At 43.0% G+C, this 115,343-nt stretch carries 112 protein-coding genes and 2 tRNA genes (2 of these 114 cut by a window edge); 66 read left to right on the forward strand and 48 right to left on the reverse strand.

Features of this window, described 5'->3' with window-relative positions:
• On the forward strand, positions 1 to 79 hold the end of the coding sequence (locus V6259_RS01300; protein ID WP_341583020.1) for an alkene reductase. The gene continues 998 nt to the left of window position 1, outside the view; the window shows 79 of its 1,077 coding nt (coding positions 999–1,077); the start codon falls outside the window, past its left edge; it ends in the stop codon at positions 77 to 79.
• Between the two features lie 117 nt (positions 80 to 196).
• Here the strand turns inward: V6259_RS01300 and V6259_RS01305 are convergent, their stop codons facing one another.
• Both V6259_RS01305 and V6259_RS01310 read right to left on the reverse strand, forming a co-directional pair.
• Complete coding sequence (locus tag V6259_RS01305; protein ID WP_341583021.1) at positions 197 to 604, reverse strand: GFA family protein; 408 nt, start codon at positions 602 to 604, stop codon at positions 197 to 199.
• Between the two features lie 61 nt (positions 605 to 665).
• On the reverse strand, positions 666 to 2,315 hold the full coding sequence (locus V6259_RS01310; protein WP_341583022.1) for a methyl-accepting chemotaxis protein: 1,650 nt from the start codon (positions 2,313 to 2,315) through the stop codon (positions 666 to 668).
• Positions 2,316 to 2,703: 388 nt separating this feature from the next.
• Between V6259_RS01310 and V6259_RS01315 the strand changes: the two genes are divergently transcribed.
• The gene (locus tag V6259_RS01315; RefSeq protein WP_341583023.1) at positions 2,704 to 3,993 is read left to right on the forward strand and encodes a dicarboxylate/amino acid:cation symporter; all 1,290 of its coding nucleotides are present in this window, start codon (positions 2,704 to 2,706) and stop codon (positions 3,991 to 3,993) included.
• Positions 3,994 to 4,096: 103 nt separating this feature from the next.
• Here V6259_RS01315 and V6259_RS01320 read toward each other — a convergent pair whose 3' ends face one another.
• Positions 4,097 to 6,097, reverse strand: coding sequence for an oleate hydratase (locus V6259_RS01320; protein ID WP_341583024.1), 2,001 nt, complete (start codon positions 6,095 to 6,097; stop codon positions 4,097 to 4,099).
• A 294-nt stretch (positions 6,098 to 6,391) separates the two neighbouring features.
• On the opposite strand from V6259_RS01320, the gene V6259_RS01325 reads away from it, so the two are divergent.
• Positions 6,392 to 6,853: a PA2169 family four-helix-bundle protein gene (locus tag V6259_RS01325; protein ID WP_341583025.1), complete on the forward strand. Its 462-nt coding sequence runs from the start codon at positions 6,392 to 6,394 to the stop codon at positions 6,851 to 6,853.
• A gap of 176 nt (positions 6,854 to 7,029) precedes the next feature.
• Here the strand turns inward: V6259_RS01325 and V6259_RS01330 are convergent, their stop codons facing one another.
• Positions 7,030 to 8,628, reverse strand: a complete 1,599-nt coding sequence (locus tag V6259_RS01330) for an APC family permease (RefSeq protein WP_341583026.1) — start codon at positions 8,626 to 8,628, stop codon at positions 7,030 to 7,032.
• Positions 8,629 to 9,423: 795 nt separating this feature from the next.
• On the opposite strand from V6259_RS01330, the gene V6259_RS01335 reads away from it, so the two are divergent.
• Positions 9,424 to 11,778, forward strand: coding sequence for a bifunctional diguanylate cyclase/phosphodiesterase (locus V6259_RS01335; protein WP_341583027.1), 2,355 nt, complete (start codon positions 9,424 to 9,426; stop codon positions 11,776 to 11,778).
• An 85-nt stretch (positions 11,779 to 11,863) separates the two neighbouring features.
• Here the strand turns inward: V6259_RS01335 and V6259_RS01340 are convergent, their stop codons facing one another.
• Both V6259_RS01340 and V6259_RS01345 read right to left on the reverse strand, forming a co-directional pair.
• Positions 11,864 to 13,486 (reverse strand): methyl-accepting chemotaxis protein, encoded by a 1,623-nt coding sequence (locus V6259_RS01340; RefSeq protein ID WP_341583028.1) that lies wholly within the window; start codon positions 13,484 to 13,486, stop codon positions 11,864 to 11,866.
• Positions 13,487 to 13,639: 153 nt separating this feature from the next.
• Positions 13,640 to 15,568 carry a B12-binding domain-containing radical SAM protein gene (locus V6259_RS01345; RefSeq protein ID WP_341583029.1) on the reverse strand — a complete coding sequence of 643 codons (1,929 nt, stop codon included), beginning with the start codon at positions 15,566 to 15,568 and terminating at the stop codon, positions 13,640 to 13,642.
• A gap of 327 nt (positions 15,569 to 15,895) precedes the next feature.
• Between V6259_RS01345 and V6259_RS01350 the strand changes: the two genes are divergently transcribed.
• The gene (locus V6259_RS01350) at positions 15,896 to 16,693 is read left to right on the forward strand and encodes a DsbA family protein (protein ID WP_341583030.1); all 798 of its coding nucleotides are present in this window, start codon (positions 15,896 to 15,898) and stop codon (positions 16,691 to 16,693) included.
• Positions 16,694 to 16,738: 45 nt separating this feature from the next.
• Here the strand turns inward: V6259_RS01350 and mtgA are convergent, their stop codons facing one another.
• The gene (mtgA, locus tag V6259_RS01355; protein ID WP_341583031.1) at positions 16,739 to 17,416 is read right to left on the reverse strand and encodes a monofunctional biosynthetic peptidoglycan transglycosylase; all 678 of its coding nucleotides are present in this window, start codon (positions 17,414 to 17,416) and stop codon (positions 16,739 to 16,741) included.
• A 238-nt stretch (positions 17,417 to 17,654) separates the two neighbouring features.
• Between mtgA and V6259_RS01360 the strand changes: the two genes are divergently transcribed.
• Positions 17,655 to 18,314 carry a metal-dependent hydrolase gene (locus V6259_RS01360; protein ID WP_341583032.1) on the forward strand — a complete coding sequence of 220 codons (660 nt, stop codon included), beginning with the start codon at positions 17,655 to 17,657 and terminating at the stop codon, positions 18,312 to 18,314.
• Between the two features lie 597 nt (positions 18,315 to 18,911).
• Here the strand turns inward: V6259_RS01360 and V6259_RS01365 are convergent.
• The 5 genes from V6259_RS01365 to polA form a co-directional block, all read right to left on the reverse strand.
• Positions 18,912 to 19,748: a hypothetical protein gene (locus tag V6259_RS01365; protein ID WP_341583033.1), complete on the reverse strand. Its 837-nt coding sequence runs from the start codon at positions 19,746 to 19,748 to the stop codon at positions 18,912 to 18,914.
• Positions 19,749 to 19,824: 76 nt separating this feature from the next.
• Positions 19,825 to 20,514, reverse strand: coding sequence for a hypothetical protein (locus V6259_RS01370; RefSeq protein WP_341583034.1), 690 nt, complete (start codon positions 20,512 to 20,514; stop codon positions 19,825 to 19,827).
• A 13-nt stretch (positions 20,515 to 20,527) separates the two neighbouring features.
• Entirely contained in the window at positions 20,528 to 21,241 is a 714-nt protein-coding gene (locus V6259_RS01375) for a hypothetical protein (protein ID WP_341583035.1), read from the reverse strand.
• A gap of 3 nt (positions 21,242 to 21,244) precedes the next feature.
• Complete coding sequence (locus V6259_RS01380) at positions 21,245 to 21,892, reverse strand: hypothetical protein (protein WP_341583036.1); 648 nt, start codon at positions 21,890 to 21,892, stop codon at positions 21,245 to 21,247.
• Between the two features lie 152 nt (positions 21,893 to 22,044).
• A complete protein-coding gene (gene polA / locus V6259_RS01385) occupies positions 22,045 to 24,780 on the reverse strand; it encodes a DNA polymerase I (protein ID WP_341583189.1) in 2,736 nt (911 codons plus the stop codon).
• 275 nt (positions 24,781 to 25,055) lie between these two features.
• On the opposite strand from polA, the gene V6259_RS01390 reads away from it, so the two are divergent.
• The 9 genes from V6259_RS01390 to V6259_RS01430 all read left to right on the forward strand — a co-directional run bounded on the left by V6259_RS01390 (position 25,056) and on the right by V6259_RS01430 (position 33,151).
• Complete coding sequence (locus V6259_RS01390) at positions 25,056 to 26,012, forward strand: homoserine kinase (protein WP_341583037.1); 957 nt, start codon at positions 25,056 to 25,058, stop codon at positions 26,010 to 26,012.
• Positions 26,013 to 26,016: 4 nt separating this feature from the next.
• Positions 26,017 to 26,583 carry a DUF1007 family protein gene (locus V6259_RS01395; RefSeq protein WP_341583038.1) on the forward strand — a complete coding sequence of 189 codons (567 nt, stop codon included), beginning with the start codon at positions 26,017 to 26,019 and terminating at the stop codon, positions 26,581 to 26,583.
• Positions 26,584 to 26,641: 58 nt separating this feature from the next.
• Positions 26,642 to 27,277 carry a LysE family translocator gene (locus V6259_RS01400; protein WP_133010781.1) on the forward strand — a complete coding sequence of 212 codons (636 nt, stop codon included), beginning with the start codon at positions 26,642 to 26,644 and terminating at the stop codon, positions 27,275 to 27,277.
• Positions 27,278 to 27,532: 255 nt separating this feature from the next.
• Positions 27,533 to 28,144: a MarC family protein gene (locus V6259_RS01405; RefSeq protein ID WP_133010782.1), complete on the forward strand. Its 612-nt coding sequence runs from the start codon at positions 27,533 to 27,535 to the stop codon at positions 28,142 to 28,144.
• Between the two features lie 163 nt (positions 28,145 to 28,307).
• Positions 28,308 to 29,213, forward strand: coding sequence for a nickel/cobalt transporter (locus V6259_RS01410; RefSeq protein WP_341583039.1), 906 nt, complete (start codon positions 28,308 to 28,310; stop codon positions 29,211 to 29,213).
• Positions 29,213 to 29,704 carry a Fur family transcriptional regulator gene (locus V6259_RS01415; RefSeq protein WP_341583040.1) on the forward strand — a complete coding sequence of 164 codons (492 nt, stop codon included), beginning with the start codon at positions 29,213 to 29,215 and terminating at the stop codon, positions 29,702 to 29,704. The genes V6259_RS01410 and V6259_RS01415 overlap by 1 nt, the downstream gene beginning before the upstream one ends.
• Positions 29,701 to 30,486 carry a zinc ABC transporter ATP-binding protein ZnuC gene (znuC, locus tag V6259_RS01420; protein ID WP_133010785.1) on the forward strand — a complete coding sequence of 262 codons (786 nt, stop codon included), beginning with the start codon at positions 29,701 to 29,703 and terminating at the stop codon, positions 30,484 to 30,486. Before V6259_RS01415 ends, znuC begins: the two co-directional genes overlap by 4 nt.
• A 27-nt stretch (positions 30,487 to 30,513) precedes the next feature.
• Positions 30,514 to 31,308, forward strand: a complete 795-nt coding sequence (gene znuB / locus V6259_RS01425) for a zinc ABC transporter permease subunit ZnuB (protein ID WP_133010786.1) — start codon at positions 30,514 to 30,516, stop codon at positions 31,306 to 31,308.
• A gap of 211 nt (positions 31,309 to 31,519) precedes the next feature.
• Entirely contained in the window at positions 31,520 to 33,151 is a 1,632-nt protein-coding gene (locus tag V6259_RS01430; protein ID WP_341583041.1) for a methyl-accepting chemotaxis protein, read from the forward strand.
• A 6-nt stretch (positions 33,152 to 33,157) separates the two neighbouring features.
• On the opposite strand, the gene V6259_RS01435 is transcribed toward V6259_RS01430, so the two are convergent.
• The 8 genes from V6259_RS01435 to V6259_RS01470 all read right to left on the reverse strand — a co-directional run bounded on the left by V6259_RS01435 (position 33,158) and on the right by V6259_RS01470 (position 37,696).
• The gene (locus V6259_RS01435) at positions 33,158 to 33,628 is read right to left on the reverse strand and encodes a DoxX family protein (RefSeq protein ID WP_341583042.1); all 471 of its coding nucleotides are present in this window, start codon (positions 33,626 to 33,628) and stop codon (positions 33,158 to 33,160) included.
• A gap of 23 nt (positions 33,629 to 33,651) precedes the next feature.
• Entirely contained in the window at positions 33,652 to 34,416 is a 765-nt protein-coding gene (locus V6259_RS01440) for a DNA-binding domain-containing protein (RefSeq protein WP_341583043.1), read from the reverse strand.
• A complete protein-coding gene (gene bufB, locus V6259_RS01445; protein WP_133010789.1) occupies positions 34,400 to 35,317 on the reverse strand; it encodes an MNIO family bufferin maturase in 918 nt (305 codons plus the stop codon). Before bufB ends, V6259_RS01440 begins: the two co-directional genes overlap by 17 nt.
• Before the next feature lie 20 nt (positions 35,318 to 35,337).
• On the reverse strand, positions 35,338 to 35,613 hold the full coding sequence (locus tag V6259_RS01450) for a BufA1 family periplasmic bufferin-type metallophore (protein WP_133010790.1): 276 nt from the start codon (positions 35,611 to 35,613) through the stop codon (positions 35,338 to 35,340).
• Positions 35,614 to 35,747: 134 nt separating this feature from the next.
• The gene (locus V6259_RS01455) at positions 35,748 to 35,933 is read right to left on the reverse strand and encodes a zf-HC2 domain-containing protein (RefSeq protein WP_133010791.1); all 186 of its coding nucleotides are present in this window, start codon (positions 35,931 to 35,933) and stop codon (positions 35,748 to 35,750) included.
• Positions 35,930 to 36,562 carry an RNA polymerase factor sigma-70 gene (locus V6259_RS01460; protein ID WP_341583044.1) on the reverse strand — a complete coding sequence of 211 codons (633 nt, stop codon included), beginning with the start codon at positions 36,560 to 36,562 and terminating at the stop codon, positions 35,930 to 35,932. Before V6259_RS01460 ends, V6259_RS01455 begins: the two co-directional genes overlap by 4 nt.
• Positions 36,563 to 36,659: 97 nt before the next feature.
• Positions 36,660 to 37,133 (reverse strand): hypothetical protein, encoded by a 474-nt coding sequence (locus tag V6259_RS01465; protein ID WP_133010793.1) that lies wholly within the window; start codon positions 37,131 to 37,133, stop codon positions 36,660 to 36,662.
• Positions 37,130 to 37,696: a gamma carbonic anhydrase family protein gene (locus V6259_RS01470; protein ID WP_341583190.1), complete on the reverse strand. Its 567-nt coding sequence runs from the start codon at positions 37,694 to 37,696 to the stop codon at positions 37,130 to 37,132. Before V6259_RS01470 ends, V6259_RS01465 begins: the two co-directional genes overlap by 4 nt.
• 226 nt (positions 37,697 to 37,922) lie before the next feature.
• Here V6259_RS01470 and prlC point away from each other — a divergent pair, with 226 nt between their 5' ends.
• The 4 genes from prlC to V6259_RS01490 are packed head-to-tail and all read left to right on the forward strand — an operon-like array spanning position 37,923 to position 41,945.
• Entirely contained in the window at positions 37,923 to 39,953 is a 2,031-nt protein-coding gene (gene prlC, locus V6259_RS01475; protein WP_341583045.1) for an oligopeptidase A, read from the forward strand.
• Between the two features lie 37 nt (positions 39,954 to 39,990).
• Positions 39,991 to 40,938: a hypothetical protein gene (locus V6259_RS01480; protein WP_341583046.1), complete on the forward strand. Its 948-nt coding sequence runs from the start codon at positions 39,991 to 39,993 to the stop codon at positions 40,936 to 40,938.
• Positions 40,931 to 41,671: an HIRAN domain-containing protein gene (locus V6259_RS01485; RefSeq protein WP_341583047.1), complete on the forward strand. Its 741-nt coding sequence runs from the start codon at positions 40,931 to 40,933 to the stop codon at positions 41,669 to 41,671. The genes V6259_RS01480 and V6259_RS01485 overlap by 8 nt, the downstream gene beginning before the upstream one ends.
• A 13-nt stretch (positions 41,672 to 41,684) precedes the next feature.
• Positions 41,685 to 41,945, forward strand: a complete 261-nt coding sequence (locus V6259_RS01490; protein ID WP_133010795.1) for a YheV family putative zinc ribbon protein — start codon at positions 41,685 to 41,687, stop codon at positions 41,943 to 41,945.
• A gap of 99 nt (positions 41,946 to 42,044) precedes the next feature.
• Here the strand turns inward: V6259_RS01490 and V6259_RS01495 are convergent, their stop codons facing one another.
• On the reverse strand, positions 42,045 to 42,683 hold the full coding sequence (locus V6259_RS01495; protein ID WP_341583048.1) for an NAD(P)H-dependent oxidoreductase: 639 nt from the start codon (positions 42,681 to 42,683) through the stop codon (positions 42,045 to 42,047).
• 265 nt (positions 42,684 to 42,948) lie between these two features.
• Between V6259_RS01495 and sstT the strand changes: the two genes are divergently transcribed.
• The 6 genes from sstT (at position 42,949) to V6259_RS01525 (ending at position 49,524) form a co-directional block, all read left to right on the forward strand.
• A complete protein-coding gene (gene sstT / locus V6259_RS01500) occupies positions 42,949 to 44,166 on the forward strand; it encodes a serine/threonine transporter SstT (protein WP_341583049.1) in 1,218 nt (405 codons plus the stop codon).
• Between the two features lie 216 nt (positions 44,167 to 44,382).
• A complete protein-coding gene (locus V6259_RS01505) occupies positions 44,383 to 45,468 on the forward strand; it encodes a TRAP transporter substrate-binding protein (protein ID WP_341583050.1) in 1,086 nt (361 codons plus the stop codon).
• A 56-nt stretch (positions 45,469 to 45,524) separates the two neighbouring features.
• A complete protein-coding gene (locus tag V6259_RS01510) occupies positions 45,525 to 46,064 on the forward strand; it encodes a TRAP transporter small permease subunit (protein WP_133002387.1) in 540 nt (179 codons plus the stop codon).
• Positions 46,065 to 46,097: 33 nt separating this feature from the next.
• Positions 46,098 to 47,387 (forward strand): TRAP transporter large permease, encoded by a 1,290-nt coding sequence (locus V6259_RS01515; protein ID WP_341583051.1) that lies wholly within the window; start codon positions 46,098 to 46,100, stop codon positions 47,385 to 47,387.
• 82 nt (positions 47,388 to 47,469) lie between these two features.
• Positions 47,470 to 48,855, forward strand: coding sequence for a cache domain-containing protein (locus V6259_RS01520; protein ID WP_341583052.1), 1,386 nt, complete (start codon positions 47,470 to 47,472; stop codon positions 48,853 to 48,855).
• A 24-nt stretch (positions 48,856 to 48,879) separates the two neighbouring features.
• Positions 48,880 to 49,524 carry a response regulator transcription factor gene (locus tag V6259_RS01525; protein ID WP_133010802.1) on the forward strand — a complete coding sequence of 215 codons (645 nt, stop codon included), beginning with the start codon at positions 48,880 to 48,882 and terminating at the stop codon, positions 49,522 to 49,524.
• A gap of 23 nt (positions 49,525 to 49,547) precedes the next feature.
• On the opposite strand, the gene V6259_RS01530 is transcribed toward V6259_RS01525, so the two are convergent.
• Complete coding sequence (locus V6259_RS01530; RefSeq protein ID WP_341583053.1) at positions 49,548 to 49,763, reverse strand: type II toxin-antitoxin system Phd/YefM family antitoxin; 216 nt, start codon at positions 49,761 to 49,763, stop codon at positions 49,548 to 49,550.
• A gap of 264 nt (positions 49,764 to 50,027) precedes the next feature.
• Here V6259_RS01530 and V6259_RS01535 point away from each other — a divergent pair, with 264 nt between their 5' ends.
• Entirely contained in the window at positions 50,028 to 51,182 is a 1,155-nt protein-coding gene (locus tag V6259_RS01535) for an esterase-like activity of phytase family protein (protein ID WP_341583054.1), read from the forward strand.
• A gap of 86 nt (positions 51,183 to 51,268) precedes the next feature.
• On the opposite strand, the gene V6259_RS01540 is transcribed toward V6259_RS01535, so the two are convergent.
• The 6 genes from V6259_RS01540 to V6259_RS01565 are packed head-to-tail and all read right to left on the reverse strand — an operon-like array spanning position 51,269 to position 57,085.
• Entirely contained in the window at positions 51,269 to 51,721 is a 453-nt protein-coding gene (locus V6259_RS01540; RefSeq protein ID WP_341583055.1) for a phosphatase domain-containing protein, read from the reverse strand.
• Positions 51,718 to 52,272 carry a histidine phosphatase family protein gene (locus tag V6259_RS01545; protein WP_341583056.1) on the reverse strand — a complete coding sequence of 185 codons (555 nt, stop codon included), beginning with the start codon at positions 52,270 to 52,272 and terminating at the stop codon, positions 51,718 to 51,720. The genes V6259_RS01540 and V6259_RS01545 overlap by 4 nt, the downstream gene beginning before the upstream one ends.
• Positions 52,217 to 53,341 carry an MBL fold metallo-hydrolase gene (locus V6259_RS01550; RefSeq protein WP_341583057.1) on the reverse strand — a complete coding sequence of 375 codons (1,125 nt, stop codon included), beginning with the start codon at positions 53,339 to 53,341 and terminating at the stop codon, positions 52,217 to 52,219. Before V6259_RS01550 ends, V6259_RS01545 begins: the two co-directional genes overlap by 56 nt.
• On the reverse strand, positions 53,338 to 54,414 hold the full coding sequence (locus V6259_RS01555; RefSeq protein ID WP_133010808.1) for an ABC transporter ATP-binding protein: 1,077 nt from the start codon (positions 54,412 to 54,414) through the stop codon (positions 53,338 to 53,340). Before V6259_RS01555 ends, V6259_RS01550 begins: the two co-directional genes overlap by 4 nt.
• A complete protein-coding gene (locus tag V6259_RS01560) occupies positions 54,402 to 56,099 on the reverse strand; it encodes an ABC transporter permease (protein ID WP_341583058.1) in 1,698 nt (565 codons plus the stop codon). Before V6259_RS01560 ends, V6259_RS01555 begins: the two co-directional genes overlap by 13 nt.
• Before the next feature lie 5 nt (positions 56,100 to 56,104).
• Positions 56,105 to 57,085 (reverse strand): ABC transporter substrate-binding protein, encoded by a 981-nt coding sequence (locus tag V6259_RS01565; protein WP_341583059.1) that lies wholly within the window; start codon positions 57,083 to 57,085, stop codon positions 56,105 to 56,107.
• Between the two features lie 141 nt (positions 57,086 to 57,226).
• Here V6259_RS01565 and V6259_RS01570 point away from each other — a divergent pair, with 141 nt between their 5' ends.
• Both V6259_RS01570 and V6259_RS01575 read left to right on the forward strand, forming a co-directional pair.
• Positions 57,227 to 57,976, forward strand: a complete 750-nt coding sequence (locus V6259_RS01570) for a DeoR/GlpR family DNA-binding transcription regulator (protein WP_341583060.1) — start codon at positions 57,227 to 57,229, stop codon at positions 57,974 to 57,976.
• A gap of 185 nt (positions 57,977 to 58,161) precedes the next feature.
• Positions 58,162 to 59,490 (forward strand): hypothetical protein, encoded by a 1,329-nt coding sequence (locus V6259_RS01575; RefSeq protein ID WP_341583061.1) that lies wholly within the window; start codon positions 58,162 to 58,164, stop codon positions 59,488 to 59,490.
• A 119-nt stretch (positions 59,491 to 59,609) separates the two neighbouring features.
• Here V6259_RS01575 and V6259_RS01580 read toward each other — a convergent pair whose 3' ends face one another.
• The 3 genes from V6259_RS01580 to V6259_RS01590 form a co-directional block, all read right to left on the reverse strand.
• On the reverse strand, positions 59,610 to 60,371 hold the full coding sequence (locus tag V6259_RS01580) for a sulfite exporter TauE/SafE family protein (protein ID WP_133010812.1): 762 nt from the start codon (positions 60,369 to 60,371) through the stop codon (positions 59,610 to 59,612).
• 142 nt (positions 60,372 to 60,513) lie between these two features.
• Positions 60,514 to 61,281: a transporter substrate-binding domain-containing protein gene (locus V6259_RS01585; RefSeq protein ID WP_133010813.1), complete on the reverse strand. Its 768-nt coding sequence runs from the start codon at positions 61,279 to 61,281 to the stop codon at positions 60,514 to 60,516.
• A 179-nt stretch (positions 61,282 to 61,460) separates the two neighbouring features.
• The gene (locus tag V6259_RS01590; RefSeq protein ID WP_341583062.1) at positions 61,461 to 62,675 is read right to left on the reverse strand and encodes an MFS transporter; all 1,215 of its coding nucleotides are present in this window, start codon (positions 62,673 to 62,675) and stop codon (positions 61,461 to 61,463) included.
• Between the two features lie 110 nt (positions 62,676 to 62,785).
• Here V6259_RS01590 and V6259_RS01595 point away from each other — a divergent pair, with 110 nt between their 5' ends.
• The 4 genes from V6259_RS01595 to V6259_RS01610 all read left to right on the forward strand — a co-directional run bounded on the left by V6259_RS01595 (position 62,786) and on the right by V6259_RS01610 (position 68,061).
• Positions 62,786 to 63,739, forward strand: coding sequence for a LysR family transcriptional regulator (locus tag V6259_RS01595; protein WP_341583063.1), 954 nt, complete (start codon positions 62,786 to 62,788; stop codon positions 63,737 to 63,739).
• A 126-nt stretch (positions 63,740 to 63,865) separates the two neighbouring features.
• Positions 63,866 to 65,074 (forward strand): MFS transporter, encoded by a 1,209-nt coding sequence (locus tag V6259_RS01600; RefSeq protein ID WP_341583064.1) that lies wholly within the window; start codon positions 63,866 to 63,868, stop codon positions 65,072 to 65,074.
• Between the two features lie 138 nt (positions 65,075 to 65,212).
• Positions 65,213 to 67,363 (forward strand): FAD-dependent oxidoreductase, encoded by a 2,151-nt coding sequence (locus V6259_RS01605; RefSeq protein WP_341583065.1) that lies wholly within the window; start codon positions 65,213 to 65,215, stop codon positions 67,361 to 67,363.
• A gap of 230 nt (positions 67,364 to 67,593) precedes the next feature.
• The gene (locus V6259_RS01610) at positions 67,594 to 68,061 is read left to right on the forward strand and encodes a GyrI-like domain-containing protein (protein ID WP_133010817.1); all 468 of its coding nucleotides are present in this window, start codon (positions 67,594 to 67,596) and stop codon (positions 68,059 to 68,061) included.
• A gap of 84 nt (positions 68,062 to 68,145) precedes the next feature.
• On the opposite strand, the gene V6259_RS01615 is transcribed toward V6259_RS01610, so the two are convergent.
• Positions 68,146 to 69,033, reverse strand: a complete 888-nt coding sequence (locus V6259_RS01615) for a LysR family transcriptional regulator (RefSeq protein WP_341583066.1) — start codon at positions 69,031 to 69,033, stop codon at positions 68,146 to 68,148.
• Positions 69,034 to 69,143: 110 nt separating this feature from the next.
• Between V6259_RS01615 and V6259_RS01620 the strand changes: the two genes are divergently transcribed.
• Entirely contained in the window at positions 69,144 to 69,869 is a 726-nt protein-coding gene (locus V6259_RS01620; RefSeq protein WP_341583067.1) for a sulfite exporter TauE/SafE family protein, read from the forward strand.
• On the opposite strand, the gene rarD is transcribed toward V6259_RS01620, so the two are convergent.
• On the reverse strand, positions 69,847 to 70,770 hold the full coding sequence (rarD, locus tag V6259_RS01625; RefSeq protein ID WP_341583068.1) for an EamA family transporter RarD: 924 nt from the start codon (positions 70,768 to 70,770) through the stop codon (positions 69,847 to 69,849). The two genes, V6259_RS01620 and rarD, sit on opposite strands and share 23 nt — an antisense overlap.
• 454 nt (positions 70,771 to 71,224) lie before the next feature.
• Between rarD and corA the strand changes: the two genes are divergently transcribed.
• The gene (gene corA, locus V6259_RS01630; RefSeq protein ID WP_133010821.1) at positions 71,225 to 72,178 is read left to right on the forward strand and encodes a magnesium/cobalt transporter CorA; all 954 of its coding nucleotides are present in this window, start codon (positions 71,225 to 71,227) and stop codon (positions 72,176 to 72,178) included.
• 319 nt (positions 72,179 to 72,497) lie between these two features.
• Here the strand turns inward: corA and V6259_RS01635 are convergent, their stop codons facing one another.
• The gene (locus tag V6259_RS01635) at positions 72,498 to 73,304 is read right to left on the reverse strand and encodes an ATP-grasp domain-containing protein (RefSeq protein WP_341583069.1); all 807 of its coding nucleotides are present in this window, start codon (positions 73,302 to 73,304) and stop codon (positions 72,498 to 72,500) included.
• A 278-nt stretch (positions 73,305 to 73,582) separates the two neighbouring features.
• Here V6259_RS01635 and V6259_RS01640 point away from each other — a divergent pair, with 278 nt between their 5' ends.
• The 7 genes from V6259_RS01640 (at position 73,583) to V6259_RS01670 (ending at position 82,017) form a co-directional block, all read left to right on the forward strand.
• A complete protein-coding gene (locus tag V6259_RS01640; RefSeq protein ID WP_341583070.1) occupies positions 73,583 to 73,993 on the forward strand; it encodes a gamma-glutamylcyclotransferase family protein in 411 nt (136 codons plus the stop codon).
• A gap of 858 nt (positions 73,994 to 74,851) precedes the next feature.
• A complete protein-coding gene (locus V6259_RS01645; protein WP_341583071.1) occupies positions 74,852 to 75,721 on the forward strand; it encodes an NAD(P)-dependent oxidoreductase in 870 nt (289 codons plus the stop codon).
• Positions 75,722 to 76,344: 623 nt separating this feature from the next.
• A complete protein-coding gene (locus tag V6259_RS01650) occupies positions 76,345 to 77,946 on the forward strand; it encodes an ABC transporter substrate-binding protein (RefSeq protein WP_133010825.1) in 1,602 nt (533 codons plus the stop codon).
• A gap of 107 nt (positions 77,947 to 78,053) precedes the next feature.
• Positions 78,054 to 79,064, forward strand: coding sequence for an ABC transporter permease subunit (locus V6259_RS01655; protein ID WP_133010826.1), 1,011 nt, complete (start codon positions 78,054 to 78,056; stop codon positions 79,062 to 79,064).
• 11 nt (positions 79,065 to 79,075) lie between these two features.
• Positions 79,076 to 80,020 (forward strand): dipeptide ABC transporter permease DppC, encoded by a 945-nt coding sequence (gene dppC / locus V6259_RS01660; protein WP_133010827.1) that lies wholly within the window; start codon positions 79,076 to 79,078, stop codon positions 80,018 to 80,020.
• 9 nt (positions 80,021 to 80,029) lie between these two features.
• Entirely contained in the window at positions 80,030 to 80,998 is a 969-nt protein-coding gene (gene dppD / locus V6259_RS01665; protein WP_341583072.1) for a dipeptide ABC transporter ATP-binding protein, read from the forward strand.
• Complete coding sequence (locus V6259_RS01670; protein ID WP_341583073.1) at positions 80,995 to 82,017, forward strand: peptide ABC transporter ATP-binding protein; 1,023 nt, start codon at positions 80,995 to 80,997, stop codon at positions 82,015 to 82,017. Before dppD ends, V6259_RS01670 begins: the two co-directional genes overlap by 4 nt.
• Positions 82,018 to 82,099: 82 nt before the next feature.
• On the opposite strand, the gene V6259_RS01675 is transcribed toward V6259_RS01670, so the two are convergent.
• The 4 genes from V6259_RS01675 to V6259_RS01690 form a co-directional block, all read right to left on the reverse strand.
• On the reverse strand, positions 82,100 to 82,570 hold the full coding sequence (locus V6259_RS01675; protein WP_341583074.1) for a DUF1456 family protein: 471 nt from the start codon (positions 82,568 to 82,570) through the stop codon (positions 82,100 to 82,102).
• A gap of 230 nt (positions 82,571 to 82,800) precedes the next feature.
• Positions 82,801 to 83,982 carry a nucleotide sugar dehydrogenase gene (locus V6259_RS01680; RefSeq protein ID WP_445928492.1) on the reverse strand — a complete coding sequence of 394 codons (1,182 nt, stop codon included), beginning with the start codon at positions 83,980 to 83,982 and terminating at the stop codon, positions 82,801 to 82,803.
• A gap of 26 nt (positions 83,983 to 84,008) precedes the next feature.
• Positions 84,009 to 85,025 carry an NAD-dependent epimerase gene (locus V6259_RS01685; protein ID WP_276312840.1) on the reverse strand — a complete coding sequence of 339 codons (1,017 nt, stop codon included), beginning with the start codon at positions 85,023 to 85,025 and terminating at the stop codon, positions 84,009 to 84,011.
• 185 nt (positions 85,026 to 85,210) lie between these two features.
• Positions 85,211 to 86,260: a peptidase M42 gene (locus V6259_RS01690; RefSeq protein WP_341583075.1), complete on the reverse strand. Its 1,050-nt coding sequence runs from the start codon at positions 86,258 to 86,260 to the stop codon at positions 85,211 to 85,213.
• 240 nt (positions 86,261 to 86,500) lie between these two features.
• Between V6259_RS01690 and V6259_RS01695 the strand changes: the two genes are divergently transcribed.
• The 4 genes from V6259_RS01695 to V6259_RS01710 all read left to right on the forward strand — a co-directional run bounded on the left by V6259_RS01695 (position 86,501) and on the right by V6259_RS01710 (position 88,376).
• Complete coding sequence (locus V6259_RS01695) at positions 86,501 to 87,043, forward strand: hypothetical protein (protein WP_341583076.1); 543 nt, start codon at positions 86,501 to 86,503, stop codon at positions 87,041 to 87,043.
• Between the two features lie 185 nt (positions 87,044 to 87,228).
• The gene (locus tag V6259_RS01700) at positions 87,229 to 87,339 is read left to right on the forward strand and encodes a helix-turn-helix domain-containing protein (RefSeq protein ID WP_341583192.1); all 111 of its coding nucleotides are present in this window, start codon (positions 87,229 to 87,231) and stop codon (positions 87,337 to 87,339) included.
• A 44-nt stretch (positions 87,340 to 87,383) separates the two neighbouring features.
• Positions 87,384 to 87,908, forward strand: a complete 525-nt coding sequence (locus tag V6259_RS01705; RefSeq protein ID WP_133010839.1) for a DUF7482 domain-containing protein — start codon at positions 87,384 to 87,386, stop codon at positions 87,906 to 87,908.
• Positions 87,909 to 88,073: 165 nt separating this feature from the next.
• Complete coding sequence (locus tag V6259_RS01710; protein WP_341583077.1) at positions 88,074 to 88,376, forward strand: 4a-hydroxytetrahydrobiopterin dehydratase; 303 nt, start codon at positions 88,074 to 88,076, stop codon at positions 88,374 to 88,376.
• A 26-nt stretch (positions 88,377 to 88,402) separates the two neighbouring features.
• Here V6259_RS01710 and V6259_RS01715 read toward each other — a convergent pair whose 3' ends face one another.
• From V6259_RS01715 to V6259_RS01725, 3 genes are all read right to left on the reverse strand, one after another.
• Positions 88,403 to 88,888, reverse strand: a complete 486-nt coding sequence (locus V6259_RS01715) for a helix-turn-helix transcriptional regulator (RefSeq protein WP_341583078.1) — start codon at positions 88,886 to 88,888, stop codon at positions 88,403 to 88,405.
• Positions 88,889 to 89,085: 197 nt separating this feature from the next.
• The gene (eutC, locus tag V6259_RS01720) at positions 89,086 to 89,967 is read right to left on the reverse strand and encodes an ethanolamine ammonia-lyase subunit EutC (RefSeq protein ID WP_341583079.1); all 882 of its coding nucleotides are present in this window, start codon (positions 89,965 to 89,967) and stop codon (positions 89,086 to 89,088) included.
• Complete coding sequence (locus tag V6259_RS01725; RefSeq protein WP_341583080.1) at positions 89,967 to 91,385, reverse strand: ethanolamine ammonia-lyase subunit EutB; 1,419 nt, start codon at positions 91,383 to 91,385, stop codon at positions 89,967 to 89,969. The genes eutC and V6259_RS01725 overlap by 1 nt, the downstream gene beginning before the upstream one ends.
• Before the next feature lie 342 nt (positions 91,386 to 91,727).
• Here V6259_RS01725 and V6259_RS01730 point away from each other — a divergent pair, with 342 nt between their 5' ends.
• Genes V6259_RS01730 through V6259_RS01740 form a run of 3 tightly spaced genes read left to right on the forward strand, consistent with a single transcriptional unit; the run spans position 91,728 to position 94,094 of the window.
• Positions 91,728 to 92,582 (forward strand): arylamine N-acetyltransferase family protein, encoded by an 855-nt coding sequence (locus V6259_RS01730; RefSeq protein WP_341583081.1) that lies wholly within the window; start codon positions 91,728 to 91,730, stop codon positions 92,580 to 92,582.
• Positions 92,579 to 93,523: a DMT family transporter gene (locus tag V6259_RS01735; RefSeq protein WP_341583082.1), complete on the forward strand. Its 945-nt coding sequence runs from the start codon at positions 92,579 to 92,581 to the stop codon at positions 93,521 to 93,523. The genes V6259_RS01730 and V6259_RS01735 overlap by 4 nt, the downstream gene beginning before the upstream one ends.
• Positions 93,498 to 94,094: a Crp/Fnr family transcriptional regulator gene (locus V6259_RS01740; RefSeq protein WP_341583083.1), complete on the forward strand. Its 597-nt coding sequence runs from the start codon at positions 93,498 to 93,500 to the stop codon at positions 94,092 to 94,094. The genes V6259_RS01735 and V6259_RS01740 overlap by 26 nt, the downstream gene beginning before the upstream one ends.
• 71 nt (positions 94,095 to 94,165) lie before the next feature.
• Here V6259_RS01740 and V6259_RS01745 read toward each other — a convergent pair whose 3' ends face one another.
• The gene (locus V6259_RS01745) at positions 94,166 to 94,828 is read right to left on the reverse strand and encodes a DsbA family oxidoreductase (RefSeq protein ID WP_341583084.1); all 663 of its coding nucleotides are present in this window, start codon (positions 94,826 to 94,828) and stop codon (positions 94,166 to 94,168) included.
• 332 nt (positions 94,829 to 95,160) lie between these two features.
• Between V6259_RS01745 and V6259_RS01750 the strand changes: the two genes are divergently transcribed.
• Positions 95,161 to 95,910, forward strand: coding sequence for a sulfite exporter TauE/SafE family protein (locus V6259_RS01750; RefSeq protein WP_341583085.1), 750 nt, complete (start codon positions 95,161 to 95,163; stop codon positions 95,908 to 95,910).
• A 124-nt stretch (positions 95,911 to 96,034) separates the two neighbouring features.
• Here V6259_RS01750 and V6259_RS01755 read toward each other — a convergent pair whose 3' ends face one another.
• Positions 96,035 to 96,874, reverse strand: coding sequence for an isopenicillin N synthase family dioxygenase (locus V6259_RS01755; protein WP_341583086.1), 840 nt, complete (start codon positions 96,872 to 96,874; stop codon positions 96,035 to 96,037).
• 129 nt (positions 96,875 to 97,003) lie between these two features.
• A complete protein-coding gene (locus tag V6259_RS01760; protein WP_341583087.1) occupies positions 97,004 to 97,159 on the reverse strand; it encodes a hypothetical protein in 156 nt (51 codons plus the stop codon).
• A gap of 278 nt (positions 97,160 to 97,437) precedes the next feature.
• Here V6259_RS01760 and V6259_RS01765 point away from each other — a divergent pair, with 278 nt between their 5' ends.
• From V6259_RS01765 to V6259_RS01815, 11 genes are all read left to right on the forward strand, one after another.
• The gene (locus V6259_RS01765) at positions 97,438 to 98,004 is read left to right on the forward strand and encodes a YqgE/AlgH family protein (protein ID WP_133010854.1); all 567 of its coding nucleotides are present in this window, start codon (positions 97,438 to 97,440) and stop codon (positions 98,002 to 98,004) included.
• On the forward strand, positions 98,004 to 98,465 hold the full coding sequence (gene ruvX, locus V6259_RS01770; RefSeq protein WP_133010855.1) for a Holliday junction resolvase RuvX: 462 nt from the start codon (positions 98,004 to 98,006) through the stop codon (positions 98,463 to 98,465). Before V6259_RS01765 ends, ruvX begins: the two co-directional genes overlap by 1 nt.
• A gap of 75 nt (positions 98,466 to 98,540) precedes the next feature.
• Positions 98,541 to 99,038, forward strand: coding sequence for a bifunctional pyr operon transcriptional regulator/uracil phosphoribosyltransferase PyrR (pyrR, locus tag V6259_RS01775; protein ID WP_341583088.1), 498 nt, complete (start codon positions 98,541 to 98,543; stop codon positions 99,036 to 99,038).
• A 224-nt stretch (positions 99,039 to 99,262) separates the two neighbouring features.
• Complete coding sequence (locus V6259_RS01780; protein ID WP_133010857.1) at positions 99,263 to 100,267, forward strand: aspartate carbamoyltransferase catalytic subunit; 1,005 nt, start codon at positions 99,263 to 99,265, stop codon at positions 100,265 to 100,267.
• A 1-nt stretch (position 100,268) separates the two neighbouring features.
• The gene (locus V6259_RS01785; protein WP_341583089.1) at positions 100,269 to 101,546 is read left to right on the forward strand and encodes a dihydroorotase; all 1,278 of its coding nucleotides are present in this window, start codon (positions 100,269 to 100,271) and stop codon (positions 101,544 to 101,546) included.
• Between the two features lie 112 nt (positions 101,547 to 101,658).
• Positions 101,659 to 102,762 carry a diguanylate cyclase domain-containing protein gene (locus V6259_RS01790; RefSeq protein ID WP_341583090.1) on the forward strand — a complete coding sequence of 368 codons (1,104 nt, stop codon included), beginning with the start codon at positions 101,659 to 101,661 and terminating at the stop codon, positions 102,760 to 102,762.
• Between the two features lie 121 nt (positions 102,763 to 102,883).
• On the forward strand, positions 102,884 to 103,579 hold the full coding sequence (locus V6259_RS01795) for a YggS family pyridoxal phosphate-dependent enzyme (RefSeq protein WP_341583091.1): 696 nt from the start codon (positions 102,884 to 102,886) through the stop codon (positions 103,577 to 103,579).
• Between the two features lie 102 nt (positions 103,580 to 103,681).
• Positions 103,682 to 104,509 carry a pyrroline-5-carboxylate reductase gene (gene proC, locus V6259_RS01800; RefSeq protein ID WP_341583092.1) on the forward strand — a complete coding sequence of 276 codons (828 nt, stop codon included), beginning with the start codon at positions 103,682 to 103,684 and terminating at the stop codon, positions 104,507 to 104,509.
• Between the two features lie 14 nt (positions 104,510 to 104,523).
• Complete coding sequence (locus tag V6259_RS01805) at positions 104,524 to 105,066, forward strand: YggT family protein (protein ID WP_133010862.1); 543 nt, start codon at positions 104,524 to 104,526, stop codon at positions 105,064 to 105,066.
• Positions 105,067 to 105,237: 171 nt separating this feature from the next.
• Positions 105,238 to 105,729 carry a pantetheine-phosphate adenylyltransferase gene (gene coaD, locus V6259_RS01810; protein WP_133010863.1) on the forward strand — a complete coding sequence of 164 codons (492 nt, stop codon included), beginning with the start codon at positions 105,238 to 105,240 and terminating at the stop codon, positions 105,727 to 105,729.
• Between the two features lie 55 nt (positions 105,730 to 105,784).
• Complete coding sequence (locus V6259_RS01815) at positions 105,785 to 106,036, forward strand: YfhL family 4Fe-4S dicluster ferredoxin (protein WP_133010864.1); 252 nt, start codon at positions 105,785 to 105,787, stop codon at positions 106,034 to 106,036.
• 104 nt (positions 106,037 to 106,140) lie between these two features.
• Here V6259_RS01815 and V6259_RS01820 read toward each other — a convergent pair whose 3' ends face one another.
• Positions 106,141 to 107,247, reverse strand: a complete 1,107-nt coding sequence (locus V6259_RS01820) for a potassium channel family protein (protein ID WP_341583093.1) — start codon at positions 107,245 to 107,247, stop codon at positions 106,141 to 106,143.
• A gap of 15 nt (positions 107,248 to 107,262) precedes the next feature.
• A complete protein-coding gene (trmL, locus tag V6259_RS01825) occupies positions 107,263 to 107,736 on the reverse strand; it encodes a tRNA (uridine(34)/cytosine(34)/5-carboxymethylaminomethyluridine(34)-2'-O)-methyltransferase TrmL (RefSeq protein ID WP_133010866.1) in 474 nt (157 codons plus the stop codon).
• A 119-nt stretch (positions 107,737 to 107,855) separates the two neighbouring features.
• Between trmL and V6259_RS01830 the strand changes: the two genes are divergently transcribed.
• From V6259_RS01830 to V6259_RS01845, 4 genes are all read left to right on the forward strand, one after another.
• Positions 107,856 to 107,931 (forward strand) — tRNA-Phe (locus V6259_RS01830).
• A gap of 93 nt (positions 107,932 to 108,024) precedes the next feature.
• Positions 108,025 to 108,100: transfer RNA gene (locus V6259_RS01835), tRNA-Phe, on the forward strand.
• A gap of 272 nt (positions 108,101 to 108,372) precedes the next feature.
• Positions 108,373 to 108,831, forward strand: coding sequence for a MuF-C-terminal domain-containing protein (locus V6259_RS01840; RefSeq protein ID WP_341583094.1), 459 nt, complete (start codon positions 108,373 to 108,375; stop codon positions 108,829 to 108,831).
• Positions 108,832 to 109,578: 747 nt separating this feature from the next.
• On the forward strand, positions 109,579 to 110,079 hold the full coding sequence (locus V6259_RS01845) for a DUF4760 domain-containing protein (protein WP_341583095.1): 501 nt from the start codon (positions 109,579 to 109,581) through the stop codon (positions 110,077 to 110,079).
• Between the two features lie 335 nt (positions 110,080 to 110,414).
• Here the strand turns inward: V6259_RS01845 and V6259_RS01850 are convergent, their stop codons facing one another.
• Positions 110,415 to 110,792: a helix-turn-helix domain-containing protein gene (locus V6259_RS01850; RefSeq protein ID WP_341583096.1), complete on the reverse strand. Its 378-nt coding sequence runs from the start codon at positions 110,790 to 110,792 to the stop codon at positions 110,415 to 110,417.
• A 14-nt stretch (positions 110,793 to 110,806) separates the two neighbouring features.
• The gene (locus V6259_RS01855; protein WP_341583097.1) at positions 110,807 to 111,106 is read right to left on the reverse strand and encodes a type II toxin-antitoxin system HigB family toxin; all 300 of its coding nucleotides are present in this window, start codon (positions 111,104 to 111,106) and stop codon (positions 110,807 to 110,809) included.
• A gap of 199 nt (positions 111,107 to 111,305) precedes the next feature.
• Between V6259_RS01855 and V6259_RS01860 the strand changes: the two genes are divergently transcribed.
• Entirely contained in the window at positions 111,306 to 113,009 is a 1,704-nt protein-coding gene (locus V6259_RS01860) for a methyl-accepting chemotaxis protein (protein WP_341583098.1), read from the forward strand.
• A 234-nt stretch (positions 113,010 to 113,243) separates the two neighbouring features.
• Positions 113,244 to 115,343, forward strand: the 5' portion of a protein-coding gene (locus tag V6259_RS01865; protein WP_341583099.1) for an ATP-binding protein. The gene runs 1,068 nt beyond the window's last position; the window shows 2,100 of its 3,168 coding nt (coding positions 1–2,100); its start codon is at positions 113,244 to 113,246; its stop codon lies beyond the right edge, outside the window.

Raw genomic sequence — 115,343 nt, forward strand, 5'->3', positions numbered from 1 at the left:
TTTTAATGCACCAGACCAAGCAACCTTCTATACGCCAGACGGCAAAGGCTATACAGATTATCCGCTTATGAGTGCTTAATTATGAGTGCCTGATAATAGGCGTGTTGTTTTTGTATCGAACGTGATGCATGAAAAGCCAAGGCAAACTGCTTTGGCTTTTCATTCTAGCGTTGTGCTCTATGTTGAAAAGTGATGTCTAGCTTGGCATCCCTTCAAACGCAGGAACGTTTTCAAAACCTTCGTCCCAGTTAGCTTTGCTGCCGGTAAACAGATGAGCTTGTGGAGAAAGGTCTACATCTGTGTCTAAGCATCCTGCAGGTACAATGACTATGCCACGAGCTTTTGCGTCTGTTGGAACGTTAGAGCCACAAACAGAGCAAAAGGTACGGGCAAAGTTGGTATCTTCAAGCTTATAAAAACTGAGTTTGTCTTCGCCACTTAGCCACGTTAACTCAGCACCAGGTGCGAAAAGATTAGAGCAATGCGCAGTGCCAGAGCTTTTGCGGCAACGGCTACAGTGGCATAGGAAAAACTTTTTGAATTCGCCTTTAAGTTCGAATTTTACCGTACCGCATAGACAAGACCCTGTGTGTAATTGACTCATAGTGATATTCCTAATATTTTTTATTTTAAATTAGTCGTAACTGTCTCGAAGACAGTTCTGCTTACTGGTAAATTTTAAAGAAGCCCATCATACGTTTCAGCTGTTCGGCTTGAACCGTCATCTGCTCACTTGTGCTTGCTAGCTCTTCACTACCATTGGTATTTTGACGGGTAATGTTCTCTAACTGCTGCATTGCTTGATGAATTTGCTCTACTCGAGTGTTTTGCTCAATACCGACACTGGCTATCGCTTGAATCAGCTCAGAGGTCTGTAGAATTTGCGGAACCACTTCTTTTAGTAAAAGACCGGCTTGCACACTGATTTTGACACTATTCACGGTAATATCGCTAATTTCTTGAGCGGCTTGTTGGCTTTTTTCTGCGAGGTTTCTGACCTCACTGGCAACGACTGCAAAACCTCGACCATGCTCTCCTGCTCGAGCCGCTTCAATGGCAGCATTCAGTGCAAGCAGATTTGTCTGTTCTGCAATGTCTTCAATAATGCCAATCTTATCAGCAATTTTTTGCATAATAGCAACTGTCTGGTCAACCGCTTCACCGCCTTGCACCGCTTTATTACTGGCATTGAGCGCAATGTCGTTGGTCGTAGCAGCATTCTCGGAGTTTTGGTTGATACTGGTCGAGATTTTATCAATAGCGGCTGTGGTGTTTTCAAGGTTCTCTGTCATTAAGGCCGCACTACTGGAAAGATCCTGAGCGGTGACACTCACTTGAGAGCTTGCTGCTGCCATTTGATCCATAGCGCTTTGAGTTTCAACAATAATGTCTTTTAACTGATCGATCATTCCATTTGTGCTGTTCTTAATAGTGGAGAAATCGCCAATATATTCTTTTGTAATTCTAACTCGCAGGTCGCCTTCGGCTAATGCCGACATTTTTTCAGAAAGGTCTTGGACAATATCTTGGATAATATCGACCATTTTTTTCATGCTCGCTTTGAGGCTACTACCATCGTCTTTTTCATGAAGCTGAATGGCAATACCTGTATTACCTTGGGCTATCTGATTCGCAATTTCAGCGACGTCTTTAGGTTCTCCCCCCAGAGATTTCATGATGTTTTTCAAGATCATCATCCCGATACTAAACACCACAGCGATAACGGCCAAGGCAATACTGATCTGGATGATAACGGACTGCCAAATAGCCGTTACCGCATTTTTAGCGCCCGTTTTACCGATTTCTTCGTTAAAAGCGATGTGTTCATTGAGCGCTTGGGTAAGCTGCTCGGCTTCCGCTGTGGTATACAGTAGCACCTTGGTAGCTGCGGCTTGAATGCCCTTTTGGGATAAAGAAATGGCTTTCTCTCTTTTTTCGTTATAAACCTCAAAAGCCGCGATTTCATTGTCGAGTAAAGCTTGATCCTTTTCACTAGTTACTAATGATTTATAACTTTCAAATCCTTTATATACATTAGCGACTTGAACTTTCAGTTGAGCGTCTACTTTTAGCTTCTGGTCTTTGTCTTTTTCTAGCACATGCACATATGATAAGCGGCGTACTTCGCTGATTGCTTTGCTTATTTTCAACATGACTTCAATAGAAGGTACTGTTTTAACGTTGACGTGATTGGAAGAGGTATAAACGTTATTAGTTTGTAGCAAGCCCACTCCGACCAAAGCGACTAAACCAATGATAGATCCGACAATCAGAATCATAAGCTGGCGACGCACACTCATGTTTGTGAGCTTCATATTCTCTCCAATGAAAACGTAAATGGTAGTGTTGCGTTTAGTATAAATGCTTATGCAAAATATCCTAAGCCTTGATGGGCTTTGTTTGACAGATTAGGCACTTACACCACAACTATATCGAATATTTCAGCCATTGCTTAAGTGGATATTTGTTATGAGCAACTTATCATTTTTGATGATTTGGTGAGTGTGATGGCTAAATCCCAACCCTCTTTTTTTTGCATCGTCAAAAAAAGAGGTTTTGATCCACGGTAATGCCATGTATGATGCCCAACTTTTATTTTCCTCCACATCTATTTAGCACCGTGAAATTTGCCTTAGTGACGTTTGGTATTGTGAAATTTGGCATCGCTAACCAATACAACTAATAAGAATCAGAGAGAGAGTTATGAATATAACCGTTAAAGTATTGCTGGGAATGGCGCTTGGTATCGTCGTTGGGCTGATTATTAATTTAACAGGGACTAACGTTTCTGGTACATGGGTAAACAGTTATCTAACCAACGGTGTGTTTCACATTGTCGGTAGTATGTTTGTAAATGCACTGAAAATGTTGGTTGTTCCTTTAGTATTTTTCTCATTAGTGTCTGGCGTATGTGGCATTGGTGATATTAGATTGCTTGGGCGTATTGGCTCCAAAGCATTCATTTTATATCTAATCACCACAGCGATCGCGATCGCTACGGCTCTATTTATAGCATCAGGCTTAGGTATTGGCGAAGGCATGAACGCAGTTTCTAACGCCAACTTCTCTGGAAAAGAAGCGCCATCACTGTCATCCGTCATCATCAATATTGTGCCTTCAAACCCAATTAGCGCTATGGCCAAAGGCGAAATGCTGCCGGTTATTTTCTTCTCGATTGTGTTTGGTATCAGCTTATTAATGGTTGGTAAAAAAGCCGAGTCAGTTAGTAGTTTTGTTGAAGCTCTTAATGAAATCATGATGAAAATGGTCACCGTGATTATGGCTGTTGCGCCTTACGCTGTATTTTGTCTTATCGCAAAAGCCATTGCTAATCTAGGGTTGGATCTACTAGAGCAGCTGCTTGGCTATGTGTTGGTATTGATCGGCGTTCTATTGTTCCATTTGTTTGTAACGTTACAGATCGTACTGAAAGTCATGTCAGGCTTAAGCCCTTTTACCTTCATCAAGAAGATGCGTAGTACACAAGTCTTTGCGTTCAGTACTTCAAGCTCAAATGCGACTATTCCTGTGACGTTACGTACGGTAACTGAGCGTCTGGGTGTGAAAAATTCAGTGGCTTCGTTTACTGTACCCTTTGGCGCAACCATAAATATGGACGGCACTGCGATTATGCAGGGTGTTGCCACTGTATTTATTGCGAATATCTACAACGTAGATCTTGGTATGATGGGCTATTTAACGGTTATCTTAATGTCCGTTCTGGCTTCTATTGGCACCGCCGGTGTTCCTGGTGTGGGCCTTATTATGTTGTCTATGGTGTTCACACAAGTTGGCTTACCTATTGAGGGTATTGGCTTGATACTTGGCGTAGATCGCTTGTTGGACATGATCCGTACTGCGGTCAATATCTCTGGTGACGCCGTTGTTTCAGTCGTTGTTGCGAAAAGCGAAGGACAGCTCAATGAGAGTGTCTACAATGATCCAGATGCAGGCAACAATATAGATGTGCATTTAGAAAAAGCTAACGCGTAATCTATTAACAAAGATTAAATGAAAAAGCGTCGTACTGAGGTGAAGTCCTAATAGGGATCACGTCAGTCCGGCGCTTTTTTTATGCCTTAGAAGTTGATTCTATTTATTCTACGTTCGAAAAGCTGTCTCTCAGTGCCGTGATCCAACCATTGAATTTATTCATCAAGGGACTTCCTTTCCCAAATAACTCATGCATCTCAGCCTCGAAATGCGACTGCTTAGCTTCTTCTGGTTCAGGCAGTGGTGGCAGAATATGAGCAAAATACGTTTTATCAAGCAGGCGGTGTAATAGGCGTTCGCCAGTAAAAGGCTTACCGCTGTTGAGTGCTCGAGCGCCTTTAATTAGGTTTCGGATATCGTATTGTGTTGGGCTGATGTCAGGTACTTGTTTAGGAATATTCAGTAATTTATAGACACCAATGCGAGCCGTGCGGATGGAAGACTCCATGGTGAAAATAATATCGTTACGAGTTTCTACAAATTGCCCAATCAAGCCTAAATTAGTACAGCCATCAGGAACCACATGAGGCCGGTCACCCGCAGCACGGGTCATAAACTGTGATGTGATGTAAGGCATTAGAGCAAGACGGATTTTCGTATTGGCAACAACCTCATCTAGCTGACCTTCAATGCCAAGGTGATAACACAGCTCAGTGAGCATTTCTTTGCCAGTACATTGCGCCATCGTTTTGTGCACATGATTGCCTAATGTGTCCATCAATAAGCCATAAACCCAAATCACTAATGTGTCGTCAGGTTGATCTGGAAAATGAGGCTGACGATTACAAGTGACGCTGAGCAACCAATTAGAATCGGTAATGGTAATAATGCCACCCGTGACAGTTCGTCCTGAGTGCGGATCATTAACGGACAAGGCCGTAAGCTTATCCACAAGAGGCGATGGCTTACAGGTGAGTGTGGCAGATTCCCACATGGATTTTTCTACATCGCCATAAAACTTTTCTGGTTTACCAAAAACAGGCGATTTCTTCGCGAGATTCCTCCACAGCGTCCAACCACTTTTTCCTCCCGGATTATGTTGATCGCAAGTGAGTTTGGGTACGCTATCCATATCGGCATAAGCCGTTTGTTCTGTCATTGAACCTGTCAATGTGAAGACTAAATCGCCTAATCCGACATTAATGAGCTTCGCTGTTTCTGTATTTTCATGCATCACCATTGCACGAATGGCGGTGACGGTTTTCTTGTCACCAGAAAAGGTGATATCAAGGTCTTGAACGCGAGTATTAAAGTGAAAATTGACGCCTTTTTCGCGCAACATCTCCGTTAATGGTTTGATGAAGGTGTCGTATTGATTGTATTTAGGGAAAACCAACGAAGATAAATCTGCAAAACCGTCAATCGAGTCGAGTAAACGATGCAAATACAATTTGGTTTCTAACAAGCTATGACAGTTTTTAAAAGCAAACATAGTTCGAAACAGAAACCAAAAGTTGCTTTCTAAGAAGCCTTTACTGAAATACGTCTCGATACTAATGTCATCTAAATCCTCTTTACGCTTTAGCATCAGACGAATCAGCTCCCATTGCTGGGGTTTGCTTAGGCCAAAATTACTCGACTCTAGAATCTCTCCACGATTGCGTATTAAACGCGCCTTAGAATAGTTGGGGTCGTTGTCATTAATAAGGCGGTATTCATCAAGAACAGAATAGCCTTCTGGTAACTCTGCGGCGGGAACATCTTGAAACATATCCCAGAGGGAGTCGTAATTCCAATTCATTTCGCGGCCACCACGAATGATATAGCCATCTTCTGGATTACCAGAACCATCCATTGAGCCGCCTGCCACATCCATTTCTTCTAGAATAGTAATGTTTTGAGCAGGCATATGGCCATCACGAATGAGATAAAAGGCGGCGGCAAGACCACCAATACCACCGCCAATAATCCATGCATGACGGTATTTTACACCGGGTGTTGGTAAGGTTTTATGGCGAGAATAAGGCGCAATAAAATCGGCAGGCGGAAGAGAATTAAGCGAGCTATGATGCCAAAAACCACTCGTCGCATCAGGTTCATGCTCGAACCCTTCCGGCGCCGTTGTAGAAATATCAAATTTCGAAATTGGTTTATGACTCATCATCCCATCTCCTGTCTAAAACGCTGTTATCAGCAATATATGTCTTTTTTCATAGTGGCACAGGTGGAGCATTGGGCCTCTGCGTCAGATCAAGGATTGTCGATTAAGTAGTTTAAATTATCCCTTTTGATTCTCTCTAGCGAGTTAAAAACAGTAGACCTTGTAAAGGTGTCTCTACTTTCTGTAGGAAGCATGCAGCCTATGTGTATTTCTATAAATACGGTTGTTTTTAAGACGGTCATCGCCAACTATTCCATACGAAAGCAAGATAAATGAAAGGCTAATTAGGAGGAATACATGCAAAACCAAACCGATCAAATTAAACATGTTTCAGACATTATAAAAGTGATGAATGGCGGTATTGAATTCTACCAAGAGGCAAAATCCAAATTGGATAACAGCACTTATCAAGCCTTTTTTAATCGAATGATTGTTGCCAAAAAAGAAGCGGTGGCCGACCTGCAGAAATTTGCAGTCGAAGAACAAGGTGAATTAGAAAATGAGAGTAGCAGTCTCGTAAAAGCGCGTCAGGTTTACACCAAATTGTTGTCTAAGGTTTCTGGTGATTCCACCGCCTTCACTTATATTGATCAACTTGAGGAAGTGGAAGATAAGGTCTTAGAAGAGCTCGATCTCGCACTAGAAAGGCACCAAGCTCAGGATTGCGAAATCGCACTTCGCCGTATCAAAGTCAGTATGAAAGAGTGCCATGATGAAATGAAAGCATTGCAAAAAATGGCCGCACAGCACTCGTCATAAAAGTCGCTTTCTCCCCGAGTCTGTTTGGTGGAGTTTGAGTGATTAGGGGTTGTTATCTGCCTTTGTTTCCAAGTCTTATCAAGATTACTTATCCATTTTCGGTTAGCAATATTGATAAGATCTATGAAAAACAAATTCTCTTAACGTATTAGTTTAAGCAGGCAGTTAACAGCCCATTACGCGGTTTTTGCCGCTGGAACATCAATGTATTCTACTTGATGTTCATCTGCTTCATCAGGAATAAGGGGTTTGTCGTAACAAGCCGATACGCCCCAATAATAGGTAATTAAAGCAACGGCTGTGAGCAAGACGCTGTCTAATGGTGAGCTAATATAGCCTTTGCCACCGTAGGTGCCAAAATATGACAATATTAACAAGGCAATATAGTAAACGAGTAACCAAATAGCGCGTTTAATGTCGCCTTGATCGCTGTCTTTTTTACCAAAGATGGCATATCCCACCCAAGCAATGATTAACAACGGCAGTAATAACTCATCAACACTCCAGCCACTCCAGTAAATCAATAACGTACTGGCAATAAAGGCCAATGGACTAATTATGACAAAGGCTGGCAATAAAAATGGACGCTTCAAGTCAGGACGACGTGCACGAAAGGCCGCGGCACTGATTGGACCTGGCATATAAGTTAAAACGTTTGCAGACGTCACCGCAGCAATTAATCCACCCCAAACCTGAAATTCAGAAGGCAGAGTCCAAGCAATGGCTAAAATAAGTGATAGCCATAGGGCACCACGAGGCACACCAGACTTAGGATCTACTTTACCGAACACTTTGAACAAGTAGCCATTCTTTGCCCAAGCGAAGATGACACGACTTGCACCGGCTAGATAAATATTCCCAGTACCCGCAGGAGAAATAACTGCGTCTACCAAGATTAAATTTATCAGCCAAACTAAGCCTAATGAACGAGCTAAGTCAGCGTAAGGTGAACGGAATATTGTTTCCATTCCATGCCAGCCGTTTGCATTCAATAGGTCTGTTGGTATTGCACCCATGAAAGAAAATTGCAGCAAAATATAAACCATAAAGCTAATTGCCATGGCTAAAATGATAGCGATAGGAACATTTCGCTGAGGATTCTTCGCTTCACCTGCAAAATCCACGGCTTGGCGAAAGCCTAAATAAGCAAACACGATACCGGCACCCGTTAAGGAGGAGAATACACCATGAATACCGCCAGGGTGTGTTGCAGGGATGTCCATATTTGCACCTTTATAAAAGGTGAAAAAGGTCACAATAGCGATGATAGGAACAATAAATTTAATCGCCGTTACAATGGTATTAATACGACCAAAAACATTGACGCTCCAGTAGTTCAGAGCAAAAAAGAATACGAGCAGTAAAATCTGCATGACAAAGCCAAGGGTGGTTGGGTTACCAGTTGACGCTTGACCCAGTGCAGGCCACCAATACATAGCGTATTGGCGAACCGCTTCCACTTCTACACCCGCCGTACTGGTGTAAGCTAATAGCGCACTGAAACCGATGACAAAACCGACCAAGTTGCCGTGAGTAAAGTTTGGGTAACGAACAAATCCCCCGGCTCTTGGAATACTGGCGCCGAGCTCGGCAAACACTAAGCCAATTAAGAGCACCATAACCGCACCCAATGCCCAAGCATAGCCAGACAAAGAGCCGGCATAGCCAGAAGTGGTTAATGCGGCATATAACCAACCAGAGCCGATCATCGACCCAACACCTAATAGAGTTAAATCCACTAACCCCAATTTTTTCTTTAGTACGCCATCAGACATGATAATCCCCTTGCGTATGGCTGCTGAATTTATGCTTATAATTTTTAAAGCAGTGTTCTTAATGTTTATGAAAAGTTCAATTTCGTTTCTCGATTTAGCAGGAATAGCATTAACTCCGTCAAGTTAGGGTCACTTTTCAAAGGCTTGATAATCATCAATATCGTATTATTTGGTTTTGGGGCAAAAGCAGATAGAAAGTTGATGTCGTAAAAAAGAATGACAATCAATTAAAAAATAAACCATTGATTGTAAAAAGATTTCATATCAAAAACGTGTATGAAAAAAATAAATAGCTGACAGGAAAAATAAAACGAGGATGAAAAACCGGCGATGGGGAAATGTTTGTTTATAGAAATAATGTGCACAAAAGTAGTTAGAATTTTGATTTTTTTTTGAAAATTCACAAATTTATCAAAGAACAGTAAAGAAATGTGTTTTTAAAAAAAACGACCAAACAATTAATTCATTGATCTATGTCTAGGTAATTTTTAGATGTGCTTTGTAAAATGGTTAGGGGATATAAGTGTCGAAGAATAACTAATGTCAGGCTAGACCAAGCCATGTTATTTAAGAGCTTTCGATTCATTACAAAAACACATGCACCCATTCTACCTATATGTGCTAATTTTAACTGAGGTAAACAAGGAATGTTGACTGCATATATCGCACGGGAGATTGTACTAAGAATTTGCTTAGCCATTAACTATAATGGAGAGTGAATCATAAAATAAGTGAATCTTTGCTGTTCTTTCGTAACGAAGTGCCAAATACGCATCATTAAACATAGAGATTACAATGCTGAAGACACTTAAGGGACGGTTATACTTCCTCTCTATTCTTATCATTATTCCTTTCTACTTTTTCATTTATCTGAGTTTCGACTACAGTCGAACTATGGTTGAAAATGAGCTTCTCAAAAGCGCCCGAATAGTGTCTAACCAGGCGGTAGAAAATCATAAGCGTTTGATGACATCAACAGAGCGTTTTTTAGCGCTTTTAGCCGCTCTTCCTCAAGTTAAAAAGCCAGATTCCGAAACATGCCAACGCTTTATTAGTGGGATTGCCCCGTTATATGAGCGATATGTAAACATCGGAATTCCTAATAAAGCAGGGATATTAACCTGTAATGGCACTCCGCTTGCTTCACCTCTTGATTTGAGCGACCGCGCTTATATCCATGATGCTATAACGCAAGACCGCTTTACGTCGAGCGGCGTACATCGTGACCGGACTCTTGGTATGTTGACGGTTAATTTTGCTTATCCTGTTCACAGTCTCACAAACCCAAAAAATGTTGTTGGAGCGGCTGTGGCTGTCATTTCACTCGACTGGTGGAGTGTATTGCTGAATAGCAACCAATTACCCAAAAATAGTATTGCTTATATTTTAGATAATCATGGCAACTCAATTGCCAGCTACCCTAGAAATACCGTGTTTGATGCTCCAAAGAGTTTTAATGCGGTCGTTCGGGGCAATGATGGTATCCGCCGTGTTTTTGTTCAGCATCAAGTAAAAGGCTGGGATGGGCAAGTTTTACTGACGTTTATGACCGGAATTGCTGTGGATGAACCGTTATCCATTATTGATAAACGTTATACTTTTATTGTGAGTGTCTTTTCCATATTGGTTATTTTGATGCTGATATTCTTAAGATTTTTTTTCCTTAATACCATTTCTAAGCCTCTTTATAAACTGTCTTATTTGGCCACAAGGTTAGGGCAAAATAAGCATATATACGCTGCTTTACCGACCGGGGTAAAGGAAATGGATGATTTACAAGACAGTTTTCTTGAGATGGCTGATCGTAAGGCGCAAGCAGAGAAAAAAATAGTACGGCAAGCGCAAACGGATAGTTTGACTGGTATTTCAAACCGCGATGCGTTTAATCAAATTTTGTCAGAAACGCTAATGTCTAATCCTCATGATCAAAAAATTGGCATCATATTGCTGGATTTAGATAACTTTAAAGAAGTGAATGATACTCGCGGCCATGAAGCGGGAGATTGTGTTTTGAAAGTGGTTGCATCGCGTTTGAGTAAGCATGTGCCATCCGCTCAATTAATCAGTCGTTTAGGTGGTGATGAATTTATCATTTTACTCAGAGATGATGACTGTAATGAGAGTCGAGTATTAGTGCTGTGTGAAGATATTAGAAAAGCGCTTAAAGAACCCTATGCTATGTCTCAGGGGGACATTACCCTTACGGCAAGCATCGGTGTGGCGCTGTATCCAGACGACGGCGACAATATGAGGGAGCTCATGGGGGCTGCTGACCAAGCGATGTACTCCGCGAAACAGAATGGGCGGGATACTGCTCGACGATTTAGCTGGGATCTAAAAGATGCCCTTGTCAAAAAAATGGAACTTATCCAAGATCTGCGAAAAGCGATACTTAACCAAGAATTCTATTTACTGTTTCAGCCGATTATTAACAAATATGGCGCCGTTATAAAATTTGAGGCACTTATCCGTTGGCAGCATCCTGAAAAAGGAATGATACCACCTGATCAATTTATTCAAGCGGCCGAAAAGTCAGGGCAAATTGTCGATATAGGGCACTGGGTTGTTCAGGAGGCGAAACGTGCTTTGGCACCGATTCGTGAAGTGTATGGCGAAGAGGTACAAATCAGCGTCAATGTGTCACCGATACAACTATCAAAACAACAAAGTGAAAAAGGCCTTCTATTAGCCGAATTACTGTGTAAGCAAGAGATCGAAAGTGATAAAAAAGGGCTAAACGGTCTTGTGGTAGAAATCACTGAACACCTTTTAATGAATTCAGACGAAAGTACTCGCAAAGCACTGCTGGCTTTTAGAGAAGAGGGCATTCAAGTAGCCCTAGACGACTTTGGAACTGGCTATTCTTCTCTTGCCTATATTATGAATTACGACATTGATTATTTAAAAATCGATATAAAATTTGTTCGAAAATTAGAGGAAGATCTTGCGTCGCAGACATTATGTAAAGCCATTATTTCAATGGCGCATGCGTTGGGTGTGTCTGTTATTGCTGAAGGCGTAGAAACTCAGCAGCAAGCTGATCTACTACTCGGTTATGGTTGTGACTACCTACAAGGTTACTACTTCTCAAAACCAATCCCGTTGGACCAAGTACTGGTTTATCAACAAGATAAGATTCTTTCAGTTTAGTATCGTACGGCTAGTGTCTCCGTAGAATCATTAAAGCCAGATGACATTGCTGTCATCTGGCTTTAATGTTGGTTTATTCAGACTGTTATTTTACTTTGAAGTAATGGATATCGTCTTTTAGTTTCTCAGAAAGTTGTTGTAAGGCCACGGTTTCTTCCGCGTTAACTTGTAACGCTTGGCTGGTTTCCTTCGACATATTGGCCACTTCTTGGATCTGACTATTAATCTCAGAGATGGTCACCACTTGCTGCGACGTTGCTGCTACTACCTCTAATACATTGGCTAATGAGTTTTTAGATTGTTGTTGAATATCATTTAGTAATGTATTGGCTTCATTGGTGAGTGTTAAGCTATTTTGGACTTGAGGCACGGTACTTTCCATCGCTTCAACGGAGGCTTTGGTTTCTTCTTGCACCTGTAAAATCATCTTCTCAATATCACCTGTGGCATCACCCGTTCGTTGAGCCAAGTTTCTTACTTCGTCTGCGACGACGGCAAAGCCTCGGCCTGTTTCACCAGCGCGTGCCGCTTCAATGGCTGCATTTAACGCGAGGAGATTGGTTTGCTCTGAGATGCCACGAATAACGTTAATAATGTCACCAATGCTGCGGGTGCGTTCTTCTAGTACATTGACTTGGTTGACCGTGGCTTTGACCGTAGCGGATACTTTTTCAATTTCTAACGCTACTTTTTGTACCGCGGCTTGTCCTTTTAAAGACAGGTCGGCGGTAATATTCGAGTTGCTCTCAGTTTCACGAACACGATCAGAAATAGAGTGAATGCTGTCGTTCATTTCGATTAGTTTATGCGCCGCCGAATTGGTGTATTCCAATTGGGTGTCCGCCGCCACCAAAGACTGTTTAGTGCCAGACGCCACGGTTGCCGAGCGCTGAGACAGCTCGCTTGAAGAAGAAATAATGCTGTTTACAATCGTAATCAGCTGCTGCTGCATGACTTGTACCGACGACATCATGCTGTTTGGGCAACAAGAAGAAATGACGCCAGTAAGGTTACCTTCTGAAATTTCAGAAATCACATCCGCCGCTTCTTGGGGTTCACCGCCCACGGCATCTTTAATGCGACGTGCAATCAAATACGCCACACTCAAGCCAATAATAATCGCGATGCTGGTCAGAGCAATCATCCAACTTTGGAAGGAACTGGAGACGATTCTGGTTTCGATAGTCGCTTCTTGATTTGCCATTTCTTCAAGGTTAATAAAAGCATTAATAGCGGCTAGCCATTCAACAAAAGACGGTTTAGCTTCGTTGAGCAATAACGCATTGGCAGTTGTTAAGTCATTGGCTTGTTTAGCTTTGATAATATGATCAATGAGCGGAAGGGTTTGCTTTTCAATGCGTTGAATCGTGCTGTATATGCTTTGTTCTTGGGCCGTCATTGGAATGTTGGCAGGATCCAGCATTTTTTCGGATTCTTGGTAAAAGAGATGAAGGTTTGTAATGTCTTTCATAACAGCCGCGAGCTCAGTGTCGTTTCTGGCCAGTACCACATCGCGTACTGCAATAGCACGGTCGTGCACGCTACCGCGAAAGTTAATGGCATAGCGTTGTTTCACCGAGTTAATGTCCGTCATCTGAGTGATGGTGGTGTCGATGAAGTTCATACGGTGAATCGCAATCACTGCCAAAATAACCGTCAGTGCCAAGGTGATGCCAAAGCCAATAACAAGGCGCGCATTAATAGTCATAAATAGAGTCCGTTTGGTTTATTCAGGCGTTGCGAAAAGTAGATCTTTGTTAGTCAACAAAACGCACGGAGAAGTTCCTGCCGTGCGATTTTATTAAAAGGAGAGAAGTGAAATGTGAGAGTGCCAGAAGCTCCTCTCTATTGAACGATATGACTAGCTGCTGGCAATGACACTGTTTACCGCTTTTGAAACCAAATCTTTTTTCATCGTCGTACGTGCAACAGGACGCTCAAACCAAAAGTTCATTGGCTGATCAAACCCGATGCCATGCATGTAGTTATAGAGTGCTTTTCGCAAACCTTCGCCGAGCATTTCATGCTCAGTGCCGGTTGGGTCGGTAAAATCAACGTCGTTTTCTGCGAACAGAATGTCAGGGCGTTCGGCTAGAGTGATACCGTACTCGTCTGGGTTGATCCCAATCGGGCTATGTATTGTTGCGGCGAATCTGTGCCAGAAAGCGGACTGAAAACAGCCTTGAGCCATCATTTGGCGAACCATTTCTAAGGCATCAATGGTTTCTTGTTCGGTTTGCGTTGGGAAGCCATACATTAAATACGCGTGCACCAAAATATCAGCATCGCTGAACGCCTTGGTAACGCGCGCGACTTGCTCAACGCTGACGCCTTTTTTCATCAGTTTCAGTAATCGGTCTGATGCAACTTCAAGACCGCCACTAACAGCAATACAGCCAGAATCTGCCAATAATTGGCAACGCTCTGGAGTGAAGGTTTTTTCGAAGCGAATATTACCCCACCAACTGATCACGACGCCGCGCTCGATCAAGCGATTGGCGAGAGCGAACAAGGCTTTTGGCGGAGCGGCTTCATCGACAAAGTGAAAGCCAGTTTGTCCGGTTTCTTCGATTAACTCTTCAATGCGGTCGACCAGCAGATCTGCTCCTGCGGCATCGTAGCGATCAATGTAATCTAAACTCACATCGCAAAAGCTACATTTGCGCCAGTAGCAACCGTGGGCAATGGTTAACTTATTCCAGCGGCCATCGCTCCAAATACGATGCATCGGGTTAAGCATTTCACAAAGCGACAAATATTCGCCTAATGGCAAGCCATCGTAGATCGGCGTACCTACATCGGCTTGAGGAATGTCGTGCAGTTCTTTATTGTCGTTCAAATGGACATAAGGCTCGCCATTTTCGTCTTCCGAGAGAAAGTAAGTGCGTACTAACTCATCAATTTCTCGCTGCCTGTCAAAGAACTCTAATAGCGTAATAAAAGGGCGTTCGCCGTCATCGAGGCAAATAAAATCCAAAAACTCAAAGACGCGAGTATCTTTGAGTGCGCGCAGCTCGGTATTCACGAAGCCGCCGCCCATTACGATGGGTAAATCTGGGTTAATTGCTTTACAGGTTTGCGCAATACGCAGTGCCCCCAGCATATTGCCCGGGAAAGGCACGGTTAATGCCACCACGCTTGGTTGGGTTTCTTCCAAATACTGTTCGACCAACTGTTCTAGAATTTCAGAACTAAAGCTTGGCTCGCCCATGAGCGTATCGTAGAGATTGTCGAAGCTTGGGTTTGCCGCAGCAAGTCGCTCGCCGTAGCGGCTTACCTCGAAGTAAGGGTCAACACCTTGAGTAATGACTGCCGACAAATCGTTGATAAACAAGGTCGCCAAATATTTGGCTTTATCTTGTACACCTAAGTTACCAAATGCGGCTTTTAACACATCGCCCGAGACGGCTTCCATTTGTTCGATGGTGTCGAAAGCTGGACCTTCAGGCAAAAAGCGACGAGAAATAATGCGCAGTGCAAGACTAGGGTCTTTGCCTTGTAAAAAACGAATAGCAGGCTCAACACCAAGACGATAGCGATCAAATTCTGACAAGAAAGTATAAATCACATCGGGCAGTTCATCGTCTTCAAACGACTCGAAGTTTTCTTCCACATGCTGACGAATAATATCCAGCGCTGGAGCGGTCATCATCTCTAGAAAAAGCTCGATGGCAGGGTCTCGCTGAACCGCCTCATAGCCCCGAGAGCGTAAAAAACCAGTGAGATACGCCGTCGCCGGATACGGGGTATTTAACTGGGTCATAGGAGGGGTCATTAGAAGAACGGTCATAGCCTGCCTTTAAGCGTAACAACGGATAAAATAAGGGCGCATTCTAGCATTTAAAAGAGGTTAGCAGTCTTAAAAAATACTCTGGTTTTTTGTTATCGATAACGGCCAAAAGGAAAACCGATAGTAACAACGCCAGACGGTTTCTGTAGTGAACTAAACGCTTGCTATATGTCTGATTAAATTCTTGTTTTAGAAAGAATTAATGTAAAGAAGTTGATAGCTTTAATGATTTTTTAGCAGATTTAGATTCCTCGTTGATTTCCGGCAGTGGCATAGATATTGTAAAAAAATAAGGATTTACTTACATTATTTTGATGGGTGGTAGTTATGAAAAAACGAACATTGGTCGCGTTATCAGTCGCAGCGATAATGACAACCGCAACGGCGGCATATGCTAGTGACAACGCAAGTTTTTCACCAACGCAGCAAGAACAGATAGGCAAAATTGCCACTGACTACCTGCTAAAGCACCCTGAGATTTTGATTCAGGTGAGTCAAGAGCTACAAAAAAAGCAGCAAGCCAAGCAGCAAAAGGCTCAGGCGTCGTTGAGTAAAAACGCCGTCAAAGCACATCCGGCTTTAATGACGTTGGACGGCGTTCCACATGTCGGGCCAAAAAATGCCAAGGTCACGGTAACGGAGTTTTTTGATTACCAATGTTATTACTGCAACAAAATGGCCCCAGAAATTGAACAATTGATGAAAGTGAACCCTAATGTGAAGTTCATCTTCCGTGATTGGCCTATCTTTGCATCTCGCTGGGAAACGTCAGCAACAGCGGCGTTTGCAGGACTTGAAGTTTGGCAAGAAAAAGGCGCTAAAGCCTATGTTAATTACCACAATGGCATTTTTGGGACAGGGCATAACGAAGGTAAGCTGACGGACGCCGACATTCAAAAGGTGGCTAAAAGTGCACTTAATGGGCCCTTGAAAAAAGTCTCTAATGACGCGTATAAGAAAACCATTACCATCAATGACCAGTTATCAAGGCAAGTCGGGTTCCAAGGCACGCCTGGCTTTATTATTACGCCAGCGAATGGTGCGACCGTTGACAATACCACGGTAATTGGCGGAGCCGTGGATTTACAAACCTTACAACAAGCGATTAAAAACGCGAGCCATTAAAACCTGCCGACAACTACGCTTGATTCGAGAGGTATAAAAGCCTCTTTAATCAAGAATCGGTGTTAGATAATCAGCACCAAGTTGTTGCATTTGTCGCTCTATCCAAGCGACTCTTTCAAGAAGGTTCGGCGTTAAGTGATTTGGATCGCGTTTGCGTGGGCTTGGCAGTAATACCGCTAAGCGTGCGGCTTGATTGGCGCTCAGGTGACGTGCTGACTTGCCAAAATAATGCTGACTCGCCGCTTCGACTCCATAAATGCCTTTGCCAAACTCCGCCACGTTCAAATACACTTCTAAGATGCGTTTCTTCCCCCAAACAGCCTCAAGACTGATGGCTAAACCGGCTTCTAACCCTTTGCGAATAAAGCTTCGCCCCGGCCAAAGAAACAGGTTTTTTGCTGTTTGCTGGGTAATCGTACTGGCACCACGAAGACCTTCGCCATCGTCGTATTGGCTCAACGCTTTTGTAATCGCCGTAAAATCGACACCGAAATGATCAGGAAAGCGCTGATCTTCTGAGGCAACCACAGCCAATGGCACTTGCGGTGGAAGTTGATCGATATTGATCCAATCCTGAGTCACCGGATAATCACTTTGCAACATAAACGCCGTAGTGGGTGGTGGAACGAACCGAAAAACCAGCAAGATCAAAACAAAGGCGATCAAAGCGCGCCAACTGATCGACCATACTTTCCTGAAAACACCCGGTTTACGCTTTGCCATTCATTACCTCAAAGGTGAAAAGGGGCTTATCCCTTAAAGTCATATGATAGCAACTTTTCGCCTATTAATATTTAAGTGTTCTAGCCGTGTTATTTTGCCTCTTTACTGGAAAGGGTAGGACCTTTTACTGATTGATGCACAGACCTCATGCCCCGATTCCTGTAGCATACGCGCACCAAAATCCACTGTCAGCTCAGTCTGACCCTACCTTATTTCATCGCAACAAGGACAACGCCAGATGGCCAATTTTAATACCCATGTTACCGTTGCTGCCGCAATCAGTGCGCCATTGGCAGCCGGTGCTTTTATTATGGGTTTTGCTAATATGAACGAAGCAATTTTTTATGCTTTAGCAGGAACGTTAGGAGGACTGCTGCCCGATATCGACGCAGATGAATCCATTGCTATTCGGTTAGTCTTTCGACTGTTTGGCGCCTTATCTGCGGGTTTGATCATCGCAGTATGGGTGCACCAATTACCTCACTGGCAAGTACTCGCACTGGCAGCCGCTGGATACCTAGCAGTACGCTTCCCGATACAATGGATATTTGAGCAACTCACCATACATAGAGGAGCATTGCATAGCTTACTGGCCAACGCCATGTTTGCCGCTATCGCCGTGCCCATCGCTTTCCACGTGTTTGACCTTAGCGCGAAAACCGCTTGGGGCATTGGTGCCTTTATCTTCATAGGCGCAACCATACACCTGATACTCGACGAGCTATACAGCATCGAACTCTCAGGCATGCGCATCAAACGCTCCTTCGGCACCGCACTCAAACTCACCGACTGGGGCGAACCACTGGCATCGCTGCTATTAGTGTTAGTGTGTGGTTTAGGTTACTGGCTAAGCCCAACGCCAGATGCTTGGGTGTCTGCTTTTGCTGGGTTACTGTAGTGTAAGAGTATTGAGTAAAGAAGGTGGGAGGGTAGATTTTAGCAGGCATAAAAAAGCCCATATCTTTCGATACAGGCTTCTTTATCATATGTCCGCGGGGGAAAGCTTTCGCTAAACAAGTCCCACGGCTCGCATGAATAAATATATATACCTTTGACGGATGCGTCAATTTTTTGGCTAAAAGCCCTTAATTGGTGAGTTCTTTAGCCATTTGTCTGGATAGCGAGCATTTTCATCGAATCCTTGAATGCGCATAGTTTTGCTCATTATGGCTATTAAGAGTAGTTTTTGAGCAGAACTTTGCTCATTTTAATGTCATAGCTTTTAGAGAGTTAGCATTGCAATGTTTGCTCTAGTTGGCTATGTTGTGCTCACAACTTATCCTTCTTCCACGCGTGGCGACATACAGACCCCTGGAGTTGGACGAATAAGCCGGCCTAGTGTCGGTTTTTTCACTTCTAAGGCCTTGGAAGGCGCTGATAAACCATGGATATGAGAAGTCCTGACTTATTTTCTTCTGCACCTTTGGTATTAGACTCGATGGTCATCATGACATTCAAGCAATTGTTGTGCGATGTTTAACGTAGAGGGGGTTATTTAATTTAATGATTTAGAAAAGTCTTGCCCTTTAAAATCTATAGTAGCTAATCCTGTTCTACTAGATGTTTCATATGACATTGGAATTTTACTGCTAGAAAATTTGTTTAAAGAAAAAACCAATTTCATGCAAGCGATAATTAGCACTGTATTAGTTTTTGGATTGTTCCATTCCATATCCGAAGAATCTTTAGGTGTTAAATTATAAGTTTTATCATGCTGTATTGTTGCGCTTCTAATGGAAAGTGAACTGAAAAGATTTTGTGAATGAGTTAAATTTAAACAATTACTATCTGTTTTTTTAAAGTTTATTGGCTTATGAAATATTACTTGCAGTAAGGCAATAGCCTTTTCTAATCCAGATTGGTAATCGCCTCTGTAGCCAGGGCTGAAATCATGAGGAAAGTTAAATGGAAATACTGATATATATAAATTGGAAAGGCTAGAAAATTCAAATTCAACTATGTAATGCTTATCTAGTTGTAGATCAATTTCAATGTTTTTGTAACGACTTTCAAAATGCTCTACATGTTTATAATAGTTTGAAAAAGTATTATTGATGATAGCTTGATTTATCTGCTCGGCAGTCTGAACGGATCTGTGATGTGAAGCGACTAAAGCTGCTAATGGAAATGCCAATGCGGCAATAGTGATAGGCAATTTCATCATTCCCAAAGCTTGGTTAATACACGATGCTGACCAACATGCCAAGAAACCATCGACATGCAAGCTATGCCAAGCAATCCAAACAGCGACTAATGCTGCTATGATAAGGGGTATTAAAATAGCTAGCCAGAAAGTGGTTAGTTGATACAGGCTCTGATTACTATGTTTCATGCAATGTCCTTTAAATGCCGCTTACATTCACTATGCTCTTGCGACACATAATGCCTGTTTAGGAGGAAGTCTTTTCCTATTTTTCAGTGAGTATAAATAGATTAAATGCTTCGCTAGTCTGATTTAGTATTTTTTCGCCAATGTTTTTTATTATTAGTCGACTCACATCGTCTTCACACTGCTCTAGCTGTACATTACCTTCGATATGTTCTCGCCAGTAACCATCTGTGCTGAGCTGTAATGCATCTACAGTTCCAAGCGCTAATGTCAGAAAGTCAGGATTTTGAAAGCGTCGAGCTTTTAACGATTTTGTAAGGATATACGGATTTTGTAGCTCGTTTGGTAATGCCGTAGTTTGGTGCTGACTTATTAGGTTGTGCGGCTTATTAATCCATTGAGTCTTGTTGTTTGTTACGATGCCAATACGACAGTCACCGAGCCAGAGAGTATTTCCTTCTAGCGTATTTAGGTTTATTTCGACAAGGCAAAAGCTGGCGACTTCGAGTCGGAAGTGTTGCTCTCTTAATATTTTATGCCTTTCTCTTAAAAGCTGAGTTGCTTCAATTTCTGAGTGAAGGTCGGGGTTATTGAGGAAGGCATGAGTCAGTGATGTTGTCCAATGTTTTGAAAACGCGATTGGATTGATGCCTTTTTCGGCTGCATCCATTATAACAATGATCAGCTTGTTATTTTTTACACCTATCGCGACAGCATCGTTGTTACTCTTGCGAGTATTTCCTTGTCGGCTAAACCAATCAATATCCATATTGCATGCCTTATTATGAAATGGCCGTTAAACGTTCGTAGATTATGTCTTCCCGATCTTGATTACCGTTTGTTATGTTTTGCACTGCATAACCAAAGTCGTTAATTTTCATCAGTGTTTGAATCTCTTGGGCTATGTAGGCTTTAACGCCTTCTGGTGCGTTTTGTATTTCAGTCGCTAGACTTTCTCTACCATCAATTAGATTGAGAAGATCTTCGATGTCATGGCTTGCCAATGGGTCTTGCTTTCCTCGGCATTTGTAGGCTTCAAGCTTGGTTGCAACAAAAGCGATGGAATTGACGACTTTGATTGTGAGTGTTTCATCTAATTTGTAGTCAATAGCGGATTCCATTGCGTATTTATACCAAGGATTACTAAAACCAAGTAAGGTTCTACTAAAACCATCAATCGTTTCATCGTCGGGCATAATGTCTACTCGTAGGTCGCCTAGCTTCATTGCGCACATAGGCCAATCTTCCTCGAGCCTAGATGCTTCTATGAAACCGTGTGATTTAAGTTGATCCGTTAGTTTATTGTATTCGACATAGCCCATTACGCTAACAATCAGATCGACATCTTCGGTATGTCTTACTTGCTCAACGGTAAATTCATCTGTAATCAGCAGAGCCGTTGTACAGCCGCCGATAAAGGTTACTGTTTCTCTTAATTCATCTAATGCTAAAGCGACTTGCTTTAACATGGCTTTTTGGATTTCTCTTACGCTCATTACTTACTCCAAAAATGATTTGAGCTTATCCTTTGCTATGTTGCTTTCTCGTGCGTTACCTAGCCGTATCGAGTCGATTAGAGCGAGCATGGCATACATGTCTGGGTCTTTTCTTATTGCGAGAGTTACCGTCTTAAATAAGGGCTCAACCGCTTGACCTTTACTTGTTCCTCTTGCATCTGGCCATACAGGAATAAGTTCTCCAGAGCTTATAATATCACCTTGTAAAATTGGGGCGGCGAACGATGTAGCGATGCCTCTAGTCACTTCGCCTAGTTTGGCTGGAAAGACATATTTAATACCTGAAACAATAAACTCAAATAGAGCTTTTTTGTTGGCTCTTGGTACACCAAATTGACGGTCTTTTTTAGCTAAGCCAATGTCTATACAGCGTCTTAGTGATTCGCTGATCTGAGTTTTTCCGATGCCTGTTTCTGCTTGGAGGTTACGGGTAGTGTAGGCGTAATTAAGGAATTCACTGTCTTCTGTTGGGAGGAATGTGTGTTGGTCAATACAATTACTATCGCTATGACCTTCCCAATCCCTCCAGTCGTGAGGCCATGTGAATATGCCCTTATCTTGTGAGGGGGTGTTCTCTTGGTGTTCGAGAGAAATTAGCTTTAACAGCAAACCGATATCTTGACTTTTCATTGAATCATAAAACCTCTTGTCCTGTGTCTCGGGACACAGGACAAGCTTTCTATATATTAATGTATATTGCAAGAGGTTTTTCTCGGGCATAAAAAAAGACCTTTGATTACTCAAAAGCCTTTCTATATTTCTAAACTAGAGTAGCACTTGTCTTAGTGCGCCTCGTCCCAGTTGTCTCCAATCCCTGCTTCCACCAATAAAGGTACGTCGATTTTACTGCTGTTTTCCATGATGTCTGTGATTTTCGCTTGAGCGGCTTCTAGGTCTTTTTCAGCCACTTCGAAGATGAGTTCATCGTGTACTTGCAGGATCATTTTTACGTCTAGTTCTGTTGTGGCGAGCCAGTCGTGCATCTTGATCATGGCGCGTTTGATGATGTCGGCGGCGGAGCCTTGCATCGGTGCGTTGATCGCGGTGCGTTCGGCGGCTTGGCGCATCATGGCGTTTTTCGCTCTGATGTCTGGCAAGTACAGGCGACGACCGTAGATGGTTTCCACAAAGCCTTTTTCTTTGGCGCCTTCGCGGGTGTTTTCCATGTATTGCTGTACGCCTGGGTAGCGTTCGAAGTAACGCTGTATATATTTTGCGGCTTCTGGGCGGCTAATGCCAAGTTGCTTCGCCAGACCAAATGCCGACATGCCGTAGATCAAGCCGAAGTTGATGGCTTTGGCACGGCGGCGTTGCTCTGTGGTCACTTCGTCTAGGCTGACTTCAAACACTTCTGCTGCTGTGGCTTTGTGCACATCGGCGTCTTTGGTAAAGGCGTCGAGCAAGCCTTTGTCTTGTGACAAATGCGCCATGATGCGCAATTCGACTTGAGAATAATCGGCTGCGAGTAGTTTGTAGCCTGTTGGTGCGATGAAGGCTTGGCGAATACGACGACCTTCGGCCGTACGGATCGGGATATTTTGCAAGTTCGGATCAGTCGACGATAAACGACCGGTCGCGGTGATGGCTTGGTGATAAGAAGTATGAATGCGGCCTGTTTTTTGGATCATTTCTGGTAGTTTGTCGGTATAAGTCGATTTTAACTTAGACAAGCTTCGGTGTTCCATGATCAAACGAGGCAGTTCATAGTTCTGTGCCAGTTCTTGCAGGATAGGTTCCGCAGTAGAAGGTTGGCCTTTTGGTGTTTTCTTGATGATGGGCAAACCTTGCTTCTCGAACAAGATAACTTGTAGTTGCTTCGGAGAGCTTAAGTTAAAACTCTCGCCGGCTTCTTCGTGAGCTTTTATTTCTAATTCTTGTAGCTTGGCGCCAATCTCAGCACTTTGTAGGTGTAGCAATTCTGGGTCGATCAAAGCACCGGTTTGTTCCATTTTTGCCAAGACAGGAATCAACGGACATTCGATATCTTTAAAAATACTCACCAATTCTGGTGTTTTTTCGACTTGAGGCCAAATGGCTTGGTGAAGACGCAAAGTAATGTCGGCGTCTTCTGCCGCGTAAAAAGCCGCTTGTTCTAGATCAATTTCGTTAAAGGTCTTTTGCTTTTTGCCTTTACCTGCAAGCTCTTCAAAACTGACACAAGTGTGTCCGAGGAACTTTTTCGCCAGTGTGTCCATGTCGTGACGTGAACTCACTGAGTTGTACACGTACGATTCCAGCATGGTGTCGTAGGCAATACCACGCAATACAATGTCGTAGTTATTCAAGACGTTAGCGTCGTATTTAAGGTGCTGGCCGACTTTTGCTTGGCTGTCGTCTTCTAGCCAAGGTTTCAGCTGTTCTAATACCCAAGCGCGATCAAGCTGCTCTGGTGCGCCTTCGTAATCGTGGGCAAAGGGAACGTACGCGGCAACGCCTGCTTCTACTGAGAAAGACACGCCGACCAATTCTGCTGCCATGTAATTTAGGCTAGTGGTTTCGGTGTCGAAGGCGGTGAGTTCGGCGTTTTGGATTTTTTCTAGCCAAACGGCGAAGGTCTCTTTATCCAATACCGTAGTGTAGTCTGCTTCAAGGGTAGAAGCGACGGGTACCGCTACTTGGCCGTCTGTATTAAGCGTATCGCTGGCGGTTTCTACGCTCGGTGCTTGGTCAAGTTCGGCCACCCAGCGTTTGAATTCCAGCTTGGTAAACCATTCTTTTAGCGTGTCTTTATCGGCTTCTTTGTTTTGTAATTCGAGAGAATTAAACGGCAGTTCGACATCACATTTGATGGTCGCTAGCGTGTAAGACAGCTCGGCCATGTCTTTGTTGTCGGCCATTTTTTTCGCTAAGGTTTTCGAACCACGAAAACCCAATGCGGCGATGTCGTCTAGACGCGTGTAGATCTCTTTGATGCTACCCAAACCTTGCAGTAGCGCGAGGGCGGTTTTTTCGCCCACGCCTGGTACGCCAGGAATGTTATCGACCTTGTCGCCCATCAGCGCGAGGTAATCGATGATGAGTTCTGGCGGGATGCCGAATTTGTCTTTTACGCCCTGAATGTCCATCACGGTGTCATTCATGGTGTTGACCAAGGTGACCTTGTCGGTCACTAACTGAGCCATGTCTTTATCACCCGTCGAAACAACCACTTCGCGACCGGTTTCGCCCACTTGTTTGGCAATGGTGCCGATGACGTCGTCGGCTTCTACGCCATCGATGATCACCAAGGGTAAGCCCATGGCTTCAACCATGCGGTGAATCGGTTCGATTTGTGGGCGTAAGTCATCCGGCATTGGCGGACGCTGCGCCTTGTATTCGCTGTAAATCTCGTCGCGGAAGGTTTTTCCTTTGGCATCAAAGATGATGACCATTGGAGAATCTGGGTAACTCTTGATAAGACTGCGGATCATGCTGATCACACCGCGGGTAGCGTTGGTTGGTTGGCCGTCGCTGGTGCTCATCGGTGGAATCGCGTGGAATGCGCGGTAAAGGTAAGACGAGCCGTCTACCAGAATCATCGGTGAAGTGTGTGTCTTAGAATCGGTAGCCAAAATGAAACCTCTGTATGAATCGGCGATTATTGGCACCTATTCTAAGCACTTACGAGGATTTTTTCAGTCTAAATTCGGTATTCATTTTTAAATGGGGTATTTCGCCATTATTCGTGAATACGATAAAATCCTAATAGAAAGTAACAATATCGGTCTGTTCGAATTGACCTTTTGCTGCTTATTGTGGAGCATAGGCGTTTTCTTAATCGCTCTATCCCCTTGACGATCAATAGGTAGCAAACTTGGCTGTTTACACTTCCCTCTCGGACTCTGACATGAAGGCCCTAGTGGCTGATTATTATTTAGGTGAATTGGTTTCGTACCAAGGTATCTCTGGTGGTGTCGAAAACACCAATTATTTTCTAAACACCACCACGGGCAAATACGTTCTTACCTTATTTGAAGAGTTCGAATTTGACGAAGTGCCTTACTTTTTAGACGTGGTAGCGCACCTTAAGCACAAAGGCTTTAATGTGCCGGCGGCATTGATCGACATTCATGGCGAGCGTTTACGCGTGGTAAAAGATCGCCCAGCCATTATTGTGGATTGTTTCCCCGGTGATGGACTAGAAAACACCAGCGTAGAAAGCTGCGGTTTGATTGGGTCTGCCTTGGCGCAATTACACATAGCCGGCGAGGATTTCCCAGAGAAACGAGAAAGTCATCGCGGTGAAACATGGTGGAAAGCCACCAGTCAGGCGCTTGCCCCTGAATTAGAGCCAGAGCAGGCAACGCTTTTATTGTCACAAATCGAGGCTTTTGACGAGTTTGTCACGCAGCATCCTGATCTTCCTAAAGCGACGATTCATGGCGATTTGTTTTTTAACAACACCTTGTTCGAAGGTGCTCAGCTATCGGCGATTATCGATTTTTACAATGCCAGCTATTCTTGGGTAATGTACGACTTAGCGATTGTGGTGAACGATTGGTGTTCTGATATTAATACCGGTGAGTTGGACATGGAAAAATACCGTGCCTTGCTACACACCTACATTCATGAGCGCCGCCCTAATGCTGAAGAAATTCTTGCTTGGCCACATATGTTACGTATGGCTGCGGTGCGCTTTTGGTTGTCTCGCCTTGAAGCGTGGCATGGCGCAAAAGGGGACCCTGAGCGTTTGGCACAACAGCATGATCCAAAAGAATTTCAGCGTATTTTAGAAGCGCGTGTGCGTTATGCACCTGCGCTAATGGAGTAATCACGTGTTTCGTTTGATTGGGGTTTTATGGTTTGCGCTACTTGGCGCGAACTCGGCGTTGGCGCATCCGCACATTTGGGTGGATGCTCAATACCAAGCGGTTGTTGACTCACCCGTCGTAGAGAGCCTGAACGCGACTTGGTCTTGGGATTTGTTTACCTCAGTTAGCTTGCTTGAAGCTTACGACGACAATGGTGATGGGCAGTTTACCGGTAACGAACGAACCGAGTTGTTAGAGGGATTACAAAACCTCAAGAAAGACGATTACTTTGTTCATCTAAAGGTGGCAGGTAAGGCAATAAAGCCCAAATCCGTCACCATTACCGATTTTGGTATGAAGAACAAAATGCTATGGTTGACGCTCAAGGTTCGCTTGGCGGAGCCGGTTAATTTAGAAAAAACGACGTTAAGTATGGCATTTGGTGATCCTGAGTATTACTTTGCTATGGTGCCATTGGAAGAAGGTTTGTTGCGTCTATCGGGCGCCTTGGCAGAAAGTTGTACGCCAGTGGATCATGATGCTAAGGAACAAGGCATCGAAACTTGGATCGATTTGAGTTGTCAGTCTTAACGGGGTTTATCCCTACTGATTATTACCGTTAACATTGCCGTTAAACTGGAGAGTCTAGATGCTAGAGCATTTTCACTGGTTGCCGTTCTTGGCTGCTATTACTGTACTGACCATGAGTCCGGGAGTGGATACGATTCTTGTTATGCGTAATGCCGCTGCGGGTGGTTGGCGTTTGGGCTTCTTAACCAGCTTAGGAATTTGCATGGGACTGTTTGCTCATGCGACGCTATCAGCGCTTGGGTTGTCGGTGATCTTATTAGGCTCAGCCAACTTATTTACGGCGTTTAAACTACTGGGTGCAGCGTATTTGGTGTATTTGGGGGTGCAAGCGATTCGCAGTGCGATGAAACCAACGGGCATGTCCTTTAAAGACACCAAACCAAGTAAAACGTTGACCGCGTGGAGCAGTTTTCGTCAAGGTATCTTGTCAAATGTATTGAACCCCAAGCCGATTATTTTCTACATGGCGTTCTTGCCACAGTTTATTGACCCAAATCATTCTGCCTTAGCACAATCTCTTTTTATGGCGTCGCTGCACTTTATTATTGCGATGACATGGCAGACGTTTCTGGCTGTTATGGTACACAAAGCACGAGTTTGGCTGGCTCGACCAAAAGTAGCTCAAGTATTAGATAGCGTTACGGGCGTATTGTTACTGAGCTTTGGCGTTAAGCTTGCTCTGACCCAGCGTTAATGGCTCGATGTTGCTGATGATAGCCGATATAGCTGCTTTGCGTTTATATCGGTTTTCTTTTTTTTAGCTTATTTAAACATCGTTTTTTGGCGTTATTTTGCTAGAATTATCGCGTCTACGGAGACGACTTCTAGACGAATATTTAAGACGCCACAAGCGTACTAAATTAGGTAGGCCTTAATGATGACCTCGCAAGGCTTGAGATAAACTGGTAATCAGCTTATTCGCAGATTACTTTTTCTGGTACTTCCCTAAATGAGCTTATTAATCTCGATTTGGATTAAATTCTTTTTCTTATTTGCCCCGTTCTTTGTGCTATCTATGTTTTTAGCGCTGACTCGAGGTGAAACGTCTACCGTTAGAAGGCAAGTGGCAAATAAAGCCATTATTGCGTCTGTGGTGATTTCCTTTGTGCTGTTTTTCTTTGGCAGTAGTTTGTTTTCTGTATTAGGCATCACCTTAGATGCGTTTCGTATTGGTTCAGGCGTATTGCTGTTTTTATCTGCGTTGAGTTTAGTCAGAGATGGTACGAGAAATCACGCAGTAGGCATGCCTAGCGAAGAACGAGAAGATGTGTCTGTTGTACCATTGGCTGTGCCTATTATTATTGGTCCTGCCACCATAGGTACTATTTTGGTTTATGGTGCTGAGCTTCATGGTTGGGATATGATTCTTGGCCTGTGCGGTTTGTTGTTTGCGCTTGGGTGTCTATTGTTCTTATTGTATTCCGCTTCTTTGATTGAACGTATGTTGGGTCGTACAGGATTAAATGTATTGTCAAAAATAACCGGTCTTATTTTGGCGGCCATGGCGGCACAAATATTTATGAGCGGTTTAATGGGCTTTTTAAAACCTGTTGTAGGCTAAACAAGTGACATAATTTATACCCCTGATTATGTCGATACCATTTTTAGCAGTGAGTAACTCCTGTTAAATACGCTTCTAAAAAGGCGTTTCTCTATTTGGGCTTCTTCTTAATTTTGTTTTGTTATAGCATAACAAACAATATTTAATTTAAGAGAGTTGCACCATGGCGAGAAACGCCGTTCTTTTCTTTTTTACCTGTCTTTTCTGCGTCGCTCCTGCCTACGCAGCAATAAACTTTCTTGGTTATGATTCGTTTATTCACTGGATTGTATTTGAACAAGTGAGTTGGCACCGCCAGCTTGCTAAATCAGTACAACAATTGAGTCAAGATGGTAGTCCTGCTGTGTTATGGAGTTTGGTATCAGCCAGTTTCATTTACGGTATTTTTCATGCAGCCGGGCCGGGTCATGGCAAGGCGGTGATTTCGGCTTACATGCTCGCGAGTAAAGCCCCATTACGCCGCGGTATTAGCTTGTCTTTTTTATGTGCTGCAGCGCAAGGTTTGATGGCAGTACTATTAATGGTGATTGTCGGGCAGATGTTTTCCTTGGCAGGGCAAGCGATGCAGATTAGTCGTTTTTTTGAGCTGGCAAGTTTTGCCGCAGTCGGTTTGATTGGGGTATGGATGTTCACTCGGTTGATGCGCGGTCAATCTAGTTGTGGTCATGATCATTCTCACGACCACGACCACGACCACGACCACGACCACGACCACGCAGTCGAAGAGCAAACCGCCGATCGTCGTAGTATCATTGCCATGGTGTTAGCCGTGGGAATTCGTCCTTGTAGCGGTGCCGTGTTGGTGTTGCTGTTTTCGATGAGCGCTGACATTTTTCACTGGGGAATATTGGCCACGCTAGCGATGTCTTTAGGAACCGCGATAACAGTCGCAGTTCTTGCTGCGGTCAGTGTTATTGTTCGTGACAGCAGTTTTTTAATGGGTGGCAAACAAGGCATATGGCGACAAAGATTGTCCCGAGGTTTTGGTTTTTTTGCCGCTATTGTATTGATCATTATCAGCATCTCTATGATGTGGAGTTACAGCAGTAATGCAGGAAGGGTCTTCTAATGAGTGAAGAACATCACCCACATTCGGGTCACGATCATAATGATTGTATTGATGCCGCGCTAGAAACAGCTGAACTGCTTTGTGCCGAGCAGGGGCAGCGTTTGACTAAGGTCCGTCGTCGGGCATTAGAGTTAATTTGGGAAAGCCATCGTCCATTGGGTGCGTATCAGTTATTGGCAAAATTGGCTGAAGAAGGTTTTAACTCGGCACCTCCAACTGTCTATCGAGCGTTGGATTTTTTATTGGCCGCAGGTTTGATTCATAAAGTTGAATCGATGAATGCTTTTTTAGGTTGCGCTCATGCGGATAAAGCGCACAAAGGCTACTTTTTGATTTGCGATGAGTGTCATAACGTTATGGAGTTTGATTACCAAGATATTCACACGTCTTTAATTGCTAGAGCCGCGGAACAAAACTTTGAGCTGCGTTCCGAAACGATTGAACTCACTGGGCTTTGTTCCGTGTGTAAAACGGCGGGGGCATCTGTATGAGCCAGCGTTTAGTTTCGTTCGATAAGATTGGCATTGATTTTGACAGTCGTGTGCTATTAGACAACATAGACATGACGATTGATGCCGGCGAAATCGTTACGTTGATTGGTCCTAATGGCAGCGGGAAAAGTACGCTTATTCGTATCCTGTTGGGGTTGCAAGAGCCGACACGAGGCAAAGTGGTTCGCGATAAAGGACTGCGTATTGGTTATATGCCGCAAAAACTGCATATTGACCCGACACTGCCGCTAACGGTGAAGCATTTTTTGGCGCTGGTACGTCATGTGGATAAAAAAAATATCCTTCCCACGTTAGAAAAAGTCGGCATTGCTCATCTACTTAACGCCCAAGTTCAAGTGTTATCTGGTGGTGAAACTCAGCGAGTGTTGTTAGCTCGTGCCTTGTTGAACAATCCAAATTTATTGGTCTTAGATGAACCCGTGCAAGGCGTGGACGTAAATGGCCAAGTCGAGCTTTATAATTTGATTGAAGGTATTCGTAACGAGCTTCATTGCGGAGTGTTGATGGTGTCTCATGATTTACATTTGGTGATGGCAAAAACCGACACTGTGGTTTGTATTAATCAGCACGTGTGCTGCTCAGGTAGCCCTCAACATGTAACTGGGCACCCAGCTTATCAGGCATTATTTGGCATTCCTGGCGCAGATGAATCGATCGCTATTTATGCTCATCAACACGATCATGTTCACAATGAACAAGGCAGTATTTTATCTGATGATGACGATGCTCATTCGCATTGTTCTCACCAAGAAAAGTCTTAACCGCATAGCTTTGGAGCAAACGGTACCATGTTAGAGTTTTTAATTAGAGCCTTGTTAGGTGGCTTGGGCGTAGCGGCGGTTGCTGGCCCGCTGGGAGCTTTTGTCGTATGGCGCCGTATGGCGTATTTTGGCGACACATTAGCGCATTCCGCTTTATTAGGTGTGGCGTTAGGCTTTCTATTCAATATTAATTTGAATCTTGCCATTGTGGTCTTATGTGTTGGCTTGGCTGCGATTTTAGTGACGTTACAGAAAAAACAAATTATTGCGACAGACACCTTGTTGGGTATTTTAGCTCATTCATCCTTATCGTTAGGGTTAGTGGCCGTGAGCTTTCTTGATAATGTGCGCATCGATTTGATGGCCTATTTGTTTGGTGATTTGTTGGCCGTCAGTCAAACCGATCTGTATTGGATTTATGGCGGTGGTATTTTAGTCTTAACGCTATTAGTTACTTTTTGGAAGCCGCTATTGGCTGTTACGGTCAACGAAGAGCTTGCTAAAGTGGAAGGCTATCCCGTTGAAGCGATTCGCTTGTTGCTTATGTTGCTGGTGGCTTTGGTGATTGCGGTCGCGATGAAGATTGTAGGGGTCTTGCTGATTACCTCATTAATGATCATTCCTGCTGCCACGGCGCGTAAACTATCTAATACACCGATTCAAATGGCGACTATTTCGAGTTTTATTGGCTGTCTGGCTGTCTGTGGTGGTTTGTGGGCCTCTTATCGCTGGGATACTCCAACGGGCCCAAGTGTCGTGGTCTGTGCTGCTCTGCTCTTCATAATTGCTTACAGCTCACCCTTTAAACGTCGGTCTGCCTGAGTTCATACTAATCCTTCATTTTTCTTCTATTTTTTGAAATAAAGTCATTCTTAATAATTCATTAGAATGACTTTATTCTCCTTTTCGTTGATATCTGTAATGAAATCCTGCTTAGTTACGACATATACTATGTTTAGAACAATCGAAATATTTACTTTGTTTATAGGTTTTTTTGACTGGTTTTTATCTATTTTAAGGTGTGGAGAGTTATATGCAGGTTTTTTCAACCATTCGGGGACGCCTTTGGGGAAGTTATCTGATTTTGTTTGTTTTAATGCTGTCGGTGATTGGTTTTTCAGCCACACGCTTTCAGTCATTGTCGAGCAATATCAAAGATATCGTGGGCGAGAATACGGCGCTAGTTGAATTGACAGGCGAGTTGAATGTCAATGCAGAAAGTCTTGCTAGTCGCATTCTAATGCTCTTTGTATTAGAAGACAGAGATGCTCGAGTCGCTATTTATAAAGAGATAGATGAACGAAACCGAATGTTAGATACGAGCCTTGCAAAAATGCAAAATCTCGTCAAATTGCCAGAAGATAAGCAAATTGTTGAGAAGCTTAAATCTCAGCGGGCGGTTTACCAAAAAGCACTTCAAGACACGGTAGAAGCTCTAGAAATTGGCGAATTAGATGACGCTAGAAAGCTAATGGCGGGTCCAACACGCGATGATTTACAAACATTTCTAAATGAAACGGCTGTGTTTTCTGAAAGGCAGCAAGCTATTATTCAATCTAAACAACAGAAAATATTATCGGAATCTGAATCGGGTATTTGGTTTGTGATTGGTGAAGGTATTTTAGCCTTGATCATTGGCATCGTGATGTCTGTGTTGATCACCCGAAGTATTGTTAAACCATTGGGACAAGTAGTTAGCTTGCTGGACAGTGTGGCTAAAGGGGACTTATCGCATAGCATTTCTATTAAGCAGAAAGGCGAAATTGGTCAATTAGTTGATAGTGTTATTAGCATGCGTGCAAGCCTGGTTGGGGTAATAGATAAAATTGATCGCAGCGCTCAAACGGTTGTCAGCGCGGTCAAAAACATACGATCTAGTATGGAAAACGTGCAGCAAGGATCTAATCAACAGCAAACAATGGTGAATGATATCCATAGTTCGGTTGGAGAGTTGTCAGAGGGTGTTACAACCATGGCAGAGCACGTTACCGTGTCTCGAAACCAAGCGGAAGCAGCCTATCATTTAGCACAACATGGTAAATCTGTTATCACTTCTGCAGCTAAAGATATTACCTCCGTTGCTACCTATATTGAAGAAACCTCTCATTCTGTCGCCAAACTTAAGGAAAGTGCTTCAACAGTATCTAACTTAGTAAACAGTATTCGTAATGTGGCAGAGCAAACTAACTTGTTAGCACTGAATGCCTCTATCGAAGCGGCGCGAGCAGGTGAAACGGGTCGCGGTTTTGCTGTGGTCGCTGATGAAGTAAGAAATCTAGCAACGAGTACCGCAGAAGTAACTGAATCTATCGATAAAGTTATAACGGATATTGGTGGTTTATCTGTTCAAATCTCTGATGAAATGACCAAAGGGCAAGAGAAAATGCGCCTGGGTGTGTTGCAAATAGAAGAGGTTGTTCTTCCGTTAAGCCAGCTAGAATCGGACTCGGCAGTATCACTAAAAAGTCTTGATGAACTTTCTCAGTTAGCTCAACAGCAAGCAAGAGAGGTGAACGATATTGCGAATCATACGACGCTAATCGCCGAAGTGACGGTGAATAACGGTCAGACCTCTCTTCGCTTGAGTAAATTAACCGATGATTTGTTTGATGCAGCAGAGCAAACTAAAGAAGCGACATCTATCTTTACTTTGCCTGCTAGCTAGACGCTTTTAGCGTTTAGATATTAAATGATCAAGAGAAAGAACCCCTGCGCCGCGATACATGAGCAATAATGCAATAGCGAGCCATGTGGCGTGGGTTGGGTAAGCATCTGGGTAGATAAAGATTTGGATGACCAAAGTCATACCAGCCAGACCTAGAGCGGCGAATCGAGTGAAAAAACCAGTCAGAATCAGAATAGGCAGAACATGCTCGGCTATCGCCGCTAATAAGGCGGCAATGGCAGGAGAAAGCAATGGTAGGTTGTATTCGTATTCAAAGAGAAACAGGGTGGATTCTTTTAAATGCGGCCATCCTAATTGAATATGCCCACTTATAATATCCAGTGCAAATCCCTCAATTTTAGTTTGTCCAGATTTCCAAAATACTGCCGCAATCGCAAATCTCGCGATAAAAAGTACCAGCGACTCAGGAATTCGACGAAACAAAGCATCACTTTTAGATAAGATTAAAGACAGCATTTTTTACCCTCATGGTTTTATTGTTACTCAGCCTTTATGGGCTGAACAGCAATGTAGGAAATTAATTTCCATTCTATTAATTTGGCTAACGTAGCCCCAAGGTCGAAATCATTCGAGTCAGGCAGTGCTTCTTCTAGGCTTTTGTTCTGTAACAACTGTTTGAAAAAACGGGCTTCTTCATAGCTAATGACATGCAGTTGAGCGATTAAATGAGATTTGGCTATCAACAAATACTCACACTCATTAATTGCCACCTGATTTAAGCGTAAACGACCGTCGTTACGATGGGCTTGATAAAGTGAGCCAATGGCAAAAGGGGACGTTAGTAATTGTGTTGTTGGCGGTAAACTTAAATACAGCTCAGAGGGATCTTCTGCCTGAGCAAAGGCCGTTGCTACCTCTTCGTGATCTAGCGTGCGGTATTCTGCATCATTGGTTAGAGTCAGCAAATTGTATTCTAGAGCTGCTAAGTCAGCGAGAAAGGGTAACGTTTTAGCTGGGTCAAATTGGCGAATGAAATCTGAAAAAAAATGACCATATTCGCTAATAATAGGGGATTCTGGAGGCGAAACCAGTAAGTACTGCTTGGCCATAGCACGAAAGAAATTGTCTCCAACTAAGGCCTGAGTCACGGGAAATATGTCGGCTAATGCATCGATCAAGGATACGACTACGTTGTTACGATATACGTTAAGTCGAATTTCTTTTTCTTGCATCGTTTGAGCGTCGATTTCACGATAAAAACGTGTGTCATCCGTCAACAGTGCAGCTTTAAATTCGTTGTTCATAGCGACTCTCACTTTCCATTAGTACGTTTTGTCGAATGGTATCGGCATAGCGTGCTTCGGCTAGTAATTCAGACAGCAGGGGAAGATTACCATCGCGTTCAATTAACGTCGGACTGGCAAGATTCAATGAATTAAGCTGGCGACATGTATGTTGATAAAGCGTCCATACATCATCAGATACAGGTTCATCATGGCTGTCTATTTTCAATGGCAATATGGTGTTGCCGTCTACCGTATGACCGGCAAGATGCATTTGTCCTACCGCATCGAGTGGGAAGTCATTGAGATAGTCATAAGGGTTGGTCCTGTTATTAAAACAAGATACCTCCACATTATTTATATCCAGTAATAATCCACAGCCTGTGCGTTTAGCAATCTCACGGATGAAGTCCGTCTCGCTCATGTTGCTGCGCGTGAAGGAAAAATAGGTTGAGGGGTTTTCAAGTAAAATTTGTCGTTGTAGACACTCTTGTACTTGCTCAATATGCCGACATACACGATCTAGTGTTGGGCGATCATAAGGAACAGGTAATAAATCATTTAAGAACTGGCTGTAGTGTGTTGACCATGCTAAATGTTCTGAAAAAATAGCAGGTTGAATCTCGTCGACCAAGGTGGCTACGCGTTTTAAATGTTCAAGATCAAGCGCTGTTTCACCGCCAATAGACAACCCAACACCATGTACGGTGAGAGGGTAATGTTCACGAATTTGATGTAAATAATGGCGAGCAGGCCCTCCTTTACTTAAGTAATTCTCCGCATGAATTTCAAAAAATCCTACCTCGGGTAAGTCGCTTAATATGCTTTGATAATAAGCAGGTTTTAAACTGATACCAGAGAGGGATGAAAAGGTCGAAGGGGGAAATTTCCCACCTTCGACTTTTGGAGTGAAACGAGACATAAGAATGCGCGTCCGTTTACTTAGAAAGCTTTCAATTGGCCGTGGCCAGTAGGGGATGTTTTAGAATCCATTTCTATGCAAGTACCGGCAGGAACGATTTTCCAAGCATTGGCTTGGTAGTCAGTTTTAGAGGTGCCTGCACAAGAAGTACCTGGGCCTGCAGCACAATCATTTTGACCTGCTAGAGCAACACCGAAACATTTTTCTTTGCTGGCGGCTTGTGCCGGTACTGACACAGCAGAAATAGCAACGGCAGTACCTAGAGCTAGAGCGAGAGATGCTTTTGTATTTTTCATTGGTGTATCCTCATTTTTTTAATAGTGTATCAAAGGGGTAACAAGCAAAACCATGCGCCTTACTTGTGTTACCTATCTTTGACGTGAACGAAATGGTTTTTCTTACACAATATAATGAGAAAAATTAAAAAAAGTTATGTGGCGTCAGGATCTTGCGTATAACGTTTTGAAATTGAACGTAATTCTTCCATTTGTTGTGAGAAACGACGGCAGGGAGGGCAGATAGTTGTATGGACCCCTAAAGCGACTTTTTCTTTGGTATTGAGAGGACGGTCGAGTTTTTCTGATAAAAGTTGAGTCGCTTGATGGCAGCTCATCATGATGATTTCTCCTTTTGGTACCAACTGTCTTCTAAGCATTCTCTCAAACGTAAGCGGGCACGGTAAAGTGTCACGTTTAGATTGCTGACAGAAACTTCTTCGTTATGACAAATTTCAGCGGTGTCCATTTCGAGGAACTCGCGCATCATAAAAAAGCGGCTGTATTTTTCTGGGAGAGCATTCAAGCAGGCATCAAACACTCGCCAGAAATGCGCGTTTTCAACGCCGTGATCCGGGTTGTCCCACTTCTGAGGTCGTTCGCTTTTTTGCCAATGACCGTGTTCGTTAAACAGTTTTTCAATCAGCTCTTCACCATTTATATTTGGACCGTCTTCTAATTGACTGGCCGCGGTATGGCGTTTCTCTTTACGAAGTAAATCAATCAGTTTGTTCTTTAAAATTGAGAACACCCATGTTTTTAGTGCTGCTTGACGTGAAAATCGTTCAATATTTTGGTATGCAGAGAGCATCGCTTCTTGAACTGCATCTTCGGCAAGTTGTTCATCACGTACCTGTACGCGGGCGAATTTTATCATCTGGAGCCGAAGATCATTCATAAATTCGGCATTCAGAAAAATCCCCGCTGCATGGGAGTATCCCGCTTCCGAAGAAATATTGGCGTTTGTCATTTAAGCCTCTGCTGTTGCTGTATTGAATATTAATATTTTAGACTATAAATTAGCTTAAATGTTCTGACGAAAAAAAGTTTTTTTAGTATAAAAATTATTATTTATTAAGTGCCGTAAATGCTTTGTTTATACTCTCTTTTGTATAAGGTGGCGAAATGCTACCAGCCAGTTGTTGATGTTTGTTGATCAGCAATAATAAGCCATGGTTATCGTTGTAGCCCACCTTGGTAACGATGGCGGAGGTTTCTTTATAAAACCTATTACTAGGTCGCAAGATCGCTTGGCCACTCTCTTCAAAAGCAGATACTTCGCCTTGGCAAATGGCATCACAAATAGCTGGCTGTAATAGAAGCCCATACCACTTATCTTTTTTTACTCCGGCAATACTCAATAAATTTGGTAAATCCCGCGGCTCTGGCAATAGGCTAATTTGCAATGCGGCTTGTTCTTGCTCAGACAGATGTGGTTCCTCGAAATAATTACTAAAGGTTTCGCTTAGCCCACAGAGAATGCCAGCAACAGCGATAAGGGTAAAAATCCAAGCAGCGGTAGAGTTACTTTTGCGTTTCATTGTGTCTCTTTCTCTTTGTTGTTCTGACTTAGTTGAGTTGCTTCACTGAGGTATTCGTCTTTTAGTTTTACATAGTTAAGGCCGGCATACTGGAAGTATTCAATCTCTTTTTCACTCAATGTTCGAGCTTGTTTGACGGGAGATCCCAGGTACAAATAACCAGACTCAAGACGTTTACCTGGCGGTACTAGCGAACCCGCACCGATAATAACGCGATCTTCAATAATAGCGCCATCTAGGATTGTGGTACTCATTCCAACTAATACCTTATTGCCAATCTGACAACCATGCAGCATGGCCATGTGGCCAATAGTAACATCGTCGCCAATAGTTAGCGGATGGCCGTCTGGTTTATAGGCGCTGGCGTGAGTGATGTGTAAGCAAGAATTGTCTTGAATGCTGGTACGTGCCCCAATGTGAATGTGGTGCATATCACCACGTATGGCAACCAAAGGCCAAACGGAGCTGTCTTCACCAATGACAACGTCACCAATAATCACAGCGCTGTCGTCAACCCAAACTCGCGCACCTAGTTGTGGCGTCTTACCACGAAACGATTTAATCACTGTAAAGTCTCTCTTTTATCGGACGTTCTGTGTGCAGTAAAGATGAACTATCGACATGATAGTGATTTCATCATTGAAAAAACATAAATACCACATATCTTATTAGGTATAGATTGCTTTACATAAGGCCGCGAATGCGCGCCCTTAACCATTTTTATGAAACGCGATGCACAAGAGACCATGGTGGTCTTAGCGCGTTTTTCGCATAGAAGGATAACATGATATGTCACAGTCCGTATGGGATGCGACCAGCTTACCAATCTTTTCCAAAATTGATGTTACGAGCATCGAATCTGAGCTAACAGAGCGCTTAAGTAATACTCAAGCGGCAATAGATACCTGTGTGAGTGAAAATACGAATCCAACTTGGGAAAGCTTGGTGCTGCCCTTGGACCAACTGCACGACGATCTCGCTAACTTCTGGTCACCGGTCAGTCATTTGAACTCAGTGAAAAACACCCCAGAGTTGCGTGAAGCCTACAATGCGTGTTTGCCAAAATTAACCCAGTATTACACGGATCTAGGTCAGAATAAGGCGCTTTATCAAGCTTATAAAACCTTGGCTGAAAGTGACGCCGCAAATACATTGTCTGCCGCACAAACTGAAGCCTTGGTACAAACTATTCGTGACTTTGAATTATCAGGCGTTGGTTTAGAAGGCGACGCCAAAAAACGCTATGGCGAGATTAGCCAGCGTTTGTCTGAACTAGGCAGCCAATTCGGAGAGAATGTACTGGATGCAACTCAAGCGTGGAGCAAGCTAATTACCGATGAAAGTGAATTAGCCGGCTTACCAGACTCTGCGCTAGCACAAGCTAAGCAAATGGCAGCAGCGAAAGACAAAGAAGGTTGGTTGTTTACTCTGGATTTCCCTTCCTATATGCCAGTAATGAGCTACGCGGATAACGCGGCTTTGCGTGAAGAGATGTATCGCGCCTTTGCGACTCGAGCGTCCGATCAAGGTGGTGATATCAAGTTTAATAACGCGCCTCTGATCGATGAAATTCTAGCGCTACGCCACGAAATGGCTCACATTCTTGGCTTTGAAAACTACGCAGAGTTGTCGGTAGCGACCAAGATGGCAGACAACGGTCAGCAAGTAATCGACTTTTTACAAACCCTTGCGAAGCAGTCGAAAAGTTCTGCAGAACAAGACCTTGCTCAATTAACCGCGTTCGCTAAAGATGAAAACGGCGTGGCTGAATTGAACGCTTGGGATATGGGGTATTATGCAGAGAAATTACGCCAGCATAAGTACAGTATTTCCCAAGAAGAGCTTCGCCCTTATTTCCCAATGAACAAGGTACTGTCTGGATTGTTTCACGTGGCACAAACGTTGTTTGGTGTGGATATTCGTGAAGAAAAAGAATTCGATAGCTACAACAAAGACTTACAGCTATTTACTATCAGTAAAGACGGGGAAGACATTTCTCGCTTCTATTTAGACCCTTATGCTCGTGAAGCAAAGCGCGGTGGTGCTTGGATGGATTCATGTCGAACACGTCGCCGTTTGAGCGACAATCGTTTACAGCTTCCTATTGCCTATTTAGTGTGTAATTTCACTCCACCGATTGGAGACAAGCCTGCGCTATTAACTCACGACGAAGTGACGACCTTGTTCCATGAATTTGGTCACGGTTTGCACCATATGTTGACGCAAGTCGATGTGTCTTCTGTGTCTGGTATTAATGGCGTGGCGTGGGATGCGGTCGAGCTGCCAAGTCAATTTATGGAAAACTGGTGTTACGAGCCGGAAGCTTTAGCGCACATTGCGGGTCACTATGAAACGGGTGAGCCGTTGCCTGATGCTTTGCTAGAGAAAATGTTAGCCGCGAAAAATTTCCAATCTGGTATGCAAATGATGCGTCAGTTGGAGTTTTCTTTGTTCGATTTCCGTTTGCACATGGAATACAAAAAAGGCCTTTCTGTTCAATCTGTGATTGATGAGGTTCGTCGCGATGTAGCCGTCACGACGCCGCCAGAATTTAACCGTTTCCAGAATGGCTTCTCGCATATTTTTGCGGGTGGCTATGCGGCCGGCTATTACAGCTATAAATGGGCAGAAGTGTTATCCGCGGATGCCTTCTCGAAATTTGAAGAAGATGGCATTTTCAATAAAGACACGGGTGCACGCTTCCGTGATACCATATTGGCCAATGGTGGCTCGCGTCCCGCAGCAGAATTGTTTGCTGAATTTCGTGGTCGTGAACCAAGTACCGATGCTTTATTAAGACACAGTGGCATCGTCGCTTAGATCATATTGTCATTAATAACTGAATGAGGTTGGATACATGGAAGTTGAAGACTTTTATACTGTATATGAGTTAACTGAAAATGCCGACTTTTTAGAGCAATTGGGAACAAAAGAAAAATTTTGGTTCCGAGATTTAAGCTCACAAGAGAAACAGAGAACATTATTTAAATACTCTCGACCAAATACAGGAGAACACTGGTCTGAGAAATGTGCTGAACAACTATGCCTTTTACTAGAATTACCTCATGTTAAATATGAGATAGCTATTCACGATGGTCGATATGGTGTTACATCTCCTAATATAGTAGATAAGAATAAGCATTTGGTTATGGGGAATGAGCTACTTCATAGAGATGATCCTGACGACTATCCGAAACCTGTTGAATATCTTGATAATAAACAGAAAGTAACTAGTCATACCGTAACTAGGGTGCTTGCCTTTCTCTCAAGGTCTGAAATATTGCCTCCTGAGTCACGCTTTGATTTAGGTACTTTGGGTTCTGCAGAAGTATTTTGTGGCTACTTGATGTTAGATGCATTAATAAGTAATCAAGATAGACATCACGAAAATTGGGCTGTGATAGGCGAGACTATGAATGGTGAAGCTGTTTTTAGGTTATGTCCAACTTATGATCACGCTGCAAGTATGGGTAGAGAGTTATTAGATAAAGAGCGAATTGAAAGAATTAGCACCAAAGATAAATATCGATCAATTGAGCACTTTGTTCAAAAAGCACAGTCACAGTTATACAAATTTAAAACAGATAGAAAGCCTATGAAGACTGTAAGTGCCTTCAATTATGCCGTACAAAAATATCCAGCAGCAAAGGAACATTGGCTATCGAAGCTGTCTTCGGTGAAAAATGCAGAGATTAAGAAAGTGTTCGATCGAATACCACCTGAACTGATATCTGATATTGGTAGAGAGTTCGCCTACAGAGTGGTTATTGAAAATCGAAAAAGGTTATTAGAAGACTATGAATAAACAAACAGCATTTTTAACTTGGCAAGACCCAGATTCAAGGGACTGGCATGTTATTGGCATTTTAGAGTATGAAAAAAAGCAGTACTCTTTTAGGTATACACAAGGAAGCAAAGCGACAAATAATTTTATTCCTTTTAGTGGAATGGACAATTTAACAAAAAAATATAGATCGTCAGAATTATTTCCAGTCTTTCAAAATCGATTGTTATCTTCCAAGCGTCCAGAGTTTCCTAAATTTATCTCGTGGTTAGGGCTAAATTCTGAAACTGCGAACAGTATGAACATGCTGACTCGATCTGGTGGTGTAAGAGGTACCGATAACCTGCAGTTATTTCCCAAAATCGAGTTAGACAGTGATGGGGGATTTGAGCATGTATTTTTTGTTCATGGGGGCCGTTATTTATCGGAAAGTGCACAAAATCGAATTAATTCTTTGACATCAAGAGATATTTTGTATGCATGCTTAGATATTCAAAATGAATTTGATAGCAATGCAGTCCTTCTTCGGACGCAAAATCCTCCAGAGCTTGTAGGGTATATTCCTAGATATTTATCCTTGGAATTGTTCTCTATTTTGAAAGAAGAGCAGAACGATATGACATTTAGTGTAGAGTTAATTTCTAATGAGGCCCCCGAGAGTTATAAATTGCTTTGTAGGGTAAAAGGAAAATTATCTACAGAATCACAGGGCAGCTTTATGGCTGGTCAAGAATATCAGCCATTAACCGACTAAGGTAATTGATATTATGACAGTAAAACGCTTTATCGCAGGGGCTGTTTGCCCTCGCTGTAGTGAAATGGATAAGATACGCGCATGGCGTGATGATGATGCTGAAAAGCAATACCGTGAATGTATTTCGTGTGGTTATACGGATGAACAATCTACGGTAGTTCAGGCGCAACCAACCGAAATTCCAACGCGCGTGAATACGCCCCACAGCAGCGCGCCAGAAGCCGAAGAAGTAGTGATTAACTTTATTCCTAATCCAGGTATGACGAAGCACTAATTATCTTCTTGCAGCCAACGTTTTAAAAAGCGGACTCGTGAATAACGAGTCCGCTTTTTTTATAACTTAATCGCCGATAAGACAAATGACGTGATGTTACTATTTTACTTCAATGATGAAGTCTTCTTTTGGACGACGGATTTTCTTCAAATCCACCAACCAATCACCATCTTCAGCCCGGTAACCTAGTGGTAGGAGGATAACAGAGCGCAGTCCGCGTTCTTTTAAGCCTAGAATTTCATCAATTTTTTCTGGATCAAAGCCTTCCATTGGTGTGCTATCAACTTTTTCTTCAGCGGCCGCAATCAAAGCGGTTCCTAAGCCGATGTAAGCTTGGCGCGCAGCATGCTGGTAGTTTACTTCTGCATCACGTGGTGGATAAAGATCAAGAATCATCTTACGATAATCTTCCCACCCTTGGTTTACAAAACCACGTTCGTCATTTACTAGGTCAAACATGTGGTTAATGCGTTCTACCGTATAGTTATCCCATGCAGCGAATACCAATAAATGAGAGCCATCGATGATTTGCGCTTGATTCCAAGCGTGCGGCATGATTTTTTGACGAATATCATCGTTGGTAACAACAAAAACTTCGTAAGGCTGTAATCCACTAGAAGTCGCGGTAAGGCGAATTGCCTCAAGAATACGCTCTACTTTTTCTTGAGGAACAGCTTTTGTGTTGTCCATTTTTTTTGTGGCATAACGCCATTTCAATTGTTCTAACAAGTTCGACATTTCGAAATCCTTCGATATATGGTTTGAGAACAATATGCTTTTTTTTGTTTGTTCTGGCAAGAGCCGGATGTGTAACAAGTGGGGATATCCTGTATCTAGATCAAGATTAGAGTGAGAGGCTTGATTTAATCGGAAAGAGGCAGGGTTTGTTGTCGGGATCTAGGAGGGAATTGCAGAATTAAAAATAAAGCGCACCCAAATGGTTCATTTATTCGGCTTGATGATTTATGGTGCTCCACTTTAAAATTATATGGACTTTCTTCCCATGGCTTCAAAGGTGACCCCGTCCTTGTTTCAGAGGTATATGAGTGGCAGTTTAGTACTGCAAATTATTATTGGTGTGTTATGTGGTATCGCTCTGGCTTATGCGTTACCGAGTGCTGCAGAATCAGCAGGTTTGCTTGGTGATTTTTTTGTAAAAGCACTCAAAGCCATTGCGCCAGTCTTAGTGTTTATTTTAGTGATGGCGTCGATAGCCAATCACAAACAAAATCAACAAACGTTTATTCGCCCTGTTTTAGTGTTGTATGGCGTCGGAACGCTTATAGCGGCTTTTACCGCGGTTATTTTTAGTTACGTTTTTCCTACTCAACTAGATTTAGTCACCGTTGATTTTACTCAATCTGCTCCTCAAGGCATTGGCGAGGTGCTGCATACTTTATTCTTCAATATGGTCGATAACCCGATTAATGCTCTTGTACAGGGTAACTATATTGGCATTTTAACGTGGTCTGTTTGTTTTGGTATTGGCTTGCGTCATGCATCAGTCGCCACGAAAGAGTTATTACAAAATATTGCTGATAGTGTCACCATGGTAGTGGGTTTTGTGATTCGTTTAGCCCCGTTTGGTATTTTTGGATTAGTGGCTCATACGATTGCAACGACCGGTTTTAGTGCTCTGTTAGGCTATTCACATTTATTGTTAGTACTGATCGGAGCCATGTTGTTTATCGCTTTGGTAACTAACCCAATTTTAGTCTTCATAAGTACGCGTCAAAATCCTTATCCTCTTGTTTTTCAATGTTTAAAAGAAAGTGGTGTGACGGCCTTTTTTACGCGTAGTTCAGCGGCCAATATTCCCGTTAACATGGACCTTTGTAAGCGCCTTGAATTAGACGAAGACACTTACTCCGTGTCTATTCCATTGGGCGCAACGATTAATATGGCTGGCGCAGCAATTACCATTACCGTATTAACTCTTGCCGCTGTGAATACATTGGGCATTCCTGTTGATTTTGCCACGGCGATTCTTCTGAGTTTTATCGCGGCCGTGTCGGCTTGTGGTAGCTCTGGTGTGGCAGGCGGTTCCTTGTTGCTTATCCCATTGGCATGTAGCTTGTTTAACATCCCTAATGATGTCGCTATGCAAGTGGTTGCTGTTGGTTTTATTATTGGCGTATTGCAAGATTCTGCTGAAACAGCCTTGAATAGCTCGACCGATGTGCTGTTTACCGCGGCGGCATGTCGCGCCAAACAACGATAAATTATTGCGTTACCTGAATGCAAAAGCCGCGCTTTATTCGCGGCTTTTTTGATTTCTATCGATAAGTAAAAGAATGATTTAAGTATTAATACGTACGGTATTTGCGTAGTAATACATTTTTTTGCGTATTCATACGAATAGCTTACAAACCTGTACTGAGTGATTATCCTGTCTGTGTGATCCCGTATTAAAAATAATAAACAACAGGATATAAAGATGAACTCTTTAAAAATAACCTCTCTGGTTGCTGCGGCTGCAGTAACTATGACGACTTTCTCTATGTCTTCCGTTGCTGCTGATAAAGTATATAAACTTAAAATGGCAGAAACGTGGACGACAAACTTCCCTATTTTCGGCGATGCGCCACGTAATATGGCCCGTTTGGCTGACGAAATGTCTAACGGCCGTCTAAAAATCACCATCGACTCTGCGAATAAGCACAAAGCACCTTTTGGTATCTTTGATATGGTTCGTTCTGGTCAATATGATATTGGTCACTCTGCTTCTTATTATTGGAAGGGTAAAGTGGCAAACACATTGTATTTCACTACCATGCCATTCGGTATGACTGCGCCTGAGCAATACGGTTGGTTTTACGAAGGTGATGGTATGAAGCTAATGGAAAAGGTGTATAAGCCATTCGGCCTATTGTCTTTCCCTGGCGGTAACACTGGAATGCAAATGGGTGGTTGGTTCAAAAAAGAAATCAACACAGTGGATGACCTTAAAGGTCTGAAAATGCGTATTCCAGGTTTTGCGGGTGAAGTACTGGCAAAATTGGGTGCGAAACCAACGAACATTCCACCTGGTGAGCTTTACACAGCGCTAGAGCGTAATACCATCGACGCATTAGAGTGGGTTGGACCTTCTCTTGATTTACGTATGGGTTTCCACAAAATTGCACCTTACTACTACACAGGTTGGCATGAGCCAGCAACTGAGTTGCAGTACTTAGTAAACGAGCGTACTTGGAAACGTTTACCAGATGATCTTCGTGAGATTCTTCGTGTTTCTATGAAACTGTCTGCTTACGACATGTACATTCAGTCTTACCATGAAAGTGGTGTGAACTGGGCAACCATGAAAACGGATTTCCCAAATATCCAAGTGAAAACTTTCCCAACGCCAGTACTAAAAGCAATGAGCAAAGCCAACGAAGAATTGTTAGCTGAAGCGGCTGCGAAAGATCCTCTTACCAAAGAAATTCTTGATTCACAAAAAGCGTACATGAAAACTGCACGTGTATGGACGAATATTTCTGATCGTGCTTACCTTGAAAGTTTAGACAGTATCTCTGAATAACCCTCTACGACGCACGACGAGCCAATCTCGTTGTGCGTCTTTTCTAGGAGTTTTGCATGTTTTTAACAAACCTAGAGAGAGGAATCACTCGTTTCTCTAATCTGCTTGGTAGTATTTCAACTATCTTGCTAATCGCGTTGTTGTGTAATGTCTTTTACGACGTCTTATTGCGCTATGCCTTCAATGATGTGTCGATTGCGATGCAAGAGCTTGAGTGGCACCTGTACTCAGCGATTTTCTTATTAGGCATCCCTTACGGTATCCAGCATGGCGGTCATGTCCGTGTTGATTTGATTTATGAAAATTTGTCCATCAAGAAGCGTGCTTGGATCGATTTATTTGGCTGTGCCTTTTTCATGCTGCCGTTTACGTTATTGGTTGGCTATTACGGTATTGGTCACGCACAAGAAGCGTTTGCTTTAGGTGAAGGCAGTGGTGATCCAGGTGGTCTACCGTATCGCTGGATTATCAAAGCGGTAATCCCATTTGCTTTTTTCTCCATGGCCATCAGTGGCGTGGGTATGATGATTCGTTCTATTAATGCCATTCGCGGTATCAGCGAAGATGGCTTTAAGAACCCACCGATTCAACACTAAGCGCACTTCCAGCTCATTGCATATAGGTCATTTATGATTGGAATTATTATGTTTTTCGTTGCCTTAGCTATGTTGATGCTAGGGTTCCCCGTCGCTTTTACGTTTGGCGGTATTGCACTGATCTTTGGCGTCTTTGCCGAAGGTTTCGACATGTTTGCTTTTATGCCTTTTAGGATTCAAAGCTACATGGAAAACACCACCATGATGGCGGTGCCTCTGTTTGTTTTCATGGGGATTGTGTTACAGAAAACACAGCTTGCTGAGCAGTTGCTGGAAGCGATGGGCAAGTTGTTTGGCCGCGTACGTGGCGGATTGGCGATTTCTACTATTTTGGTCGGTGCGCTGTTGGCGGCTTCGACCGGTGTAGTAGGAGCGAGTGTGGTTGCGATGGGACTTATCTCTCTTCCTGTTATGCTCAAGTACAAGTACAACAAATCCCTTGCCTGCGGCACTATCTGTGCGTCAGGTACCTTAGGTCAGATCATTCCACCATCAATCATCTTGATCATTCTGGGTGATGTACTCGGTATTCCGGTTGGTGATTTATTCCATTCGGCGATCATGCCAGGCATGGTACTGATTGGGTGTTATATTGTTTATATCCTGATTCTTACGTACTTAAAACCTGAGATGGCGCCTGCGTTGCCTGAGAATTTGGATGACGAAACACGTTCTCAGCAAATTATCAGTGCACTAAAAGCCATTATTCCACCTCTTGCTTTGGTATTAGTCGTACTGGGTTCTATCTTTACGGGTGTTGCGACGCCAACGGAGTCTTCTGCGTTAGGCGGTGTTGGTGCCATTGTTTTGGCTTTGCTATACCGTAAGTTTAATTGGAAAATGCTTTATTCGAGCAGCATGGAAACGGTTAAAGTAACCGCTATGGTGTTTGCTATCTTGATGGGCGCTACCGCGTTCTCGATGGCCTTTAGCTACACCGGTGGCGATCAGATCGTCGAAGAAGTATTGCTGAATCTACCAGGTGAGAAATGGGGCTTCATCATCTTGGCGATGGTAGCCATTATGATCCTTGGCTTCTTTATCGATTTTGTTGAGATTGCCTTTATTATTGTGCCTATTCTAGCGCCAGTTGCTGAAGCATTAGGCATTAATATGGTGTGGTTTGCGATTCTGATTGCGATGAACTTGCAAACATCTTTCTTAACACCTCCCTTTGGTTTTAGTTTATTCTACTTAAAAGGGGTTGCCCCAAGCTCGATCAAAACAACGGATATTTATAAAGGGGTCATACCTTTTATTCTGATCCAAGTCTTAGTTTTGGCAAGCCTTATGATCTTCCCTGAATGGTACGGAATGGAATAAGCCAACAGGATTGAATCACTAAAAAGCGGGGGCCTTCAGAAGATGGAGCCTCCGCTTTTTTATTGATGGGGTCGTCTAAACATTGAATAATAAAACAGGCCTTAGTGTGGGACTAAAAAGTAAAATCATTCTGCTAGCGGTTGTTCCTCTGGTTATATCGACCGTTATTATTATCTATTTGAATCAGCAGTCAGCACGAGATTTGGCTTCTGATGAACTCTCCATCTATGAATTCAATCTAATCCATGCAAAAAAAGAGGCGTTAAAAAGCCACATCGCTATTGCCATGAGTACGATTCGTCCTATTTTAGAAGACACGACAATGGACAATGCCACTGCTCAGAAAAAGGTGAAAGCCATTATTAATGGTTTACGTTATGGCGATGATGGCTACTTCTTCGTTTATGACAGTAACGGCGTCAGTCTGGTGCACCCCACACAGCCGGAATTGGTTGGGCAAAACCTTTGGTTATTTAAAGACACCTTGGGGAATTACTTGATCCAACACTTAATGGCAAAAGCGAAAACGGGAGGAGGTTTTCATCGTTATATCTGGGAAAAACCGCCATTAATGGAGCAGGAAGAAAAAATCGGTTACGCCGTGATGATCGATCGTTGGCATTGGATGTTAGGAACAGGGCTGTATTTAGACGATGTTTATCAAGAATTAGCCAAAGCCAAAGCCACCATGAACGCCAATATCCGACGCAGCTTTTTTCTAGTCAGTGTCGTTGCGAGTATCACTCTAGTCTTCGTCATACTACTAGGGCTGGCAATTAATCTACACGAACATAAATTGGCAGATTCAAAGTTAAAAGCCTTGGTGCAGCGTTTCATGCGGCTACAGGTGCTTGAAAAGCGTCGTTTGTCCCGTGAGTTGCATGATGGCATTAATCAAATGCTGGTGTCCTGTAAATTTCGCATTGAGCTGGCTGGTAATAAACTACAGCGAGGTGATGATGAGGCGGTTATCAAAGCTGAGCTGATTAAAGCGGAAGACTTAATTAACCAGACGATCAATGATATTCGCCAAGTGTCTCATGATCTACGTCCGACGGTGCTTGATGACCTAGGCTTAAATACCGCGCTTAAAAGTTTGATTGATCAATTTCAAGAAAGAACCGCCATTAAGGTAAGATATAGCTTTAAAGTCATGGCTGAATTACCCGACGAGATTGAAATTGCACTTTATCGTTTTGCACAAGAAGCCTTAACTAATATTGAAAAGCACTCTGAAGCAAGCAATGTCATACTACAGGTATGGCAATCTCACCAACGGGTGATTTTCGAGTGTTTGGATGATGGTCGAGGCTGCTCTCACCAATCAACTTTGTCACCAGGTATTGGCTTGATTAATATGCGTGAGCGAATTGAGCTTATTGGAGGCGATTTTGTTTTTCAGTCGCAAAAGGAAAAAGGCACAAAAGTCAGTGCTATTTTATCAATAGAGCCGCCTATAATGGATTAGCACCTAACAATAAGAGAGAGTGGGATGACAACTGAGCCATCAAGAATAAGAGTACTGCTAGTTGATGATCACATGTTGGTACTGGATGGCCTACAAGCGCGTTTAGAAATGGAAGCTAATATTGATGTTATTGGAACCGCTGCCAATGGTCTCGAAGCATTAGAAAAAGCGAAGTTATTACAGCCAGATTTGGTAGTGATGGACGTTTCTATGCCTGTTCTTAATGGGCTTGATGCCACCAAGCGCTTTCGTAGTGAGCAAGCAAACATCAAGATTTTGATGCTAAGCATGCATAATGACAAAGAATATATTTTGTCGCTGATTCAATCTGGTGCCAATGGCTATGTTCTCAAAGACGTACCTTCTGAGGAATTAGTACAAGCCATCACCATTGTTCACCAAGGTGGTACCTACTTCAGCTCCAAGGCATCAGATGCTTTATTTGGACAGTTAGCGGTGACTACCGCAGCAGAAGAAATGCTTTCGCCAAGAGAAAGTTCGGTATTGATAGAAGTTGCCAGCGGCTGGTCGAATAAAGAAATAGCGCAGCGTTTGAAGATCAGTGTACGCACCGTTGAAACCCATCGCCAAAATATCAAACGTAAGCTGAATATTCACTCGTCAGCAGGTCTAGTGAAATACGCGATAGAACATAATCTGATTGATTAGTTAAATGGCTTTGATGTTTATGCTTATTTTTTTCCAATATCACTAAGAATGTCTTTCGAATTAGAAAAGTTATCAAACAAACGAGCCATTTCATACAGAGCGGTATAGTCTTCAAGAGAGATTAAAACGGTGGACTTTTTATCCTCTCGAATAATATTTATTGGAGTATGGCTTTCGCATACTTTCTCCATTACTTCAGCTAGGTTTTCTTGAGCTTCAGAATAGGCTATAGAATTCATATGCACTCTCCATAATATTGGATTTATCACAATTAACATGAGCGATAAATTCTATTATGAATGCATAAAAAACTGGGTGTCTTTTGGTTTTTTTTTGTATTTTTAATGCCTAACTCTATTCACTATTACGTTAGGTATTTTTAGTGCGTCTCGACTCATTAGACCAAGCCTAACTAGTTGACTTTGTAAATATTCTTGACCCTCGACGAGTCCTATCCTATTTTTCAAGTCATCTTGATATTCTGAAATTTTGAAGGAAATAAAATGAGAAAATCTTATTTTTCAATGCTCGCTATTGGGTGTTTGGTTGTATCTGTAGAAGCTTCTGCTGCCGCTAAGGAAGAGCATTATCCCATTAGTAAGCTAGATTATATCGGTGAGTACATCATTCCTAATGATGCCACTGTCGATGGTGTGACTGTTGGGGGATTATCTGGAATTGATTACGATGCAAAAAATAAACAATGGTTAATGATCAGTGATGACAGGTCTGATAAAGGTCCCGATCGTGCTTATCTTGGAAAAATGACCATCACGGCCAATAACGTCGGCGCTATGACGCTAACAAAAATGATTCCGCTCTTACAGCCGAACGGTAGCCTTTACCCAAGTAAGGTCGCTTATCTTAGTGATCATAAAGGTGTTGTGCCAGATTTCGAGTCCATACGCTTTAATCCTGATACTAAGGGAATCCGTTATACCAGCGAAGGTGATCGTTCTTTAGGTTTTAGTCCTTTTATTCGAGATGCAGATATGGATGGTCATTACTTAGACGAACTGCCAGTACCGGCGGCGTTTAAGTTCGACCCTAAAAATAAAGCTCGTGGCTTTTATGATAATTTGGCGTTTGAAGGCAGCAGTTATACCCCAGATAAGAAGGCGTATTTTGTCGCGATGGAAGCGCCCTTAATACAAGATGGTCCAGTACCTTCACTTAATAAGGGGGCTTTTTCACGAGTTCTTCGTTACGGCAAAAATAATACCGTACTGGGTGAGTATGTTTATCCGGTCGACTCATTGCCCGCCGCGCCAGGTGCCGGTAAACACGCAGATAATGGCGTATCAGAAATTTTAGCGGTGGATAATCAGCATTTATTGGTATTAGAACGCGCAGGTATTCAGGATAAGAAGGGTCATTATCATGATTACATTCGTATCTATCAAACGGACATGAAGGGCGCGACGAATGTGAAAGGGCGCAATAAACTGGTCGCCGGTCAGTTTAAACCGATGCATAAACGCTTATTGCTGAACTTGAATCAGGCTAATTTACCTCGACTTGATAACTTAGAAGGCATCACCTTTGGCCCTAAATTAGCAGATGGCCAACAGGCTCTTGTCCTTATCTCGGACAATAATTTCAACGCAACCGAAGTCACTCAACTGTTCGCTTTTAAAGTCATTCCAGCACACTTATAGCCTTCAGGTAACGTCGCCTTGTCATCAATTTTTGTGACAAGGCGATTGAATACGGGTTATTGAGTATATGCGCATTCGCTTTCTTGCTAGAAATCCCCCGGCGCGCATTGTAAGCAGGTTAGTCCGAGGTCACGCCAGCCTTTAACCACTGCATCGCGGTCATCTAGTACTAGCCAAGGTTCGAATCCATCTTCACGAATTTTCTCCAATAACGCTTTTTTTACGTCCTCATCGGGCATTGAATCGGCATCGTCTAGGCGTAAATACACACCATCAAAGGGAATCTTGTTTTTTTCCATCCATTCAATAGAGTGTTGCTTATGGGATTCTGGACGACCGCTGCAGATCAAAATATGTTGACCTTGCTGCTTTAGTATATTCACTAAGCGTAAAATATTTTCGACTACTGGGGCGTCCTTCATATAGTCAAAAAATGGGGTCCAGTGTTTGACTTCCCCTAATACCCAGTGAGCAACTTGAGTGTGGTCAAATTCTGCAAGGGTGCCATCGAGATCAACAATCACAGCGTTTGGCATCATAAAAACTTTCCTTTTATTGGTGTGATATTCCAGCCAGTATCATTTTGACTGGGTTCGAAAAAAATAGGAGTTAGGTTATCTACTCTTGGGCAATAAGGTGTGCCATTAATGACCTTGTTTAAAACACGGTATACTCCAGAATGAGCGATGATTAACGGTTTTTCATATTGACCTAATATGTCATTAAGGGCTCCAATTATCCGATCTTCAAAAATCTGCCAAGATTCACCATTAGGAGGAGTTATCTCATAAGGTGTTTGCAGATCGATAGAGCAGCCTTCAAGGTCTCCCCAATGACGCTCTGTTAGTTGTGCATGGGGGATAACTTCTTGCTTTGGCACTGCGTAAAATGCTGTTTGTTGAGTGCGTTTAAGGGTGCTGGTAAAAACGGCGCTCCATATTATTAATCCCAGCCTCTCGGCCGCATTTTGGGCTTGCTGTATTCCTATATCACTTAATGGACTGTCGGTAGACCCACCAATCAAGTGGGCGGCGTTATACGTGCTCTGCGCGTGACGTGCGAACACAAAAGGTTTTTTTATTAATGTCATTATTTTGCTCAATATAAGAATTTGATGTGATGCTTGGCCCCAGAGCCTGCTGCCATTCTTTTAGGTCTTTAATATCATTAAAAAGTGGCGCGCAGGTGTGGCACTCTAAGTGATCGATTAGGCGCTTTAAATCTCGTCTACGAGGGTGTACATTCCAGCGAATAAAATGCGCATCTCCTTTGCTGACCGCTTGTCGAGCGTGTTCTGGTAAGTGACCAGTATAAATAGGGAGGTAACGTTCTGGTTGTTTTAATAAGGCTTCGGCTTCGCCTCCCATACCGTCTGGATCACCACATAATATGGCTTTGGCTGAGAGGTTGAATGGTTGTTTTTTGATTCTTTCTAAGACAGGTCGCATATTGGTGAAGATGCCTTCTTTTGGACCAGATAATGCGTCTTTAGGTGAAATACAATCATTACCTAGAGTCCAATCCTCAAACCCTAATGACGTTAACCAACAGGCAATTTCTAGAGCGCGGCCGGTCTGGGGAACAGGCATAAGCAAGTGTTTGTCATCGTTCAAATATGTGGCTAGTTCGTTTTTACATTGATCGAGCGACTCGTCATACAATCCATAGGAGGCGTCTAGTAAGGCAATACTTGCCATTGGTGGAAAGGTAAAAGGGTACAGTGTTGACTCAAGGCTAAAATCACCGCTGTAAAATACGCCATCCCCGATGTCTAGATGGAGCCATACACCTCCAAAAGAATGGCCCGCCGAGCCTGTCGTTATATTAATACCGCATACAGAGGTTGTTCCGCTGACGGGTAATGTTTTCAGATTGAGGTGTGTCGGAAGTTGTTTCTGCACTGCTAACGTAGCGAAAACAGGTACGTCACTGTCTATGTCTATCAGGCCGCCCATATGATCTTGATGGTCATGAGAAATGAATATGGCGTCTAGATCTTTCGGTTGTATCCAGCCTTTATCTTCATTCGCTTCTAATGCGCCCCCTGCATCCAGTAGAAAGCGAATCGGTTTAGAAAATAAATCGGACTGATACGTCACTAGAATTGCGGCTGAGGTTTTTCGTCCTGCACCACTTAATATATCGATACTAATTTTCATGCGTCTGTCTCCAAAGACCAAGCTTGCTCAAGGTGAATTGTATGTTGGCTATCCTGGTCCATTGGTACGTCGCTGTAGGCCTGTAGGCGTTGGCCATCGGCTAATATCAGCTCAATGTCATAACGCTCGCCACGAAATATGCAGTTGCGCACTTTGACGGAAAATCCTTCTTCTAAAGGATTATTAATAAAGTGAATGTCTTGTGGACGAACAAGCACCGGACTTGTTGTCTTCTGTGATAATGGGGTTTGTTCAGACTGGCCTTTGAGTAAAGATTGGCGGAGTAATTCTTGTAATTGATGACCTCTTATATATTGCTGTGGCTCGGTTGCCACGAGATTAAGTACTGAGCCACGACCAATGAAATTAGCCAGCCACGTATTCTTAGGGGTGGCATAAAGGTCTTGTGGTGTTCCCCATTGGACTAATTCACCTTTGTTCAAAACGGCGATATGATCTGCGAGAGACATGGCTTCTGCTTGATCGTGAGTGACATATACAATGGTCGCCTTAGTGCGTTTATGAAACGCGCGAAAGGTTTCTTCCATCGTCGCTCTTAGGTGACGGTCTAAGTTCGCGAGAGGCTCATCAAATAACACGACATCTGGCTCGGTGACTAGGCTTCTGGCCAATGCAACTCGTTGGCGTTGACCACCGCTGAGTTGTGCTGGCAATCGGTCGGCGTACTCCTCAAGCTCCACGACGGCTAAGGCGTCTTTAATTCGTCTGGTTTTTTCTTCCCCGATGATTTTTTGGATACGTAATGGGTAGCCGACATTATCGGCCACGGTCATATGTGGCCACAGAGCATAAGATTGGAACACCATGCCAAAGTTACGTTCTTCAGTCGGTGTATGCTGTTTCTTACTGGATAGAAGGCGTTCACCGTGACGAATTTCTCCTGCACTGACGGGTTCGAAGCCTGCCAGCATTCTTAAAATAGTCGACTTGCCACAGCCGCTCGGACCTAGTAACGCGACAAAAGCACCGGGTTCAATGTTCATGCTTAAATGATCAATGACGGTCTGCCCATCAAACTGCTTACAAATATTGTCTAGAGTTAATCGTGCCATGGGATAATTCCTTTAGGTAAACGTGGTGCTAGTAAACTAAGCAATGCCATCAAGGACGCGACGAGCAAGACAATCAACACGGAGATGGCGGAGGCTAAAACACTGTCTCCGCCTTCATCCAAATTAAAAATAAGTACGCCAAGTGTTTCGTTGCCTGCACTCCATAGCAAAGCCGATACGGTTAACTCATTGATAGATATTAAAAGCACCAGCAAGCCGCCGGCAAAAAACGCAGGCGCTGTTAGCGGTAGAACAATATGAAAAAGGCGTTGTAGTGGTTTTGCGCCAGCCAGTTGTGCTGCTTCCTCAAGGGAGGCGTCAAGCTGCGACATAGCCGACATGATTGGCTTTAAACACACACTTAAAAAGCAGGATAAATACGCTAGAAAGATAATCGTTAAGGTGCCGTATAAGCTCACTTCAATAAAAGGCAAAGGTCGAGCGAACAGTAAGATAAACGCGATGGCTAAGACGATGCCGGGAATGGCATAAGGTACTTCTATTAGACTGGCAATAACCGATCTTAGTCGCATCGGTAGGCGCATCAATAAATAACCGAGAGGCAAACAAACGAGCATGAGTGTCAGAGAGGCCGCCAAAGCCAAAAACACACTATTACTAAATGCTCGAGCGGTAGAGCCTTGCTTGCTTAACATCTCAATGTAGGCATTTAGGGTAAAGGTCTCACCATTCAAAGGCATCCCTAGCGCAGGTACAAAAGAACTAATAATTAAACTTAATAATGGGATGACTAAGATGAAGCAAAGAATGCCCCCCAATACGATTTCTACTGGCGCACGGGCTTTTTTTAGATTAAACGATATGGATTGTGTGGTGTGACCGATCAATGCGTATTGGCTGCGTTGTTGTAGCCATTGTTGTAGCAGCATACCGGCGAGTACAAGAAGGGCAATGATCATGGAAAGCCCCGCGATTTCACTTAGAACATCATCACCAAACCCTGCCATTTGTTGATAAATTAGCGTTGGTAAAACAAGGTAATTAATTGGAATTCCGAGCATGGCTGGAATGCCAAAATTGCCTAAAGAGGATACAAAAGCAAGAGCAGCCCCCGCCACCATCGCGCTACGACATAAAGGTACAATGATGTCTATCCAGATACGAAGATGAGAAGCACGAGCCATGCGAGCGGCTTCGATCATATCTTGAGGTAGATTAATGAGCTGTGTACGCAAAGCAAGAAACACTAAAGGCGCACTTTGAATACCAAGCAAAAGAGCGATACCTTCTGGCGAATACATTGGGTTTGAACTGCCTAGCGCGGGTGCCAATCCGAATGTATTTAATAATGGACTAGCAGGGCCAAATAGCTGCAACCAACTTAACGCCGTGACCTGTGGCGGAATCATCATGGGCAACATAAAGCAGAAAACCCATAAAGCGCGACGGCGAATGTTAGTGAGTGATACTACGAATGCGAATCCAGACCCTAAAGCAACGGCAATTAACGTCGCAAGTCCTGAGGTATAAAAGCTGTGTTGCAACGCGCGCCATGTTCTTTCACTCCGTAACACCTCAGATAAAGGGGATGATGTAGTGAAGCTCATATTCACGAAAGCCTCGGTTAACAAACGCAAACTAGGTAATAAGCTAAGTAAGGCAATCAGCAAGAATAAGAGAAATGATAGCCAGCGTAACTGACTATCCATAGCGCGAATTATCATCACAGTTATCCTTCAAAAATATCGCTAAAACGGGCTTTATTGGCCGCGTTATTACGCAATGTCTTTGCTGCATCAAACGGCATTAGCTTGATGCTTTCGCGACTTGGAAAACCGGCTGGGACACCTATGTCACTGCGTGCTGGCAAGTAACCTTGTTCGAGTACCAGTTGTTGTCCTTGCTTAGATAAAAGGAAATCCACAAAACGCTTTGCCGCTTCTTTGTGTTTAGACTCTTTCATGATCGCAACGGGTTCAGTCACCATACTGACGCCCGTTTTTGGAAAGATAAACTCAATTGGAGAGCCTTTACGGGACTCTCTGATCGCGAGGAAATCAACAATAACGCCATACGACTTAGAGCCAGAAGCGACCGCCTTGAGTACGCCACCATTTCCGCCTTGTGCCATTACTTTATTTGCGTGTAACTGTTGGTAATAGTTCCAGCCAAGATGAGCATCTTCTGTCAGAGTGGCTAAATGAATCAGAGCGGCGCCAGAATATAGAGGGCTCGGCATAGCAACTTGATTCTTATAACTAGGCTTGGCTAAGTCTTTCCAGTCGGTAGGGGTCTCTAGCGCTCGAATATTTCGAACGATGCCTGTGGTGATTAATTTAGTGCCGTAGTAATAGCCGTCTTTATTATAAAGAGCGGGCTTATAGTCTTTTTGATAAGGGCTTTTGTAGGCGTATAAGTAGTTGTTCGCCACCATAGATTCCATGGTCACGCTATCAGCAATCAACAAAACATCAGGTTTTACCACGCCACTGCTTAACTCTGCTCGCAGCTTGGTCATTAATTTTGTAGTGCCATCACGAACCCATTTCACTTCGATATCAGGATTCTGTGCTTCAAAAGCATCTACGGTGAGTTGAGCATCTTTATTGGGTTGGCTGGTATACAAAGTGAGTGTTTCAGCAGCTTGTACACTTAGAGGTACGGCAAGTGAAACTGAGGCAAAAGCAAGTAGACTTTTTTTAAGATTCATTGTGGAACGCTCTGTTGTTTGGATGAGAACAAACAATAGCGCGACTCTTTGACATTAAAATGACACCAAACTTTCGTTTAATAAATAAACGCTTTCGTTTTATCGAAAAACCTATGGAATACTATTTTTTTGGTGCATTAAATGAATAAACGACAATATGAAATTGTTCAGTGGGTGAACAAAAATGGGCGCAGGTCACTCAATGATGTCGCTGATGCGTTTTCTGTTTCTGTTCAAACGGTACGGTCAGACATACGTTTGTTGGCAGATAGGGGACTGATTTTGCGCAATCATGGGGAGGCGATACCTTTTCCTCATAGGGAAAATATAAGCTTTGATCAACGCAAAATTCGAAATTTAGAAGGGAAGTTACGCATCGCCGATCTTTGCATGAGTAAAATTACTAATTATCAGTCTCTGTTTCTTGGTACCGGGTCCAGTGTATCTGAAGTGGCCGCTAATTTAGATAGCTTAAAAGGTCTACAAGTGATGACAACTAATTTGCATGCCGCGCGAAATCTTTGTGAACATCCAGATTGCGAATTAACCATTGCGGGCGGACAAGTACGTAAACGAGATCAGGATGTGGTGGGTGGTGATGCTGTACGCTTCTTTCAACGCTATCGTGCTGATATTGGTATATTTTCTGTCGCTGCTATGAATAAAAATGGTGAACTTTTTGATTTTACAGACGACGATATCATGGCATTAGAAGCGCTTGTCGACAATTCACAGTATCGTATTCTGGTATTAGACAGCACCAAATTTGATCTTGAATCACGTTGTGTTTGGCGTCGAGTGTGCGATTACCACTGCTTAATTACCGACATCAAACCCTCACAGTGGCTCCTTAGCAAATTACACAGTCAGGGTGTTGAAGTACTGTATTAGTGAATCATGCAAGATCTTAACTATGGCCTTATATAGATTATGAAAAAGGGTTAAGTATTTTCGAAGAGTTTGTTTACGATGAATTTTAAATAGGCATATAAGTTATATTATATTGATCGTCAAAAGAGTGGTATTTTAATCAGTCTTACATCATTTACCCCTACTCGTTTTCATTAAGGCATTTTATGTTTCGTGACCAGGATGGTTCCGCGTTTTCACTGCACAGGCTTTCTGGTTATGGTGTGGCGATCGGCTGTGGCTTGTTTCTATTGTCCATTATTCCTAGTGCAAACTGGGCTTATGCGCTTTCTGCGCTTTGTTATTGGTCTGTTTTTATCATGGCGTGGCCGCGTTTAAACCCGCGCAACAAAAAACAAATCCGGCTGCTGCTTGGGGTTGCTATAGTGGCGTTACTGGTTGCCTATGTTAATGGTGTAAAGCTGAACTTTTTTGCCTTAATAGAAGGTAATTTAGGCATTGTAGCCATGTTGTCGGCGGTGTCTTTGTTGGGTTTATTGCCTGATGGGGTAAAGCAAAAGGCACCGATTATTGGTACGAAAGGCGTCGTTAGCACTTGGTCGAGCGTTCATCTCTTAGGTGCCGTTATTAATATGTCATCGGTGTTTCTAGTGGGTGACAAGCTACAAAGAAACACCGGTTCTTTGTCTGAGTCTCAATATTCAATCTTAGTTCGAGCGCTGACCAGTGCTGGGCTTTGGTCGCCTTTTTTTGCCTCCATGGCGGTGGCCTTGTCGATTGCACCGAATGCGGAGTTTCACCAGTTGGCGATGATAGGCGTCCCTATCGCTATATTTTCGTGCCTAATTTCTCTGTGGGAATTTAATAGAAAAGGCACACTGGCGTCGTTTTCAGGTTTCCCCTTGGCTTTCCAATCGTTAATTTTTCCAATTAGCTTGGCGATATCTGTTTTAGTTTTCCATTATTTTATCATGCCCCAATTACCCATACTGTCGATCGTGACCTTGCTGAGCCCAGTGTCTGTTATCTTGCTCTTGGTTATGAAAAGTGGCGCTCGATATACCAAACAACGGTTGACCGATCATGCTCATATTCGTTTGCCAAATATGGCGAATGAAGTGTCTTTGTTTTTATCGGCTGGTTTGTTAACAAAAGCCGTGAGCTTGGCGTTAGCGGGTGCGTTAGGGGCAAATTGGTCTTTGTTCGATTCGTTTGGTTTTGTTGAAGCGTTCGCCTGTTTTATAGGGATTTGTGTCATTGCTTTGTTGGGCTTACACCCGATTGTGGGCATTTCATTGATGAGTTCGGTGGTGCCTGCCCATGGCGTTGATAACACCTTGTTGGCCTTTGTTTGTCTTTGCTCTTGGGGAGTGGGAACCGCGATTAGTCCATTATCAGGGATTAATTTATCGGTAGCAGGAAAGTATGGCATCGATAATTTCCAGCTTGCTCGATCGAATTTGTTATACGGCATACTTATGTCGGCTGTGGTAGCGATCGCCATGTTCCTGCTTTCTTGGATGCTGGGCGTATAACCTCATGAATGAGGTCGTTTTCTTTTACTCTCCAGTGTTCTGATATCAACTTTCTGAGATAAAAAAATACCCACTTTTGAAGTGGGTATTTTTTGATGTGTTATTAGACCGTTAGATTGCTAATCGGTCAATAACGCGGCGGCGCTGCCGCAGACTGTCATTACGAAAAGGAACCATTTCAGATGTTTTGGATTGGCTTTAATGGCAAATTTCACGGCAAGATGCGAGCCTAACATGGTGCCAGAAGCGAGTATTAAACCAGGAACCCAAAGGATTTGATCGTTCCAAATAAAGACCCCTAATGCTAAGGCAGTAAAGCCAATGGTACACACCATCTTTAAGGCATTAGTGCGGACTAAGTCATAGCGCAGAGTGCCAGCTAAAGCGGCAATCAGAATAAAGCCAACACCGGCTTGTACAAAGCCACCGTAAACGCCAGCAATGAATAACGCGATCCAAGCGCTGGGTTTTTCTGAGACTTTAAAGGGCACGGTACCTTCTGGAGGCGCGATTAAAGCAGGGCGCACAATCATGATCAGAGTCATACCAATCATCGCGCTTAATAGCAGAGGTTTTAGCCAAGTTTCAGGAGCGTAGCTGGCTGCAAATGCGCCGACTACACCGCCGAGTAAAGACGGAATCATGACCGGCATGATGTCTGCGTTATCGAGTTTTTTGGCTTTTCTAAAGCCAGCAACGGCAGTGAGGTTTTGTAAAAATACGCCGACTCGGTTCGTCGCGTTGGCAATGTCTGCAGGCATGCCCATGACCATGAGGGCAGGTAAGGTTAAATTAGACCCACCACCAGCAAGCGTGTTGATAATACCCGCAATAAATCCGGTACCAATCAAGAGAGAAACGGTGAAAAGGCTGTAGTCCAAAATAGTATCCTTACATCGATGAATGCAAATAAGAAAAGCCGAGCAAGGATACTACTCATAAAAGTACTTTTATGTGAAGCGAAGAGTGACACTGTCTGATATATAGTCACTATAAATCAGACAGTGTCATGGAAAAGAACACTTACTGGAGGTGATTTTCGTGCATTATTTGAGTATCAATGCCTTTTAACTTCATTTCATCCATCATGAAATTGACTGTATTTAGAAGACGCTGCTCGCCCGCTGGAATCAAATAGCCGAACTGACTTTTCGTGAATGGATTTTCGGCTCGAGAAGCTTCCAGTTTTTTATCAGTGACTTGGTAATAAAGTGCTTCTGGCGTCTCAGTTATCATGACATCAACTTTGCCGCTAGCGACGGCTTTTGGTACATCAAGGTTATTTTCAAAGCGAACTAAGGTGGCGTTAGGAAGGTATTGCTCGGCAAACTTTTCATTGGTTCCACCAATATTGACGCCGACTTTAACGTCTGGACGGTTCACTTCAGCCAAGGTGTCAAACGCCGCGGTTTTCCCCGTTGCCACTAAGAAGCATTTGCCAAACGTCATATAGCCTTGAGAAATATCGGCGGCCATTTGGCGTGATGTGCGACGAGTAATACCGCCCATGGCAATGTCGTATTTATCGCTTTGTAGTCCAGGGATTAAGTTTTTCCATGTGGTTTGAACGAACTTTACTTTTACGCCCATTTCTTTGGCAAAGTATTTTGCAACGTCAATATCATAACCGGTAAATGTTTTACCATCGTAGTGAGAAAATGGTGTGTAATCCCCCGTCGTTCCAACAGTGATATAACCTTGTTTTTGGATATCTTCAAGGCGATCTGCTTGGGCAAACGCACTGAAAGTTAGTGCGGAGGTGATCAGTAAAAAAGTCGCTGATAGTTTCATAAATACACTTCTTGAGTTGGCTCGTTCAAAGAAAAGCACAGCGTCATTCATGCATTTGAATGAGTTGTACGCATATAGCAAGCCAACTTTTTTATCACTCTCTCTGTTGTTTGTAAAATATTACTTCCAATGTGCAAAAAAGAAGTTTGGTCAGTCTGGTTCTTTTTTAGCATCGATGGTTAAGAAGAGCGATCCGTCATCCGTACGATCAAACTTAAGATTCCAGCGATTGTTGCCAATGCAACAACACCACTCCATCCTAGAATCATCAGAGCTTGGCTACCAAGAGCTGCGCCTGATGCCATACCGATAAACATGCCAGTAAAGAAGATCGCATTGAGGCGCCCGCGAGCGGTAGGATCTATGCCGTAAACTAATGTTTGATGAGAAACCAGCACAGCTTGTACGCCAAAATCAAAGCCAATAGCGGAAATGATAATCAGCAGGATTTGGTTATTGACGGATAAATAGGGCATTAAAAACATCAAGGCAAAAGAAAAAGCGACTAACGCTGATCCAATTTGTGTGACTCGAGCAGGCCCTTGTTTATCGGCAATTCTTCCTGCTAAGGGTGCGGCTAACGCACCAGCGGCGCCCGCTAATCCAAAGGCACCGGCGGTGGCGCTACCGAGTCCATATTGTTGATGCAGCATGACAGCTAAGGTAGACCAAAAAGCGCTAAACCCTAGCGATAATAAGCCCTGAGATGTGGCAGCACGACGCAAGGTTGGATGGCGTTTCCATAGCGTTAACAAGGAGCGCATTAACGAGAGGTAACCAACATCAGTGTGAGTGTCCATATTCGGTAAAATACGCCAAATAATCATGGAAATGGCGAGAATACTGACGGCAGCGGCTTGGTACATGACTCGCCATCCTACAAACTCCGTCACCACACCACTGATCACCCGAGATAATAAAATCCCTATCAACAGCCCTGTCATTACCGTACCGACGACCTTACCTCGCTGAGAATCAGGGGCTAAGATGGCGGCAGTTGGCACAATGTCTTGAGCCATGGTTGCCATAACGCCAATGACTAAACTGGCGACTAACATGCCATTCAATGTGGGCATAAAAGAGCACATCACTAAAGCGAGAGCGAGCAGTAAACCTTTTGCTAAAATCACATGGCGACGATTAAATCGATCGCCAAGTGGAATCAGAAACAAGATACCTAAGGCGTAGCCTATTTGAGTCAGTGTCGGAATAAGTCCAGTGGCGCTGACACTGGATTGAAAGTCTTGCCCAATGTTGTCGATCATCGGCTGGTTATAGTAGATGGCGGCCACACTTAATCCTGCCCCTGCGGAAAGGCTGAAGATAAGTTTGCTGGATGGTTCTGTTGCCATTTGGGGCGTTGAGGAGGCAAAAGCTTCTTGCGTAGGCATCATAAGTCTCGTGTTGATTGGGCGTATAAAGGATGTTGATAATGGCGATATCTTATCTTTTGAAAAAAAGTTTGGTAGCCACATACTAGGTAAAACTGATATACGTATAACGTATGAGCAATATAAAAAATGGTGGCATCGACCGTATAGAAATGATGCAGACTTTAGTGCGTATCGTCGAGAGTGGAAGTTTGTCAGCCGCCGCCACTCAACTGGGAACCACGCAGCCTACGATTAGTCGTCGATTACAGTCTTTAGAGACAAGATTGGGGACAAAATTAATCATGCGTACCACCCATGCGATGAAGCTGACAGACGATGGTGAACGCTGTTATCAGCATGCGAAAAAACTAATAGAGAATTGGAATGCACTAGAAGAAGATCTCAAAAACGCCAATGATGAACCTGTGGGTATGTTAAAGGTTCGAGTGCCTCACGCTTTTGGTCAAGACCAGTTGATCGTACCATTAGTGCAATATCTTACCGATCATTCACAAATTACGGTCGAATGGATGTTAAATGACCATTCGCCTGATTTTATCAATGATGGAATTGACTGTGCGATTCATGTGGGGGAAATCATAGACTCAGCAATGGTGGCCATTCTAATCGCCGAAGTACCACGAATTGTCGTGTCATCTCCTAGTGTATTAAGTAAGCATTCACCTATCAAAAAAGTAGAAGATTTGAATACCTTACCTTGGGTTTCCTTGAGTACTTTTTATCGAAATAAAATTGTATTAAAAAGCACAGATCAGAAAGGCAGCTCTAGCTATGAGCTAGAGTTTGCACCGAAATTCATTACGGACAGCTTATATGCCCTCAGAAATACTATTTTATCTGGAATTGGGATAGGGGTAACGTCATCGTGGGTGATTAACGACGATATTGCTTCCGGTAAATTAGTGCATTTATTGCCTGAATGGCATGCCGATCCTTTACCTGTTTACCTCGTATATCCCTACGCTAGTTATTATCCGGCCCGATTAAGAAAATTTCTCAACTTGATTCGTGATGTTATGCCGACCTTGGCAGGTACAAGACCACCAAGCCCGAAATCAAAGTAGTGCTTTTTGACTGATAGGGCATCATGCGCTTTGTTTTTGCCTTAGAATAGCGGTCCAACTTGACCAAAAAATCAGTTTTTATGTTTGGTCCGATTCGATTGATATGTTTATTGATAAGGAAGTTACATGACAGGGCACACCTCTCCGTACGAAACAAAAACAGCTTGGCTAGAAGTAATACTACTTTGGGTCGCTGGGATTTCTGCGGCTATGCAATTTGCTAAGTTTTCTATTTCTTATGATGTGTTATTGGCGTATTACCAAGAAGGCGCAACATTAACGGGTGCTGCCATTTCTGTCGTTGGTGTCGTGGGGCTTATTTTTGGTGTTTCGGCTGGGGTAATCGTAGGGCGTGTTGGCTATCGTCGTTCGTTAATTGGCGCGCTGGCGTTAGGGGCGATGATGTCTTTCTTGGAATCCTTTATGCCAAGTTTCGAGCTCATGATGGTGTGTCGAGTCGTTGAGGGCTTTTCTCAATTGGGTGTTGTCGTTGCCGCACCAACCATGATAGCTCGATTAAGTGCACCACAACATCGTTCAATCACGATGGGGTTATGGGGTACTTTCTTTGGGGTGGCTTTTGCTATTAGCGGTTTGTTCGGCGACATGATCCTTCGTCATTATGGGCCGGGGAGCTTGTTCTTTTCTCATGGACTATTAATCGGTGGCGTGGCGGGCGTACTCTTCTTTCGTCTTGAGAGAAATAACCCTCTTTATGAAAACGAAAAAGGCAGTGTGCAAACGAAAATCTTGGAGCAGATGTCACTCGTGTATCGTAACCCAAGGTGCTTGCTACCAGCGGCCGTATTTTTATTTTATACCTGTATGTTCGTTTCCTTGCTGACTTACGTTCCGCGTTTGATTGAAGATGATCATTTAAAATCGATTGTCCGAACGTGTTTACCTTTGATGAGTATTATAGGAACTTTTCTAGCAGGCACTTTGTCTCAATACACTATGCGCCCTCAAAACGTAGCTATTATGGCTTATTCGCTGATAGCGATTAGCGCGATTGCTCTGAATTTCTTATTGGTGACGCCTGTGCTTTTTTGCATTGTTGCAGGTGTGATGGTGTTGTCTGCCGGTATGGTTACAGGGTCCGCTATGTCAATGATTCCAGCACTGGCACGAAACCCTAATGAGCAAGCGCAAACGTATGGTTTGGTTGCGCAGTTTGGTAATTTAGGCTCGACGATAGGGCCGCCTAGTTTTGCCGCTATGATTAGCCTATTAGGAGCACAAGGACTGGTTATTTTGGTCTTGGTGTTTTGTCTTTGCGGTGGCAGTTTAAGTTTAATTGCGAAACGTTTTAAAAATAACTCACATTCGTTGTAATAGTTATTGAGGTTGTCGCGTCTAACATGGGTAACCTTACTTTTATGCTGATTTATTCATGGCGTAGAGAAGGCAAAAATCATAAAGATTAATGCTTAATAGTAAGCAAACCAACTTAACGTAAATTGGAGTTCGGCAATGAAGAAAATCGGGTTAGTGGTCATTATCGTATTATTGGTGGTGGGGTTTTTCCATTACGACCTTGATCGCTTATTAACGCTCGATGGGCTGAAGTCTGGCTTAACGCAATTTGAAACATGGCGAGAAGAAAGCCCGCTGCTTGTTGGCAGTGCTTTTCTATTACTTTATGTCGTTGTTACCGCCTTATCTTTACCTGGCGCTGTCATTATGACATTGGCCGCTGGCTCCTTGTTTGGTTTGTTTTGGGGAACCGTCATTGTTTCCTTTGCTAGTTCTATCGGTGCAACGTTAGCCTTTTTAGTCTCGCGTTATTTATTACGAGATTGGGTACAAACGAAATTCGGCAGTCGTTTAAAGGCGTTTAATGAAGGTGTCGAAAAAGAAGGCGCTTTCTATCTATTCACTCTTCGACTTGTACCTGTATTCCCCTTCTTCTTAATTAACTTATTAATGGGTTTAACAAGGCTTCGAGCACTGACTTTTTACTGGGTAAGCCAAGTCGGTATGTTGGTCGGCACCGTGGTATATGTGAACGCTGGCACGCAACTTGGTCAGTTAGAAAGTTTGTCAGGCATATTGTCACCGTCTTTGCTGTTGTCGTTTGTTTTGTTAGGGGTGTTTCCTTTGATCGCTAAAAAGATAGTAAATGTAGTAAAAGCTCGTCGTGTCTACGCTAAGTTCACTAAACCTAAAACGTTTGATCGCAACCTGATTGTTATTGGTGGCGGTGCTGGTGGCTTAGTAAGTGCTTACATTGCTGCGACAGTGAAAGCTAAAGTTACGTTAATCGAAGCGAATAAAATGGGCGGCGATTGCCTTAACTATGGCTGTATTCCAAGTAAAGCTTTGATCAAGAGTGCAAAGGTCGCGCAGCAAATGCGCCATGCGGAACATTACGGTTTAGACAGCAGCGAACCAGCATTCTCATTCAAAAAGGTCATGGCGCGAGTTCATGATGTTATTAGTAAAATAGAGCCTCATGACAGCGTTGAGCGCTATACAGAGTTAGGTGTCGATGTTGTACAAGGGTACGCTCAGCTAATTGATCCTTGGACCGTAGAAATTAAGCTAAACGATGGTGGCACTCAGCGTTTGACTGCTCGCAGTATTGTATTAGCGACGGGCGCTCGCCCATTTGTTCCTGATTTACCTGGTTTGAACGATGTGGGCTACTACACAAGCGATAACTTGTGGGAAGAGTTTGCTAAGTTTGATGAGCCACCAAAACGTCTTGTTGTATTAGGTGGTGGTCCGATCGGATCTGAATTGGCTCAAAGTTTTGCGCGCCTAGGTTCTAACGTGACGCAGGTTGAACGTGCGACTCGTATTATGGCGAGAGAAGATGAAGAAGTGTCTGCACTTGTGCAAGAGAGTATGCGATCTGATGGCGTCACTATCCTGACATCACACAATGCGATTCGTTGTGAAAAAGAAGGTGATGTTAAGCGTTTAATAGTCGAAAAAGACGGCATCGAAACCGTGATTGAATTTGATGCGCTACTTTGTGCAGTAGGTCGTCAGGCGCGTCTTGAAGGCTACGGTTTAGAGAATTTAGGGGTTGAAACAAACCGCACTATCGTAACCAATGATTACCTTGAAACATTATTTCCGAATATCTTCGCGGTAGGTGATGTTGCTGGTCCTTATCAGTTTACTCACGTCGCAGCACACCAAGCTTGGTTCGCGGCGGTAAATGCCTTGTTTGGTACCTTTAAGAAGTTTCGTGCAGATTATCGAGTGATTCCATGGGCGACATTTGTGGACCCTGAAGTCGCTCGTGTTGGCTTAAGCGAGCAAGATGCGAAAGATCAGGGCATTGCTTATGAAATGGTTCGTTATGGTCTTGATGACCTAGACCGTGCGATTGCAGAGAGTGCAACTAAAGGATTTGTTAAAGTATTAACGGTACCAGGCAAAGATAAAATCTTGGGTGTCACTATTGTTGGTGAACACTCTGGTGAGTTGTTGGCTGAGTTTGTTTTAGCCATGAAACACGGCCTTGGTTTGAATAAGATTTTAGGCACGATACACACCTATCCAACATGGGCTGAATCAAATAAATATGCGGCAGGTGAATGGAAGCGAGCACATGCTCCAAAACGTATATTAAACTGGTTGGAAAAGTACCACTCTTGGCGTCGAGGCTAGAAGATCTCTGCTATTACGAGGTTTTTACTGTCAATAATGTAAGAATAGAGTGCCATTTATTTAATAGAAATTATCTAATTAATGGCACTCTATAACCATGAGTTATTTCACAAAATAGGTGTACGAATATCTAGAATAAATTTCCTTAATTATGACTAGACTCAGTATAGGTATAAGCCGTCTATATAGATAAAATACAGTTTATTTAAGATAAGCGCACGGAGAGAGTTATGACCCCCCAACGAAGACCATCTCTTAGCATAAAAGGGTTTAAGGTCCGCACTAAAAGTGAAACTGAAGCGACTAATACGGGGAAAATTCACTCCTTATGGCAATCCTTTCATCAAGTTATTGTTCCTCAACTACAAGAGGAAGATCAATTCTATGGCGTCTTTTTTAATAATGATCCAGAGCAATACGATCATTTCGACATGATTGCTGGAATTAGTAGCGAAGACTTCGAAAAAAATGACGTTCACGTAAGCAACGAGATCAATGAAGTCGCGCTTAAAGAAGGCAACTATTTAATGTTTTCTGCTGTGGGTACTCTTCCTCAAGCAACGTTAAGAGCGTGGCAGCAAGTTCGACGTTATTTTAATGAGCAAAACTGTGTGTATAAACGAGCCTATACAACCGATTATGAGCATTATATTGCGCCAGGCTTAACGAAAATATACATCTCTGTTGAACATAAATAATCTACCTTTCTAAGGTCCCTCATTTATCCTAAAACTTTTTTAAGAACAGGAATCCTAAGCACAGGCGCGCCAAGAGAGCATTTGCTATGAGTAACGATTCATAGCTTCCCAAAATAAATTCGCTTGATAGCTCAATGTCTGATGCCTTAGCCTAATCATAAAAATAGGCAGTTGGCTGTGCGAAGTGAAATTCTCAACATCAATAATAACCAATGAACCTGATTCTAATTCGGTCTTTACCATATAACGAGGGATTCTTGCCCAGCCCAAACCATGGATCAATAGCGACTTCTTGGAAAAATAATCATTCACATACCAACGTTTCCCCGTTGGTAATACATAACGATGGCCACTTTCGCTTTGATTCAATGCAGAATTATTTACCAGAACTTGAGCGATAGGGTAAAGCTGGGATGGTTTTAAACGATTGTCTTTATGGGTCAGTGTTGCTAGCAGTTCAGGTGCTATTACGGTGATAATTTCAAGTTGTAATAACTCAGTAAAAGCATGTCTATCATCCAAGCCATATCGTGGTCCTATGGCTATTTCAGATTTGTCTTTCAGTAGATTCTCATGAACGCCATAGAGGTGATCTGTGGTGATGTCCATAGAGAGCTCTGGGTAGCTTGCTTGAAATGCTTTGATGCGAGCCATAAACGGATCAGAGAAGCAGGATTGGCTTAAACAGAGTCGTAATGGCGCTTCGATTCCCTGTGCCAAGTCATGGCCTAAATTCTCCAATTGTTGCACCTGAGACATGAGCTTTTTACTTTGTAGGAAAAAAGCTTTTCCTTCGGTTGTGAGTGTCGGTCGATAGCTGTCACGATCAAACAGCTGAATGTCATATTGAGCTTCTAATGTTTTAACCGCAGCACTGATGCTCGGTTGGGCTTTGTGTATGGCGTCAGCCGCCGAGCGAAAACTACCAGTTTCAACAACGGCGATAAATGCTCTGATTTGATCTAACTTCATGATAAAAATACCTGATCATTTTAATAGTAAAACGATATTATTTTTCTTTCATTTTTAATCGTATCATAGCAGACATTAAATGAAGTCATGTTTTATTGAAGGAGAAAACGTTGGACACATCGTTTGTTATCTTGTTAATTGCGGGTTTGGTTACCGGATTCTCAAAATTTTCTGTTGGTGGAATGGGGTTGTTAATTTTGCCGATTGTAATGGTTGCATTCCCTGGGCCGGAAGCCTTAGGTATTTTAATGCCATTGTATATTATTACGGATTTGATGGCGGTTTTTAGCTACAGGAACCATATTAATTGGTCTGTCTTACTGCGTCTTTTACCATTGGCTTTTCTTGGTATTTTTATAGGTGGCCATTTTCTGTCTGGCATTGATGCTGGGCAATTCGTTAATTTCTTAGGCGTCATTGTCGTCGCAATGATTTTACTGGGTTTATATCTAGATTTACGACCTACTACGTTTATGAGAAAGCCGTTGGCGGCTTATACAATGGGCTTTTTAGGAGGGGTAGTAAGTATGACTGCCAATGCAGCAGGTCCATTATTTAGCTTATTTTTATTAGAGCAAAAACTCGATAAAGCGTCATACGTAAGCACTCGGGCTTGGGCGTTTTTTATTATCAATTTACTTAAACTTCCACTTTATATTGGCTTAGGTTTAATGACGGCTACAAGCGTAAAAATAAGTATGATTGCGTTGCCTGGGTTATTACTTGGATCATTTATTGGCTACCACTTTCTGAAAAAAGTGAATCCGGCTCAATTCAAATGGTTGATCCGAATTCTATCTTGCATGGCGGCGTTTAAATTGTTTCTGTTTTCGTAATACCTTCTACAGAGCGTTTTCTTTTCGTATTGCGAAGTTGACGAATAGAGTCAAAAATCAGCAACGCAAGAGCGCTCCAAATTAAGGCGAACGTAGTCAGTTTTTCAGGGCTTAGAGGCTCATCGTATAAAAAGACAGCAAGAATAAACATGCCACTTGGTCCGATGTATTGGAAGAAGCCAAGCGTTACTAAACTCACCCGATTAGCCGCTGCCGCAAAGCACATGAGAGGTATCATTGTGATGGGGCCTGCCGCGAAGAGTAGCCAATTGGTGAGGCTTGGATTCTCTAACATGTTGGAAGTTGAAGTATGAACAGTGAACATGTAAACCAGCGCAACGGGCAACATTAATAATGTCTCGACGGCCATTCCAGTAAAACTGTCGATTGCCACTTTTTTGCGTACTAAGCCATAAAAACCGAAGGTAATCGCTAAGACAAGTGCAACCCAAGGTAAAGAACCAAACTTAATGACTTCAAAGGCAACGGCGGCAAAGCATAATACCACCGCGGCTTTACGCACTGGATCTAATTTCTCTTTAAAGAAAATCATGCCAAGCAGAATGCTAATTAACGGATTAATGTAGTAGCCAAGACTGGCACTTAGCAGCTGGTTGCTGCCAATCGCCCAGATAAAGGTTCCCCAGTTAATACCAATTAAAACGGTTGAAAGTAGCATGGCTAGCAGCGTTTTTTTAGAGGTGAATACTTGTTTTAGCTTGTCTGCTTTTCGCATGGCTAAGATCAATATCAGTACGATCAGACAGGACCAAATAACACGATGGGCGAGTATTTCTGTTGTCGGAATAAATGACATAAATTTGAAATACACAGGCGCTATAGCCCATAAGGTAAACGCTGTCAGAGCATAGAATATGCCGCTTTGTGAAGACTGGGGCATGAGAACCTCTTCGTTGTTATTTAAATAGGCCTCTTTTTAACACTAGAGTCATGATAAGTCAGTTACAATCTTACTTTCTGATATAGGAATCTGATGCTTTTCTTCTTCCAAGTGTGCCAAATTATTTTGAGAAGAGGGTGCTGCTAACACTTTATTTAGCGTTTCTGATCGGCATGCATCTAAGTTGTTCAAATCGAGTTTATTCTTCGCTTTTATTATTCTTAAAATTTATGATAGCAATTATCGATCCCTTTATTTAACTTACGCCTTTGATTTGGGCTGTTATCAAGAAAATTGAAGTAGATAGATCGTACGTTTTGTCATCATAAAATAGTACGTTTTGTCTTAAGCAAACAGTACGTTTTGTCATAAGTAGATAGTACGCTGAAACAGGGTAATCGCTTTTTTTCATAGCATTGAGACCCATTAGGTATCGGTTTACAGAGGTACGTGAATGTTAAGATTTTTTAAAATTAATAATGGGTTGATCAAAGAGATCCCCAAAGACGACGGCTCTATTTCCAGTATGCATAAAGACGCCGACTGGATTGACGTTATTGAGCCAGATGAAGAAGAACGTAAGCAGTTACGTATATTACTGCGCACTGATTTGCCTGAGTCTGATGATGTAGAAGAAATTGAGGCATCTGCCCGCTGTTTTGTGGACCAAGTTGGTATTCATGTTCATTCTTTGTTTTTAACTCAGAGCGAAGGCAGGCACAAAACGTCCACTGTGGCGTGCATTTTACAAAAAGATCGACTAGTGACCGTTCGAGACGGTGAAATAGCAGACTTTCGTTTATTAAGAATGCGTGCAAGAGGCGGTCAAATTGCGGCAGATTCACCTGCTCAGTTATTGGTTACCATGCTTGAGCATAAGGTCGAAAACCATGCAGATAGCTTGGAAGATTTTCATCGACAGCTTGAAGAAGTCAGTCATCTGGTATTGGAAGTAAATGAAACAGAACTGGACACCGTCATTGAGAAGTTGGCGCGCTTAGAGGACAGTAACGGGAAAATCCGCTTGTGTTTGATGGATACCCAACGAGATATTTCTTTTTTACTACGGCATCTCAGCAGCAAGCATGATCATTCTGAAACCTTACGTGAGATTATGCGCGATGTGGATACCTTAATGTCACATACGACCTTCCTATTCGATAAAATTAACTTCTTGATGGATTCCACTCAGGGCTTTATCAATATTGAACAGAATAAGATCATTAAGATTTTCTCAATCGCGTCGGTGGTATTTTTGCCGCCAACACTCGTTGCGAGTATTTATGGGATGAACTTTCATATCATGCCGGAACTAAACTGGAGCCTTGGTTATCCAGGTGCTTTGGGTTTGATGGTTGCGTCGGCGTTTGCACCTTATTGGTATTTCAAACATCGAGGCTGGTTGTAGCCAGCTTAGCTTCCTATTTTGAAGATTATTAATTATCCCTAGTCATCTGCTCGCGAGGAGGAGATGGCAATTATCAGGCTAGCTAATAAGGAAAAGCCAATCATCAAGCGCTCAAAAATGATGATTGGCTTTTGTTGCTTACTCTTGTTCTAGAAAAATGACGGGTTAATCATCATCTCTCGAGTTTTGAATTCTTGGTACGTTAGTAGAAAAACAATGTGTTTTTGGACGGACTTTATTTGTCAGATTAGCCATCTACCACTGAGTGGGTCAAAGCATAAAAGAGAATTATGACAACAAAGTTACCGTCACTATTATGTTAAAAACCGCTAAGTTGATCCATTTGATGAGCGGTAGATAATAGATGTTGCTCATTCAAGTAGTTTAATAATTCTGTGTTTACATCTGATTGAATACTGGTAATGCCCTGATTACCAAAGATACGATTAATCTCAATAACGTAAGGCACGGCTCCCAGCATAGCAATATCAAACCCCGCGTGGTTTATATCTAAAGATTGAGCGATATACGTTACCAGCTCTTGTGCCTCTTTCGGGATCAAGGCAACTTCTACTTGGCCACCTTGGCTGACATTATTATGGAAGCCATTATCAGATTGTAGGCGCCAGTATCCACTGACGATCTTATTACCCACCCAAATGATCCGAATGTCTCTATCTATAGGCAAATATTCTTGTACATATAGCACATCCGTTTTTGCTAAGTATTCACGCCATTGGCCAATTGTTTCTATCAAAAAAACACCATTACCCATGCTACTTTTTGGGATTTTAGCCACAAAAGGTGATGACATGGTGTCCCAAATATCCTCCGCTTCGTAAGGGGTATTGGCGGTAATTATCGTGTAAGGGTGTTGGTTAGGTACGATAGTACGAAAGGTTCTAGTCATTTCTATCTTGTCATGACCAATCATATAAGACGCTAAGCTTGGAAAAATACGCTTTTTTAATCCATGAATCAGTGCCGTTAGCTGCCAATATTGTGGGAAAAGAAGCCAGTCAGCTTGTTTAATTTCTTCTAAGTGTTCGTACATGGATTCTGGTTTTATGTAGCGAACATTCGGTAGGTGTAAAGTGCGGAGAGCGTCAAAAGAGATGATGTTCATTCAATAATAATCAATGGCCAAACAGGGCGTGATTCTAGGGCCAAAGTGATGAGAAAAGATACGTTTATTTGCGAAGAAACAAATATAAAACACACTGAGCATTGGGTGTTAAAGGTGAAAGTTTTGTTTCTTTAAGTAACTGTATTATTAGAAAGTTAAAGGTTGTCTTTGGTATCTGTCATGAAAGTTTAATTTATCGTTATGAGTTAAGTGTGGCTCTTGAAATGTGGAGTAAGGAAGGGGATCCTCTGCAAAAGTATGACAGGATGAAAGAAAATATGTCTTTAAATATAGTAGCCGTTTACGGCAGTCTCAGATCCGGTTTTGATAACCACGAACTCTTGCTTAATAGCCAACCTATTGGAAAAGGCTGGTTGACGGGCTATCGAATGGGGAATTTTGGCGATTTCCCCGGCGTTATTTTTACCCATGAAGATAATCAGCGAGTTCGTGTTGAATGGTACAAAGTGACGGACAGTACATTAGAGGCAATGGATCGCCTTGAAGAGTATGATCCAAATGCACCAGATAGTTCTTTATTTATCAGAAAGAAGGTTCAATCTCCTTACGGCAAGGGTTGGATTTATGTTTATAACCAACCTTTTCATGATGTCGACGTGATTGAATATGGCGATTGGGAAAGAGCTGCGATACATCCAGTCGTTCATCGCGAAATTCCAGTGGTTTAAATGTTATAAAGTGCTGTCTGGCTTGCCGCGTGTTCATTCGCGTTTCGCAAGCCAGCGATGATGCTATTCCCCTCTCCGAATCGTTCCACCCCTCTAAATAATATATTTTCCCTGTGTCGGCTGATGTATCACTTGTTTAAGGCGTCACTTGTAACCTATTTATAGGCCTAGCACCCATACCGTTATTTTTTTCATGAATGACGATAAAAAAACCTTGTAAATTATTTTATCCCCAATTGACTCAGTAACGATAGCGTTCAGATTACACTCTAAAAAAGCCCTCTCATCATCCTTTTTAATGCAGCGATAAGAAAATTCCAACATTTTTAATGCGCGATGACGCTTTGCTTATATAAAAAGAGTTTTGCCGATTTGCACAGACTCATTAATCGCAGAGTGATTGGATAATGGTATAAAAGTAGAATTGTATTTTTTCCAAGATACTGTTTTATATGAATAATTACATGAAAGTATAAGCGATTTTTCTGATGTGATCCTTTTTCAAAGTATAAAGTCGATTTTACAGAAAAAATTGTAGTGAGATTGAGCGATAATAGACTTGACAGTAATCACGCTATTTGAGCAATTCTAGGCGAATTGAAAAATTCGTTTAAAAATCAACCCATGGAATCTATGTCAATAGCGGAAGGCAAAAATAAAGGGTTCTTTTTAAAACCTTTCACAGAGTTATCCACAAGGCGTTTTGGGTTATAGATACATCAATATTTGTCAAATTCGTTCCGATTCAGCGTATTTTGCTCTGTATGCTGGTTTTATCAAAATTGTGTACCTCGAAATTTTTCAATGAAAAGGTATGATCAAAGGTATTGAAATAACAACTAATACGGAGGCAGAAAAATGAAGGTTACTTTTATCGGTCTGGGAACCATGGGTTATCCAATGGCGGGACACGTAAGCAAAGCAGGTCATAATGTCACAGTCTACAATCGTACTACGACAAAAGCACAAGCTTGGTGTGAAGAATATTCTGGCGGTTTTGCAACGACACCGGCTCTCGCGGCTAAAGAAGCAGACATTGTGCTTACTTGTGTCGGTAACGATGATGATTTACGTGCTGTGTATTTAGGCACAGATGGTGCCTTTCAAATGGCAAAGCCGGGAACCTTGTTTATTGACCACACGACGGCGTCTGCTGAAGTGGCTAAAGAGCTGAGTGCTGCTGCTCAAGAAAAAGGCTTTTTATTTATGGATGGTCCCGTTTCTGGTGGGCAAGCTGGTGCTGTGAATGGGGTACTTACCGTGATGATGGGCGGCGAGCAATCTCATTTAGAGATGGCTCAATCTATTTTAGATTGCTACGCAAAATCCACGTCTTTATTAGGGCCGGTTGGTAATGGACAGTTGGCTAAAATGGTCAATCAGATTCTTATTGGCGGTATATTGTCTGGTTTGTCCGAGGGCGTTCGCTTTGCGGAAAAGGCAGGATTAGACATGGTAGCGTTGGTCGAAACACTTAAGCATGGCGCGGCAGGTTCTTGGCAGTTAGAAAACCGTGGGGCAACCATGGCAAAAGAGGAATTTGATTTTGGTTTTGCCATCGAATGGATGCATAAAGATTTAGGCTTATGTTTGGCGCAGGCCGAAAAAATGGGCTTATCTATTCCATTAACAAAAGCGGTAGATCAAGATTATCAAGAATTGATGGCAGAAGGGCGTGGACGTCAGGATACTTCTGTATTAATCAAGGCGTTAGATAAAAAAGCATAGCACCGTATTTACTTAGCTTGTTTCTGAGCAAAGCAATACTCTAGAAAATCGACGAATAGAGGCATAAACAAGCTCTGTGTTTTCAATAACACAGGGCTTTTTTTATATTTTGTATAAAAGCCTCATATCCTGTCTTTTTTGCTTGTGTGATGGCTTCATGAGTGGGTGTTATTGCGCTGAATTGTTCATAAAATAATGAAATTTTCTTCGTTAGAGCAACATCTCTGTATCTTTTTAGTGAAAAAGCACGCCATTCTGCACTGCCATTTTACGGCATAAAAAACCTTTAAACCCTTTGTTTTCGCGTCACACGGACGTACACATAAATTACTCATTCATTACACGCATAGGACATATCATTATTTCGATTGGTCATTCTGAAAAGCTTAAGTAGTCTTGAATGATGCTGTTTTGAACGTACTTGTTTTACAAGGCGCGATAAATTGCTAAAGGGGGCTCAAGGATGAGACAGAACACCCCGTTTGGACTAAGGTCTAAACGGGGTGGTTTTATGTCAATTTCAGTGTCGCCTTATCCACTCAACGATCACAAAGAAACGATTACCTTGATTCAACTTCCCACGTGTTAAACACGATCATAATTATGCCAAATGGAGAATGAAAATGAAAAAAGGGTTAGCAGCATTACCGCTAGCAATTATTGCTACAGGCGCATTGATGGCGACGTCGGCACAAGCCGTGTCTACTCTTGTTTATTGTTCTGAAGGTAGCCCAGAAGGTTTTAACCCTGAATTGTATTATTCAGGCACTACTTTTGATGCCTCTTCAAAACAAATGTTTAACCGTCTAATGGAATTCAAATTAGGTACGACGGAAGTTGAACCTGGTTTAGCAAAAAGTGTCGACGTCTCTGATGATGGCTTGGTATATACCTTCCATTTACGTAAAGGCGTAAAGTTCCAAACCTCTAAAGATTTCACACCGACACGTGACTTTGATGCCGACGATGTATTGTTCACATTTAACCGTCAGCGTCTTGAAAGTAATCCATACCATAAAGTAGGTGGTGGTTCGTACGGTTATTTCGATGACATGGGCATGGATAAACTGATCAAAAACATTGTTAAAGTCGATGACTACACAGTGAAATTTGTTCTTAATCATCCAGAAGCGCCTTTCATCGCTAACTTAGCGATGGACTTTGCGTCGATCTTCTCTAAACAGCAAGCTGATCAATACATGAAAGCGGGCACACCGGAGAAACTTGACCAAGATCCAGTCGGTACTGGTCCATTCCAAAAAGTACAGTATCAAAAAGACTCCGTGATTCGTTATGTTGCCTTTAAAGATTACTGGCGCGGCAAAGCAAAAGTAGATCGTTTAGTCTTCTCTATCACTCCAGATGCTTCTGTTCGCTATGCGAAACTGAAAGCCGGTGAATGTGATGTGATGCCGTATCCGAATCCTGCTGATCTTAAGCAAATGAAAGCAGATCCAAACATTAATTTATTGGATCAAGAAGGTTTGAACGTTGGTTATCTTGCTTTTAACGTCAAGAAAAAGCCATTTGGTGATGTAAAAGTTCGTCAAGCGCTAAGCTATGCTACAGATAAACAGGCGATTATTGATTCTGTTTTCCAAGGCGCAGGTAAAGTTGCTAAGAACCCAATTCCACCAACTATGTGGTCTTACAATACTTCCATCAAGGATTACCAATACGATCCAGCTAAAGCGAAAAAGCTATTAGCAGAAGCCGGCTATCCTGATGGTTTTACCACCACTATTTGGGCAATGCCAGTACAACGTCCTTATAACCCAAATGCTCGTCGTATGGCAGAAATCATCCAAGAAGATTGGGCAAAAGTTGGTGTGAAAGCGAGCATCGTAACGTACGAATGGGGTGAATACCTTAAACGTGCTAAAGCGGGCGAAGCAGATTCACTGCTAATTGGTTGGACCGGTGATAATGGTGACCCAGATAACTTCCTATACACACTATTAAGCTGTGATGCTGTTGGTGGTGGTAATTATTCTGAGTGGTGTAATAAAGACTTTGATGATCTATTGATCAAAGCGAAACGCACCTCTGACATCGATAAACGCATCAAGTACTACAAAGAAGCACAGGTTATTTTCCACGAGCAAGCGCCATTCATGCCGATTGCGAACTCAGTGGTTTATGTTCCTGTTCGTAAAAACGTAAAAGGTTTCAAAATTGATCCACTTGGTGGTTTCTACTTTTACAATGTAAGTAAAGAAGACTAAGTCCCCAGTCGGACGATACGCAGTGTTTGTTTGCCAGGACGCAGGCAAACACTGAGCTGACCGAGCGCAAGCTCGGTCACATCTTACTTCTAGAGAGCCAGTCCTTTATGTTTCAATTTATTTTTCGCCGTTTAAGTCTGGTTATCCCGACTTTTATTGGTATTACTCTGCTAACTTTCACTTTGATCCACATGATTCCTGGAGACCCTATAGAGGTCATGGCAGGCGAACATGGTGTTTCTGCTGAGCGTCATGCTGAATTAGCGGCTCAACTTGGTTTAGACCAACCTCTGTATGTCCAATATTTCGATTATGTTAACGGTATTTTGCACGGTGACTTGGGTAATTCTTTAGTGACTCACGAGCCAGTCATGAAAGAGTTTTTGACCTTGTTTCCTGCCACCGTTGAACTGTCTATTTGTGCTGCTATTTTTGCTATTTTAATCGGTTTGCCAGCGGGTATTTTTGCCGCAGTTAAGCGCGGAACCATATTTGATCATTCGGTGATGACTTTTTCACTCACTGGATACTCTATGCCCATATTCTGGTGGGCCCTTCTTCTCATGCTGGTGTTTTCTGTCACCCTAGGTTGGACGCCTGTGTCTGGGCGTATCGATGTGGTGTATTGGATTGATAACACGACAGGCTTTATGTTGATTGACTCTTGGCTATCTGGTGAGAAAGGGGCTTTCTCTTCGGCCGTGTCTCATCTTATTTTGCCAAGCATTGTGCTAGGTACTATCCCTATGGCGGTTATCGCTCGTATGACACGCTCTTCAATGCTTGAAGTGTTAAACGAGGACTACATTCGTACCGCCCGTGCTAAAGGCATCGCGCCTTGGCGAGTCATCGTGATTCACGCGCTGCGTAATGCTTTGATCCCTGTTATCACCGTGATTGGTTTGCAAGTTGGTACGCTTTTGTCGGGTGCTATCTTGACCGAAACGGTATTTGCTTGGCCTGGTATTGGTAAATGGCTGATCGAGTCTATTAGCCGTCGTGACTATCCTGTTGTACAAGGCGGGATTCTGATCGTAGCGACCATTATTATTATCGTAAACCTATTAGTGGATATCGCCTACGGCGTTGTTAATCCACGTATTCGACACAGCCGATAAGGAGGCGTTTTATGACCGTTCAATCTAATGCGCCACTCAATGCGCCGAATAATAACGAAACTGACAGTCATGAGATTGTTAATACAGCACCAGCACCGAGAACGCCATTACGTGAGTTCTGGCACTATTTCAGCAGTAATAAAGGCGCTGTGGCTGGGTTGGTTTTTATTGTATTGATTTTTCTAATGGCAATTTTCGCCAATGTAGTGGCGCCTCATTCGCCATCAGATCAAATGCGAGATGCTTTATTACTTCCGCCAGCTTGGTTGGAAGGAGGTAAATGGACTTACTTTTTAGGCACAGATGATGTGGGTCGTGATATTTTCTCCCGCTTAATTTATGGTGCTCGTTTGTCCCTTTCTGTTGGTGCATTCGCTGTGACTATTTCTTTGATATTGGGGATTTTATTTGGTTTGGTAGCAGGCTACTGCAAAGGCGTTGTAGACGTGATTATCATGCGAATTGTAGACATCATGTTGGCGATGCCAAGCTTGTTGTTGGCGATCGCGGTTGTTGCGATTCTTGGGCCAAGTATTTTTAATGCAGCCTTGGCAATATCTCTCGTTTCTTTACCGAATTATGTGCGCCTTACTCGCGCTGCCACCATGAGTGAAATGTCACGTGATTACGTTACTTCGTCTCGTGTATTAGGAGCCAGCCCGCTGCGTTTGATGTTTATTTGTATTCTACCGAACTGTTTAGCGCCACTGATCGTACAAGCGACGATGGGCTTTTCTAGTGCGATTCTAGACATGGCAGCATTGGGCTTCTTGGGGTTAGGTGCTCAGCCACCCACTCCTGAGTGGGGTTCTATGTTGGCTGATGCTCTGCAATTCGTACAGCGCGCGTGGTGGGTGGTGACTTTTCCTGGTCTGATGATCTTGATCACTGTCTTAGCGTTTAACCTGATGGGCGATGGCTTACGCGATGCGCTTGATCCTAAGCTGAAACAGTAGGAGGTTGTGATGTCATTGTTACAGCTTGAAAATTTAAGCGTTACCTTCGGTAATTTTCGCGCCGTAGATAATATTAGTTACAAGGTTGAGGAAGGGGAAGTCCTTGGCATCGTTGGAGAATCTGGCTCAGGCAAGAGTGTGAGTTCTCTTGCTATTATGGGTTTGATTGATTTTCCAGGAAACGTGGCGGCTGATAAGCTGACGTTTGAAGGGCAAGACCTGCAAACGATGCCAGAAAAACAGCGTCGTAAACTAACGGGTTCTGATATTGCCATGATCTTCCAAGATCCGATGACAAGCTTGAACCCTTGTTTTACCGTCGGTTATCAGATCATTGAAGCGTTAAAAACCCACCAGGGTGGGAGTAAGAAAGAGCTAAAAACTCGTGCGATTGAGTTACTAACTCAAGTTGGTATCCCAGCACCAGAATCTCGCTTAGACAACTATCCGCATCAACTTTCTGGAGGCATGAGTCAGCGTGTGATGATTGCTATGGCCATTGCGTGTAATCCACGGTTATTGGTAGCGGATGAACCAACCACAGCGTTAGATGTGACGATACAAGCTCAGATTATTGATCTGTTGATTGAATTGCAGCGCGAAAAGCAAATGGGCCTAGTGCTGATTACTCATGATTTGGCCTTAGTCGCTGAAGTGGCGCATCGTGTCATCGTGATGTATGCAGGACAAATTGTTGAGTCTGGCCCTGCCTCAGAGGTGTTCCGTTCGCCTAAACATCCTTACACCCAGGCGTTGTTAGCTTCTTTGCCCGAATCTGCAGCTGGTAAAGCGCGTTTGGAAGCCTTGCCTGGTGTGGTGCCAGGACAATACGATCGACCTCAAGGTTGTTTGTTGAGCCCGCGCTGCCCTTATGCGACAGACCATTGTCGTCAGGTTGAGCCGGATAACCAAGGTCCAATCGAGCGTCAAGTGAAGTGTCATACGCCATTGAACAGTGAGGGGAGACCAGCCGCATGAGTACGTCAAAACCAATCGACAGCGAGTTAATCCTGAAAGCGACGAAGCTTAAGCAGCATTATCATGTTAAACAAGGCATGTTTAAGGCTGAAGCCGTGGTGAAAGCGGTAGATGGTGTTAGCTTTAATTTAGAAAAAGGGAAAACCTTGGCAGTAGTTGGTGAATCAGGTTGTGGTAAGTCCACACTGGGTCGCATGCTGACCATGATAGAAACGCCGACGGAAGGCGAGTTAAGTTATTTAGGCCAAGATCTATTAAGCTTGAGTAAAAGTGCTCAGAAAAAACTGCGTCAGAAAATCCAAATCATTTTTCAAAACCCTTATGGTTCTTTGAATCCGCGCAAGAAAATCGGCTCGATTCTGGAAGAGCCTTTGGTAATCAATACGTCGTTGTCTAAAGCTGAGCGAAAAGCCAAAGCCATTGTTATGATGGAAAAAGTCGGCTTGAAAGCAGAGCATTATGATCGTTACCCACACATGTTTTCTGGTGGTCAGCGTCAGCGTATTGCGATTGCTCGTGGCCTAATGTTGGACCCCAATGTTATTGTGGCTGATGAGCCGGTTTCTGCGTTGGATGTATCGGTTCAAGCACAAGTCTTGAATCTGATGATGGATTTGCAAGAAGAATTCGGTTTGAGCTATGTGTTCATTTCACATGACTTATCTGTTGTGGAGCACATTGCCGATGATGTAATGGTCATGTATCTCGGTAAAGTGGTTGAGCAGGGCTCTCGTGAGCAGCTGTTTAACAATCCGAAGCACCCTTATACTTTGGCGCTTCTTTCTAGTACGCCGCAGTTGTCCCCCGAAAAACGTCGTAAACGCATTAAGTTAGAAGGTGAATTGCCTTCACCATTAAATCCGCCCTCTGGTTGCGCATTCCATGGACGTTGTTCCTATGCGAATGATCGTTGCCATAGTGAAACACCTCTTTTGAGAACGGAAGACGACAGCCATCTAATTGCTTGTCATGCAGTGGAAGAGAATCGTATTGAAGCCTTTGCAGAAGGTGTTGCGTAAACATCGTCTGTAAAGCGGATGAGTGAGACATTCTTATTAAAAAACGCCCTGATGGGCGTTTTTTTTATCTAAAAATAACAGATTAAATGTCTGTTTTAGGGCGAAACTTTAGCTGCAATCCCATGATGAAATTACGCAAAATCTGATCTTTACACTCACGATAATGTTTGTTATCTGGTTTGCGGAAGAAGGCACTTAGCTCGTGCTTACTCATGTTGAACTCAGCCAATTGCATGATTTCAAGAATATCTTCTGCTTTGAAGTTGAGCGCAATGCGTAGCTTCATAAAGATAAGATTATTGTTTAGGCGTTTTTCTGGAGCAGGTTGCTCACCTTCGCGTTTGCCACGACGCACATTGATAAAGCCATTCAGAAAAGCAGCCATATCTATATCAACCATAGAAGTGTAGCCCTCTTCCTCTTCTTTTCTCATCCATGCGATGATTTGATCACGGCTCACAGTGTGATCAGCTTCAGCAAAGATGTCTTTTACATAAGAATCTTTCAAATCAAAGGTATAGCGAAGACGGCGTAAAATATCGTTATTGGTCAAGGTAGAGTCCTAGTGTTAGGTGTCCAGTACAGTCAGGGTGAATCACTGGCGATTCAAAGCAGATTTTAACAGAGTTTAGCGACTTTACTTATCAAATATGAACGCTATTTATGAAAAGATGATTTTTTTGTTAATAGAAGAAATAAAGGAAATAGGAGGGCTTAAATTAATAAAAAACCTAACAAGCCGAGCCTGTTAGGTTTCTGTGTTTATTGATGTGCTAGATAAACTTAATCTTTACCAAATAAATCGCGGGTATAGACCTTGTCGTTTACATCGGTTAGTTCGTCGGTCATACGATTACTCATGATGACATCCGCAGCGGCTTTAAACTTAGTAAGATCACGGTAAACGGTAGAGTGGAAGAAGGTCTCTTCTTCTAGTTCTGGTTCGAAAATGATGACTTCTATACCTTTGGCTTTTAAGCGTTTCATCACACCTTGAATCGCAGAAGCACGGAAGTTGTCTGAGCCCGTTTTCATCACTAAACGATACACGCCAACAACTTTAGGGTTGCGCTTGATGATGGCATCGGCAATAAAGTCTTTACGTGTTGTGTTTGAGTCTACAATGGCGCGAATCAGGTTATTCGGTACGTTGTCGTAATTGGCTAACAGTTGCTTCGTGTCTTTCGGTAGGCAATAGCCGCCGTAACCAAATGATGGATTGTTGTAGTGTGAGCCAATGCGTGGATCTAGCCCTACTCCCTCAATGACTTGCTTAGAACTTAAATCAAAGGCTTCGCAGTAAGAATCTAGCTCGTTAAAGTACGCAACGCGCATCGCCAAATAAGTATTAGAGAAAAGCTTTACGGCTTCGGCTTCAGTAGAATTAGTGAACAAGGTTGGTACATCTTGTTTGATGGCACCTTCTTGCAATAAACCAGCAAACACTCGCGCGCGCTCAGAGTCTTCACCGACAATAATACGCGAAGGGTGAAGGTTGTCATAAAGAGCCTTACCTTCACGCAAAAACTCTGGAGAGAACAAAATGTTATCTGTTTTAAATTTGGCTCTCACTTCGGCAGTATAGCCAACAGGAATAGTGGATTTGATCACCATAACCGCGTTTGGGTTGACGGCCAACACATCCGAAATCACGCTTTCTACTGAGCTAGTATTAAAGTAGTTTGTTTCAGGATCATAGTCAGTTGGCGTTGAAATAACGACAAAGTCAGCGTTTGTGTAGGCCAGTATTTTATCTTCGGTGGCAACGAAATCTAGCTCTTTAGTGGTTAAGAAGTTTTCAATTTCTGTGTCGCTAATAGGAGATTGTCCTTTGTTTAGCATTGCCACTCGGCTGGCGATAATGTCTACGGCAGTCACTTTGTGATGTTGAGCGAGTAGCATAGAAATTGATAAGCCTACATAACCTGTCCCTGCGACGGCAATGTTGTATTTTTTAGTCGTCAAAATATCTTCCTAAATCGTCTGTATGTTTAATGAGTCGAAGGGTAGAAGTTACGATACCAATCGACAAAACGTTGCATTCCATCTTCTACGCTGGTTTCTGGTTTGAAACCGGTACTTTCTATCAGCTCGTCAATGTCTGCAAAGGTTAAAGGTACATCACCTGCTTGCATCGGCAAGTGGTTTTCTTTGGCCTTTTTTCCACAGGCGCTTTCAATCGCGTCAATAAAGCGTCGCAGCTCAATGGGTTGATTATTGCCAATGTTAAAAATTTTATAAGGTGCCGTCGTGGCGGTAATATCACTTTCCATCGGTGTTGGCACAGTATCAATCACACGCACAATGCCTTCAACAATATCATCAATGTAGGTGAAATCACGTTTCATCTGTCCGTGATTATACACGTCAATGACATTATCTTCGAAAATGGCTTTGACAAATTTATAAGCCGCCATATCTGGGCGTCCCCAAGGACCGTAGACGGTAAAAAAACGTAGGCCAGTGGTTGGAATGTTATAAAGATGGCTGTAAGAATGTGCCATTAGTTCGTTGGATTTTTTAGTGGCGGCATAAAGACTGATGGGGTAGTCGACTCGGTCTTCTGTGCTGAAAGGCTGTTTTTTATTCATGCCATAAACAGAGCTAGAAGACGCATACACAAGGTGTTTGACCTTGGTTTGACGACAGCCTTCAAGAATATTAGCAAAACCAACTAAGTTGGAGTCAATATACGCCTGAGGGTTTTCGATTGAGTAACGCACGCCAGCTTGAGCGGCCAAATTGACTACGGCATCAAATTTTTCATTTTCGAATAGCGTGGACATGGCTTCACGATCTGCTAAATCCATTTTAATAAAGCGAAAATGATCTTGAGCGTGGTGAGACTCACCAAAATGGGCTAAGTCATCTAGGCGAGCCAGCTTTAATGCAGGGTCGTAATAATCGTTGAGATTATCAATACCGACAATGTCGTCACCTCGAAGTAAAAGTGGCTTGATTAAACCATGTCCAATAAAGCCCGCTGCACCAGTTACTAATATTTTCACATTATCTCTCATCATTTAAAGATCAGTTTATCTTCATATTATAAAGATAGTTTTAGCGATAAAAGGTGAATAAATGATACAAAAAATAGGATATCTGCATTTCCTAAACTAATTTCTTAACAAAACACAGAGCAGGCACGACAACACAAGCTTGTGTTGTCGTCTAGATGGATAAATATGGCAGGCTAGGTATTAGACACTATCTTGAGAATCTTGATAAAGGCTTCAACGGATTCATTAGACGCAGATTCATGCATGGTATGATATCCCGTGGTTGGAATTTGAATCGTAGTACCATCTACCAAGCCATTCGAGGCCGCAATAATACGCCCTAATTCAGTACTGCCAATCGATGAGGCTGGTAAACCATTGGCTTCACGTTTGTTATTCTCCGCTTCAGCGTAACGGTTTTTGTATAAATAACTCATACCGTGTTGCGTACAGAGGTTCTCAATTAGTTGAGTTGTTTCTTTATTAAAAGTGGCATTGGCGTCTTTTTCACGCAGCACTAGACGTTGTTTATTTGCCGCTTCAGTGCTGGGAAAAGGACTGGTATCAACAACGAATAAGCGATTGGTTGAACCGCCAAAACGACGAAACCATTCCAATAAATAACGCCAACTTTTACCTGCTTCTTCTTGTGCGGTAAAAAATGCTGTGCCTTTAAAACCAAGGCTAAATAAATGGACTAAAGCGGCCGCTGAAATAACGTTATCCAGTTGCCCAGCAAGGCGATCTTCTTGAACGTCTAGCTTGTCCTTAAACGCAATGGGCGTACCAGCAACAACGTCTTCTAACCCATCGATTTCAAAAATTAAGTTATTTCGAAATTCGCATATGTAAGCGTGCTTGATGACGCCTTTGCCCCGATAAATGCCTGACCAAGGATCATAGGCGTAGACATCTTCATGGTTAAAACGCTCAGTAATTTTACTCATTAATTCTTCAGAGACAGAATTATTAAGTAAATCGGTACGATTAGCCGAAACAAAGGCCGCGTATTGAAATTCATTTGGTCCAGTACAAACCAAACCATGACGATCGATGTGTGCTGAAAACATCGTACTCATAGGATCGCTGCCTTGAGCAACTAATAAGCCTTCGTACCAAGTTACCTTAGCGCCACGCTCTTCTAATTCACGCTGCAACACTCGAAAAAAGGAGTGTTCTGCACCGACAACACTGGGTTGCCGTACCAATAATTTGAGTAAATCAATGAAATCATCACTTAGCATTAACGGGCTTCTCTATAAGCGGATGTAATCCGTCTGATCATAAAGTTTTTTTGAAAAATTAACATCGAAAATGTGACATTGAAACCTTCTTTATAGGGGCTTCAAAGAGACAAAATAAAGAAGGCTTTTAAAAAAGGAAATAAATGCATAACATACTAAATGTTTACACTATTCGAATCGGTGTTATCGTTTTATAAAATCGATAATATAACCATTGACTGTCATAAATAGGATTATAAAATGCGAATAAGGAATGTTATTTTGTGTGTTTTTGTTGCCTTGGTAGGCTGCGCCGGGCAGGTTGATAAAGCACCAGACGCCAACACTATCCACGCGTTTTATATTAAAAAACTCACGGTGAATTTGACCGAATCCATCGAAGCTATTCCAGGTAGTAAACAGTTTTCCTCTCAAGATAAGTTAAGTAAAGATTTTGCTTATGCCATTCATAAATACCTCATGGAAGAAGGCATTTATGCCTCGAAACCAGGACCTCATGTCGGTGATTTGGTGATTACTATTGACTACTTGCGTCGGTATAAAAATGGTGGCCGTGCGTTAAGCCGACCTTTGATTTCTCATAAAGTGATTGTTTACCAAGGTAATCAAGAAGTGACTCAGCTAGTGCAAAAAAACTACACCCCACTTTATGGTTATTTTAAAGCCGTCTATGTAAACATTGAGCGCGCCATTCACCAATGGAATGAAAAAGACGAGCATGTAGACGCCGATAATATTAGTGAATCCTTAGTGGATGATTTAGAAAAAAAGTTTGATCTTTAGGGCATGGAATTAATTTACACAGTGTTTATGGCTGCTCTAGATGTCCATTTTTTCTGTCAAGATTTGAGCAGTTCATCATAAGCCACGGTAACACCCTGAGGTTTCTCGTTAGCCAATTTTGGTTTTGGTGAATAGACTTCTTCCCCACAACATCAGATGGAACTTATGAGCCATTAGAGACTCTGATTCCTCGCTTATTAGTTGAATATAAGGGCAACATTTCGCAAACGGCCAAAGCCGCGAATGTCAGCCGAAATACCGTGTATAAATACGCAAAATTAAAAGCAAAAGGCTAGGTTTATCTTTAGCTGAATCTACATGCTAAGGAGCATATCTGATCATGATATACAAAGTGTTAAGTGGTTTATTATTTACCTTGTTATTATCTGCCTGCGCTTATCAGGGGGGCGAGAAAGGAGGTCATCAGGAGATGGTGAGTCTTCCTTTGCTCAAAGCTTGGCATAATGGCGAGACGGTTTTCTATATTACGACGGATGTATCGGATCGTGCGCTTGCTAAAGCCGAAAATGCAAATTACGCGCCTCGTTTAGCGGATGCTGTGCCTAATTACCCTAAACCACCTAGAGTTAAAACTGTTTTAGAACGTGTTTACGCATTCCCTAATGGTGAGCAAGATCGCAATGTATTTGCGTCTGTCCCTACTCCAGTCGGCTACCAAAGTGAGAACAGTCATTATTCGCCATTGTGGCTTATGTACGTGGTGGCGTGGAAAGAGGAATCTACGGCATATGATTTGACCTCAGAAGAGGCTATTTTAGATGCAGAAGATCAAGGTTTAGTGACGATTACACGCACAAATATAGTAGTGAATTGCCCAGTAGTAACCAAGCCTAAAGGATATTAATAATTATGCGTGCTTGCTGTCGTTGAATTGTTTATCGCGTCTTTAGTTGTGCTGCATTTCGATATGTCTATTACTACGCGATTACTTTACGCCGGGAGTTAGCCTTTGCTTGATGCGAAAAGTGGACTACTATTTAGTGATTAGTTAGATAAATAGGGGGATGCTATGACAGTACAAAAGCTTAGTGAACTCGGCATTTCAAATGCGCTTAAATTATTGAACAGTGAGACTGTGTCTCCTTGGGTTATTGAAGATGGGAAACTCACAAAACTCTTTCAATTCAAAGACTTTCAGCATGCGTTTGGTTTTATGACGATGAGTGCTCTGTATTTCGAAAAGAAAAACCATCATCCAGAATGGTCCAATACCTATAATAAGGTCAACGTTCAATTAACCACGCATGAAGCGGGTGGTGTGTCTGAAAAAGATTTTAATTTGGCGAAGCGAATGGACCGTTTTGCTGGTTAGTTTCCTTTGTCTTTGGGGTGTCGCTGTTACCTTGCTTTAGACGAAATAGCGACAAGCCCTACTTTTAGACCGAATGGATGAAATACCTTATTTACCACCTCTGCACTGTAGTTGCCTTTGTTGTTCTCATTTTCTGATAAGGTTTTTCGAGACACTCCCACGAGCTGCGCGTAATCCTCTTGTTTTAAGCCAAGCACTCGAATGCGTAGCATTTTCAACGCTTCTCCTTGAGATAGTTCACCTTCCATCATGCGACTAATGATGTCTTGCATCGTCTGGTGTTTATCTGCCCTTTCAAGTGGTTGAGAGTTTTTGGAAGCACGGTTTTTGATAGTGTCTTCTTGTGGTAGCGACTTAGGTTGTGCTTTCTGCTCAGATAGTGCCGTTTTGCTACTTAACTCTTGCTCTGTTTTCGACGTTCGTTTTTTCGATTTTTTTGAGGTTTTGTGTTTTATCTTATGTGCTTTACTGGGATAGATGCTTTCGATCTGGCCTTTCATTTTCATTTTCATGATTTTTGCCTTTAATGCGATTCCTTTAATATAAGAGAATCCAACGATAGTATTAAGCATAGACCATTACTGTTTCATATTTGTTTCAATAAATAGTTTTTATTGTGTATTAAACGTAACAAGTTTTATGAATTCGGCAAGAAAGGCTCATATTAATCAAATATAAGCCTTTAACTCGCTAATTCAGGTAAAAGAAATTATTCAGTTAGAAGGTTTTTGCTGTTTAGAGTCTCTCTAATTGCTACGTTATCTTCGGAGCGGTCTTTTAGTTTCACGCCTGATAGCTTCAGATTTCTAGCTTCTGTGAGTAGGTAATAGGCTTTTCTCGCCGCTTCTTGGTAGTTCAGGCCAGCAGGACGAACATTCGAAATACAGTTACGATACGCGTCGGTGTGGCCCACTTTCCCCTCCCACGTTAAGTAGAGGCCTAAGCTGTCTGGTGAGCTTAGACCAGGCCTCTCACCAATTAGAACCAAGACGCATCTGGCGTTTAAGCGTTGGCAAATATCATCTCCAATGGCTACACGCCCTTGTTCTACTAAGCAAATAGGCGCTAGGGTCCAGCTGTCATCGGATGACCGAGTCTCTGCTGCGGTATTTTCTCCCGGTAGTTGTTCAAACAGAGCAGTCAAAAAAGGCAAAGTATTTTGTTCTACCGCCAGAGCTGACAAACCATCAACAACGGCAATAGCAAGATCATAACCCTGAGGATGGGCCGTTTTATGAACGTCTAGCGTGTCGGCTGAGGCGGTGTCTAATAAACGGCCATAATCTGGCCGCTGTAAATAAGCTGCACGATTTATAGCTCGGCTGTGTAATAAAAATAGCTCGCTAGGCGACCATGTTTGTTTTGCGATGCAATCGCTTAATTGAGAAACATTTAGAGGAGTATGCACCGCATCAATGGCTTGAGCGTGGGCGAGTTGAAAAGCCAGTAAATGTTTAGTCGGCACACTGATGCCTGCGCGACCGAGACCGACTCTGGCATCGGTAAAGGCATTGAGTTTACACCAAGCATTTTCAGTGACGGGATCAAGTTCCTGCTGACGAGAATGAACCGCTTTATTTTCCTTACTCATTAATGCTCTCCAATCATGCGCGTAAGCGAACTGCGAAATGCCTCTGGAAGCTTGTTGCTCAGTGTGAATTGATCATTATTTTTGGTGATGTCCATTGTCGCTAACCAAGCATCGAATTCTGGCGCTGGTTTTAATCCTAATACTCGGCGGGCATAAAGCGCATCGTGAAACGACGTAGTTTGGTAGTTCAGCATGATGTCGTCCGAGCCTGGGATGCCCATGATAAAAGTACAGCCAGCGACGCCAAGCAGAGTTAACAAGTTATCCATGTCATTCTGATCGGCTTCAGCGTGGTTGGTGTAGCAAACATCACAACCCATAGGTAACCCAAGCAACTTGCCACAAAAATGATCTTCTAAACCGGCACGGGTAATTTCTTTGCCATCGTATAAGTATTCAGGGCCAATAAAACCAACCACGGTATTCACCAATAACGGATTAAATTTACGGGCCACTGCATAGGCTCTCGCTTCACAAGTTTGTTGGTCTAAACTATGGTGAGCATTGGCGGACAAAGCACTGCCTTGGCCGGTTTCAAAGTACATGACGTTGTTGCCAACGGTGCCACGGTTCAATGACAGTGCGGCATCTTGGGCTTCTGCTAAGATGTTGAGGTTAAAGCCAAAACTGTCATTGGTCGCTTGTGTGCCACCGATGGATTGAAACACCAAGTCCACAGGAGCGCCTTGGTCAATGCATTCTATGGTGTTGGTTACATGGGTGAGTACGCAAGACTGAGTCGGGATCTCGTAGTGTTGAATGACTTCATCCATCATGCGGATCAGGCGTGAGGCTTGTTGGACATTATCGGTCGCAGGGTTAATGCCGATCACGGCGTCGCCATTGGCGTATAACAAGCCATCTAACATGCTGGCGGCAATGCCCGTTAAGTCATCGGTTGGGTGATTAGGCTGTAAGCGCGTAGAAAGGTGGCCTGGTAAACCAATAGTGTTTCTAAAGGCGCTTTTTACATGGCATTTCTTGGCAACTAGAATGAGATCTTGGTTGCGCATAATCTTGCTGACAGCGGCCGCCATTTCTGGAGTGACCCCCGTACGAATGCTTTTTAACACAGCGGGTGTAGCTAAATCACTCAATAACCAATCACGGAAGCCGCCAACGGTTAAGTGGGCAATCGGTGCAAAAGCCAGCTTGTCGTGATCGTCAATGATCAGCCGTGTTACCTCATCTTCTTCATAGGGAATAAGTAGGTGTTCGAGGAATAAAGAGAGCGACACATCCGCTAAGGTCATTTGCGCAATGGCGCGTTCTTCTGCATTGTGAGCTGCCACGCCTGCAAGACGATCACCAGAACGAGCAGGGGTCGCTTTTGCCATTAAATCGGCGAGATCAGTAAAGCCAAACGTACGCTCGCCAACCATATGACGAAATTGAAAAATAGAATGGGAATGATGCATAAAACGATCTCATTTTTCTCAAAGTGATTATACAAACGACATCACCAACTAAAGTGACTTCTTAAAGCACTGCTTCTCTCTTTCTTTACTCTAAGCGATTTATCCCGAGGGTGTTATAAAATAATCGCCATCGTTATCTTAATGACAGTTAACTCAGGGCTCAAATAAAGTCCCCCGTACCAAAGAATCAAAGACTAGGGTAACAGACTGAATAATGATAATGGGTGAATAAGCGGCCTTACTTGCTAAAGAACGGCGCTGTGGAATTAACCTAGGTTAATTCCATCGGTATTTTTTTTCGTTAATCTTGGCGTTAACAAAATCGCCATAGAGGACATCGGCATGACAAAGCTAGTACCAGCATTGCAAGATTATCTAACTGATTTAGGGCTGACGCCACCTAATATACTTTCTTTAGAGTTTGTTCAGCAGCTACAGGGCCGCCATGTGGCACGTCACAGTTTTAACAGCCTGTCGGTGGTACTTGGGGAAGCATTGCCCCTTGATATTGCTTCGCTTAGCCATAAATTTGTCAATCGAGAGTTAGGCGGTTATTGCTTTGAGCACAATAAACTCACTTTTGAGCTGCTCAAGGCGCTGGGCTATGAGGTTCAGCTAGTATTGGCAAGAGTGCTGAATAATCGTGATATCAGTGCTCCGAGAACCCATAGAGTGACTTTGTTAACACTCGATGGCATGCGCTATTTGATCGACACTGGCTTTGGTGGCAATGGGCCAATTGCCCCCTTGCAGCTGACGCCTAATTTGCGTCAAACGGCAGGGCAAGATTGCTATCAGATAGCGACCTATGAAACGGCTTATGGAATGCGTGAATACGCGTTACAGATTGAACAAGAACAGGCTCTGTTTACGCTCTATTGTTTTGATCTGGCGTCTTACAGCGATGCAGATTGTGAATTAGGTCATTTTTATTCACATAAGCACGCCAGCGCTGTGTTTGTGAATAACTTAATAGCGAGTTTAAAAACACCGCAAAGAACCGTTTTCTTGCAAAATGAGCGGCTGAAAATAACCACTCAGGGAGACATGCAAATACAACGGATCGACTCCGCGGAAGCGCTGCAGCGTGTGTTGGCTGAGATATTTTCGATTGCCCTTGAGTTTGTGGTAGCAGAGCACCTTTTTGATCGTTTTATTAGCCCAAAATTGGCCGCAGAAAATAGGCTTGAATCATGAGTAGCCTTTTTACCTTGTTGCTCTGGGCTTGGTTAATGGCGTCGTCTTTTGTGGTGTCTGGCAATATGGCAGCGTACGCAAGTCCGTTAGCGACATCTGCCTTTCGTTTTCTGTTGGCGTTGGCAGTGATGAGCTTGGCGTTGTGGGTGAGCTGGCGTCGCGGCAAACTGACGCGGCTTGAGCAGTGTCGACAGCTGTTTCAATCTTGGCAGAGAGTGCGTCAATATTTGTTTATCAGTGGCACGCTGGTGGGCTTTTTTGTGGGGCTGTTTGTGGCGCTGCAATCCACCACACCTTTGCATACCTCGGTACTCTATACCTTGATTCCTTTGATGGGAGTACTGATTGCAAAAGTGTGGTTAAAAGAAAGTGCATCATGGTTACGAGTGCTGGGGTTTGTCTTGGGAACAATAGGCGCTATGAGTGTCTTGTTCGCGACCCAACAGGGAACAAGTCTTCAATGGTATGCAGGAGATTCTATTTTTCTGGGAGCCTGTGTGTTGTTAGCGCTGCATGTGGTGTCGGTGCAAAAATGGGGGCGCTCTCTGGGAGCGTTACCGGGTGCCTTTATGATTATGTTATTTGGATCAATATGGCTTTTACCGGTGGCGTTACTATGGGGAGACCTTGGCCATGTAATGTGGTCGAGTCGTGGTTTTTGGGTGAATGCCTTGTACCTGACGTTCTTTACGACCTTGCTGACTTTTGTGTTACAACAACGCTTGGTGGTGCAGGTTGGCGCGAGCCGTTTGTTGGCGATTTCTTATACGATTCCAGTCTGGGTAGCTTGCTATACGGCGATCTCACAGTCACGCTTGGCCTCGTTATTAAATGCGGGTTTTCTAATGGGAGTCTTGCTGCTATTGCTCGCACTGGCTTTAATTGACGAAAGAATCAAACAGAGAAGTAGTCTTGATGGATCGAGTTCAGCTGCAAAATGATGTGTTTTCTTACTTTAATCGCTTAGGGGATGAGATCGATTGGCGGGCATTGACCACGCCAATCGAAGTGCATTTAATTGCGAAGACGCAGTATTTATTTCGGCAAGGGGAGTGCGTTGATCGATGGTATTTTTTGCACTCAGGATTAGTGCGCTATGTTAGCGTGTCTGATGAGGGAAAAGAGTTTACCCAGACCCTTGTAAAAGGACCAAAAATCATCGGATCGACGCGATCTATGGTCACGACGTCTCCTGTGCTATTTGGTATACAGGCGCTGGAAGACAGCGTCATTACGTCTTACAACTGGGCGGAATTTTACCAACAAATGCGCCATGACAAAGCCTTTTTAGAATGCTATTTGCATTTCTTAGAAACCATTTTCATTGCCAAAGAAGAGCGAGAAAGTACTTTTGTGAAGGATTCAGCCGAGCGGCGCTATTTGGATTTTTGTGTCGCCTATCCAGAGCTAAAAGATCAAATTCCGCAGCAGTATATCGCCTCCTATATCGGCATTACTCCTGTGGCGTTAAGTCGTATTCGCCAGAAATTGAAACTAGGACATCGCCCTTAGCTTTCTTCTATTCTGAAATAAAAAATACGCCCCTCTGATTACGAGATCAGCGGGGCGTGGGTATTAAATCGTTAAGCTGAACCAGCTTTCTCTTGTTCCATGATGTCTTCGAGTGATTTTTTAAATACCTCGGCAGGCTGGCCACCAGAGATCGCATATTTGTTATTGATGATCACTGTTGGAACTGAGGTAATGCCATTTTGCTGCCAAAAAGCTTCTTTCTGGCGTACTTCTTCTGCAAACTGACCACTTTCTAAAATGCCTTTAGCGGCCTTTGGGTCTAACCCCACAGCTGCGGCAACGCCGGATAATACATCGTAGTTACTAATATCTTGGCCATGAGTAAAATGGGCTTTGAATAGGGCATTTTTTAACTCAGCTTGCTTCTCTTCGTGTTCAGCCCAATGCATTAAACGATGCGCATCAAAAGAATTCCACATACGACTTTCTGGTTTGAAGGCAAAGTCAAAGCCGACTTCTTGACCACGTTCTTTGATTGTCTGACGGTTTTGGTCAGATTGCTCTTTAGAAATGCCGTATTTCTGTTGAATATGCTCATTAAAATCTTGCCCTTCTTGAGGCATGTCTGGGTTAAGTTCAAAGGGCTGAAAGGTGATTTTGGCAGAGACTTTATCGTCTAGCTGTGCCAACGCTTCATTAAGATTACCTAAGCCAACAACACACCATGGACACATGATGTCAGAGACAAACTGTATATCGATTTGATCTTTCATAATTGTTCTCAATAAAATTTAAAATAAAAGTATTAAGAATAAGGTGGGGGCAGTAATAAGAAATTAAAATAGAAAGCATAGCTTTATGACAGTTTTTGCTGATGATTTACACAATTCTTTGTGCTTAACATCGACGTCTGATTGGTTAAAAAGATCACGTCATCGTGTTTTTTATTTGCTCATAATCATTGCTATCTACATGTTATAAGTAAAAAATATTTAGTAATACGGATTATAAAGTGACTTATTTTAACCTTTTTAAAATGTTTGTGATTTAATGCGTACTAATCAATTATTTTTAGCCGTAACATTTGTCAGTTGAGCGTGTTTCTATGCATGATATTTCAATATTGCTTCTCTTCGTCTTCATAGTAGGGAGTTACATTCAGAGTATAACGGGCTTTGCCTTTGGCTTGATTGTGATGTGTGGCGCAGGGTTGTTTTCTTTAGCATCGCTAGAAGTTGCTGCTTTTTCGGTTAGTGCATTAAGTATGGTGAATGCGGCCATTGGCTTATATGGTGGTGTGTGGAAACAGGTCAATGTGAAGAACTTAATTATGTACTTCATTGCTTGTACACCTATGATTGCGATCGGAGTGTATCTGCTGAGTTACTTCGGTAATAATGCGCTGCATTGGTTGCAGCTATTGCTTGGTATCACTATTATTTTTGCGTGTTTGATGAGCTTAATGAAACCCAAAAAGGACGCAGAACCCTCACGACCTTGGGTGTATTTTATATTTGGTGGTATTTCTGGCATCTTTGGCGGTTTGTTCGCAACATCAGGGCCGCCAATCTCTTATTTAATGTATCGTCAGCCTATTGCACTTAGTGTGATTCGCGCCACCTTATTAAGTGTTTTCTTTATTTCCTGCTTATTACGCATCGTTATTATGGGCGTGGGTGGGCAAATCACGTTACCGATGATTTGGATCAGTGTCATTGGCTTTCCGTGTGTTTTTATTACCGCGCTATTAGCGAAGCGTTACCCGCCGAATATTTCTCCTCAAGTAATTAAACGTATCGCTTTGGTGTTATTGCTCTTATCTGGCGTGAGTTTATCTGTTAAAGCGCTGTTATAGGTGTTTTATCAAGACTAGTCTGATTGGGTCGGAGTTAACAAGAAAGGCGCGCTAAATGGTATTTAGCGCGCCTTTTCTTTACTAGTAGAGCTAACGGACAGAGCCGATAGGTATGGCGAGACAGTTAAATAACGCCTAGCTCAACCAATCGCTCATACAGATAGGTTTTTGCGGTATGGCGTTCAGATAGCACAACTTCCGGTTTTGGATGCAAGAAGAGGGGTAATGAAATACGCGACTTGGTTTTATCCGCACCTTCTGGGTTGATCACACGGTGTGAGGTAGACGGAAAGTAGCCTCCAGAAGCCTCTTGTAGCATATCGCCAATGTTCACCACTAAGGTGCCAAAGTCACAAGGGACATCCATCCAGCTGCCATCTTTCGCTTGTACCTGAAGGCCGGGTTCATTGGCAGAAGGCAGTACCGTCAACAAATTAATGTCTTCGTGCGCGCCAGCGCGGATAGCGCCAAGTTCTTCATCGCCTTTTAATGGCGGGTAATGCAGCACGCGAAGGAGTGTCTGGTCGCTGTTAGCCACCATGCTCGAAAGCGACTGAGAGTAGTGCTGAGCAATGTCGGCCGGCGTGTGCTTTTCAACCCACGCTAAGAGCTCAGCGGCTAAGCTGTTGGCTTCTGCGTAATACTGAGCGAGTAAGGCTTTTTTGTCTTCTGGACACTGACCCCAAGGGTAATAATGAAAGTATTCCTTGATGTCTTTTTTGGTGTGGCCTTTTGCCGTCTCAGACACATCTGGTGGAAAGTAGCCATCTTGAGTGCCTTTGTTGTAGCGGTAGTCGTACTTTTCTTCGCTATCAAAAAAGGTCTGCCACTCTTGGTAAATGGCGCTAACTAAGGATTTTTGGATGGGATGATTCTTCAAAACGCCAAAACCGGTGTCGTGAAGGGATTTAACAAAATCTTCTTGTGCCGTGGCGCTGGTGTAATCTATGGCTTCTAATTTCATGGTGTTTTCCTGTTGGCCAAAGGCCATGTCGTTGTCCCCGCGGTTAGGCGAGAAAAGGCAATATGACAAGTACGACAACGGTGAGCGTTGTTACCTGTTAATAATGGAATCATGCGACAAAGCAGGGCGTTAAGAAGACCAGCCACTGTGAAAAAAGAGGCGTAAGTCGATGGACTCAGCAAGATAATGACGTTGCCAATCTGCTAAATCTATCGCGGTCGCGCAGCCAAATGCAACGACGTGCGTCGGTGTATTCAACCTAGTAAGCGATGATTTAAAAGACATTTTACTTGTGCCTCGGATCGGTAAGCGGTATTTGTATATAAGCGCTTTTTATAAAAGAGTGTTTATATGCTGATATCAGTTTACCGCCTGATTAATGCATTTTGAAGTGAAATCGAGATAAATAACGTGTTCTGGATGGGTAATTTTAAAGCTTGTCCTATACTGTAACTGTCGGCCATATATCTTTAGCCGAGACGCTCTATGTACATTAGCCTTATTCTGAGGCGTTTTAATGACGTGAATTCACTGCGTATTCATAATAAAGAGGGCAAATTAGTATGACATCATTTTTCGATTCTTTTAAAAATCACTTTCTAATTTCAATGCCACATCTTGACGATCCACACTTCGAACATACTGTGGTTTATCTTTGCGAACATAATGTAGAAGGGGCGATGGGCATTATCATTAATCGTCCATCCAATATTGATTTTACTGAGTTAGCGGATCATCTGGGCATGCAAATCGCCTGTCCTAGTCTTACCTCCGAACCTATTTACAATGGTGGCCCTCTGGAAGCAGAGCGTGGTTTTATTTTACATACCGCCGATAAATCGTGGAGTAATACGCTGAAAATCACCGATGAAATATCATTGTCAGCGTCGTTAGAAACCTTAGAGCGAATCTCTGAAGGCAATGGTCCAGAGGCGTTTCGTATCACACTCGGGTGCGCCGGTTGGGACGCCGGACAATTAGAAACTGAAATTGCGAATAATGATTGGCTGGTATGCGAGGCCGATTTAGACGTATTATTCAATACACCAAGTGACATGCAATTTACCGCCGCGACTAAAGTGTTGGGAATTGACATGGCAAGACTTTCACCGGACATAGGACATGCTTAATGACAGCAACACCGTCACCAAGTAATAACCAGAAGCCCAATACCGTTAATACGGTATTGGGCTTTGATTTTGGTACCACTCGAATGGGGGTTGCCATTGGGCAATCTATCACTGGCAGCGCAACGCCTCTGGCTCCATTAAAAGCCAAAGAAGGCATTCCCAATTGGGATGAGATCACTAAGCTCGTGGATGAATGGCTTCCAGATGCCTTTGTTGTTGGCTTGCCATTGGACATGGATGGCTCAGAAAATGAAATGTGCCAGCGTGCTCGTAAATTTGCCAAACGACTTCATGGACGTTTTAACCGTCCTTACCATATGATGGATGAGCGCTTGTCTTCTTATGAAGCAAAAGGCCAAGTGATTGCGCGTGGTGGTAATCGCAATTTTAAAGAAAACTCAGTTGATGGGTTGGCAGCGCAAATGATTCTAGAAACTTGGTTCATGGAATTGTCAGAATAGCGACCACGTATCGGCAAGCAAACAGAAATTTTCATCATTAATCGCCTGTTGGTATCAATATATAGTGGAGTAGAAATGAAGTTAGATTTAGAACAGTCTCTTGCGTCGATGAAGGCACAATTAACCCGCTACTGTGAACAAAAGGGCATAGAAAACCCGATTGTTGTAGGTATTCATACTGGTGGTGTTTGGGTTGCTAAACAATTGATGTCAGCCGTTGAGACAGATGAACCTTTGGCGACGCTCGATATTACTTTTTATCGTGATGATTTTACCCGCGCTGGCTTGAATCCTAAAGTAAACCAAACCTCGCTTCCTGCCATTGAAGACCGTCATGTTATCTTGGTGGATGATGTGTTGATGTCAGGCCGAACAATTCGAGCAGCGATGAATGAGATTTTTGACTTTGGCCGACCTGCTAGTATCAGCTTGGCGATTCTTTACGATTTAGGTCAACATGAGCTGCCAATTCAAGCGGATGTGATCGGTGAGCAGTTAAACCTTAATCCTGACCAAAGAGTTAAGCTATCTGGGCCTTCACCCCTTACAGTTTCTGTGATTGAAGCGCATTAATATGTCTATCGTGCTTTATTTTTCAGTCTACAAATACGACAATTAGCAACTGGATAAAGGTGGTTAGCAAGGTGGTTGAAGCGCTTGATATTACATTTAAATTATCTAGTGAGGTCACTGCTTAGCGTCACACATGCCCGGTTATGGAATACTCTATGCTGGGCATTTTCCTATCTTACACAGAGAAAGACGATTTTGTCTTTGCAGTTTGAGGAAAGCAAACCATGATGCGATCCGACCCTCGGGCATTACAATTAAATGAACACGGTCAGCTAAAACATTTTTTAACATTGGATGGTCTTGATAAAACCATTTTGACGGAAATCTTAGATCGAGCGGACTCGTTCCTTTCGATGGGTGAGCAGTCGGTTAAAAAAGTCCCTCTCCTTCGCGGTAAAACCGTCGTAAATCTATTTTTTGAAAATTCTACTCGTACTCGTACCACCTTCGAATTAGCCGCTAAACGTCTTTCTGCGGACGTTATTAATCTTAATATTGAAACGTCTGCCACCTCCAAAGGGGAATCACTTCTAGACACGCTTAAAAATCTAGAAGCGATGCAGAGTGATATGTTTATTGTTCGACATTCAGACAGTGGTGCAGCGCATTTTATCGCAGAACACTGCACGCCTAATGTGGCGATTATTAATGCGGGCGATGGCCGACATGCACACCCAACACAAGCCATGTTGGACATGCTGACGATTCGTCGCCACAAAGGGGCATTTGAAGGGCTTAAAGTCGCGATTGTTGGCGATATCTTGCACTCTCGAGTGGCTCGCTCTCAGCTTCATGCTTTGACGACGTTAGGTGTTGAAGAGGTGCGTTTAGTGGGGCCGAAAACCTTAGTGCCTGAGTTCTTCACCGAAATGGGTGCCATCATTTGTCACGATCTTGAAGCAGGCCTGAAAGATGTCGACGTAGTGGTCATGTTACGCCTCCAGAAAGAACGCATGAAAGGCGCCTTGTTACCAAGTGAAGGCGAGTTCTATCGCTTGTATGGATTGACTGAAGACTCTCTAGCATGGGCGAAGCCTGACGCGATTGTGATGCATCCAGGTCCGATTAACCGTGGAGTAGAAATCTCCTCAGAAGTCGCTGACGGTGAACATTCCGTTATTTTGGATCAAGTGACCAACGGCATTGCGGTTCGTATGGCGGTGTTGTCGATGGCCATGAGTGGTCAGTTGCAGCGTGGTGAAGCACAAGCGGTAGGGGATGATAAATAACATGAAATTACGAATTCAGAATGGTCGTATTATCGATCCTAGCCAAGGTGTGGATCTTGTTACTGATCTGTATGTGGAAAACCAAAAAATCGCCGCGATTGGTGACGCTCCAGATGGCTTTGAAGATGCAGAAGTGATTGATGCGTCTGGGCTTTGGGTGTTGCCTGGCTTAGTGGATTTGGCCGTGGCATTGCGCGAGCCTGGTTTTTCTCAAAAGGGTAATATCGCAACAGAAGGCCGTGCTGCCGTTTCTGGTGGTGTGACAACCTTGGTTTGCCCCCCAGATACGAATCCTATCGTAGACACGCCTGCCGTCGCAGCACTCATCCAAGATAAAGCTGATGCCGCAGGTATGGCGAATGTGTTTCCGCTGGGCGCGCTTACGCAAGGCTTGGACGGCGCGCATTTGAGTAATATGGTGTCATTAACGGACGCAGGTTGTGTGGCCTTGTCAAACCATCGCCGACCAATGGCAAGCACAAAAGTGCTGTATCGCGCATTAGAATACGCAGCGACGCATGATTTGCTGGTGGTTTTCCACCCAGATGAAAGCAGTTTGTCAGAAGGTGGTTGTGCCCACGAAGGTTTGATGTCCACCATGCATGGGTTGGCAGGCATTCCTGAAACCGCAGAAACCATCGCGCTAATGCGTGATTTGTTATTAGTTGAGAAGAGTGGCGTTCGTGCGCATTTCGCTCGGCTATCGTGTGGTAAGTCTGTCGAGATGATTGCTAATGCGAGAGCATCTGGTCTTGATGTTACGGCCGATGTTGCAGTGCATAATTTGCTGTTAAGTGACCAAGTACTTAATCAATTTAATGGTCATTACCATGTGTTGCCTCCGTTGCGCAGTGAAGATGATCGTTTAACCTTGATCGAGGGTATCAAAGCCGGCGTGATCACGGCTATTTGTTCAGATCATCAGCCGCACGAAAAAATGGCTAAAATAGCCCCTTTCGCCGCCACTGAACCCGGTATGGCGAATGTTGAAGTTTTATTGCCGCTGGCGATGAAGTTGATTGATGAAGGCGATTTAGATTTACCAACCGTCTTGTCTTGTCTGACCTATGGACCTGCTTCTTGCTTTGGTTTAGAGGCTGGTACTTTAACCGCGGGTAGCTTTGCAGATTTTGTTTTGTTCGACAGCACCGCATCATGGGATTGGACATTAGAAAACCGTAAAACTAAAGGCCAAAACTCGCCCTATTTAGACGAGCGTTTTACCGGACGTGTCATGTCTACTTTTATCTCAGGACAACGAGTCTACCAACTAGTGTGATATAAATTGAGTCAATGCGAGCAGCGCGTTGGCTCAATTGTTTTGTTAAATCTTTACTTTTATGGCCGACTTGATAGTCTAGTTATTAATATCAACTATTGTGGTTTTTTATATGGATTCACATCTTGTAGAGCATGACGAAATTCATTTGTTGCGTAGCCGTCTTGATGAACTTGAAAAAGAATGCGATCAATTTAAAAAACTAAATGCTGAACATACTAAGCGCTTGTTATCGATTGCAGAAGGTAGATCTGTTGCCTTTTTTTGGGAAGAAATTCTCAAACGTTGTCAGGGAATTTCAGCCGAAACTTATGGAGTCTTGTTGATAAAAGACGCCGATAAAGATGAATGGTCTCTCGTTAGTCACGACCAGACAAGTGCACAGCTACTGCGCTCGGAAGGACATATCGTAGTACTACCCAAATCATTAGCCACCTTTTCAAAAAGCCCTTCTTGTCCCATCCGTAAAGAGTCAAACATTGATCAATCATCAGAGTGGTCTTTATGGCAGGTGTTTTTAACGAGCAATGGTTTCAGCAGAGCGTTTATGCTCAATGTTCATGAGTTAAAAGGCGCTACTTACCTTATGGTAGTATTCCAAAAGACTACGTCACAACAGCATGATGGTCTTATGGAACTGGTTCTTAACGATGGCGCTAAACTTATACAAGCGGCAGGGTTGCGAGAAAATTCAGATCAAATTTTATTAGAAAAAGGGCACTATGACCCTAAAACTGGACTGTTAAGTTCTTTCAGTTTTGAAAATAATTTCTCCATGGTTTTGAAAGATTCTCGTCGTCATTTTTCTCGAGTAGCCCTTATTTCTTTAAAATTTAGAGCCAAATTAGAGCCGGGTGACGATAAAAACTTAAAGGAATTAGCCCGTATTATTCAAAGTACCATTCGTGATAATGACTTGGTTGCGTACTATGGTGACGGTGAATTTGTCATGGGAATTCGCATTCGTCATATGAAAGACGCTGAAATTGTCACAGAAAAACTGCTAAAAGCGATTCGTTTTCCTGGCAGTGAATCAAACCGTCTGATTGCCGAAGGTATTTGCATTGGAATGGCTTATTACCCAGAGCATTCCACGCTGGATGATTTGCACCGTGCTACTCTTTATGCATCCAGCTCGGTAGCAACTGATTTTGGCTATCGTATTGAGTTTCACGGTGTTATTTATGCAACAAGCTCAGAGTTTTATACTTTTTAGTTTCTTATCCGATATTTAATAATAATGCTATTATTCCCCTTTACCTTTTTACAGTCTGATAAAAAGGTGCCATAAACCATTCCTGTTTGCCTTATCGAATAAAAAAGGAGCGCAAGCTGCTATGAGCATAGAGGCTAAACTCGCTGAAATTTCTCAACAAATTGCGGAATTAACACGTCAGTATCATCGGTCAGATCACAGTGTTCGTCTATTAGCTGTTAGTAAAACTAAACCATTGCAAGCACTAGAAGTGGCTTATCAAGCTGGACAACGCTTGTTTGGTGAGAATTATGTCCAAGAAGCGGTTGATAAACGTCAAGCTTTGGCGCATTTAACAGACATTGAATGGCACTTTATTGGTCCAATCCAGTCCAATAAATCGCGCCTAATTGCGGAACATATGGATTGGGTACATACCATTGATCGTGAGAAAATTGCGCGTCGTTTAAACGAGCAAAGACCAGAAAACATGTCACCTCTTAATGTATGTATTCAGGTGAATATCAGTGGTGAAGAAAGTAAATCAGGTGTTTCAATAGAAGCCTTAAAAACATTGGTTGCTCTTATTCAGACACTGCCAAATCTTCGGCTACGTGGATTAATGGCAATACCAGCACCACAGGAAAGCCTAGAAGCTCAAATGAAGGTGTATGCGCCCTTACATCAAGCCTTCCTTGAATTGGCGGTGACTGATAGCATGATAGATACATTGTCGATTGGAATGTCCGGCGATTTACCCGCCGCGATTGCATCGGGTAGCACAATGGTCCGAGTGGGAACGGCTATTTTTGGTGCGAGAGATTACCCCGCATTATAAAATGATAACCAGCAGAGTGATTTTAAAAAGATGGCTAGGCCGTCTTTTGGTGAATAAACACGTCAATTAGACGAGTTAACAATAGATTAATTAGGATTTGAAATGAAACCAAGTATTGCCTTTATTGGCGTGGGTAATATGGCGAGTGCCATTATTGGCGGTATGATAGATGCGGGATACCCTGCCTCAAAAATTATGGGGACCTCCCGTACAGCGGAAAAACGTGATAAATACAGCGCTACTTTTGGCATTGAAATGCTGGCAGATAATAACGCAGCAGTTGCAAAAGCAGATGCGGTTGTGTTGTGCGTTAAACCTGCACAAATTCAAGGTGTTATCGAAGGTTTTGCTGATCAGGTTCGCCCTGAGCAAATTTTCTTATCTGTCGCCGCAGGCGTTGAATTAGCGGCGATTGAAAAATGGTTAGGACAATCTGTTTCTGTCATTCGCAGCATGCCGAATACGCCATCTCAAGTGGGCGCTGGCATGACCGGCCTGATTGCTAATACACATACAAATGACACGCAAAAAGCGTGGGTGTCTGAGGTATTTGCCAGTATCGGTGAATCGGTTTGGGTAGAGGAAGAAGCGCACATGCATACGGTGACGGCGTTGTCTGGTAGCTCACCGGCTTATTTCTTTCGATTCTTAGAAGCGATGGTCAAAAGTGGGCAAGAACAAGGCCTGAATGAAGCAGCATGCCGTCAATTAGCGACTTATGCCATGCTGGGTGCGGCAAAAATGGTAACTGAGTTGGATGACCCCATTAGCCAGTTACGCAAAAATATCACTTCACCAAACGGCACAACAGAACAAGCATTATTATCTTTTGAAGCGGCAAACATTGACAAAATAGTCGATGATGCCATGACGGCTTGTGTGGACCGTTCTAAGCAGCTTGCTAGCCAATTTTCTGGTCAAACAGAGTAACGAGGAATTTTTTCATGACGTCAGATCCATTTGTTTTTTTGATTAAAACCATTGCAAACCTTTATTTATTTGTCGTATTGCTACGCTTAGTATTGCAGCTGACTCGCGCCGATTTTTATAACCCGATTAGCCAAGGGATTGTTAAAGCGACCAGTCCATTGTTATTGCCATTACGTAAGATAATCCCTTCTTTTGGCCGTCTTGATACCGCCTGCCTTGTGTTGGCTTTATTGGTACAACTGGTAACCGTCGGAATCATTTTTACCATGCTTGGCTTTGCCGGTACGCCGGTACATTATGCAATTTATACTGTGGCAGGTACGATTTACCATCTGCTTGATTTGTACTTTTGGGCCTTATTACTCTCTGTTATTTTGAGTTGGGTTGCGCCAGGAGCAAATCATCCAGGCGCCATGCTGGTCGGGCAAATTACCGCACCCTTGTATCGCACCTGTCAGCGTGTTATTCCTCCATTAGGTGGCTTGGACTTATCTCCAATTTTTATCTTCTTGGCGATTTCATTACTGAAACAATTTCTATCGCCATACGTTATTTAATCAGACAGCGTTGAGCCTTATAAGCTTAATGCATATCTGTAATGACGCTAGTGAATTGAGAAAGGGGTCGTATTCCTATATGATGCGACCCCTCAATGGGAATACAAAATGGACAGTAAATAATCAGCTAGCCAAGGTATTCTCCCTTTAATAAATTTTTGGATGAAAGCTATGAGTGCGATTGCAGTTTATCCGGGTACCTTTGACCCCATTACCAACGGCCATACTGATTTGGTTGAACGTGCGTCAAAACTGTTTAGACAGGTTATCGTAGCTGTAGCGGCGAGCCCTAAAAAACGGCCAGCGCTTTCTCATGATGTGCGTATTGCTTTAGCAAAAAAAGTATTAGGCCATTTGCCGAATGTTGAGGTTGTTGGTTTTGATAACTTACTGACTGAATTCACACGTTCAGTGCAGGGCCAAGTTGTTGTGAGAGGGCTTCGTGCTGTCTCTGATTTTGAGTACGAATTTCAGCTTGCGAATATGAATCGTGCGATTGCGCCTGATGTAGAAAGCATTTTTCTAACGCCTTCTGAAAAGTATTCTTATATCTCGTCTACTTTAGTGCGTGAAATTGCTTCCTTAGACGGTGATTTTGGTCAATTTGTGAACCCTGAAGTAGCACGTGTTCTGAAAGAGCACTATAACTCGGTGAAACGTTAACCGCTTGTTTTGGTTTGGCGAGAATTGCCTTGCTGATTGTTAGGAGAGAAGAATAATGTCTCTGATCATTACCGATGAATGTATAAATTGCGATGTCTGCGAGCCAGAATGTCCGAATGAGGCCATTTCTCAAGGTGACGAAATTTATGTCATAGACCCATCTAAATGCACCGAATGTATTGGTCATTATGATGAGCCGCAATGTCAGCAGGTTTGTCCCGTTGATTGCATTCCATTAGACCCGAATCGTAAAGAAACGGAAGAACAGCTAATGGAAAAATACCTGGTCTTAACTGGCCAGCTATAAAATAGATAAGCATAAAAAAACTAGGCATTGCCTAGTTTTTTTATGTCTAAAAAGTCTAAAAACACTCAAATTCTGCTCATATATAACAGAAAAAGAACGAATCCTTAATTAGGCGTAAAGTAGCTGGCGATCTGCTCTTTACTCGGTAAAACCTGCTCATCTCCGACGAGCAATATCAGTGACCGAGCGGATATTTTTTCAGAAGTCGCAGGATGAGTAATGATATCCCCATTGTTATTTTCAAAGCCCAGCGCCGTACCAATATTGTTTTGAATGAGTCTGGTGACTATGTCTGCCCACGTAAACCCTTCTAAGCGAATATCCAAACGAATCGTATGATCGCCTTCATAGCGGAATAAGTTTTCAAGAACCTGTTCCGTACCTGGAGCAATAAGAGATCGAACTAGCATTTCTGGATAAGCTCTAACTGGCCTAATGACCGCATTGGCTCCTGCTTTCTTGAAACGTGTTCGGTTACTATCGTCAATGGACTCAGCAAGGATGAAGGCCGATGAGTGAAGTGTCTGTATTCTGTGTAGGATATCAAAAGTGACACTGTCACAATGCGGCTCTTGATAGTCTGAGCACAGCACAATGATGTATTTCGCTTTATCTGCACCAGAAGAAAGCAACATGCCCTCTGTGGTTGCCTCACCTGTTTGATGAACAACGCCTTGCGAACGAAGCTTTAACGGCAAGCCTTCAGGGAAGTCTGGGGTGAGAATCTGAATAGGCACTTCTGCTAGTTCAGGAGTATTGGTTACCTGAGTGACTAGCAGGTCTAGATAGCGTTCTGTGTCGTATTTTGGGGTGTTAATGATGAGCAAGTGATCTTGCATAGTATTCCACTCCATGCGGCCTTTAATGCGCATTTCTTTGTTGGTTATTCGCAGTTCAATATAATCACTTGCGATCTGAGCGACCAGTGTGATTCCCATTCCGTAAATCAACACAATGGTTGAAAACTGTCCCCAAAAGGTAACAGCGGAGATGTCACCATAGCCTGTGGTCGTCGCAGAGGTCATTGTTAGCCAAAACGCTTGCCACCAATTAAGATCTTCAAAGAACACCATTGCGATACAGTGTAAACCGACAACCGCCGCGAGCAGAATAAAGCGCTTCTTTAAATCTCTCTTATCATGAAGATGCACCTTGCTACGAAACTGGCGGCGAGTGTGTTTGCGTCTTAACAGTAATCCAATCGAATTCATCTTGCCTCTGTGTGTTTATTGGTCACTGGGAGGCATCTTATAGCCTAACTGACGCCATGATTCATAGACCATTACAGCAACGGTATTAGAAAGGTTCAGGCTACGAGAACTCGCTTGCATCGGCAATCTAAGGCGTTGCTCTTTTGGTAACGCTTCAATGAACTCGGTAGGAAGCCCTCTGGTTTCAGGGCCAAACACCAACACATCGTTTTCATTAAAAGCCGCTTCACTATGAGGGCGACTGCCTTTAGTCGTCAGCGCATAAATAGTCCCGATGTCATTCTGATCGACAAAGCTTTGAAAATCAGGATAGCGTTTTAAGCGAGTGAATTCATGATAATCCAACCCTGCTCGACGTAACTTCTTATCTTCTAAGTCAAACCCCAATGGCTCGATCAAATGAAGTTGATAGCCAGTATTGGCGCATAAACGAATAACATTACCTGTATTAGGTGGAATTTCTGGTTGGTACAAAACAACGTGCAGCATATTTTATCTCCTTGATATGGGGAGATAATAACAGACCTAAGCGCTTTTCTAAGTTTTTGTTAAAAGATTTAAAAAAAGTGTTGACGAATAAAGAGACTCATCTATAATACGCCGCACTTGCCCAGATAGCTCAGTCGGTAGAGCAGAGGATTGAAAATCCTCGTGTCGGCGGTTCGATTCCGTCTCTGGGCACCATGATTTATAAAGAAAGGCCATTTGTTAGTTCAGATGGCCTTTTTTTTACTTTAAAATAACGAACCTTATGTTAAGGTCGTTATTCCAGTATTTGCCCAGATAGCTCAGTCGGTAGAGCAGAGGATTGAAAATCCTCGTGTCGGCGGTTCGATTCCGTCTCTGGGCACCATTCTTTGTACTCCCCATTTTTATCTTCTAAACCTCTCAGGCTGTTTTATTACTAATAGTGAATGTCGTGTTCAATTTATACGCTGTGATCTATTGACCATATTGCCAGAAACCAACGACGGCTTTGCGGGCATAGAAAAGATAATGTGCGTCAGTGTTCTATAAGCTATCCTGTTAGTACTCGAATCCTAAACTTCGCGTACGTTTGTGGTAAAATTATTTTCATAGGGTGGTGTTTAAAGCGTCACATACTTTTATCAAGGAAAACAATAGTTGAATAACTACACAAGTCTTGTAACCGCGATCATTCAGGACGCTATGACTGGTGCACCACCCAAGAAAGAAGTGGTATTGATTTTAGGTGATACACCTCAATATTTAGTGGATCATGCCAATTTTCCAGAGCTTCCGATTGTTATAACAGGCTCAGTGATTGAAAAAGCCTGTTTTGATCATGGTATGCCGACTTCCTTACTAAAGCGGTTGCCGAGTATTTTAGATAATCCTAAAGGGTTGTTTAAATCCGCTTCTGTTCATGCCGCTGGTTCCGCTGTGGTTCTGACGATAGAAATACATCAATCAAGTCCGATTATTATCCCAATCCACCCAAATAAACAGATGGGCCGTGGTAAGTTCTACAATGTCGTTGCCAGTGTTTACGCAAAAGAAGGCCCAAATCCTGCAGATAAATGGTCTAGGGAAGGGCTTCTTCTTTGGCAGCCAAATAGCTAATTTGTGAGCTAGAAAAGACTTTGTTGATAAACTAAGTTTACTTTATGCGTAAACTAAAATGGCTTTACATGTAAGCCCAAAATGACTATATTAGTACGTAGAGAGGCCTCTCACACCAAGCAATTAGAGCTGAAATGTCATGTCTCTCTAAATTACACTTAGAAAGCACCCATTAAACGGGTGCTTTTTTTTGCCTAAAAAACACATACATTCTAAACTGTCATATCCCCTTAACTTTGCTACAACAAAGCCTTGATCACCTCGTCTAACGTATTGTGTGAGACAGTGAAAGACATTGTATTGCCAATGTCTCAACACGAAAGGCTTGTAGCGCCAGCTTTGTTTACAAGTTGAGCCATTCCCACGATTTAAACCCACCTAGAAACACCACGCAACAAATGGCGATTGCCCTAATAAAAAGCCTGCCCCTCGAAGAAAGGCAGGCTCTGCAGCGCGATATGTTTGCTAGTTAGTACAACCTGCAATGTATGGCAGAACTGTGCAAAAGAGGCTAAAAAGCAGTTAGCTGTGTAAGTTTTCATCTAATAACAATTGATAGTTTTTGTTTTATGCAATAATATTTGGTTTCGAGATTCACGAATCTCGAGCGGTTGATCAAGAATCGCTTCGCTGTTATCAGTAAAAACTGATACATTGAAGTGAACAACGTGAACCAAGAAAGGGGATTACTATGTCTATTAGAGATGAATGGGAAGACCGATAACGCTTCCCTAAATGGGACGTTAAATGGAACCTACGTTACAAACTTATCTACTTAGCCAAATGGATGTCAAAACCTCCATCCTAGCGCTTTCAGCCCTTGCGGCATTATTTTCAATTTATAGAAATACTGTCATCAACCGTAGACGTGCTACGGTTGATTTAGTGTTGCATCAAAAAAATGATTTAGATTTGAAGAAAGCTAATTCTATTGTAAATCCATTATTGAAAAAACAAGGCATTACTCAGTATTCGAACGGAAGTCATATCGGCTCAGAAGAGCGGTCATCTATCCTTTTCGTTTTAAACAACTATGAGTTTGTTGCTACTGGGATCAGAGAGAAAGCCTTCGACTTTAAGTTATTTAAAAGAATGCGTTGCGGTACAGTCTTACGTGATTGGACAGAATTTCAGCCTTTTATCTATGAATTACGCAAAACAAACAAACATCCTACAATGTATCAAGAGTTTGAATGGTTAGCCAATAAGCTTGAAAAAAACCCGCTTAAGAAAGAAAAAAGAAAATAAAAAGCCTGCAAAAATAGCAGGCTTTTTTATGCGATATGTTTGCTAGTTAATTGCGTTCTTTATCGCTTTCATCTAACGCCGCGATGATCTTCCTTTGAGTCGACAATAAGCTGTATTCCACGCACTTCAACAAGCTACCGATCTGTTCGCCTGTGACGCCTATGAATTTAGGGTCAGATGAAAATTGTCTTTCTTACTGCTTAAAGCCCTCTGATCTCTTTTTGTGATAAACCACAGCCTCTCAAGCTCTGGATTGCCGTTTTAAGCCGCACTTTTCACGGTGACCGCATCAGCGGGTGATAAATCCATTTAAGCGATCTTTATAAAAATGGGAGCTAAACTGCTTCTTTCGCCAGTGGGTAGTCTTTGACTAAAGATTCCAACGGTATGTTGAGGCCTTGGTTTAGGCTGCGGATCATGCGTAAGCTGAGCGCTCTTTTTTTGCTTAAGACTTCACTTACGCGGCTGCGTTGCCCAAGAAATGGGGTTAAATCTTTGTCTTTTAGTCCCATTTGATCCATGCGAAATTTAATGGCTTCAATAGGATCTGGTGGGGCAATATCATGGTGCTTTTCTTCGTAGGCTTCTACGAGTACCGCTAAAATTTCCATTTCGTCGCCTGCCGGTGTGTTTGGCTGAGCACCACGAAGAGCACGCATGTGCGCGACCGCAGAAACTAGGTCGTCGTCGTTTCTAATTGGCTTAATATTCATACCATCGTCTCCAGTTAAAGTGAGTCTATATTCACTTTGTCGTATTGCTCATGAGTGCCGACAAAAAGAACAAAGCAGAGGGAATAGGTGTAATCGATTTCTACTGCTAGTCGGTATTTATTGCCGTGGATATTAAAAACCACTTTGCCATTTTTTAGAATGCTGGCATTTTTGTATTGTGACTTAACATCATGTGGGGTTTGCCAGTCTGCGTGTTTGGCTTCGTCATGCCACGCTTTTAAAGGTTGTTCGGCGTCTTGATGCTCTTTTAGTATCCAGAATTCTCTGGGTGCCTTTTTACTAATTACCCTCATGCGGCTTCTTCTTTGTGGTTTTCCCATTATGGGAAAAATCAACTTGTAATGCAAGCTTACTTGCTCAATGTTGTGGTTAATAACCTTGCCATTTCTTGCTTAGCCACTGTTACATTTCCTTAACATTGTTACTGTAATGTTACCGATTCAGAAGTCGCGCTTTGGGCGTGGGATGTTCTTCTTTTTCGGAGGCGTAAGTTTGAGTATTAATAAAAAAATGTGGCTACTCTCTGCCATTACTGCGGTTAGTATTATTTTAGTGGGTATTTTCAGTGCGTATACCCTCTCTGGTTTACGAGTGGGCTTTCATGACTATCAGGGTCAAGTGGCGACGTCTCAGAGTTTATTTGAAATTAAGGCCACGGCGTTGTCGGTGGCGAAAAACGATCCTATCTTACCGAATACCAAAACCGCTCTCGATGCAGCCAATGCCAAAATTATTACCTTATTAGCGCAAATTGAACACACTCTACCGGCTGAGAAAAGCAGTACTGAAGGCGATGCGTCTTCTGAGAATCAAGACAGTTCTCAAGGCAGCCTTGAAGGTACTAATGACAAGGCGGCGGATACCGAATCAGTAGATGGTGTTAAAGCCATCAGTCCTGAAGAAACCAGAGCGCTGTTAGGCGAGATTACGACATTGTGGGCAGAATATGATAAGCAATTTAACAGTGCGATTAAGATAGCTCCAGATAGTCCACAAGATGCGCTGCAAATTCCAGATGCTATTTATGGGCTGCAACTGGTGCCTATGATGGATCGTATTGATCAGTTGATTAACGATAATCAAGCCAAAGGACAGCTTTCTTATACGGTGATTTCTGATCTGATGAACAGCATTCTTTGGCTGATTCTGACGCCATTGTTAGCCGGCGGTATTTTTGTGGTGGCGATTCAGCGCTTTGTGGCGAGTGACTTGCGTAAAAGGGTGTTCCATATTCAAACTGTTGTTAAGCAGCTTGGTGAGGGGGATTTAACCCAGCGTTTACCAGTAGAGGGGCGTGATGAATTGGCCGCTATTGCTAGTTCAATGAATGAGTTTGTTGAGAAAACACACGCTATGTTGTGCCATGTACAAGAGGGCTCAAACGAAGTATCTGCCGCGGCGACTCAGCTATTTGATGCTTCTGAACACAGTGCTAAAAGTTCTATCGGCCAAAGCGATGCGGCTTCTTCTGTGGCATCCACGGTGCAGCAACTATCTGTCAGTATTAGTCAGGTGGCAGAACAGGCTAAAAATGCGCAGGGCTTTTCTATTCAGTCTGGCAAGTTATCGGCAGAAGCGGGCGATGTTGTGTTATCGGCAACGGATGAAATGGCCAAAATTTCTCAACTGTCGCAAGATTCGTCGTCATTGATCCGAGATTTGGAACAGCGCTCTAGTGATATTACGAATATTATTCAGGTCATTAGAGACGTGGCTGATCAAACCAATTTACTGGCGTTGAATGCTGCGATTGAAGCAGCCCGAGCAGGCGAGCAAGGTCGAGGCTTCTCGGTTGTCGCGGATGAGATTCGTAATTTGGCTCAGCGTACAGCGGAATCGACCAAAGAAATAACGTTTATTGTAACGAAAATCCAAGAAGTGACCACGGCGGTTTCCAATAGTATGGGAGCGGAAGTGGCGCAGGTCGAAAAAGGGGTCTTACTGGCTGAAAAAGCAGGTGGCTCTATGTCGCAAGTGAGAAGCAGTACTGAGCAGGTGGAAGAAGCCATTAATTACATTTGTAATGCCCTCTTAGAGCAAAGTAATGCGAGTGACGATATTGCTCATAAAATAGAGAATATTGCGGCTAATACAGAAGAAGGTTCAGAAGCCGCAAAAAATACGGTAGCGACGGCTAAGCGATTAGATGGATTGTCTGAAAAGTTAACGTTAGCGGTGAATCAGTTCCAGCTCTAAGCGTACTTTTTAGTACTGTGTTCTTGTGAGGTAAAAGGCGAAAGGTCTCATTTGGTATGAAGCCTTTTTTTATTTTATTGAATAACGGTTTTAGGGATATATAAACGAGAGATTGTGTCTACACTGATAGAAACCTTATCTTTGACTTGAACCTGTGATGTGAAATATGGCTGAATGACATTGCCGGGTCTGTTTAATTGGGTTAATTCAGCCAGAAGAATGAATCGAGACACTATGCGAAAAGGAATAAAAATACTCGTTTTAACCACTATTGGATACGTTCTTTTCGGATTGTTAGGTTTGTCAGAAGTGGTGCCTCCAGGGTATGCCACTGTGGTGTTCCCTGCCTCTGGGTTTGCATTAATCAGTGTTCTGCTATTTCATCGGTGGGCGCTGTTCGGTGTGTTTTTTGGTTCTATATTATTTAGTTTTATTGCCTCTTCATATCTTCATCATGCTGTTCATTTCCCTTTGTTTTGTGTGATTGCGTTTGCCGCTATGCTCCAAGCCTATGTCGGGCGCTTTTTGGTTCTGCGTTATGTGTCTTTTCCGTTTGCTTTTTACCGTTCTACTTTAGTACTGCGTTTTATTGTTTTAACGGCGCTTGTGTCAACCTTGGTGAGCGCCAGTATTTCCGTGAGCGCATTATATTTTGTAGGGTTTATTGAACGAAGCCAATTATGGGGAGAGTGGTTAAGTTGGTGGACGGGAGATCTTATTGGCATTTTAGTGGTGGTGCCGTGGTTTGTTGTGGCATTTCCGAACTTATCAAAAAATAAACTTAGGCGTCCTTTTCAGTTAGTGATGGGCCTTTTATTTGTCATATTGATAACGGTGGCTTTATCGTTTGGTGTGCGCCATTTTGAATTAGCCAAACAAACAAAAGAATTCAATTTGAATGTTGAGATATTGGATTTGTCGCTTAACAATCGCATTGAGAACATGGAAGACATTCTTTATGGCATTGTGGGTTTTGTTCGAGGAAGCTCGAAGATTAACGCAGAAGATTTCAAGCGTTATACGGACAGTGTGTTAGATCGTGACCAATCTATTTATGCCGTGTCTTTGAATATGGTGGTGGATCAGGATGATGTTGCCGATTTTGAAGCCGATATTCAAAAAAATTATTCTGGTTTTAGATTTTACCTCAAAGAGAAAAATGACCAGGGAAAATTTATTCCTGCAACACCACGAGACCTGCATATCGCCGTGACGTTTATGAATCCTAGTAAAGGGCGTGAGGCGGCGCTTGGTTATGATATTTATTCGCAAAAAAATCGTCGTTATGCGTTAGATCAGGCCATTAAATTCAAACAACCTTACCCAACAGCTCCCATTAAATTGATACGCAGCAATATGGCGGTATTGCTCTATTTACCGTTCTTTCATGAGGGTTCAGATCGGTTAAAAGGGGTGGCTACAGCGGCATTGAGCTTGGATTTCTTAACGCAAGCCATTGTTGATAGAGGTGTTTTAAAAAATACTCAATTGTATTTGGTTGATATGGGCGGTGGCGGAGAATCTCCTGCGATACTTGCCAAAAGTAAAGGGGCTGGTTTATCAGCAGAGGCCCTAATAACACGCTTTAATAACGATGATTTTGGCATCGCTGTGAGTAAGGATGTGAAGGTTGGTGCTAAGCATTGGCGTTTATTCCAGGTGAGTGAAGGGGTCTTTTATCGTCAGCCTTGGGATGTTCGCTTTGTGTTAGCGGGAGGCTTCTTTTTAGCCGCTATGTTGGGTTGGTTTTTATTGATGGTGAGCAGTCATACGGCAGAAATTGAAAGCCGTGTTCGTCAACGCACAAAGGATTTATCGCTGGCGAATAAGTCCTTAAGAAAATCCCAATTTTCCCACAGTAAGGCACAAGAAGCCGCGGAAGATGCCAACAGAGCGAAAAGCGATTTCTTGGCGAATATGAGTCATGAAATTAGAACGCCATTAAATGGCGTCATTGGTTGTTTGTCTTTATTGAAAAATACGGGGTTACGTCCAGAACAAACTGAGTTGGCTGATTTGTCTCGCCAAAGTGCTGAATCCTTGATGGAAATTATTAATGACATTTTGGATTTATCTAAAATTGAGATGGGGAGTATTTCATTAGAGTTAATGCCATTTGATTTGCGTGAACTGATCGAAGAAATATCTCGCCTTCTCGTGGTGAAAGCAGAAGAAAAGGGCATTGCTTTCAATGTTCCTGCGGTTTACGTGCCCTCTGTTGTGTTGATTGGTGATCGCTTAAGGTTGAAGCAAGTTCTTGTGAATTTATTAGGTAATGCGATCAAGTTCACGAAAGAAGGAGAGGTGAATTTGTATGTTGAGCTTCGCCCTTCA

Source organism: Marinomonas sp. TI.3.20 (genome assembly GCF_038155025.1).
Taxonomy (GTDB): domain Bacteria; phylum Pseudomonadota; class Gammaproteobacteria; order Pseudomonadales; family Marinomonadaceae; genus Marinomonas; species Marinomonas flavescens.

Coding starts and splice junctions, on each gene's coding strand:
- V6259_RS01765 (WP_133010854.1), top strand. CDS start 97,438: ATGACATCATTTTTCGATTCTTTTAAAAATCACTTTCTAATTTCAATG.
- V6259_RS01565 (WP_341583059.1), bottom strand. CDS start 57,085: ATGAATCTTAAAAAAAGTCTACTTGCTTTTGCCTCAGTTTCACTTGCC.
- V6259_RS01595 (WP_341583063.1), top strand. CDS start 62,786: ATGAGCAATATAAAAAATGGTGGCATCGACCGTATAGAAATGATGCAG.
- V6259_RS01525 (WP_133010802.1), top strand. CDS start 48,880: ATGACAACTGAGCCATCAAGAATAAGAGTACTGCTAGTTGATGATCAC.
- V6259_RS01745 (WP_341583084.1), bottom strand. CDS start 94,828: ATGAAAGATCAAATCGATATACAGTTTGTCTCTGACATCATGTGTCCA.
- V6259_RS01715 (WP_341583078.1), bottom strand. CDS start 88,888: ATGAAAATGAAAATGAAAGGCCAGATCGAAAGCATCTATCCCAGTAAA.
- V6259_RS01850 (WP_341583096.1), bottom strand. CDS start 110,792: ATGAATATTAAGCCAATTAGAAACGACGACGACCTAGTTTCTGCGGTC.
- V6259_RS01710 (WP_341583077.1), top strand. CDS start 88,074: ATGACAGTACAAAAGCTTAGTGAACTCGGCATTTCAAATGCGCTTAAA.
- V6259_RS01615 (WP_341583066.1), bottom strand. CDS start 69,033: ATGAAGTTAGATCAAATCAGAGCATTTATCGCCGTTGTTGAAACTGGT.
- V6259_RS01820 (WP_341583093.1), bottom strand. CDS start 107,247: ATGAATTCGATTGGATTACTGTTAAGACGCAAACACACTCGCCGCCAG.
- mtgA (WP_341583031.1), bottom strand. CDS start 17,416: ATGGCAAAGCGTAAACCGGGTGTTTTCAGGAAAGTATGGTCGATCAGT.
- V6259_RS01735 (WP_341583082.1), top strand. CDS start 92,579: ATGAGTAGCCTTTTTACCTTGTTGCTCTGGGCTTGGTTAATGGCGTCG.
- V6259_RS01570 (WP_341583060.1), top strand. CDS start 57,227: ATGAATAAACGACAATATGAAATTGTTCAGTGGGTGAACAAAAATGGG.
- V6259_RS01730 (WP_341583081.1), top strand. CDS start 91,728: ATGACAAAGCTAGTACCAGCATTGCAAGATTATCTAACTGATTTAGGG.
- V6259_RS01695 (WP_341583076.1), top strand. CDS start 86,501: ATGCGAATAAGGAATGTTATTTTGTGTGTTTTTGTTGCCTTGGTAGGC.
- V6259_RS01305 (WP_341583021.1), bottom strand. CDS start 604: ATGAGTCAATTACACACAGGGTCTTGTCTATGCGGTACGGTAAAATTC.
- V6259_RS01485 (WP_341583047.1), top strand. CDS start 40,931: ATGAATAAACAAACAGCATTTTTAACTTGGCAAGACCCAGATTCAAGG.
- V6259_RS01535 (WP_341583054.1), top strand. CDS start 50,028: ATGAGAAAATCTTATTTTTCAATGCTCGCTATTGGGTGTTTGGTTGTA.
- V6259_RS01330 (WP_341583026.1), bottom strand. CDS start 8,628: ATGTCTGATGGCGTACTAAAGAAAAAATTGGGGTTAGTGGATTTAACT.
- znuC (WP_133010785.1), top strand. CDS start 29,701: ATGAGCCAGCGTTTAGTTTCGTTCGATAAGATTGGCATTGATTTTGAC.
- V6259_RS01510 (WP_133002387.1), top strand. CDS start 45,525: ATGTTTTTAACAAACCTAGAGAGAGGAATCACTCGTTTCTCTAATCTG.
- proC (WP_341583092.1), top strand. CDS start 103,682: ATGAAACCAAGTATTGCCTTTATTGGCGTGGGTAATATGGCGAGTGCC.
- V6259_RS01450 (WP_133010790.1), bottom strand. CDS start 35,613: ATGAAAAATACAAAAGCATCTCTCGCTCTAGCTCTAGGTACTGCCGTT.
- V6259_RS01480 (WP_341583046.1), top strand. CDS start 39,991: ATGGAAGTTGAAGACTTTTATACTGTATATGAGTTAACTGAAAATGCC.
- V6259_RS01725 (WP_341583080.1), bottom strand. CDS start 91,385: ATGCATCATTCCCATTCTATTTTTCAATTTCGTCATATGGTTGGCGAG.
- V6259_RS01575 (WP_341583061.1), top strand. CDS start 58,162: ATGTTTCGTGACCAGGATGGTTCCGCGTTTTCACTGCACAGGCTTTCT.
- V6259_RS01635 (WP_341583069.1), bottom strand. CDS start 73,304: ATGAACATCATCTCTTTTGACGCTCTCCGCACTTTACACCTACCGAAT.
- sstT (WP_341583049.1), top strand. CDS start 42,949: ATGGCTTCAAAGGTGACCCCGTCCTTGTTTCAGAGGTATATGAGTGGC.
- V6259_RS01435 (WP_341583042.1), bottom strand. CDS start 33,628: ATGCTGTCTTTAATCTTATCTAAAAGTGATGCTTTGTTTCGTCGAATT.
- V6259_RS01545 (WP_341583056.1), bottom strand. CDS start 52,272: ATGACATTAATAAAAAAACCTTTTGTGTTCGCACGTCACGCGCAGAGC.
- V6259_RS01600 (WP_341583064.1), top strand. CDS start 63,866: ATGACAGGGCACACCTCTCCGTACGAAACAAAAACAGCTTGGCTAGAA.
- V6259_RS01400 (WP_133010781.1), top strand. CDS start 26,642: ATGCTAGAGCATTTTCACTGGTTGCCGTTCTTGGCTGCTATTACTGTA.
- V6259_RS01320 (WP_341583024.1), bottom strand. CDS start 6,097: ATGATGAGTCATAAACCAATTTCGAAATTTGATATTTCTACAACGGCG.
- V6259_RS01645 (WP_341583071.1), top strand. CDS start 74,852: ATGAAGGTTACTTTTATCGGTCTGGGAACCATGGGTTATCCAATGGCG.
- V6259_RS01785 (WP_341583089.1), top strand. CDS start 100,269: ATGAAATTACGAATTCAGAATGGTCGTATTATCGATCCTAGCCAAGGT.
- V6259_RS01465 (WP_133010793.1), bottom strand. CDS start 37,133: ATGAAACGCAAAAGTAACTCTACCGCTGCTTGGATTTTTACCCTTATC.
- polA (WP_341583189.1), bottom strand. CDS start 24,780: ATGATTCTGGTAGACGGCTCGTCTTACCTTTACCGCGCATTCCACGCG.
- V6259_RS01360 (WP_341583032.1), top strand. CDS start 17,655: ATGGCCAATTTTAATACCCATGTTACCGTTGCTGCCGCAATCAGTGCG.
- corA (WP_133010821.1), top strand. CDS start 71,225: ATGTTAAGATTTTTTAAAATTAATAATGGGTTGATCAAAGAGATCCCC.
- coaD (WP_133010863.1), top strand. CDS start 105,238: ATGAGTGCGATTGCAGTTTATCCGGGTACCTTTGACCCCATTACCAAC.
- V6259_RS01370 (WP_341583034.1), bottom strand. CDS start 20,514: ATGGATATTGATTGGTTTAGCCGACAAGGAAATACTCGCAAGAGTAAC.
- V6259_RS01655 (WP_133010826.1), top strand. CDS start 78,054: ATGTTTCAATTTATTTTTCGCCGTTTAAGTCTGGTTATCCCGACTTTT.
- V6259_RS01410 (WP_341583039.1), top strand. CDS start 28,308: ATGGCGAGAAACGCCGTTCTTTTCTTTTTTACCTGTCTTTTCTGCGTC.
- V6259_RS01560 (WP_341583058.1), bottom strand. CDS start 56,099: ATGATAATTCGCGCTATGGATAGTCAGTTACGCTGGCTATCATTTCTC.
- V6259_RS01845 (WP_341583095.1), top strand. CDS start 109,579: ATGGAACCTACGTTACAAACTTATCTACTTAGCCAAATGGATGTCAAA.
- V6259_RS01365 (WP_341583033.1), bottom strand. CDS start 19,748: ATGAAACATAGTAATCAGAGCCTGTATCAACTAACCACTTTCTGGCTA.
- V6259_RS01350 (WP_341583030.1), top strand. CDS start 15,896: ATGAAAAAACGAACATTGGTCGCGTTATCAGTCGCAGCGATAATGACA.
- V6259_RS01460 (WP_341583044.1), bottom strand. CDS start 36,562: ATGACAAACGCCAATATTTCTTCGGAAGCGGGATACTCCCATGCAGCG.
- V6259_RS01505 (WP_341583050.1), top strand. CDS start 44,383: ATGAACTCTTTAAAAATAACCTCTCTGGTTGCTGCGGCTGCAGTAACT.
- V6259_RS01740 (WP_341583083.1), top strand. CDS start 93,498: ATGGATCGAGTTCAGCTGCAAAATGATGTGTTTTCTTACTTTAATCGC.
- V6259_RS01760 (WP_341583087.1), bottom strand. CDS start 97,159: ATGTCTTTTAAATCATCGCTTACTAGGTTGAATACACCGACGCACGTC.
- dppC (WP_133010827.1), top strand. CDS start 79,076: ATGACCGTTCAATCTAATGCGCCACTCAATGCGCCGAATAATAACGAA.
- prlC (WP_341583045.1), top strand. CDS start 37,923: ATGTCACAGTCCGTATGGGATGCGACCAGCTTACCAATCTTTTCCAAA.
- V6259_RS01550 (WP_341583057.1), bottom strand. CDS start 53,341: ATGAAAATTAGTATCGATATATTAAGTGGTGCAGGACGAAAAACCTCA.
- V6259_RS01790 (WP_341583090.1), top strand. CDS start 101,659: ATGGATTCACATCTTGTAGAGCATGACGAAATTCATTTGTTGCGTAGC.
- pyrR (WP_341583088.1), top strand. CDS start 98,541: ATGAAGTTAGATTTAGAACAGTCTCTTGCGTCGATGAAGGCACAATTA.
- rarD (WP_341583068.1), bottom strand. CDS start 70,770: ATGCCCCAGTCTTCACAAAGCGGCATATTCTATGCTCTGACAGCGTTT.
- V6259_RS01815 (WP_133010864.1), top strand. CDS start 105,785: ATGTCTCTGATCATTACCGATGAATGTATAAATTGCGATGTCTGCGAG.
- V6259_RS01690 (WP_341583075.1), bottom strand. CDS start 86,260: ATGCTAAGTGATGATTTCATTGATTTACTCAAATTATTGGTACGGCAA.
- V6259_RS01530 (WP_341583053.1), bottom strand. CDS start 49,763: ATGAATTCTATAGCCTATTCTGAAGCTCAAGAAAACCTAGCTGAAGTA.
- V6259_RS01380 (WP_341583036.1), bottom strand. CDS start 21,892: ATGAAAAGTCAAGATATCGGTTTGCTGTTAAAGCTAATTTCTCTCGAA.
- dppD (WP_341583072.1), top strand. CDS start 80,030: ATGTCATTGTTACAGCTTGAAAATTTAAGCGTTACCTTCGGTAATTTT.
- V6259_RS01430 (WP_341583041.1), top strand. CDS start 31,520: ATGCAGGTTTTTTCAACCATTCGGGGACGCCTTTGGGGAAGTTATCTG.
- V6259_RS01640 (WP_341583070.1), top strand. CDS start 73,583: ATGTCTTTAAATATAGTAGCCGTTTACGGCAGTCTCAGATCCGGTTTT.
- V6259_RS01345 (WP_341583029.1), bottom strand. CDS start 15,568: ATGACCGTTCTTCTAATGACCCCTCCTATGACCCAGTTAAATACCCCG.
- V6259_RS01325 (WP_341583025.1), top strand. CDS start 6,392: ATGCAAAACCAAACCGATCAAATTAAACATGTTTCAGACATTATAAAA.
- V6259_RS01610 (WP_133010817.1), top strand. CDS start 67,594: ATGACCCCCCAACGAAGACCATCTCTTAGCATAAAAGGGTTTAAGGTC.
- V6259_RS01495 (WP_341583048.1), bottom strand. CDS start 42,683: ATGTCGAACTTGTTAGAACAATTGAAATGGCGTTATGCCACAAAAAAA.
- V6259_RS01585 (WP_133010813.1), bottom strand. CDS start 61,281: ATGAAACTATCAGCGACTTTTTTACTGATCACCTCCGCACTAACTTTC.
- V6259_RS01705 (WP_133010839.1), top strand. CDS start 87,384: ATGATATACAAAGTGTTAAGTGGTTTATTATTTACCTTGTTATTATCT.
- V6259_RS01780 (WP_133010857.1), top strand. CDS start 99,263: ATGATGCGATCCGACCCTCGGGCATTACAATTAAATGAACACGGTCAG.
- V6259_RS01515 (WP_341583051.1), top strand. CDS start 46,098: ATGATTGGAATTATTATGTTTTTCGTTGCCTTAGCTATGTTGATGCTA.
- V6259_RS01335 (WP_341583027.1), top strand. CDS start 9,424: ATGCTGAAGACACTTAAGGGACGGTTATACTTCCTCTCTATTCTTATC.
- V6259_RS01310 (WP_341583022.1), bottom strand. CDS start 2,315: ATGAAGCTCACAAACATGAGTGTGCGTCGCCAGCTTATGATTCTGATT.
- V6259_RS01855 (WP_341583097.1), bottom strand. CDS start 111,106: ATGAGGGTAATTAGTAAAAAGGCACCCAGAGAATTCTGGATACTAAAA.
- trmL (WP_133010866.1), bottom strand. CDS start 107,736: ATGCTGCACGTTGTTTTGTACCAACCAGAAATTCCACCTAATACAGGT.
- V6259_RS01405 (WP_133010782.1), top strand. CDS start 27,533: ATGAGCTTATTAATCTCGATTTGGATTAAATTCTTTTTCTTATTTGCC.
- V6259_RS01540 (WP_341583055.1), bottom strand. CDS start 51,721: ATGATGCCAAACGCTGTGATTGTTGATCTCGATGGCACCCTTGCAGAA.
- V6259_RS01605 (WP_341583065.1), top strand. CDS start 65,213: ATGAAGAAAATCGGGTTAGTGGTCATTATCGTATTATTGGTGGTGGGG.
- V6259_RS01415 (WP_341583040.1), top strand. CDS start 29,213: ATGAGTGAAGAACATCACCCACATTCGGGTCACGATCATAATGATTGT.
- eutC (WP_341583079.1), bottom strand. CDS start 89,967: ATGAGTAAGGAAAATAAAGCGGTTCATTCTCGTCAGCAGGAACTTGAT.
- V6259_RS01755 (WP_341583086.1), bottom strand. CDS start 96,874: ATGAAATTAGAAGCCATAGATTACACCAGCGCCACGGCACAAGAAGAT.
- V6259_RS01670 (WP_341583073.1), top strand. CDS start 80,995: ATGAGTACGTCAAAACCAATCGACAGCGAGTTAATCCTGAAAGCGACG.
- V6259_RS01795 (WP_341583091.1), top strand. CDS start 102,884: ATGAGCATAGAGGCTAAACTCGCTGAAATTTCTCAACAAATTGCGGAA.
- ruvX (WP_133010855.1), top strand. CDS start 98,004: ATGACAGCAACACCGTCACCAAGTAATAACCAGAAGCCCAATACCGTT.
- V6259_RS01340 (WP_341583028.1), bottom strand. CDS start 13,486: ATGACTATTAATGCGCGCCTTGTTATTGGCTTTGGCATCACCTTGGCA.
- V6259_RS01750 (WP_341583085.1), top strand. CDS start 95,161: ATGCATGATATTTCAATATTGCTTCTCTTCGTCTTCATAGTAGGGAGT.
- V6259_RS01650 (WP_133010825.1), top strand. CDS start 76,345: ATGAAAAAAGGGTTAGCAGCATTACCGCTAGCAATTATTGCTACAGGC.
- V6259_RS01555 (WP_133010808.1), bottom strand. CDS start 54,414: ATGGCACGATTAACTCTAGACAATATTTGTAAGCAGTTTGATGGGCAG.
- V6259_RS01375 (WP_341583035.1), bottom strand. CDS start 21,241: ATGAGCGTAAGAGAAATCCAAAAAGCCATGTTAAAGCAAGTCGCTTTA.
- bufB (WP_133010789.1), bottom strand. CDS start 35,317: ATGTCTCGTTTCACTCCAAAAGTCGAAGGTGGGAAATTTCCCCCTTCG.
- znuB (WP_133010786.1), top strand. CDS start 30,514: ATGTTAGAGTTTTTAATTAGAGCCTTGTTAGGTGGCTTGGGCGTAGCG.
- V6259_RS01315 (WP_341583023.1), top strand. CDS start 2,704: ATGAATATAACCGTTAAAGTATTGCTGGGAATGGCGCTTGGTATCGTC.
- V6259_RS01440 (WP_341583043.1), bottom strand. CDS start 34,416: ATGAACAACGAATTTAAAGCTGCACTGTTGACGGATGACACACGTTTT.
- V6259_RS01805 (WP_133010862.1), top strand. CDS start 104,524: ATGACGTCAGATCCATTTGTTTTTTTGATTAAAACCATTGCAAACCTT.
- V6259_RS01490 (WP_133010795.1), top strand. CDS start 41,685: ATGACAGTAAAACGCTTTATCGCAGGGGCTGTTTGCCCTCGCTGTAGT.
- V6259_RS01455 (WP_133010791.1), bottom strand. CDS start 35,933: ATGATGAGCTGCCATCAAGCGACTCAACTTTTATCAGAAAAACTCGAC.
- V6259_RS01590 (WP_341583062.1), bottom strand. CDS start 62,675: ATGATGCCTACGCAAGAAGCTTTTGCCTCCTCAACGCCCCAAATGGCA.